Below are 113,875 nucleotides of genomic sequence, written 5' to 3'. Positions count from 1 at the left end.
CGGACTGGTGCATGAGCACCGCGCGACGCAGTGATTGGACCGCACGGACACCGATTCATTGTCCCATGATGAGATTGGGCAGCCACAGCGAGACTGCCGGCACATAGGCCACCAGCAGCAGCACGATGAGATTGCAGACCAGAAACGGCAGGATGGCACGCGCCACGGCGAGCATCTGCAGGTTGCCGATCCCCGAGACCACGAACAGGCACACGCCCACCGGCGGCGTGGTCAGGCCGATCATCAGGTTGAGCACCGCCATCACCGCGAAGTGTACCGGGTCCATGCCGACCCCGGTGGCCACCCCCAGCAGCGCCGGGAAGAGGATGATCAGCGCCGCGATGGTCTCCATGAAGGTGCCGACGAACAGCAGGATCAGGTTGAGGATCAGGATCACCACGATGGGGTTCTCGCTGATGGTCAGGATGCCGCCGGCCACCATCTGCGGGATCTGCTGACTGGTCAGGATCCAGCCGAACAGGTTGGCCAGGCCGACCAGCAGCAGCAGCGCCGAGGAGGTCAGCACGGTGTCGGCCAGGATTCCCGGCAGCATGCGCCAGGAGAGCCCCTTGTAGACGTACATGCCGACCACCAGGGCGTAGAGGCTGGCGACGATGGAGGCCTCGGTGGGCGTAAAGAAGCCGCCGATGATGCCGTAGAGAATGATCGCCGTCATCAGCAGCGCCCAGAAGGCGGTGCGTGCCTCGCGCAGCAGCTGCAGCAAGGGCACGCGAGACTCCTTGGGATAGCCGCGGCGCACGGCCAGCAGATAGACGGTGACCATCATCGCCACCCCCAGCAGCAACCCGGGCACCGCCCCGGCCAGGAACATCCGCCCGACCGAGACACCGGTCAGCGAGCCGGCGATGATCATCGGCACGCTGGGCGGAATGATCGGCCCGATGGTCGAGGAGGCCGCAGTGACGGCGGCGGCGAAGGGCTTATCGTAGCCGGACTTCGACATGCCCGGGATCATCACCGCCCCGATGCTGGCGGCATCGGCCACCGCCGTGCCCGAGATGCCGCCGAAGATCATCGAACCGCCGACGTTGGCCAACCCCAGACCGCCGCGGATATGGCCGAGCAGGGCATTGCAGAAGCGCACGATATACTCGGTGATATTGCCGACGTTCATCAGGTTGCCGGCCAGCACGAAGCCGGGAATGCACAGCAGCACGAAGGTGTCGATGCCGGCATACATGCGCTGCGGCACGATGGTCAGCGAGATGCCTTCCAGCAACAGGTAAGCCAACGAAGCGATGCCCAGGGAAAAGGCGATCGGCACGCCGACCAGCAACAACACCAGGAACACGCCGAACAGCACACTCACTTCCATGACGGCGTCTCCGTATCGGCTTGGGGGCTCCCGCGCCACATGGCGACCAGGCCCTCGATGAATCCGATGGCGCTATAGACCAGTACCAGCGCGAACAGCACCACGGTGGAGAAGAAGATGTACAGCATCGACACCTTCAGCGTGGGCGAGGTCTGCCAGACACCGTTCTGGGCGTATTGCCAGGCATAGGGCAGCACGATCAAGGCGAAGCCACCGACCAGCAGGCACACCAGCACCTGATAGCCGGCCCGCGCCCGCGGCCCCAGCCAGTGATGAAAGAGTTCGACGTTGACGTGGCGATTCTTGCGGATCACCACTCCCGCCGACAGCGCCACCATGTAGATGAACAGGTAGCGCGACAGCTCCTCGGTCCAGGCCGGCGAGAACGGCAGGAACAGGCGACCCGCGATCTGCAGCAGCACGGCACCGGCGATGCCCACCAGCGCCAGGGTGGCGAGACAGGTGAACAGCCTGTCGAGCCAGCCGATCGCGCGACCGACCGGCCCGCCCAGTTTGGGGACCGTCGACATGACATCGAGGCCTTCGACGACCTGTTGTTCGAGGCCCGGTTGTTGATCGGAAGATCCCATATACGATCCTCATGCGCACCGGTCAGTCGGCCGGCGTGAAAGGTTGGGCGGGTACGGGTACCCGCCCTCAGGGTCGCTCAAAGTCCCTGGATGGCGTCGAACAGCGCGCGCTGCTCCTCGTTCAAGGATTCGAGCACCGCCGGGCGTGCCTTCTCGGCGAAGGCCTCGGTATCGACCTCGATGAACTCCATGCCACGCTCCTGCAGGTCCTGCCTGAGGCGCTGCTCGTCTTCCTCGAACAACTTGGCCTCATAGGACTGCATTGTTTCGGCGGCATCGAAGATCACCTGCTGCAAGTCCTCGGGCATGCTCTCGAGCTGATCCTTGCCGATCACCACATAGATCCAGCTACGCACATGGCCGGTGAGGTTCACATAGTCCTGGACCTCGTAGAAGCTGGCGCTCTCGATCAGGCTCAAGGGGTTCTCCTGGGCCTGGATGGTGTTCTGCTGCAGGGCAGTGAACACCTCGCTGAACGCCATCGGCGTGGGTCGCGCGCCGAGTGCCTCCCAGGTGTCGACGAACAACGGCACGTTAGGCACCCGCAGGCGAATGCCATCGAGATCAGCGGGCTGACGAACCGGGCGGTTGGAGGTCAGATGCCGCGGACCCCGCTCGAACCAGGCCAGCGGCACCAGGTTGGCGCGCTCGGTGATCTGGGCCTCGATCTCGTCGCCGATCTCGCCCTGCACCGCCTGGTGCAGATGCTCGGAGTCGCGGAAGGCATAAGGCACCGCCATCATCGCCGCCTTGGGCGCCCAGTTCTGCAGGCTCTCGCCGGTGATGGTCATGTCCGCGGTGCCGAGCTGGATGCTGTTGATGACATCCATCTCGGCGCCGAGTTGCTCGTTGGGATAGATCTGCACCTCGATGCGGCCATCGGAGTTGGCCTCGACCTCCTCCTTGAACTTCACCGCGGCCTGATGCCAGATGTTCTCCTCATTGGCCAGATGGCCGAACCTCAGCGTGAAGTCGGCGGCCAGCAGGGACTGACTGCCGAGGATGGCCGCTCCGAGGATGGTGCTGGTGATAAGCTGTTTGATCATGGCGTACTCTCCTGGCACTTGCTTGTTGTGGATTGTCAGCGATTGCGGGTATCGAGATGACGCCTCAGGCACCGATCTGGATCAGCACCTTGCGCGCCCTCTCGGGATGGTGCTCGAGCATGTCGATGGCGCCGGGCATCTCGTCGAACGCCAATCGGTGGCTGACCAGCGCCAACGGATCAAGACGTCCCGACGCCATCAGCTCGAGCACCTCCGGAAACTTGCGGTTGTTGAGCCGGGAGCCGACCAGGGTCAGTTCCTTCTTGATCACTTCCAGTTGCACCAGATCGCTGGGCGTGGGGTTGAAGCCGAGCAGGCCGATGCGTCCAGCCGGCGACGCCATCCTCAGCATCTGCGGCAGCAGCGCCGGCACACAGGCGGCATCGGCGATCAGCGGTATGCCCTCGCCGCCGGTGAGCTCCTGCACGGCGGCCTCGAGGTCGTCCCGCTGGCCATGCAGGGTGCGACTGGCGCCCAACTCACGGGCGGTGGCTAGGCGAGCGTCGATCACGTCGGTGACCGTAATATCCTCGATGCCCAAGGCACGCGCCATCTGCAGGATGGTCAAGCCGATCACCCCGGCGCCGAAGATCAGCAGCCGGTCGCCGGGATGGGGCTGCATGCGACCGAGCACATTGGCGGCGATGGAGTAGGGCTCGACCAGCGCCGCGGCGTCCAGCCCCACCCCTTCGGGCAGGCGATGGACATTGGCCGCCGGCACGTTGACGCGCTCCTCGAAGCCGCCGTTGCGATGCACGCCGATCACCTCCAGCGCCGCGCAGACGTTGGGCCGCCCGATGCGGCAAGGGTAGCAGTGGCCGCAACTGATCACCGGGTCGATGCACACCTCGTCGCCGATGGCGATGCCCTCGACGCCCTCGCCCACGGCCTCGACGAGGCCGGCGAATTCGTGCCCGGTGATGCGCGGAAAGCGCACGAAGGCGTTGTCGCCGTGGATGATGTGCATGTCCGAGCCGCAGATGCCGGCGAAGGCCACCCGCACCAGCACCTCGCCGGGGGCGGCCTCAGGCACGTCGATCTCGGTGATGCGGTAGTTCAGCGGTGCACTTACCTGAAAGGCTTTCATCGTCGATTCACCTCGTTACCAGTGCCAGAGTGTGCCGTCCTCGAGCCGGTTGACCGGCAGGCTGGCGCGTTTGTAGGGATACTTGGCGGCAAGCGCCTCGTCGATATCGACGCCGTGCCCCGGCGTCTCGCCGACCAGGAAGTGGCCATCCTCGAAGCGGTAATCGTGGGGGAAGACCCGGTCGGTGATGGCTTCGTGCGGCATGTGCTCCTGAATGCCGAAGTTGGGCACCCAGGTGTCGAAGTGGATCGCCGCTCCCAGGCACACCGGTGAGAGATCCGTCGGCCCATGGAAGCCGGTGCGCACGTGATAGAGCGACGCCAGGTCGGCGATCCGGCGCACATGGGTGATGCCGCCGCCGTGACTCAGCGGCGTGCGGATGTAGTCGATCCACTGGTTCTCGATCAGCTCGCGGCAGTCGTGTATAGAGTTGAACACCTCGCCGATCGCCAGCGGCGTGGTGGTGTGCTCACGCACCAGCTTGAGGCTCTGCTGGTTCTCGGCCGGCACGCAGTCTTCCAGCCAGAACAGGTGGTAGGGTTCGACCGCCTTGCCCAGCCGCGCGGCCTCGATGGGGGTCAGCCGATGGTGGACATCGTGCAACACGTGGATGTCGTCGCCGAAACGCTCGCGCACCGCGGCGAACAGCTTGGGTACATGGTTGAGGTACTTCTCGGTACTCCACACATGTTCGGCGGGAAGCTCCGAGTCTGCCGGCTCATAACGCTCGCCCGCGCGCTTGGCCACTCCGTAGATGGTCGCGATGCCGGGCACCCCCGCCTGGACCCTGACCGCCCGATAGCCCAGCTTGACGTGCGTGTCGACCTCCTCCAGACAGGCGTCGATATCGCTGCCGGTACAGTGCGCATAGGTCATCACCCGCTCGCGGCTCCGGCCGCCGAGCAGTTGATAGAGCGGCATGTCGGCCGCCTTGGCCTTGATGTCCCATAGCGCCAGGTCGACCGCCCCGATCGCCGCCATGGTCACCGGCCCACGCCGCCAATAGGCGCCGCGATAGAGGTAGTGCCAGGTATCCTCGATACGACCGGCATCGCGGCCGATCAGCAGCGGAATGACGTGCTCTTCGAGATAGGCGACCACGGCCATCTCCCGGCCGTTGAGCGTGGCATCGCCGATGCCATAGGTGCCCGATTCGGTAACGATCTTCAAGGTGACGAAGTTGCGCCCCGGCGAGGTGACGATGACATAAGCATCCTGGATCTTCATGCGTCGACCTCCTTGACGAGGGCTTCCGCCCGTTGGACACCGGCATCGAACATCTCGGGAAAGCGTTGCACCAGGCCCGGCAGCGATTGCAGGATCTCGCGCTGATGAAGTCGCATCGCCTGTGCCGCCGCATCGACATCGCGGCCGGCAATGGCATCGACGATCATCTGGTGCTGGTCGGTCAGCTTGGGAATCGGGGTCGACTCCGGGATGCTCAGGTAACGCACCCGATCCAGTTGCGCCTTGACCTCCTCGGTGACCCGCCACGCCGCGGAATGCCCCACGCCGAGCGACAAGGCGCGATGGAAGTCTTCATCGAGCAGGAAGAAACGATCGTAATCCGTCGTCGTTTCGCAGCGCCGCTGGCGTTCGATCAGTTCGTTGAGTTCGGCCAGGACGCGCGGCGCCAGCCCCTGCTCGGCGGCGGCCCTGGCCACCGCGACCTCGATCGCCTCGCGCACGAAGCGGGCTTCCAGCACCGCCTGCTGCGAGATCTTCACCACATAGGTGCCACGCTGGGGGCGCACTTCCACCAGGCCCGCCTCCGACAGCCGGATAAAGGCTTCCCGCACCGGCTGACGGCTCACCGCGAAGGTGTCGGCCAGCTCCTTTTCGGACAACGCCTGTCCCGGCGCCAGCACCATGCGGATGATCGACTGGCGCAGCACCCGGTAGAGCCGTTGACGCACGGAGCCGTCGTCGAGGGTGTCCTGCCACAGGGACTGCAAGGTGGTATTCATGACGCTCTCTTCCCGATATAGCGGGTACCGCCACGTTGGCAGCGGCGCCCTGATATGACTAGTATGGTAGTATGGTAAATAAAACACCGCATGCAAGCCAAAATCGATTCTGTTGGCTACGACCTTGGTATGACCTGACAATATCGATTACACTGCAAGCAAAGGTTAAGGAACACTGTTCAAAAAAGAAGGAAATTGGGGCTCAATTATGGCCGCAGGGGGCCGATAACTGTAACACTGGACATAAGTCCTTGAGTTGACCGAACGAGGTCCGACGATGGCAAAACCGCGTTGTCTGTTATTCGACTGTGACGGCACCCTGGTCGATAGTGAACCTCTGCTTGCCGCCGAGCTGGCATCCAGCCTGAGCGATGCCGGCCTACCCTTTTCCCCCAGCGACTACATGGGCGAGTTTCGTGGCGCGCGCTTCGTCAATATCGTGACCGAGCTGCAACGCCGTCACGGGGAGGTCGACCCGCAACGCCTCAAGGACTCGGAAGCCGAAATGCGCCGCAAGCTGGCCGACCGGCTGGCCACCGAGCTCCAGCCCCTGGAAGGCGTACGCGAGGCCCTCGACGCCCTGGCCGCCTACCCACGGGCGGTCGTCTCCAATGGCCCGGAAACCAAGATTCGCACCGGCCTTGCGGCCACCGGTCTCAGTGACTACTTCGGCGACAAGCTGTTCAGTGGCTACACCGCCAACTGCTGGAAGCCCGATCCCTGCCTGTACCTACATGCCGCCAGCATCATGGGGTTTCGCCCCAGCGAATGCGTGGCCATCGACGATTCCATTGTCGGCGTCAAGGCGGCCCTGTCGGCCGGCATGACCGTGATCCACCTCAACCGCTTTGCGGATGCCGAGAGCACCCCCGAAGGGGCGATCGCCATCAGCAGCATGTATCAACTGCCGACGATCATCGCCAACCTGGTGCGCGAACCCGAGATGTGCCATGAACTGCTGCCGGTTATCCACAGCGCCCTCACTGCGAGGTGATGTGGATAACCCGGTAATGAGGAAGGTCGACAACTGCGCTAAGATATCGCCACATTCTTTCTCGGGAGTCCTCATGGCCTCGCTTCAGGATCAGCTACGGGGTCTGGTCTATTCCACCGAACACGGTCAGACCTGCCCCGACTGCCGCCAGCCGATCGATGCCTGTCAATGTGCCGAGCGGGCCGAAAGCGACCGCCTGGCGACGCTGGACGGCATCGTGCGCATCCGTCGCGAAACCAGTGGCCGCAAGGGCAAGGGCGTCACCACCGTGAGTGGCGTGCCGTTGGCCACGGCCGAACTCAAGGCCCTGGCCAAGGAGCTCAAGAAGCGCTGCGGCACCGGCGGCGCGGTCAAGGACGGCATCGTCGAGATCCAGGGTGACCATCGCGACACTCTCAAGGCCGAGTTGGAACGCCGCGGTTTCCAGGTCAAACTGGCCGGCGGCTGACACGGGAGATACTCATGTTACCCCTTACGCTCGGGCGGCTGTCGCTCTTGCCGCTGCTGCTGACCCTGCTTGTCCTCGGGGCCTGCGCCAGCGGCCCGCGCTTCGCCACCCTCGATGCCCGCGTGGTACCGGAGGCGCCCCTCGAGGTACCCGAGGACGCCGTGCTGCGCGTCACTCTGGCGGATATCTCGCAGGCCAATGCCGACATCATTGCCGAGAGCACCTATACCCGCCTGGGTAGCGGCCCCCTCACCGTCGCACTGCGCTACGACGCCAATGCCATCGACACGGACCGCGCTTATGGCCTGCGTGCCGAGATACGGGTCGCGGGTCGCTTGACCCATGCCAGCCCCGAGCCGGTGCCGGTACTGACCGGCGATGCACCAAGCGACAAGGCCGAGGTTCCCCTGGAAGCTACCCGTCGCTGACGGTTGCGCCAAGCGCCTTGCTCCGCTCGAGCGACTCGGCCAGTGCATTCAACGTCAGGCCAACCGAGGCCTCGACCTTCAAGGCATAGAGGTCATCGGCCCGCGTGCGGCCGCGATTGAGGCAAGCGATGGGCTTGCCCAGGCACGCTGCCTCACGGGCGAAGCGGTAGCCCGAATGGACCATCAGCGACGACCCCACCACCAGCAGGGCATCGGCCTCGCGCAGGATGGCAAGGGCCGCCGCCACTCGCTCGGCCGGCACGCTATCGCCGAAGAACACCACATCCGGCTTGAGTATGCCGTCGCCGCAGCGCTGGCAGGCCGGCACCCGAAAGCCCGAGAAGTCGTCGGCCTCGAGGTCGGCATCGCCGTCCGGCCCCACGGCCGCTCCCCGCTCGCGCCACTCTGGGTTGAGCGCCTCGAGTTCGGCATGCAGATCATGACGCATGCGCAGGCCCTGGCAGGCCATGCAGCGCACGATCTCGGCGCGCCCGTGCAGATCGATCACCCGTTGCGAACCGGCTCGCTGGTGCAGGCCATCGACATTCTGGGTGACCAGGCCACCCACATGGCCCAAAGCCTCGAGCCGCGCCAGGGCGTGATGCGCCTGACCCGGCCGGGCTTCGCTCAGCGCCCGAAAACCGATCAACGCTCGCGCCCAATAGCGCTGGCGAGCGGCGTGGCTTGCCATGAATTCCTGGTGCGGCATGGGCGGAGAACGCTTCCACTGCCCCTGGTCGTCCCGATAGTCGGGGATGCCACTGTCGGTGCTGACCCCGGCACCGGTCAGGACCAGTAGCCGTGGATGGCGTGCGACGAAGGCGGCCAGTGCTTCATGCTCGGCGGCTTGATGGGTTTCGCTGTCGCGCTGCATTTTTCCTCCCGAAACAAGGAGTCGTGGCCCTCGAGGGGCGGGCTTGGCTAGAATGGAGCGTCACCGACATCACTTGGGCAAGGACACCTTCGATGGCCTGGCTGGAATACCTGTTACCGTTGATCTTCCTGTTTCCGCTGGGAGCCACGGCGGTCATCGTACTCGCCCTGCGCAACCTGCACGACGCGCGAGTGCGCTCACCCTTCGACGCCCATCTGCTGCGGGAGCCCGGGCAGGCCCTGCGCGACCGCCTCGACCGCGCCTTCGCCAGCCTCTTCCTTGATGGAGCCTTGGGCCCTATCGTCACCATGGCACCGCTGGTCTACGGCATGGGCCGTATGCTGTTCGCCAACGAGCAGAACTGGGTCGAGTGGGCCTTGTACGGCCTGCTCAGCACGGCCCTGGTACTGGTATTCTGCTTCCTGTTGATTCGCGATTTCCAGCGTATCCGACGTCTCAAGCTCGGCCTGGCCTGCGAACTCGCCGTGGGGCAGGAGCTGGAGCGGCTGATCCGCCCCGATGCCCATCCCTACTACGTCTTCCATGACATCCCCGCCGACACCTATACCATCGACCATGTCGCCGTCACCCCTCACGGGGTTTTCGTGATCGAGAGCCGGGCCCGTACCCATCCCTTCGATGCCAGCGGGCAGGAGCAGAACCAGGTAGCGGTAGAGCGCGAGCGCTTGCGCTTTCCCGGCTGGAGCGAACGCCGCTCACTGCGCAAGACCCGTCAGGCGGTCCAGTGGCTGCGTCACTGGCTGGCCCGTGAATGCCAGGGACAAGTGCCGGTACGTGGCGTGCTGGCACTGCCCGGCTGGGAAATCGATACCAGTGCGGCACCCGATGACGTGCTGGTGGTCAGCGGCGAACGACTCGCCGATCGCCTTGCCGAGACGCCGTTGGGGCACTTCGAAGAGCAGATCCACGACCGCGTGATTCGTGCCCTGATGAAGCGTAGCACCCTGGCGGAACTGCAGAACCTGGAATGCCCCTCGGTATGAGCCCTGGTTGGCTAATCGAAGGTCGCGATACTCACCCGCGGATGACAGCGCCCACGCCCCTGGGCGACCAGGCTCTCGGCGGCGGGAAATGCATCCAGGCGCTCGGCGTCGATACCGATGCGCACTTCGGTGAGGATCCGATTGCCGCGGCCATGACATGCCAGACGCAGGGCGCGGCCGGTGTCCTCGCCGAAGGCGGCCTCGAAGGCCGCGATCAGCTCGTTGCGATCCACTTCGCCGCCCTGGTTGAGCACCACGAAGGCGCCGAAGGCGCTCTCGTTGACCGCCTCCAACAGCGTCAGCGACACCGCGAAGTAGTTCTCTTCGGGTAGATCCAGACAGGCCGCATGCTTGGCATACTGGTAGCGGTCCAGACAGCTCGCGCGTCCCGGCATCGCCTCGTCGAGGGCATCGCTCAGCGTCTCGGGCAGACCGAAGGGCGGGTGCGCGCGACAGAAGCTGCCATCGGCGCGGGGCGTCTCGAGAAAGCACCCCTTCTGCCACCAGCGCGGGCGGTCGACGCCGCGCTCGGCGAAGCGCCGTGGCAATGATGGCCACAGGCCATGCAGCACGAAGCCCTGCTCGCTGTTATCGCGCAGCGACGGCTCGCGGCATTCTCGCGGTGGACGCGACCGCGTCGCGCAGAAGCCCGGGTGCCAGGTCAGCGCCAGGGTATAGTGCTCGAACCCTTCGGCCTCGAGTCGAAGGGGGGCGGCCCGGCTTGCCTCGACAGGACCTGAGTCGGCCTGGACCGGAACCGCCAGCAGCGCCGACAGGACCGCCACACCCCAGAGCCGCCACCATCGCCCGCGCATCCTTCACTCCCCTTTCAGGCGTCCGCCCATCTCCTGGGCCAGATCCACGGCGAAGTGGTCGGTCATGCCGCCGATGAAATCCAACATGCGCCGGTAGCTGTCGTAGAGCGACCAGGATGGCCGCGGGGTGTTCTCGCCGACCAGCGCCAGCACCCGCTGGTGCTTGAAGGTCGAGCGGCCAGTGTAATGCAGCTCATGGGCGGCACCGATGAAGGCCTCGAGCAGGATGCCCAGGGTGGTATAGGCGCCGATCTCCAGCTTGGCCTTGCGCTCGTTCTGGAAGATCCGCTCGCGGGCCAGCTGCTTGGCGGCCGTGACGCCCCAGCCGAGGTCCGGATGGCAGAGTTCCAGCAGATCGTCGGTGAGGGCGCCGTTCAACAGCTCGGTCTCGTGCTGCACGAATACCGCACCCACGTCGTTGACCGCACGCTCCATGGCCGCACCGCGCAGCGCGGCGATACGCCGGCGTTGCGACACCCCATCGCGCACCATGGCGTCGTATTCCGGCGGTACCTCGCCGGCGATGTGGATCAGGACCTCGGCGACCTCGTCGAAACGCAGGATCCCCATCTCGAGGCCATCCTCGAGATCCAGCAGCGCATAGCAGATATCGTCGGCGGCCTCGACCAGCCAGGCCAAGGGGTGACGGCACCAGGTCGACTCGCCTTTCGGCCTGAGGCCCAGGCGGCCGGCGACCTCGGCCAGCAGGTGCTTCTCCGACTGGTAACAGCCGAACTTGCCGGCGACGCCGCCATGCTCCACCGTCCACGGATACTTGAGCATGGTGCCCAGCGTGGCGCCGGTCAGGCGCATGCCGCCCTTGAACTGGTTGTATTCGACCTGGGTGACGATGCGAAAGCCCTGGGCGTTACCCTCGTAGGTCAGCAGGTCGGCCCGCTCGGGCTCGGTCAGCCCCTCGAGAAATCCACTGCCATCGCTCTCGGCGCGCTTGAACCAGTCGCGAATGGCGTACTCGCCGGCATGGCCGAAGGGAGGGTTGCCGATATCATGGCCCAGGCAGGCGGCCTGCACGATCACGCCCAGATCGGCCGGGGTGATCCACTCGGGCAGACGAGGACGCAGCCGTTCACCGACGATCATGCCTAGCGAACGGCCCACGCAACCGACCTCCAGCGAGTGGGTGAGACGGGTATGGATATGGTCGTTGTCGGTCAGCGGATGGACTTGGGTCTTGCGCCCCAGGCGCCGGAAGGAGCCGGCGAAGACGATGCGGTCGTGGTCCTTGTGAAACGGGCTGCGACCGATCTCACCGCGCGCTTCACGCGGCTTGTCGTTGAGGCGTTCGGGGGCAAGCAACCGCTCCCAGTGCATCTGCGTCATGGGTATCCTCTCCTTGAGAACCCCCATTCTGGCACCGCTGCAGGGAAGAATGCCATGCCGTTGTGGCGACCAAGGGCATGGCTCGCTTCGCATCCCGGGCGGACAGTGGCTACCTTGGTAGCAGAGAGATGGCCATTACCACTAGGGAGGATGTCGCATGAGTAACAAGCCCGATGACATGCGCCCCGAGAAACCGGGTGACGAGGCCCCGCCGGGCACCCCCGGTACCGGCCAGAACCTGTGCCGCAAATGCAAAGGCAACGGCCGTGTCGAGGATAAGGAATGCCCCGATTGCGGTGGTTCCGGTTACGTGATCGCGGGCATTGGAGGTGGCTGAACCCACTACACCCGCTGCTTGACCAGCCAGCCGAACACCAACCCGGCCACGATGAGCGTGATGGCGAAGGCATAGATGCCAATGGAAATGCCGCTGCTCCACAGGATGCTCCAATCGCCACCGGAGATCGACATCGCTCGCCTCATGTTGTATTCCATCTGGCCGCCCAGCAGCAGCCCGAGCACCACCGGCACCGTGGGGATCTCGAGTTTGCGCAGCACATAGCCGAGCACGCCGAAGGCCAGCATCAGGTACAGGTCGAAGGCACTGTTGCTGAGCGAGTAGACGCCGACGAAGGCCACCATCACGACCATCGGCATCAGGAACCAGCCAGGCGCCTGAAGCACCTTGGCGAAGAATCCCACCAGCGGAATATTGAGCACCAGCAGCATGACGTTGCCGATGAACAACGCCGCCACCAGTCCCCAGACCATCTCCGGCTGCTGGGCGAACAGCAGCGGCCCCGGGGTGATGTTCATCGACAGCAGCAGCGCCAGCAGGACCGCGGTGGTACCGCTGCCGGGAATCCCTAGCGACAGCATGGGGATCAGCGCACCGCCGGCGGCGGCATTGTTGCCCGCTTCAGGCGCCGCGACGCCACGCGGATCGCCACGGCCGAAGTCGCCACGACGCCCCAGCCAGCGCTTCTCCAGCGTGTAGGAGAGGAAGCTGCCCAGCGCCGCGCCGGCCCCGGGCAGCACGCCGGAAATGAAACCGATCAGCGAACTGCGGGCGATGGTGGGGCTGCATTGCCAGGCGCTACGCATGCCCGGAATGGCTGAGCCGAGCTTCATGGTGGGCTTACTGCCATGGCGGGTATCCTCGAGGAAGACCAGGCATTCGGAGATCGCGAACAGGCCCACCAGGGCGACGATGAAATCGATGCCGTCATAGAGTTCGAACCAGCCGAAGGTGTAGCGCGGTACGCTGCTGACCGCGTCGATCCCCACGGTGCCCAGCAGCAGCCCCAGGCAGGCGGCGATGAAGCTCTTGGTCAAGCTACCACTGGTCACACCGCCGATCGTGGCGAAGGCCAGCACGAACAGGGCGAAGTACTCGGCCGGCCCGAAGCGAATCGCGAAGCCCACCAGCAAGGGCGCGAACAGCGTCAGGCCGATGGTGGCGACGGTGGCACCGATGAAAGACGCCACACCGGAGAGCCCCAGTGCCTCGCCCCCTCGCCCCTTGAGCGCCATGGGATAACCGTCGAGCGTGGTCATCATGGCCGGTTCGTCGCCCGGGATATTGAGCAGGATGGAACTGATGCGCCCCCCGTACATGCAGCCGTAATAGATGCTGACCAACAGGATCAGGGCCGCGGTGGGCGTCAGCCCGAAGTTGAAGGTCAAGGGAATCATCAGCGCCACGCCGTTGACCGGCCCCAGCCCGGGCAGGGCACCGATCAACGTACCCAAGGCACAGCCGATGAGGGCCAGAAACAGGTGCTGAGGCTCGAGCGCTACGGCGAACCCCTGGGCGAGGAAGGTGAGAATATCCATAGCGAAGGGGTTACCAACTCAGGCCGGGCATGTTGGGCAGCGGCATGCCCAGGGCGAATTCGAACAGGGCGTAGAGCCCCACTGTCAGGATGGCGCCGCTGGCCAGCGACGGCTTCCAGGGCGCCCCGAACAGCCGGACCAACACGATGACGGTGACCAGGGACGCCGGCAGAAAGCCCCACGGCTCGAGAAAGACCGCATAGCCCCCCAGCAGCAGCAACGCCCCCACCTGACGCAACAGGGCGGCGCGGTGCGGCCAGCGCTGGTTGAAGCCGGGCCGCAGGATCAGATACAGCGCCAGCAGGCCCAGCGGCACGCTGACCAGGCGGGGAAACGCTCCCGGCCCCACCGGCTGCATGAAACCGGTGGCGAAGCTGTGTGAATGCCACCAGGCGCCTGCCGCCAACACCGCCAGCACGGCCCCGGCGATGCGGTCACCGATGACACCGGGGCTACGCCCGGCGTCCATGCCGGGCTCATGCATACCGGGCTCGCTCACTGGATGACCCCGATCTCCCGGGAAATCGCCTCGACCTCGTCGATGGACTGGCGCACGAAGTCGTTGAACTCCGCCCCACCGCGCCACAGCGGTACCAGGCCGTTCTGCTGGGCAACGTCCTTCCACGCCTCGCTCTCGTAGAGCGTCTGCAGGGTATCGACCATGGCCGCATAGTCGTCATCCGAGACATCGCCGCCGGTATAGAAGCCGCGCCAGTTGTAGCCGGTCACATCGTAGCCCTGGGAGACGGCGGTCGGGAGCTCTTCGAAGGGAGGCGGCAGTGGATCGTCGGACAGCACCGCCAGGACCCGCACGTCGCCGGATTCGATGAAGCCGGCGATCTCGCCCAGGTCGGTGGAGACGACATCCACATGGCCACCCATCATCTGGGTCACGGCCGGGCCCCCACCGTCGAACTGCACCCAGCGCACACTGCCGATCTGGTCGGCCGGCATGCCGGCGGCCTTGGCCACCATCAGGGCACGGATGTGATCCCAGCCGCCGGCACCGCTGGAGCCTGCCATGGCCAGCGAATCCGGCTCCTCGATCATGGTCTCGAGCAACTGGTCGAGACTCTCGTAGGGGCTATCGTCGTCGACCAGGATGACCCCCACGTCCGTGCCCAGCATGGCCAGCCAGCGCATGGTGTCGGCGCCGCCCGGGTACTGGCCCTGGGCGATCTGGGTCATGCCCACCGTGCTGGTGGCAACGATCAGGTCGCTGTCCGCGGGCCGCTTGCTGGCCACGTTGGCAAACGCCACGGCCCCGACACCGCCCGGCATGTTGGTGACCTGGACGGGGCTGTCCACCAGTTCCAGCTCGCGCAGCAGCTTGCCTACCGAACGGCAGGTAAAATCCCAGCCGCCTCCGGGATCGGCCGGGGCGATGCATTCGCTGATGGGCAGCGCCTGGCTCGGCGCGCTGAAAGCCAGGCCGAGACTCAGTAAGGCCGAGGCGGCAAGGCCGTGGCGGGCATGCGTGAAGGCTGGCATCTTGTTGTTCCTCCGCTTGTTTTTTTATGCTGCTCGTTATCAAGGTTGGGACCCGTACGGATCCTGGCGACCCCTTGCAGGGTAGTTCAAATCACGCCTTGCTCATGCAGGGCGTCGACTGCCGCTTCGTCGAGGCCCAACTCGAGCAGGATGTCACGGGTATGTTCGCCGAGTCTCGGCACCGGGTGATGGACCGCCGCCGGGGCCTCGCTCATCTTCACCGGGAAGCCGGTGGTGGGCACCCGGCCGAACTCTCCCTGATCCAGTTCGATCTTCATCTGCTGGGCCTGCACCTGGGGGTCCTCGAAGGTCTCGCGCAGGTTGTAGACCCGTCCGCAGGGCACGCCGGCCCGGTTGAGGTGCTCGATCCATTCGTCGACGCTGCGCCGCTCGGTCACCCGCGTCAGGATCTCGCGCAGCGCCTCGCGGTTGGCCATGCGCTGAGCGTTGTTGGTGAAGCGCTCGTCTTCGAGCAGGTGCAGCATGTCCAGCGCGCCCAGGAAGCGTTCGACCATGATGTCGTTGCTGGGTGCGATGGCCACTTCGCCATCGCTGGCCTGGAACAGGCCATAGGGATAGAGCATGGGATGGTCATTGCCGGTGCGTGCCGGTACTTGACCGGTGGCGAAGAACTCCGCCGCCAGGTAGCCCATCATGCTGATCAGCCCATTGGTCAGGGCGGTCTCGACGATATCGCCTTGGCCGGTTCGCTCGCGGCGTACCAGCGCCGCACAGATACCGAAGGCCAGATTCTGGCTGGCGACCATGTCGCTGATCGGTGGCGCCGCCCGCATGGGTTCACCGTCGCCGGGCCCGTTGACGCCCATGAAGCCGCTCATGGCCTGGGCGATGAAGTCATAGGCCGGGCGATCGCGGTAAGGGCCGCTGGAGCCGAAGCCGTTGATGCGGCCGACGACCAGGTGCGGATAACGCTGGCGCAACGTCTCGTCGTCGAGCCCCATCTTCGCCATGACCCCGGGGCGGAAGTTCTCGACCAGCACATCGGCCTCTTCGAGCAGCCGGCAGAGCAGTGCCTTGCCCTCCTCGCGGCGCAGATCGAGCGTCAGGGAGCGCTTGTTGCGATTGAACTGGGCGAAATACCAGCTGAAGCCGTTCACCATGTTGCCCTGGGAGCGCACGATGTCACCGCGTCCCGGCGGCTCGACCTTGATCACCTCGGCACCGTGATCGCCCAGGATCTGGGTGCAGAAGGGCCCCGAGATCACCCGGGTCAGATCGATGACGCGAATGCCGTCGAGGGCACCCGCCGTGTGAGATTGCGAAGCTGACATGCTCATCCTTTTGCCGTGGCCACGGCCGAACAGTCGCTGAGCGACAGTCGCGGCCCGGCCTTGGAAACCTGGGCCGGCAAGGGGCGCCCCATCAGGCGAGTGGCAATACGGGCGGCATCGATCATGCCCTCGAGATCGATGCCGGTCTCGATCCCCATCTCCCCGAGCAGGTAGACCAGATCCTCGCTGGCGATGTTGCCCGACGCGCCCGGAGCGAAGGGACAGCCTCCCAGGCCGCCGATCGAGCTCTCGTAACGGTCGACGCCAAGCGCCAGCCCCTGCATGACATTGGCCAGGCCGATGCCGCGGGTATTGTGGAAATGCAACGTCGGCGACAGGGAGGGAGCGACGTCGCGCAGGTGGAGAATACGCTCGGTCACCAGAGGAGGAGTCGCCATACCGGTGGTATCGCCCAGCGACACATGAACTGCACCGAGTTCGACGAAACGTCGCGCGATGCGCCCCACGGCAGCAACATCGACATTGCCCTCGAAGGGGCAACCGAAGCAAGTGGCAATCGCCCCGCGTAACTCGACATCGCTGCCCTCGAGCAGTTGGGAGACACGTTCGAAGGCCTGCAGCGATTCGCTCACGCTACCATTGACGTTCTTGGCGTTGTGGCTCTCCGAGGCCGAGACGAACAGCACCACGGAGTCGACACCCGCTTCCAGCGCGCGCTCGGCGCCACGCAGATTGGGCACCAGCGCCGAGAAGTGCACGCCCTCGAGGTCCTTGAGCTCGGCCACCAGTTCCGCCGCATCGGCCAGCGCCGGTACCGCCCGCGGGCTGACGAAGGAGGTCAACTCGAACTCCCTGACGCCGGCGGCGACCAGGGCCCTCACCAGCGCCGCCTTTTCCGACGTGGCTAGCAGGACCGCCTCGTTCTGCAGACCGTCGCGCGGACCGACCTCGGTGATATGGACCCGCCTGGGGCCCCAGGCTGTCGTCGGGGGAGAATGGTGCATGATCGCGCGCCCCGCCATGAGGTGGATGTCGAATAGTCCTTTGAATATAAAGAACTACCTCCACCAGCGACCATGCGCCTTTCGTACTAGTATGGTACGCACCGCCGGGGCAGGCTCACCGCCGCCGCGGTACGGTAACGCTCAATCCTCGGCCAGCGCCGGCAACAGCACTTTCACCTTGCGGGTGAGGGTATTGCGCCCCCAACCGAGCAATTCGGCGGCTTCGCCCTTGCGTCCACCGGTGTGCTTGAGCGCCGTCTCGATCAGGATGCGCTCGAAATCGGGTACCGCCTCCTCCAGCAGATGGGTATGCCCGGCGGACAGCGCACGGTCGGCCCAGTCGCGGAAAGCGGCTCGCCAATCGCTGGCGGTGGCTTCGCTGTCCCCGCCATTTCTCAGCTCCGGCGGCAGGTCGTCGACCAGCACCTCGCGGCCCGAGGCCATCACCGTCAGCCAGCGGCAGGTATTCTCGAGCTGGCGCACGTTGCCCGGCCAGGACAGCCGCGTCAGGTGCTGCTCGGCTTCCTTGGTCAACACCTTGGCCTCGGTGGACAGCTCGCGGGCGGCTTCGGCCAGGAAATGCTGGGCCAGGCGCGGGATATCCTCGCGACGTTCGGCCAGGCGCGGCAGGTGGATGCGGATCACGTTGAGACGGTGGAAGAGGTCCTCACGGAAACGGCCGTCCTCGACCAGGGTTTCCAGGTTCTGGTGCGTGGCGGCGATGATGCGCACATCGGCCTTCACCGAGACATGGCCCCCCACACGGTAGAACTCGCCGTCGGCCAGCACGCGCAGCAGGCGCGTCTGGGTGTCCGGCGGCATGTCACCGATCTCATCGAGAAACAGGGTGCCTCCGTCGGCCTGCTCGAAGCGGCCGCGGCGCTGGGCGGTGGCGCCGGTGAAGGCGCCCTTCTCGTGGCCGAACAGTTCGGACTCCATCAGGTCCTTGGGGATCGCCGCCATGTTCAGCGCAATGAACGGCTTGCCGGCGCGCGGGCTGTGCTGATGCAGGGCCTGGGCCACACGCTCCTTGCCGGTCCCCGACTCGCCATTGATCAGCACGGTGATATGCGACTGCGACAACCGCCCGATGGCCCGAAAGACCTCCTGCATCGCCGGCGCCTCGCCGATGATCTCGGCGGACAACCCCTCGGGGGCGGCCGCCGGGCTCTGGCGTTCGCGGGCATGGGCCACGGCACGACGCACCAGTGCCAGGGCCTCGTCGACATCGAAGGGCTTGGGCAGATATTCGAAGGCCCCTCCCTGATAGGAGGCCACGGCACTGTCCAGGTCGGAATGCGCGGTCATCACGATCACCGGTAGGTCCGGATGCGTCTCGCGTACCTTGGCCATCAGGTCGAGGCCATCCAGGCCCGGCATGCGGATATCGGTCACCAGCACATCGGGGGGCGACTGCAACAGTCTGCCGAGCGCGGTATCGGCGCGCTCGAAGCTCTCGACCTCGAGGTCGGGCTGGGCGAGTGCACGTTCCAGCACCCAGCGAATGGCTCGGTCATCGTCGACGATGACGATACGCGCGGCATCGGTCATAGGGCCCTCCTGCGGGTAGCACCGGCCTTCATCAGGCGGTCTCCAACGGCGTCAATAAACGAAATTCGGTATGTCCGGGGGCGGTATCGCATTCGATCAGTCCTTGATGTTGATGCAGAATCGACTGGGCGATGGACAGGCCCAGGCCACTGCCTTCGGCGCGACCGGACACCATCGGGTAGAAGAGCGTCTCGCGCAGGTGTTCAGGAATGCCGGGGCCGTTGTCGATGATCCCCACCTCGCAGACCAGGCGGTGGCGCTCGGCGCCCAGGGTGAACTGGCGCTTGGCGCGCGTGCGCAGGATCAGTCGCGGAGACGGGGTTGCGTTCTCTGTCATGGCCTCCAGGGCATTGCGCGCCACATTGAGCACGGCCTGGATCAACTGCGCTTCATCGCCGATCAGCTCCGGCAGGCTGGGGTCGTAGTCGCGCACCACCTCGACCTGCGGATGCTCGGCCATCAATAACGTCCTCACCCGCTCCAGCACGCGGTGAATATTCAGCGGCGCGTGGCGCTCCGGATGGTTGGGGCCGAGCATGCGATCGACCAGGTCGCGCAGCCGGTCGACCTCCTCGACGATGATGCGGGTGAACTCGACCAGTTGCGGATCGGGTAGGTCGCGCTCGAGCAATTGGGCGGCACCGCGGATACCCCCCAGGGGATTCTTGACCTCATGAGCCAAGCCACGGGACAGCACCTTGATGGTTTCCTGGCGGGCGATCAACGCCTCCTCGCGCGAGATGCGCAGCAGGCGGTCGCGTGGCTCGATTTCCAGCAGCAGCTCATCGTCGGAGAGCGGCGTGACGGTGAAATCCACCGTGATGCTGTCGCCACTGGCCAGCCTCAAGAGCGCCTCACGCTGGGTAAAGGGGTGGAATTCGACACGCGCCTTGGTCAACACCTCGGCGATCCCACCGTTGACGCCCTCCAGGCATTCCAGGTGGGTGCCCTGCACTCGCCCCAGGCTGACGGCCAGTAATGCCTCGGCCGACGGATTCAACCAGCGCACCCGCTGGGTGCCGTCGAGCAGCAGCACTGCCGTGGTCAGGTGTTCGAGCAGACGTTGATACATGGTGCATTCCAGGTCGATGCCATTCCCTATTGCTGTGCAAAAAGCGCGCCAGCCCCGAAATGGCGAAAAAGCGTGGAGGTTTGGCGAAACAAGGCCTCATGATGCACCAATTTAGTGCAACAGGGCGAGCGACTGCCATCATCCTGGGCATGGCAGGCACCCAGTCAGGTAGGAGGTCAATGCCGTTCGGGATCCCTGGGCGGTGGGTGCCGCTCGTCAGCCTCCCGATCGCGCTGGCGGGAACTGGTGCCGGCCTCGTATTCCAGGGCATTACGCTCGCGCACGCGCTGGGCATGGTCGAAGGCGTCCCTGAAGCCTCCGCTGTCATCATGGTGCACTTGCTGGCAAGGCCGTGGCCCGCCATCGGGACAAGTGAGGTGTGGCGCGAGCCTCGGGGTCAGCTAATTGGGGTTCTGCGGGAGGTTGACGCTGGCCCGCTGCACATAAAGGGTCACCGGCGCACTGCGGTGGCGCACCTCGCCGCTGGTATCGAGCAGTTCGGCCTGCAGCACATGCTCGCCCCGCTCCAGATTGGTGAGCATGAAGGCCGAGGTGTGCATGGCCGACTGACTGACTTCGCCATCGAGGAGCAGCCGCACTTGGTGATCCTCGCGCAACTCGGGCTCGATGCGCAGCTCGACCTGGACATTGCCGGCATAACCGGTGGGCAACGTCTCTTCGTTGCTGGGCGACGCGATGCGGAAGACGGAATAGGGCATGAATGGTGCGGCGGTATCGCTGCGCGGCGCCCCGGCCCGGCTTTCCCCGGCCGGTGCCACGACATCGGGCTCGAGCGACGGCACCACCGTCAGCGGTTCCAGCTCGACCGGCTCGGCCCCCTGATCGGGCTGATCGCTGAAGACCACATTGCCCTGTGCATCGGTGCTGCGATAGACGGTGGTCGCGGTGGCCGCAAACGGCAGGCAGATGCCCAGCAAGACCAGCACAAGTCGAAGTTTCATCCTCATCCTCACAGCGGCGCCGACCAGGGTCGGCAGTCGATGACGTTCGCTTTCTTGGAGAGTGTAATGCAAAAAGGGGTTCCCCCTCGCGGAGGAACCCCTTGACGACCCTGCCGCCAGGCGGCAGTCGATGTCAGCCGTCAGCAGCTGTAATACAGATCGAACTCGACCGGGTGCGTGGTCATGCGCAGGCGCTCCACGTCCTCTTCCTTGAGCTCGATGTAGGCATCGATCATGTCGTCGGTGAAGACGCCACCTTCGGTAAGGAAGGCACGATCCTTGTCCAGCGCTTCCAGGGCCTGCTCCAGGCTGTTGGCCACGGTGGGCACGGCCTTGCCTTCTTCCGGCGGCAGGTCATAGAGGTTCTTGTCCATGGCATCGCCAGGATGGATCCGGTTCTTGATGCCGTCGATACCCGCCATCAGCATCGCCGCGAAAGCCAGATAGGGGTTGGCAGTCGAATCCGGGAAGCGGATCTCGACGCGCTTGCCCTTGGGGCTGGCGGTGTAGGGGATACGGATGGAGGCGGAGCGGTTACGGGCTGAGTAGGCCAGCATCACCGGCGCCTCAAAGCCCGGCACCAGACGCTTGTAGGAGTTGGTGGCCGCGTTGGAGAAGGCGTTGATGGCGCGCGCATGCTTGATGATGCCGCCGATGTAGTACAGCGCCGTCTCGGACAGCCCGGCATACTCGTCCCCGGCAAACTGGTTGACGCCGTCCTTCCAGAACGACTGGTGGACGTGCATGCCGGATCCGTTGTCGCCGACCAGCGGCTTGGGCATGAAGGTAGCCGTCTTGCCATAGGCATGGGCCACGTTGTGGATGACGTACTTCATCTCCTGGACTTCGTCGGCCTTCTTGACCAGGGTGTTGAACTTGACCCCGATCTCGTTCTGGCCGGCGTTGGACACCTCGTGGTGGTGTACCTCGACGCTCTGGCCGATGGCCTCCAGGGTGTTGCACATGGCGCCGCGGATATCGTGGAAGCTATCCACCGGCGGTACCGGGAAGTAACCACCCTTGAGCCGCGGACGGTGGCCCAGGTTGCCACCCTCGATGGAACGGTCAGTGGCCCAGGCACCCTCTTCGGAGGAGATCTTGTACATGGCGCCTTCGATGTCGGCCTTCCAGTGCACCTCATCGAAGATGAAGAATTCCGGCTCCGGGCCGAAGAAGGCGGTATCGCCCAGGCCGGTGGACTGCAGATAGGCCTCGGCGCGCTTGGCGATGGAGCGCGGATCGCGCTCGTAGCCCTGCATGGTGGCCGGCTCGATGATGTCGCAGCGCAGCACCAGGGTGGCGTCTTCGGTGAACGGGTCGAGGAAGGCGGTACCGTCTTCCGGACGCAGGATCATGTCGGACTCGTTGATGCCCTTCCAGCCGGAAATGGAGGAGCCATCGAACATCTGGCCGTTCTCGAAGAATTCCTCGTCAACGGCGGCAGCCGGAATGGTGACGTGCTGCTCCTTACCCTTGGTATCGGTAAAACGCAGATCGACCCACTTGATGTCATGTTCGTCAATCAGGGCGAGGGTCTTCTCAGACATGTTGTCCTCCACAATGTGAGCGATGGCTCGTCTCGTTGGCTTAGGTATCCAGCGTCGTTTGTAGCATGCCCCGGGCACCTTGCCCACGGCTGTCATGACGACGAATCGGCATCAATGACTCTGAAGAGTGCAATGCAGGCAGCGTGCCAAAATGGCGCACATTCTTCTTAAAAAACCTCAACTCATTGAAACAAAATGAGTTTGCCACGCGGTCTCGGGTTACCTTGTGACATGGCATCGAGGTAACCGGCCATCGATCCGGGGGCCAATGCACCAAGGTGGAACAAAAAATCTCATCAATGCACCATAATGGTGCATTACGCTCCACGATATGCTGCAGTATGGTTCAGCCAACCTTTCTCTGTCGCCCTCTAGGTAGCGTAATGATCAGAAAAATCAGCCAGGCAATGAATTGATACTTTGTGAAACTAAAGGCTACTCTTCATTACAAGGAGCCAGATGCGATCTCGCTTTCACCAGCGTAGGACAGTGATGCGACGCGAAGCCTCAGTAATCACCAGTGGCCACGACTTGCCGGCCCTGGCAAGCTCAGGGGGCGCTACCCTCGATGAACGCCTTTTGCATCATTGTCGATTCGCGATTGATGGCATCACGCCTACCGCGCTGCCTGGCAACGCTGAAAAGCGCCGTGCAGTGCTTTCCAGGGCGGGTGGAGATTCGTGTCGTCTGTGATGAGGAGAGCGTGCGGCTGGCGCGCTTGTGCCGGCGCTTCGGCGCCCGTTTCGAAGCCATCGCACAGCCCTCGGTCGGCGCCCGCGGTAACGAGGTCGTGCACCGCACCCCCAGCGAAGCGCTGGTGTTTCCCGCGCCGCGCAGCAAACTCGATGACCACTGGCTGACCAGTGCCGACAACCTGCTGAGCCAGCAGCACTGGGACGCCATCCTGTTCCAGCCACGCGACTCGGCGTTATGGCCGCGGGGATTCGAGCGACTGTGGCGCAGCACACCTCCTCCCGGCACGCTGTGCGTGCATCGCGACTGGTTCGAACGCATTGGCGGTTTCGACCCCGCCCTCGACGAAACCGCCTATCGGGACCTGGTGACACGCCTACGCGCCTGCCAGGCCAGGGTACTCGAGCTGCCCTTATAATAAAGTGCGAGTACGCAAGGCTGCGGACGAGTGAGTGAGGGCTTACACTGGAAGGCATCTCCGCCAAGGAGAAACGCCATGAACGGATTGGGTCTTGCCCGCGATCTTGCCCAGCGTCTGCGTGGCCACTGGCGGCGCAGCCTGGCCGAACCCCTGCAGGGGCGCAGCGCCATCCTCGTACTGCACCGAGTGCTCGCCGATGAGCAGGCCGCCCGTCTGCCGCATCGCGCCCCTTACTGCCTGGGCCCGGAGAGCTTCCAGCATCTGTTGATGAGCCTGGTGGAAGTGGCACGCATCGTCAGCCTCGAGACGGCACTCAAACCCCACCGCGACCCGCGCGCCTGCATCGCCCTGACCTTCGATGATGGCTGGCGCGACACCGCCGACTACGCCGCCCCGGTGCTCGATCACTATGCCCTGCCGGCGAGCCTCTTCGTCACCACCGGGCTGCTCGGCAAGCCGCGCGGTTTCTGGTGGGAAGTCATCGCCGAAAGCCTGTGGACACGCCAGCGCCCCGAACAGGTCCGCGACGCCATGGGCGATGCCGACCTGCCGCTGCCGCCCATGCCGCCGCCACACCCGGACGACGCCTACAGCCAGGCCCTGCTGGATTATCTCGGGCGACTGCAATCCGCCTGTCCGCTGACGATCAACTCCGTGGCCGAAGAACTGCACCGTCTGCTCGATCTGCCGCCCCACGGCATCGACCCCTTCACCCTGCGACGGCTGGAAAACACCGGCCTGATCCGCTTCGGCGCCCACGGTGTGCTGCCGGAAGCCCTGGAGCCGCTGAGCGATGAGCGGGTGTGCTGGCACATCCGGCGCTCGCGCAAGGACCTCAAGCGGCTATGCCGCGAGCCACTCGACGCCTTCGCCTATTTCGATGCCTACCCCTCGGCGCGCCTCAGGCGCCTGGCCAACCGCTGTGGCGTACAACTGGCCCTGGCCGGCAACGGCGGCTGGCTCAGCCACCGCAACGACCCCTTGGCCATCCCGCGCATCCCCATCAGCCAGCCGGTGGCGCAAAGTCCCGGCCGCCTGTACGACTGGTTGTTGGGCTATCGCTGAGCGCCCTAACCCCTTGATCTGGCGTTCAGCAGCGTCAGATTGAACAAATTTTAGCCGACAACGCTAGCAGGGGTTGTGGCCCAGCCCCTATAATGCGCCCCACTTTTACCCTGCAGGATCCCGTCGTGATCGAGAAACTTCGCAACATCGCCATCATCGCTCACGTCGACCATGGCAAGACCACCCTGGTCGACAAGCTGTTGAGCCAGTCCGGCACCCTGGACCGCAAGGCCGAGGGCCAAGAGCGCATCATGGACTCCAACGACCAGGAGAAGGAACGCGGCATTACCATCCTGGCCAAGAACACGGCGATCCGCTGGCAGGCGCCTGACTCCGATCAGGCTTATCACATCAACATCGTCGACACCCCGGGACACGCCGACTTCGGCGGCGAGGTCGAGCGCGTGATGTCGATGGTCGACTCGGTGCTGTTGCTGGTCGATGCCGTCGACGGCCCCATGCCGCAGACCCGCTTCGTGACCCAGAAGGCCTTCGCCCAAGGGCTGAAGCCGATCGTGGTGGTCAACAAGATCGACCGTCCCGGCGCACGCCCCGACTGGGTCATCGACCAGATCTTCGACCTGTTCGACAACCTCGGCGCCACCGACGAGCAGCTCGATTTCCCGATCATCTACTGCTCGGCGCTCAACGGCATCGCCGGTCCCGAGCCGGATCAGCTCGCCGATGACATGACGCCGATGTTCCAGTCCATCGTCGATATCGTCGAGCCGCCCAACGTCGAGCTCGACGGCCCGTTCCAGATGCAGATCTCGGCGCTGGACTACAACAGCTACGTCGGCGTCATCGGGCTGGGCCGCATCAAGCGCGGCGCGGTACGCCCCAACCAGCAGGTCAGCGTGGTCGGCACCGACGGCAAGACGCGCAAGGGCAAGATCGGCCAGGTGATGACTCACATGGGCCTGGAGCGGGTGCAGACCGAACAGGCCACCGCCGGTGACATCGTCTGTATCACCGGTATCGACGACCTCGCCATCTCCGACACCCTGTGCGATCCGATCGCCGTCGAGGCGCTGCCGCCGCTGTCGGTCGACGAGCCCACCGTGTCCATGACCTTCCAGGTCAACGACTCGCCGTTCGCCGGCCGTGACGGCAAGTACGTCACCAGCCGCAACATCAAGGACCGCCTCGACCAGGAGCTGATCCACAACGTCGCCCTGCGCGTCGAGCAGGGCGAGTCCCCGGAGAAGTTCAAGGTCTCCGGGCGCGGCGAGCTGCACCTCTCGGTGCTGATCGAGACCATGCGGCGCGAAGGCTTCGAGCTGGCCGTGGGCCGCCCCGAGGTGATCATCCGCGAGATCGACGGCGTCAAGCAGGAGCCGTACGAAGAGGTGATCATCGACTGCGAAGAGCAGCACCAGGGCGCCATCATGGAAGAGCTCGGCTACCGCAAGGGCGAGTTGAGCAACATGAACCCCGACGGCAAGGGCCGTGTGCGCCTGGACTTCATCATCCCGGCCCGCGGCTTGATCGGCTTCCGCGGCCAGTTCCTGACCCTGACCTCGGGCACCGGCATCCTCACCAGCCGTTTCGATCACTACGGCCCGCTCAAGCCCGACGCATCCATCGAGCGGCGCAACGGCGTCCTGGTGTCGATGGTTCCCGGCAAGGCGCTGGCCTACGCCCTTTATGCGCTGCAGGAGCGCGGCAAGCTGATCATCGACCACGGCACCGAGGTCTATGAAGGCATGCTGGTGGGCATCAACAACCGCGCCAACGACATGGTGGTCAACCCGACCAAGGGCAAGAAACTCGACAACATGCGCGCCTCGGGCAACGACGAGAACATCGTGCTGACCCCGCCGGTGAAGTTCTCGCTGGAACAGGCGATCGAGTTCCTCGATTCCGACGAGCTGGTGGAAGTCACGCCCAACCACATCCGCCTGCGCAAGAAGCATCTCACCGAGAACGAGCGCAAGCGGGCCAGCAAAGGTTAAGCCCGCCGCCCTCGCTGCGTTGAAGCCCACCCCCGCGGTGGGCTTTTTCGTTTGCATGGAAAGTGGCTAATCTGACAATACAGCCAAACAGTGAGAGGAGATCCCACATGCACAAGCACGTGGAATGGGACGACCCCGGCAGAGACAGTGTCATGGCGCTCTACGCCAATGACCCCGAAGACTATGTCGAGCCACACCCCGGCAGCATCATCTCCGCCCACTACCAGGGCATCACGGTGCGCGTCCGCGTAGAGGCCTTCGTCAATAACGACACCAGCATCGGCGAGGTAGTCGCCCTGATCAATCCACGCACCGGGGAACGCAAGAGAATACACGGCAAGCTGACGCTGGGTGACATGGTACGCCTGCCCGACGCCATGCGAGCCCTCGACCGCCGCGATCCCGACGCGGAGAGCAATGCCTGACGCCTTCGCTTCCCCCGACCCTCGACCCCAAGCTCGTCGCCGCAGGGAACGCTGCGCTCTCCATTGAATCACGCCGAGGTGAGAATTATGATCACCTCGGCAACCACCAGAGTCGTCATCGACCGACCAGGGCCCTCATCCAACGCCTCATAAACGCTTGCCATCTGGTCAAGTGCCGTTGCCTGGCGCACAGTTGTGCTTTCGCTGCTCCGCCAAGGGGCACGTAACGATTGTCGGCCCTGGTACAAGATCAATAACACGATAGGATGGGGAATGAGCGCGATCATCGAGGTCAGCCATGTCTACAAATCCTTCGGTGGCCTGAGAGTCATCGATGACTGCTCGATCCAGGTCGAGGAAGGTTCCATCACCGGCATGATCGGTCCCAACGGTGCCGGCAAGACCACCCTGTTCAACATCATCGCCGGCAACCTGCCATTGGATGCCGGCCGCGTCGTGTTCGATGGCGAGGACATCACCAACCTGCCCTCCGATGTGCTCTTCCACAAAGGGCTGCTGCGCACCTTCCAGATCGCCCACGAGTTCACGCAGCTGACCGCGCTGGAAAACCTGATGATGGTGCCGCCGCGCCAGCTCGGCGAGAACCTGTTCAGCGCCTGGCTCAAGCCCGGCGAGGTCCGCCAACAGGAAAGCGAAGTGCGAAGCCGAGCCCTGGAGGTCATCGACTTCATCGGCCTGCGTCAGGTCCGCAACGAGCTGGCCGGCAATCTCTCCGGCGGCCAGAAGAAGCTGCTGGAACTCGGCCGCACCATGATGACCGATGCCCGCGTGGTGCTGCTCGACGAGATTGCGGCCGGCGTCAACCGCACCCTGCTCGGCGACCTGGTCGCGAACATCGAACGCCTCAATCGCGAGATGGGCTACACCTTCCTGGTCATCGAACACGACATGGACATGATCGCCCGCCTCTGCGATCCGGTGATCGTGCTGGCCCAGGGGCGCGTGATGGTGGAAGGCACCATCGAAGAGGTCCGAAACAATCCCGATGTCATCGAGGCCTACTTCGGGGCCAAGACAGAATAAGATCCCGCATGAGGCGTCGGTGAACGTCGATCGCTCGCCGTTGCGGAAAATACAATCCGGAGCGTACGCATGGCATTACTGGAAGCAACCGATGTGCATGGCGGCTATGGCGGCATGAACATCCTCAACGGTGTCGAGATGTCGATCGAGGCCAACGAAATCGGCGTGATCGTCGGCCCCAACGGGGCCGGCAAGTCGACCATGCTCAAGGCCATCTTCGGCCTGCTGCATGTCAGCCAGGGCGAGGTCCGCCTGCGCGGCGAGCCGATCACCAACACGGCGCCCAACAAGCTGGTCCATCAGGGCATGGGCTTCGTGCCTCAGGAACACAACATCTTCCCCAGTCTCAGCGTGCAGGAAAATCTCGAAATGGGCGCCTATATCCGCCCCGAGAACTTCCGCCGCATGCTCGAGCAGGTCTATGAATTCTTCCCACCGCTACGCGAGAAGCGCAAGCAGCCGGCCGGCGAACTCTCCGGGGGGCAGCGCCAGATGGTGGCCATGGGACGCGCCTTGATGGTCGAACCCAGCCTACTGCTGCTCGACGAGCCCACCGCCGGGTTATCGCCACTGTTCATGAACGAGATTTTCGAGCGCATCAAGAAGATCAACGCCGCGGGGGTCGGCATCCTGATGGTCGAGCAGAACGCCAAGCAGGCGCTCGCCATCGCCCACAAGGGCTTCGTGCTGGCGTCGGGGCAGAACCGCTTCACCGATACCGGCGAGAACCTGCTCAACGATCCGGATGTCGCCAAGAGTTTCCTTGGCGGCTAGGTTGCGTCCGCTGCAAGCATCCCCTGGGGAGATAACGTTTTGAACGAACTGGTTTTCTTCATCAACTACGTGGTGATTTCCGGCACGGTGTCGGGCTCCATCTATGCCATGGGAGCGATCGGCGTGACGCTGGTGTTCAGCATCATGCGCTTCGCCCACTTCGCACATGCCGACATGATGACGCTGGGCGCCTTCGTGGTACTCCTGATGACCACCCTGTTCCCGGAGGTCGGCGCCACCGTGGGGTTGCCCAGCGCCTTGCTCATGCTGCCGGTCGCGATGCTGGTCACCGCCGCCGCCGCGGTAGGCATCGACCGCGCCTTCTACAAGCCGCTACGCGCCCACAACGTCAAACCCATCGTGATGGTGATCGCCTCGCTGGGCGTGACCCTGATGCTGCAAGGGTTGATCCGGCTGTTCTCCGGCACCGGCGCCGCGAGCCTGTATATCGCCGAGCGCAAGGATATCTTCCGCCTCGAACTGCCCTTCGAGCTGGCCACCCGGCCGATCGTCGTCACCGAACCGCAGATCATCCTGTTCGTGTTCGCCCTGGTCGCGGTAGTGAGCCTGCACCTGTTCCTGAGTCGTTCACGGCTGGGCAAGGCGATGCGCGCCATGTCCGACAACCCGGACCTGGCGCGCGCCTCGGGCATCAACACCAACACCATCGTCGCCGTGACCTGGGTCATCGCCGGGGCACTGGCCGCCGCCGCCGGCACCTTGTTATCGCTGGATGTCGCCTTCAAGCCCGACCTCAGCTTCTTCCTGCTGCTGCCGATCTTCGCCGCGGCCATCGTCGGCGGTGTCGGTCATCCCTACGGCGCGATCGCCGGTGGCTTCGTGGTCGGCTTCGCCGAAACGCTGGCCGTGTTCAACTGGGCGGTGTTGTTGCGCCCCTTCCGCGACCGCTTTCCCGAGTGGCTGGACCTCCCCAGCAACCTGGCCTTCGTCGGCACCGAGTACAAGATCGTGGTGCCCTTCTTCATCATGGTCGCCATCCTGGTATGGCGCCCCACCGGCATCTTCAAGGGGAAGGTAATCTAATGACAAGAACGCTTCCTGCCCGTGAACTCGCGCTCTTCGCCGGCCTGTTCGTCGCCGTATTGCTCGTCTATCTGGGGATGGGCGCTGCCTACAGCACCCGCATGCTGGTCGAGGCCGCCTGCTATGCCATCCTTGCCCTCGGCCTGACCATCCAATGGGGCTATGCGGGACAGTTCAATGCCGGGGTGATGGGCTTCGTGGCGCTGGGTGGCTTCTGCGCGATGTTCTTCAGCGTGCCCGTCAACCCGGCGTTCTGGGACACCGAGCTGCCAGGCGAGTTGGGCCGCGTGCTGCTGTACGTGGTGGTCGCCGCGATCATGGTCTATGGCGCGAGCCGGCTCGATCGCCTCGGGGTGCCGAAGCGGCTGCGCACCATCATCGCGGTCGTGCTGGCCGTGCTCCTCTATCTGGTAGTGATCAGTAACCTGCGTGAGGTAACCGGCGAGATCGAGTCGCGCGCCCAGTTCATCGGCGGCCTGGGCCTGCCGGCCTGGGTCGGCTGGATCTTCGGCGGCGCACTGGCCGGTGGCATCGGCTATTTCATCGGCCGGATCTGCCTGGGGCTACGCAGCGACTACCTGGCCATCGCCACCCTGGGCATCGCCGAGATCATCAAGGCCTTTCTCAAGAACTCCGACTGGCTGACCCGTGGCACCGCCACCGTCTCGCCATTGCCCTGGCCGACTCCCGGCGCCGGCGAGCTCGGCTTCATCGTGTCCCGCGCGCTGTACCTGTCGGTCACGGCGGTGTTGATCGCCGTCATCTTCTTCCTGCTCAACCGCGCCTACCACGCCCCCTGGGGCCGCATGATCCGCGCCATCCGCGACAACGAGACCTCGGCCGCGGCGATGGGCAAGCACATCAACATGCGACGCCTCGAGATCTTCGTGCTGGGCTGCATCCTGATGGGCATCGGCGGCGCGGCGCTGACCAGCTTCAACAGCATCTTCGACCCGCAAGGCTACCTGCCGCTCAACCACACCTTCCTGGTACTGGTGATGGTGATCCTCGGCGGCCCCGGCAACAACCTGGGCACCATCTTCGGTGCCGTGCTGGTGTACATCATCTGGATCATGTCCGAGCCCCTGGCGCTGTTCGTGATGCATTCCGTCGTCTATCTCGGAGAAGGCTGGTTCGGCTGGGAGCCGGTCGGCAATCTCGACAGTCGGGCGCTACAGGCCCGGGTCTTCGTCATCGGCCTGCTGATCTCGCTGGTGCTGCGCTATGCGCCCAAGGGGGTGATGCCGGAGAAGGTACCCCACCACACTTGAGCGTGGGCCAAACCGTCCGACCCGTTCGCCGACCTTCGCACACCAGTTCGGCACGAGGTCGGCCGATACACCAAGGCCCCGGCTGAATGAACCGTCCAACTATTGGGGGTCAGTTCAAAACCGCCGGGGCCTTGTCGTCACGGGCTAGCGTCGGGACTTACAAGTCGATGAAGCCCTTGTTCACGAACTCCCCGTCTTCGACCGCCATCTCGACCACCACGCCCGGCACGTCGCCGTTCTCGTCGAACTCATGGGTCCCGGAAGCGCCTTCATAGTTGACGTCCTGGCCATCGGCCAGCAGTTGCTTGGCCTTTTCCCACTCGCCCGGCAGGATGACTTCACCCGGCGCCGATGCGACCTCACGTAGCGCATCGGACAGGCCCTCGCGATTGCCGCTGCCGTTCTTCTCGATAGCCAGGCCCAACAGGAAGGCGGCATCGTAGGATTGGGCGGCGAACACCGCGCTAGGGTCGATCCCGGCCTCGTTGGCCAGGTCCTGGAAGATCCCCGATCCGGGGATATCCGGCGATCCCGGACGCGTGGCAATCATGCCTTCCAGCACCTCGGGCCCCACCGCCTCGATCAGCGATGCGCCCACCATGCCGTCGCCCCCCACATACTGGGTGAAGGCCCCACTCTCGTAGGCCTGGCGCAGGATGGTCTGCCCCGAGGTGTCGGCATAGGCCAGCACCACCAGCGTCTCGGCCCCCGAGGCCGACAGCGAACCCAGTTCGGAGCGATAGTCGGCGCGGTTGTCCTCATGGGCCAGGTTGGCCGTCACCGTGCCGCCCTCCGCTTCATAAGTGGCCACGAAGGCATCGGCCAGACCGCGACCATAGTCGTTGTTGACGTAGGTCACCGCCACTTCCTCGATATCCTTGGACAGCAGCAGCTTGGCCAGCATCTCGCCCTGGAAACCATCGGACGGTACGGTGCGGAACACCAGGTCGCTATCGTTCAGTTCGGTGACCGCCGGTGCCGTGGAGGCCGGCGAAACCATCACCACGCCACCCGGAATGGCCGCATTGTTGGCCGCCGCTATCGTGGCACCGGTACACAGCGCACCGACGATGGCCGTGACCTGCTCGCTGTTGACCATGCGGTCCGCCGCGTTGGACGCCGCCGAGGCATCGGAACAGGTGGTATCGCCGCTCGGCAGTGCCAGGTTCTGGCCATCCAGCAGGCCACCCTGCTCGTTGATATGGCGCACTGCCAGTTTCGCGCCGTCGAAGATCGGCGGCGTCAAGCTCTCGATCCCCCCAGTGAAGCCTCCCAGGAACCCGACTTTGACCTCGGCCTGCGCGGCACCCACAAAAGTGGTAGCGGCAACCGCCATTGCTAACAAGGCTTTCTTCATGATTATTCTCGCTATTACCAGTTAAATTAGTGCCTTCATAACTCTGGAAGTGTTTACGCAAAAACACAAGCCAGGCCCCGCCAACGCAAAGGCAACGACACACCTAAATATATTCAAGACATATCAGAAGGTTGCACATTGTGCTCAGGAACCATGCCATCATTTCAACGCTGGCCAGGAATGCCACCGACAAATGACAGAGTTCCCGAGTGTCGGTTGACTATGCTTACCCTGATCACGGGGCAGGCGAGTCACGCCTGTCCGCTCCTGCCCACCCGACAAGGAACCTGCCATGTTCCCCTGGCTCCCTCATTCACTACTGGGTGCCGCCTGCCTGGCACTGGGGATTCCCAGCGCCCTGGCGGGCGACACCGTCACCTACCAGGTCGATGGTGAGAGCTTCGAAGGCTACCACGCGCCCGCCGCCGACGATGCGCGTGGCGCGGTGCTGATCATCCACGACTGGGACGGCCTCACCGACTACGAAGTCCAGCGCGCCGACATGCTGGCCGAGATGGGTTATGACGCCTTCGCCGTGGATCTCTACGGTCAGGGCAATCGCCCCGTCGATACCGAGGCGCGCAAGGCCGAGACCGCCAAGCTCTACCAGGACCGCGAGCGCATGCGCACCCTGACGCTGGCCGGCCTGGAACAGGCCCGTGAACTCGGTGCCCAGGACACCGTGGTCATGGGCTACTGCTTCGGCGGCGCCGTGGTGCTCGAACTGGCCCGTTCCGGCGCCGCCGACGGCATCCAGGGTTATGCGACCTTCCATGGTGGCCTGGATACACCGCAAGGCCAGTCCTATGCCAGCGACACGTCGCCGCTCCTGATCGCCCATGGCGGTGCCGACAGCTCGGTCACCATGAGCGACGTCGCCGCCCTTTCCGAAGAGTTGGAAGCCGCCGGGGTCACCTACGAGATCCAGGTCTACTCCGGTGCCCCGCACGCCTTCACCGTGTTCGGCGGAGACCGCTACCAGAAGCGCGCCGACGAAAAGTCCTGGGCCGCCTTCCGTGACTTCCTCGACGAGGTCTTGTGATTGCTGTCGAGCAACGCCAATCACCCGACCGGCGTTGCGCTCGTGCTCGGCATGCTACAGTGACGGCAACCCTGTTCATCGACTCGCGAGGCCGTCATGGAAGTCACCGTGCTGTCCGGACACCGAGGGGAGATCGGCGTGGACCATGGCCGCGCCCATGCCGGCAGGATCACCGACAGCATCGCGGTCTACGACCGGCTGTTCCAGGACTTCGTCGGCCTGAGCTGGCACCAGGCGCGCCACCGAGCACAGCGCTTCTTGCCCGCGCTCGAGCGCCACTTTCCGGCGATCCTCGAGGAAGTCGATGGCCTGGCCCGCGGCGCCGGCGTCGACTTCGACGACATCCTGACCCTCAATTGCCGTAGCGAGATCTCGTTGACCCAGGCCAGCGGCGGCTGCTCGGCCTTCTCGCTGTACCGCCGCGGCCAGCAATGGCTGGCCCAGAACTGGGACTGGCGCCGGGATCAGCAGCGCAACGTGGTGGCGCTGACGATCAGCGCCGACGATGCGCCGCCGCTGGTCAGCGTCGGCGAGGCCGGCATGGTCGCCAAGATCGGGCTCAATGCCCATGGCATCGGCGTATGCCTCAATGCCATTCGCTCGCAGACCTGCGGCGACGGCCTGCCGATCCACTTCGCCCTGCGCAAGATCCTCGAAAGCCCCGACTTCACCGCGGCACGGCGCGTGGCGACCCACGACCACGTCGCCTCGCCCGCCCACTTCCTGCTCGCCAGCGCCGACGGCCAGGCCGCCGGCCTTGAAGTTCACCCCGGCCCGCCCGGCGAGATCCCGCCACGCGACGGCATCGTCACCCACACCAATCACCTCTACGCCACAACCGCCACCGCCGGCGTGAAAGACTTCCCGCGCCCCGACTCATACCCCAGGTTGACGCGGCTCGACGCACTCCTGGCGCAACCGGTCGCCGCCGACCCGGACGCCCTCTTCGCGTTGCTCAGCGACCACCACAATGCCCCGACGGGGATCTGCCGCCACACCAACCACGCCCAGCCCGAGGCCGAGCGCATGGAAACCCTGTTTGCCGTGGTCATGGACCTCAGCCGGCGTGAACTCCACCTGCGGCTCGGCAAGCCCTGCGAGAGCGTCGACACCCTACGGGTAACACTGCCAGCCAGCCCCTCATCGGTGCCGTGACGCGCGGGTCCCGGCTGTCGGTTCGCCGATCTCGCCCTTCAGATACTGCTCGGTGGTCAGCAGGAACAGGCGGCGGAACAGCTCGTGAATCGCCTCCTCGCGCTTCATCTCCAGCAACTCGTGATCCTCCTCCGCCAGTTGAGGATCCTGACGCGGATATTCCCACGCCAGACGCACCGACCCCGACGACGCATCGCAGATCTGCAACGTGGGGTTGGCCCCCTTGAACGCGGTATTGATTCGATACGGCATATGGCCTCCTTGCTTGACAGCATTTTTAAATGACAATAATTATCATTTGCAAATGAACTATAGGAGGTCGCGATGCAGGTGTCAAAGCCCCCTTCCCCGATCCGCACATCGGCTTCTACGCTAAAACCAGCACCTCGATAGGAGGACATTCCATGGCCGATATGGGAACTTGCGCGTGTCCGGGTTGCGAATATGAAGTGTCCAGCGAGGAGGCCGCGATCTACGAGGGAAAGGCTTATTGCTGCAGCGCCTGTGCTGCTGGCCATCCGGAGGGGATGGTCTGCAAGCATGAAGACTGTCCGTGTACCGAACTGAATCGTCCACCCTCGGGCGAACTTCCCAAGGAGCAGTTCTAGCCCCTTCTTTCCCGCAAGGAGGAGACAAGATGCCGAAGCAAGCACGTATCGAACCCGTCTTCGATGCCGATGACCTCAAGGAAACCATCACCGGCTGGATCGTGATCGACGAGAGCGAGCCCGACAACGAAATCGTTATCTCCGAACACGAGAGCAAGAAAGAGGCGATCCAGGCCGCCGAAGCGTTCGAACAGCGCGAAGACTAGGCCATCGGTTCTGTCTGAAAAGCCGACGAGCGAAGGCCAGGCCAGGCAAAAATCATCGAAAGAGCGGAGTTTACGGGTGTTAAATGAGCATTTTGAGATGATTTTTAACGCCGCATGGGCAAGCGCAGGCAGCTTTTCGGGTAGAACCTAGCCCTTGATGCAGACGAGCGGCTTGAGCTTGGCGACCTTGCGCGCCAACCCGGCTTCCTCGGCACCGTCGACCACGGCATCGACATCCTTGTAGGCATGGGGCGCCTCTTCGGCGACGCCCTTGGCGGATGGGCTGCGGACGATGATGCCCTGCTCGCGCAGTTCCTCCAGCAACTGCCGGCCCTGCCAGTTGCGGTGCGCCTGGCGCCGGCTCATGGCGCGCCCGGCTCCATGACAGGCCGAAGCAAACGACGGCACGCGGGGATCGGCATTGCCGGCAAGCACATGCGATGCCGTGCCCATCGAGCCCCCGATCAGCACCGGCTGGCCGACAGCGCGATACTCCTCGGGGAGATCCGGGTGGCCCGGGCCGAAGGCGCGGGTTGCCCCCTTGCGATGCACGAAGAGCTTCTTGCGCTCGCCATTGAGCGAGTGCTCCTCGAGCTTGCAGGTGTTGTGCGACACATCGTAGAGCAGCTCGAGATCGGCAGCGGGGAAGAGCTCGGCAAAGACCTCGCGCGCGAAATGCGTGATGATCTGGCGGTTGGCCAGGGCGCAATTGCTGGCGGCACGCATGGCGCCGAGGTAGGCCTGGCCGGTATCGGAACGTAGCGGCGCGCAAGCGAGTTCGCGGTCCGGCAACTCGATGCCATGCTGCCGGGCACTGGTCGCCATGCTCTTCAGGTACTCGGTGCCGATCTGGTGGCCGAGGCCGCGTGACCCACAGTGGATGAACACCACCACCTCGTGCTCAGCGAGCCCGAAGGCGCGGGCCGCCTCGCGATCGTAGAGTTCGCCGACCTCCTGGACCTCGAGGTAGTGATTGCCGGAACCCAGCGTGCCCATCTCGTTGCGCTGGCGCTTCTTGGCCTTGGCGGAGACGGCATCGGCCCGGGCGCCGGTAATGCGACCTTGCGCCTCGATGAACCTCAGGTCATCGCGCGAGCCCCAGCCTCGCTCCACCGCCCATTGGGCGCCGCCGGTCAGCATCGCCTCCATCTGCTTGTCGTCGAGGTGGATCGGGCCATGGCTGCCGACGCCGACCGGAACCCGGTGATACAGCGTCTCGGCCAGGCGCTCCTTGAGCGGCTCGAGCTCGGCACGCTGCAAGCCGGTGCGCAGACAGCGCACGCCACAGGAGATATCGAAGCCCACGCCGCCGGCGGAAACCACACCGCCTTCCTCGGCATCGAAGGCCGCCACGCCACCGATCGGGAAGCCGTAGCCCCAATGCGCATCCGGCATGGCATAGGACGCCGAGACGATGCCCGGCAGGCAGGCGACATTGACGACCTGGTCACGGACCCTTTCATCCATCGCCTGTATCAGCGCTTCAGTGGCATAGATAACTCCCGGCACCCGCATGTTGCCGGTCGGTTCGATACGCCACTCGAATGCCGAAGTTCGGGTCAGGGTTGCGGGATTCATAAGCCATCACCCCCTGATCTCCAATGTGAGGATCGTCGTCCCCGGTTGACAAGGGCTGAGTGGTCCCTGTTCTAGACATCGACCACGCATTGGGCGCGCCATTTCCCTGGCCGTTCCTCGCGGACCTCCAACTCGGTATAGGTGGCTCCCTTGACCTCGACCGCCGGCTGATGACGGGCGATATCGACGGCTTCGCCACAGGCGCTGCCATGCAACCGCGCGCCCTGAAACTCGACCTTGAAGCGGCAGAACAGCATATGGCGAGTCGCCATCTCGTAGACCAGGGCATTCAGCCAGTCGGCCAACAGCAACTCTCGGTCGGGCGCCTCGCACTGCACCTCCACGGTCTCGCGACAATGCACCTCGGCCGGCTCGACGATCACGGCGGTCAAGGCAACGGCCGCCTCCTCGAAGGCCCGCTCAAGCGTCTCGCCAACGCCGCGCACCCCGATGTCGGCGCCATGCTGGAAATGTGTCCACATACCACGTCAGCGCTCCCTTAGCGCAAATGGTGGCGGAGGATTCCCCCTCCTCAGTGAAGCCCAAGAGAGTGGCCAAGCTCAAGGGTGGTGAATGCTCTCCCAACACCCGCAGACGCCACCTCACAGGTGGAAGCGGCTTCAGCCGCGATGCTGAGCCTGCTGGGGCGGTGGAAGGTTGCTGTCTCTCAGTGACGACCAAGGGAGTGGCCAAGCTCAAGGGTGGTGAATGCTCTCCCAACACCCGCAGACGCCACCTCACGGGTAGGAGCGGCTTCAGCCGCGATGTAGAAGATGCCAGAAACTAGTGGAGGGGAATTCAGACTGCTTATATGGCAACGATCGTTTCCCCCACGCCTGTGGGGATCGGGCTCTGGTCGATGGTGAGGTGATCGTCAAGCGCGGGTAATCCCCGCATCTGCGGGTATCGGCTGGAAGGGATCTTCTTTAACCTGAAGACCACCGGGTAATCCCCACGCCTGTGGGGACCGGCATCATCATTCGGGCGACCGCCCTCGCCTGTTCGGTTGAGCCCCACGCCTGTGGGGATCAGTGGAAGTTGGGGAACTTGGCCCAGGCATCCAGCGGGTAATCCCCACGCCTGTGGGGATCGGAGGCTATCGATAGTCAGGTCCATGCATTACACCGGTTGAGCCCCGCGCCTGCGGGGATCGGTTGAGGGAAAAGCGCCTGAAGCTGGAAGGGGCCGGTTGAACCCCGCGCCTGCGGGGATCGGGTGCACCACGAGACGGGCGGTAGTGACGAAGGCGGTTGAACCCCGCGCCTGCGGGGATCGGCGCTTAGTGGCCTGATAAACCGCTCTGAGGGACGATTGAGCCCACGCCTGTGGGAATCGGCAGATAGCGCTCGCTGTCACCATCGCAGATGGCGGGTAATCCCCACGCCTGTGGGGATCGGGCGTAGACGCTGGAGGGATCGACCTCGCACCACGGGTAATCCCCACGCCTGAGGGGATCGGGTTTTGCTGCTGCCGGAGGCGACGCCGCCGTGCGGATAATCCCCACGCCTGTGGGGCCCGGGACAGCGTCAAGGGCGAGGAGCGCCCGCGCGGCGGGTAATCCCCACGCCTGTGGGGATCAGGATCACCCGCTGGTCGGTGAGTTCTGGGAAGCCGGGTAATCCCCACGCCTGTGGGGATCAGGTAATCAGATACTTTTCTTCGTTAATAACGACGGGTAATCCCCACGCCTGTGGGGATCAGACCGGTCTTGACGAACATCCACTGATAGGCGCCGGGTAATCCCCACGCCTGTGGGGATCAGTAGCGGCAGTCGGTCCGGGGATAGGTGGTGGCCGGGTAATCCCCACGCCTGTGGGGATCAGCGACTGAATGTTTCTCGGCTTTACTCCGACATCGGGTAATCCCCACGCCTGTGGGGATCAGGTGTCCAGCAGATAGGTCCCTTTGCGCACGTCCGGGTAATCCCCACGCCTGTGGGGATCAGGGCAGGGTTCCAGCGCAGCCCTATCGAGCCATCGGGTAATCCCCACGCCTGTGGGGATCAGTCCACGTTGTAGAAGTACTTGCTGAAATCTGTCGGGTAATCCCCACGCCTGTGGGGATCAGCCCAAGGAAGTGAAGTCGTCCTACAACCGTGCCGGGTAATCCCCACGCCTGTGGGGATCAGTTCTGCGAAAGCTTGTCGTACTGATCCCGGGTCGGGTAATCCCCACGCCTGTGGGGATCAGGGCACGTGGATGTATCTGGAGCTGAAAATCACCGGGTAATCCCCACGCCTGTGGGGATCAGATCGGTGTAGAAGCGCAGTTGCTCCTCGTTGCCGGGTAATCCCCACGCCTGTGGGGATCAGTGATTTCTCTGCAGTGTTGAATGCCCGCCTGGCGGGTAATCCCCACGCCTGTGAGGATCAGTCTGCGTGAGCGCCATAAAGGGCGACGGTAATCGGGTAATCCCCACGCCTGTGGGGATCAGTACCACAACCTCAAGAAGATCGACCAGATTTCCGGGTAATCCCCACGCCTGTGGGGATCAGACATTGGTCATGCCGTCGACGTGGCGCTTGAACGGGTAATCCCCACGCCTGTGGGGATCAGTGAAAACCAAGACGCAGCAAGTCGCGGACGGCCGGGTAATCCCCACGCCTGTGGGGATCAGTCCGCCAGACGAATCACGCGGAAAACGGTGGACGGGTAATCCCCACGCCTGTGGGGATCAGAAGCATGTCGAAGGAGTGGCCAACAGTCCCGCCGGGTAATCCCCACGCCTGTGGGGATCAGCTTCTATTTCGGCAAAGATGGTCTAGGCATAACGGGTAATCCCCACGCCTGTGGGGATCAGCGTAGGCCGGGGCAGGGGACCGAAAACCTTGTCGGGTAATCCCCACGCCTGTGGGGATCAGATGGACGAGAATGGCGTCGTGCTCGAGGAAGACGGGTAATCCCCACGCCTGTGGGGATCAGGGGATGGGGTGCTGCAGACGTCGCGTAACAACCGGGTAATCCCCACGCCTGTGGGGATCAGACCATCTGCAGCGCCTTCGCGGGCGAATACCCCGGGTAATCCCCACGCCTGTGGGGATCAGGCTTCTTCGTTCTCGGCCAGTTGCTGCTCGAGCGGGTAATCCCCACGCCTGTGGGGATCAGATCCTGCTCGACCGTGATCAGCGGCTCGAGCGCGGGTAATCCCCACGCCTGTGGGGATCAGCGGCGCGTAGCAGGTAGCCGGCACGAGGTGGCCGGGTAATCCCCACGCCTGTGGGGATCAGGTATGCATTAGGGAATGCCCTCGTCTTACAACTGGGTAATCCCCACGCCTGTGGGGATCAGGGCTTGGGTTCATGCACCCAGAACCGGCGAGGCGGGTAATCCCCGCGCCTGCGGGGATCGGCGGATCGTCACGCACCACGCCGAACAGCCCATCGGGTAATCCCCGCGCCTGCGGGGATCGGTGCACACCCGAGCGAGCCACGCGCCCCGGCACCGGGTAATCCCCGCGCCTGCGGGGATCGGACCTCAGGAAAATCCAGTACCTGGTCTCGTTGCGGGTAATCCCCGCGCCTGCGGGGATCGGCCGACGAAGAAGTCTCGACCCCGCGCATTCGCCGGGTAATCCCCGCGCCTGCGGGGATCGGGACGATTTCGCCGACGCGGATGACGACCTCGACGGGTAATCCCCGCGCCTGCGGGGATCGGCTTCCCCTCTTGTGCGTGCTCGAGGTAGGTTACGGGTAATCCCCGCGCCTGCGGGGATCGGGTACCTCGGCGGTCCATGTAAGACCTTCCTTACGGGGTAATCCCCGCGCCTGCGGGGATCGGTTCAAAAAGGTAACAGATTACCTTTCGATCACCGGGTAATCCCCGCGCCTGCGGGGATCGGGGCAAGTATTTCTGCGTGCCCATGGGCTACATCGGGTAATCCCCGCGCCTGCGGGGATCGGTCACGATATCCCGCAAGGAGTACGAGCAGCTACGGGTAATCCCCGCGCCTGCGGGGATCGGGCGCTCGTATGCCCGGTCCCAGTTAGCCGCCGCGGGTAATCCCCGCGCCTGCGGGGATCGGGCCCGTTCAGCCCTGAGCGCACGTCATACCACCGGGTAATCCCCGCGCCTGCGGGGATCGGGTATCAATCGAGAATTGCAAAAAGAGATTATGCGGGTAATCCCCGCGCCTGCGGGGATCGGCGGCGCCGGTCGGCGTCCCTGCCGTCAGCACGCGGGTAATCCCCGCGCCTGCGGGGATCGGGGTTCGCCAATGGAGCGACCAGTCGAAGGGACCGGGTAATCCCCGCGCCTGCGGGGATCGGACCGACCTGGTGGCGATCATGGGCAGAAAGATCGGGTAATCCCCGCGCCTGCGGGGATCGGCTTGATCCGCGCCCTGGGCACATCCTCGTCGCCGGGTAATCCCCGCGCCTGCGGGGATCGGCGTCAATGAAGCGGCCCGCGCAGTGATGCTCGCGGGTAATCCCCGCGCCTGCGGGGATCGGGCGTGTAACTGTAAAACCGTAAAGCTGTACAACGGGTAATCCCCGCGCCTGCGGGGATCGGCCAACACCGTCAGGCAGCAGGGTGTTATCCAGCGGGTAATCCCCGCGCCTGCGGGGATCGGATCCCATCCCTCGCAGCCTTCCGCCCACGCATCGGGTAATCCCCGCGCCTGCGGGGATCGGGCCTGACGAAGCCGCTCTCCATGCGCAGCCAGCGGGTAATCCCCGCGCCTGCGGGGATCGGGAAGATCTCCATCATTGATTGGCCGGTACCGGCGGGTAATCCCCGCGCCTGCGGGGATCGGGCCCAACTTGGCCCGCGCCCGGCTCCACAGGTCGGGTAATCCCCGCGCCTGCGGGGATCGGGAGGAAGGCAGCTCACGCACCCAAACCGTACGCGGGTAATCCCCGCGCCTGCGGGGATCGGTTCAGCGGGCAGATGTGGCGGATATGACTGCTCGGGTAATCCCCGCGCCTGCGGGGATCGGACGCGATTCGCCAGATCACCGAACAACGCGCCTGGGTAATCCCCGCGCCTGCGGGGATCGGCAGTGGATACTCCGTCAAAATTTGCCCACGCCCGGGTAATCCCCGCGCCTGCGGGGATCGGGGAGAAGCGGTCGGGAAACAGCAGCTCACCGTCGGGTAATCCCCGCGCCTGCGGGGATCGGGCTTGGACTGTCGATGTTATAGACCATGTTCATGGGTAATCCCCGCGCCTGCGGGGATCGGTGGCCGAATTGATTCGCCGCAACAAGCAAAGGCGGGTAATCCCCGCGCCTGCGGGGATCGGGCCATCGGCAGCCCGCCAAATGGCGCTCATGGCGGGTAATCCCCGCGCCTGCGGGGATCGGGGGCGCCTGCACCTACCGTATCGCCCGGCCAACGGGTAATCCCCGCGCCTGCGGGGATCGGGGGGTATTGGATGGGGGCGGTTGGCGTACCGCCGGGTAATCCCCGCGCCTGCGGGGATCGGCTGTCCGGCATGGGCCTCACCGCCCCGGACAGCGGGTAATCCCCGCGCCTGCGGGGATCGGAGCCGGTGCTGGGCAAGTTCGTCGAAGACATGCGGGTAATCCCCGCGCCTGCGGGGATCGGTCCGCCAAGCCCGGCATACACCCTGGCCAAGGCGGGTAATCCCCGCGCCTGCGGGGATCGGTGGCCGCCAGTACAATCAGCGCCATGCCGAGGCGGGTAATCCCCGCGCCTGCGGGGATCGGGCCGTCATCCAGGCGTTCGATTCCAGCACAGCCGGGTAATCCCCGCGCCTGCGGGGATCGGGGCGCGACCGCGCATGTGCAGCACGGCCACGTCGGGTAATCCCCGCGCCTGCGGGGATCGGCGCGACAAGGTGCAGGCCAAGCTCGCCAAGGCCGGGTAATCCCCGCGCCTGCGGGGATCGGGCGTGCTTGACGCGCGCCGCCAGGGCCTGTTTCGGGTAATCCCCGCGCCTGCGGGGATCGGACCTTGTTCAGCGAAGTGGCCGAATCCTGGTACGGGTAATCCCCGCGCCTGCGGGGATCGGGCAGCCAACTGGATGCTGCGCGGATGCGGGATCGGGTAATCCCCGCGCCTGCGGGGATCGGACAAACAATACATCGCACAGGTGAGCAATAGTCGGGTAATCCCCGCGCCTGCGGGGATCGGCCAGGCGGCCTCATAGTTGCCCCGCAGGATGTCGGGTAATCCCCGCGCCTGCGGGGATCGGGCGGCCAAGGCCAGCGGCAAAGGCCCCACCGACGGGTAATCCCCGCGCCTGCGGGGATCGGTCGAGCGCGTCCTGCGCCAGCTCCAGGTACTGCGGGTAATCCCCGCGCCTGCGGGGATCGGCGGCGCGGTACCGGAAGACGAGCTAGCGACACCGGGTAATCCCCGCGCCTGCGGGGATCGGCACCGCTGAAGGCGAATGGCTCGAGCGTTGGGCGGGTAATCCCCGCGCCTGCGGGGATCGGACTAATCGTAGATTATTGTTCTACAAAAGGAAAATCGCCGATGGATTTTCCACCAGCGATTTTGCCTATTTTTTGTACAGACGAATTTTTTAAAGAGCCATAATAATCAATTAGTTAGCATCTAACGGCAAAAAACGCACCAAACGCAGGCCATCTTGATCCCACGGCTCGCGGCGGTTGGTACCATATGTCTGGAATTCGAAGCCGGATTCATGGTTACTGGCCCAGGCCATGACGACATTGCCATCATCAGCCAGCACGTTGATCTGTTCCCAGACCATTTCGCGGATGCGCTTACTGACATCGCCAACATAGACCCCGGCACGAACCTCCAGAAGCCACACAGCCAGCCGGCCACGCAATCGCGGTGGTACTGCTTCGGTGATCACGACCAACATGGCCATTATTGGCTCCTGTGCCCTGCATCACCCAGAGAAACCGGTTCAGGAATCGCAGGTGGCATGGCTTCCGGGGCGGGCTGTGGTGGTTCGATTTCTCCCGCTGCCAGCACTTCCTCGATCATCGGAATCAAGCGTTGCAGGATACGGGCCTGCTTGAAGGCATCACGGCAGGCAATACGCACTTCGCGTTCCGGCATGGGCGGATTGCGTGCTGCTACACGAAAGGCCGCTGGTACGACGGTCTCAAATTTGACGATATCGGCGATGTCGTAGACGAAGCTCTTGGGCTTGCCGGTATGTAGGAAACCAATAGCCGGTGCATAGCCTGCAGCCAGGATGGCGGCTTCGCTAATACCGTATAAACAGGCCGTAGCGGCCGAGAGACACTGGTTAGCCACATCAGAGGCATCCCATTGCGTCGGATCATAACGACGCCCCGACCACTTGACGCCATACTGCTTGGCAATCAGTTGGTAGGTCTTGCGCACCCTGGACCCTTCGATGCCTCGCAACTGATCAACACTCCGCCGCTCCGGCGGCGGCTCGCCGAAGCGCAGCTCGAACATCTTGCGCACGACCTTCAAGCGCAGCTTATCGTCGAGTGCCAGTTGTGCCTGGTAGAGCAGCTTGTCGGAACGCGCACCGCCAGGTTGGCCTGCACTGTAAAGCCGTACCCCTGCATCGCCGACCCAGATCAGCAACGTGCCCACGGTCGCCGCCAGCTTGACGGCGGCATGAGAGACGCGTGTGCCAGGTTCTAACAGTAAGCAAGCAGCCGACCCTACTGGGATATGCATGCGCTCGCCATTGACCTCGTCGATCACTACGAAGGCGCCGTCACGCACGTCGATCTGTCCCATTCCAATGAAAATCATCGACATGCGATCTTTCATGGGAATCGGCTTGAGAGGAACGAACCCCATGGCCACCTCCTAGAGTCGGCGCAATAGCAGTAGCCCACAGCCGAATGCTTTGGCCCGGCCAATTCCCCGTGCCAAGGCCTCGATCAAGCGTCCGGGGTCGGTGACTTCCAGCAAGCCTTCGTAATCCACACTGGAGAACTGGATGGCATCGCGCCTCCCCGGTTTCTGCAACACATGTTGGCGATAGGTGCCGACTTCTGGCGTTACCGGAAGATGAAAGCCCAGACGCTCGGCACGCGTTGCAAGCCAGTCTCGTGCCGCTTGATCCATCGCCTCCACACATTCGGTGCTGGTACGTTGCCCCGGGGGAAACGGCTTCTTTGCGACCATCAATACATCGCTACGTGGAGAATGCTTGGCTCCCTCAACTCGTCTAGCTACGGTTGGATTGGCACGCAATCGAAAAGCGAGGCGATCCCCGACGCTAAAAGCCGGCGTCAACGGCTTGCACTGGACGTCGAGCAGGCCAGAAGTAGCCTCAGGTTCACGGTCAGAGAGGACATAGAACAGAGGTAATCCCTTAGGAGGCTTGCCATGCTCAGTGTCATCTTCCATCTCCTGGCGAAACAGGAAAGGCCGTGCGCCGTCATAGTCGGGAAATGCCTGCCATAGCAACTGGTGAGCGCTATAGGCGCCACCACCCATGATGTCGAACAGGGCCTCGCGAGAAAGCCTGTTGAGATCGACGCGAATGCGTGAGAGATACATCAGCGGCCCTCCTCAAGGCGCTCGAAGCGCCGAAATTCAACACGCGGCCCAAACTGCCAGCGACGGCGATTGAGCGGCGCATCCCAGGTATCGCTGGACTCCACACCGCTCTCATTGCCCTCACCATCCAGTAGGTCGGCTTGCCCTTCCCAGCAATACACCACATTGTCGGGCAGCCTCAGTGCCTTTTGCTCAGTCTTTTCATCCTTCCCGACCAACACAGGGAAGGCAGCATCAAGCGCCTCCCGCAGACATCCGGCCTCAATGCGCTGCGGCGCCAGAGGCGCTCCCAAGGGACACGCCTTTCGGCCCAGATAGAGCGTGTAACGTGGTCGTAATAAGGCGGCTTGCAGAGCATCTAACGCCAGGCTGGCTCCAGGCTTGAGCCACACGGCGACGGTCCAGAGGCCGTCGCAGCGATAGTCGCGGCTGGAAAGGATGGTATTGATGATTCTGCGCGGCGCGCTCAATTCGTCCCGTCTTGTCCGGTACGTCATCTTGGACTGCGCCGCTGGCACTTGGGCGGTATGGTAATCACGCATCAACGTGCCGGGCGATCGCTGCTTGACGGCAACACGCACGCTATCGTTGAGCATCTGCTGCCCAGTGTCGTCATCACGTTTTATGCCCAGTGCTGCGCCAAGCAGCCCCAGGATCGCGGCTCGCCCGGGATAAGTGGCGGTGGGGCGAGTTTCTCCCACCGCCGCCTCGCCCCAACTGGCGAGCGGGGCATAGAGTCGAAAGACCAGATAATCCATCATGATGACCCCTTCACTGATCGGTTTTCAGGAAATCGATCAGTTCTGCCAAGCTACCGGTAGACACATTTTCATTCAGGCTCGGTTTTTTGTATTCAGGATCAGCTGAAACCACGAAACGGTGGTCAGCACCGTTTCCATAGGCTGCGTCAAAGGCATTGGCTTGACTTTCGAGACGAGCGATCGCTTCGACGGACTGATCCTGGCCATTGACCGGTCGCAGGAATGCGACGGAAAGCGAGCGGGGTTGCTGATCACCCTTTTCTGCAAGTACGTAGCTGGCATGAGCCCGGGACCCGAAACTGTTTTGCTTACCCTTGGGCGAGGTTCGAACAGCGGCCTCCACCAATGCGGCAATCGCCCGATCAGCCAGTTCGGCATCGCTGTTCAGGTTGTCGATCAATTGCTCCCGATCGATACAAACGTAGCTGTAGAACAGGCCGGCACCGAAGCCGGCCTCACCGACATGAGCAGCACCACGATGCTCGTCACCAGCATTCAGATCGTCCACCGCAGTGAAATAGTCGTCTTCCACCTCGGCGGCATGCACGGTGATGGCGTGCGCCACCTGGCAGGCAGCTTCGACATTGAACGCTGGAGATGCCGCTAGCATTCGCCCAAACAGTGCAATGTCGACTGCCGAGGGCTTATGGCGTAACAGATCAAGGTCTTCCTTTTCCGGCGCACGGCTTTCCTCAGCCAGCTTGTCCACGAGCGCATTGACGGCCGCCTGCTCTTCCGGCCCGATATGTACCAGTTGGCTGGTTTCCACCTCGCCCTTGGCGACATCACCGAAAACCCTGGCGATTTCAGTCGCCCAGTCTCGTGCGTCCTTCTCCTTGATCCCTTTAGCGAGCAAGTGCTTTTCAGCCTCAAGACCAACGCGTTTGGTACGATGGCCGCGATGCTGGCCCAACGCTTCCTCGAACAGCGAAGAAGTGCGCCAAGTGCGCTTGAGACTCTGTGAAGAGACCCGCAGTCGCTTGGCGCCCCCCATGATGGCGGTCTTGGGCCGTCCCAGATCATCACGGTTGAGGTTGGCCGGCGGATAGGAAGTCAGCAGGTGCAGTTGAATGAAATGGCTCATGAAAGGTTCCCTGTCGTTATGGTTACAATGGAATCGATTTAGTCGGTATCGCGCTGATAGGCAGTCAGCGCACCGAAATAGTCATTGGCCCACTGGAAGCCGAGACGCTTGGATGGGCTGGCTGCCAGGCGGCCTTGGTATTCACCCCACCACAGTGCAATATTGTCGGCCAGATGCACGACGCTCACGCCCTGTTTGTCGATCAGTGCCAGCGCGCGCCGCAGCCGCTGCATCAGCTCTTCCGGTGAGTGGCAGCTAACAAGCTGCTGGAAACGCAGTTCACTCATGCAAGGCTTCCCCGTCTCCTTCTTCTGCTTGCCGAGTTGGCTACCCAGCGTGATGCCCGATTTTTCCTCACGCACTTCGGCCAGAACCAGCGCGATACAGGACCAAACCTGAAGCCGCACATCCCGCTGGCCCTCCGAACTCTCCTGTTGTGGCAGCTGTTGCCACAACAGGCGAAAGGCCTCGGTCAGCATGGCGGACTCTGGCGAGTCGCAGCGTCGGAGCGCGGCGCGCGCACCACGCGGCCACGGTGGCTGCTTTGTGAAGGCTTTCAGTTCCTCAGGATTCAATGTCAGGCGCTGCCACCAGCGACGTACAGCAAAGGCTTCGTCAAACGTGATCGCAAGCAATCGCTCGGTAATCGGCAGCGTCTTGTCCGCCACGTCCGGTGCCACTATCTCTCTCATGGCATGATCTCCTCGATTGGTGATGTCCCAGCCGTCGGCTTCAGCTCGAATCCTCCCTGCTTGGCAAAATTGGTAATGACTTTGCTGCCCTTGCTGCTTCCAGCCAGCCAGCCCAGCAACTGGCGACGTGCGCGCATGATGCGCTTCATGTCGAGCTCTTCCAGCGGCCCACTCAATGCATGCGCCTCAAACAGCTGCAACGCATGGCGCCTGAGTTCGCGATACCAAGATTGCGCAATAGATGTCGGCATATGCGTCTTCTTGCCATTGACGAGTGCCTGTTGCATGCCATGGAGCGCGCGGAAGAATCCGGCCTGGGTGGCTTCATAGAACTGCTGGTCGATATGGCTCATATCACCCTTGGCAACCTTGGGCCGTTTAAACCATGCTGATTTAATTTGTTCGCGAAGTTTTTTGGCTACCTCCATAGAAAACTCAGTAAAAATCTCCACCCATTCCCGAAGACGCTCCTGCTGTTGTTGCTCAGATATAGCGACTAAGGGCATCTCGAGGTTATACCACCCCCTAGCTTTATTACTTTTCATGTCGTAACCAAAGGCCCAAAGCCGAGGGCGGTTAAGCAACGCTTCAACCTCATCTCCCCACTCCACAGCATCCTGATTAGATGGAGCCTTTCCAGCAATGAAGTCGTGCACCACCATTGCCGGCAACGCACCGCCACTTCTCGTATTTTGGAATACAAAACTCGACCAATGGCGATACCCAAGACCATCTTCCTGAGCCTTACGTGAATAAGGCAACTCACTAAGCTTTTTTGAGTTACGGTGGTAGGGTGTTAACGGATGTTGCCAAGGCCCATCATACTTGGCACCATATGCTTTGTTACGTAATTCTCGCACTCGGCTTTCGGTTTGACGGCCACAAAGCTGGCAATTACAAGGTTTTTCTTCGACCAACAAGCGAAAACGCCTTGGCATGGCCCAGTAGACATGAAGAGGGTGAACATCACTGGGAAGTACTTTACTGCCATTTTTATCGCTTGTTTGGGTCGCTCCCATCCAAGGGAATACACTAGCACTTTCCGCTGTGGGTTCAGTATAGACCTGTCCTTTAGCAGTAATACGCTCCGGTGCCAACACATTGAGCAATAGCTTATGCCATAGGCTTTTGTGTGATGAATCTGGTAACACCAATGTTGTCAACGGGCCACCCCCACGAAGCCCTGTTAGGTGACCCCGTCCCCCTTCGGGAGCATTGACCTGCATCGTGAACAACGCAATAGCTGCACAAGACAAGCATATTTCGTCAGCAATGCCACGCTTGATAAAGTGGTCAATATTTTTCTCAAGAGTAGACTGGCCTGGAGCCTCAATTAAAAGCCCCGCCACTGGTGTGCACGGTGCTTGCTCCAGGAGGTCCAGATCCTGCATAAAGCGCGGCCCATCGCCATCCAGCTCGAACGCTGCGGCGAAAGGGGCAAAGGCGTTTTCCAGCGCTTCTGTGTCCGGTGGCTCAGCGAATAGCTCCATCCAGTCGGCGTAATCCTCCGGTGGTAGGGCGGTCTGAAGCAAACCAATCAGCCACTGGTAGGCCGCGCCCTGGAAATCCGCACGAGGCAGTGCGAGGTCCACGACTTCCGGATCGGCAATGGCCGAGGGTGGGCGGTAGGTGATCTGTCCCTCCCCTGTCCTGAAGGGAAGCCACGAAGCATGCAACAAATTCATTAGCGTTCTCCAGTCCCTTACATCTCAATTTTGCTGTTTAGTTATTTGCATTGAATGACAGTCCCAACAGCATGCTGTATTGACAAGTTGAATCCGTATCAGCCAGCCACGGTTGCACGAATCGCAGCGCCTTCTGACTTTCCTGCAAAGCCTCCCACTGGAATTGATAGCTCGGCGGTAAGGCGGTCAATTTGCCAGCCTGGCTCTGGCGCAGCTTAAGCTGACTCAGCATCGCGGCATGCGGCTTACCCGCAGCCCAAAGCTCCAACCCACCTTGGTCATCGACTCTCAGGAGAACGACATTCACTGTTGGCTCATCGGTAAGGCGCGTGCCGATCTCCTGCTCCTCTTGCCATTTCTGGCGATCCAGCAAATAGCCTTTTTCCATTTCCAGAGCGTTGAAGTACGCCATCGAAGCAGCCATTCGTTGAGTGCCAAGCTGCTCCCAGCGGGTATCCAGCAAACCGTCGGGAAGCTGGTCACTGACGTTGCCATAGACGCTCTCGATCAGGGTGCGCGCGCCTTCAGGCATACGAATGGCGCCCAGCTCGCGCAGTACACGTTGGGTAAACCAACATAGCGAAGTGTCTCGGTACACGGCCTGGGTGCCTGGCAAGGCATGCCTGAGCCACTGGTCATCTGGGGCATCCGACCATTCGGGTGCCAACAGCAAAAGCGTCGGCGATCGGCGATGGCCTCGTGAGTGGCGTTGTAGACGGCCGGCACGCTGGATCAACAGATCAATGGGAGCAAGGTCGCTGACCATCAGGTCCACATCGCAGTCCAAAGATTCCTGGAAGACCTGAGTACTGATCAACACCTGTCCTCGCCGCTGGTCCGGCGTGGATTCCTTGCCAAGACGCGCAAGTACCTCCGACTCGATGCGTTGACGATCGACCATCGCGAAGCGGCTATGGAACAGCAGGCAGTGCTCGGGATCGGGATGACGTTCACGAATCGCCTCGAAGGCACGAATGGCGTCGTCTACGGTATTGCGCACCCAAGCCACGCATTCTCCGGCATCGACTGCCGCCAGAACGTCCTCGACGGCTTGCCCCTCTTGTGTCAGCCACTCAACAGCAACCGACCGAGACACCTCCGGCCTGGAAGCCAGCGGTATTTCCTGCTTGCTCTGCCGATGGACGTGGGTCAATAAAGGGAAGTCCTGACACTCCAGTGGCCCACCTTCCACCCCTAGCCCCGCTTTCCAAGCCTCTGCCAACGACTGTCGCATCCGTGCAGGCAACGTGGCTGTCAGTAGAATGGCGCTGCCGCCCTGCCGGGCGTGGTAGGCCAACAACTGCGCCAATAGCGTCTGCATGTAGATGTCATAGGCGTGCACCTCGTCGACGATCAGCACCTTGCGAGCCAAACCATAGAGTCGTAGCGACTGATGACGAAACGGCAGCAGCCCCATCAGCGCCTGGTCGATGGTGCCCACGCCCACCTCAGCGAGCAGGGCTTTCTTGCGCGAATCGGCCAGCCATTGATTGCACTGTGCCGAAGCAGTGAATTCTCCCTTGTCATAATCACTGTCATTGGGATGTGTAGCCGCGAGAGCCTTGGAAAACTCGTCATTCAGTTCGCGTGCTCCATGCGCCAACACGAAAGAGGGGTGGGAGGATTCGGAAAAGAAATGGTGATGCAAATTTCCCAGTCGGGAATACATGGCATTGGAGGTCGCCATGGTTGGCAGCGCGAAGTAGAGCCCATCGCCATGCCCTTCCGCGAGCAGGCGTTGAGCAAGAATACAGGCCGCTTCCGTCTTGCCCGCGCCGGTGACGTCCTCGAGGATGAATAGTTGAGGCCCCGAAGCCAGCTCAATGGACTCCGCCTGACTCTGCAAAGGCGTTGGAGTGACAGCGTTGCCATCGAACCAGGCATGCAGCCCTGCATAAGGCACCACCAATGGCAGCTGGTCGAAACCGGTCGCACGCAACGCTTTCTCGGCACGTGGTTTGGCGTAATACTCCCAGTACTTTTCTAGCGACATCGGCTCCTGACGATACTCGAAATACTCCTGGTTCGAGCCCAGCCAGTCACTCAGCACCGCCCAGCCTGCAATCGTCCAGCTCAACGATTGAAATTCCTTATGCCACTTATCGGACAGCAATTTCTCAACCGGCCAGTCCACTCCGATGATTCGGGTCAAGTCCTTCACGAACTGGCGTGAGGCTTCCACATCGTCACTGATCTCATCTTGTCCAAAGAAGTTCTCGAGCGTTAGCGGTGACCCAGTCACTGGCTTGCCATGATGACCGAACATTGGAGCCATCAGCGACGCCTGGGTATTCTTGAGCTGTCCTCGCGCCTTGCCATCCAGCGTTATTTCTGTCCAGCCAAGAGTGCCATCACGCAACCACCGAACCCAGCAGGTTTCCCACAATAGAGCACCGAGGCGATCGTGGCGTTCGATATAGGCCAGTCGTGATAGCGTCGGAACGAGATTGGCGCCTTCAGGCTGGGCTTGCCCTTGGAAAGCACGGGAGAACTTACCCAGATCATGCAGGCCCAGTAGGAAGACGAGAAAGCGCCGCAGCGACTCGGGCGACATTTCGAGTCGAGCCGCCAGGTGCTGAGTCAACGGGCGCTCAGGTGCGAGTAGATACCAACCAATAGCAGCTACATCAAGGCTGTGATAGGGCAGCAGATGACAGCTTGCCCCTGTCCCTCCAGGTTTCGCTTTTCCCCAGTACAGGAAGTAGAGCATCTCCGAACTCCCTTTCAGTTATTATTTGTCGCTCACCCCATCTAAGCACCCCTCACCCACCCCCGCCACTGATGTACATCGAACCAGCGTACTATTCATCCCGGTTGCTGTTTCCTGCACAATCAAGGGAAATCATGACATCGGAAAGAAGGCATCATGCCAGAAATCCCACGGCTCCCCTGGGATAATATGGCGCGCTATCGTTTGGCCGAAATCCTGGCGTTATGGAAGGGAAAGGAGTGGACACAAGGGTTATTTGGAATCCCACTCCTAGCCAATGTGGCAAGGTGCAACCGAGGGCAGACAACGGCGGGCTAACTTCGTATACTTTATCCAATTAGTTGGCAGACTCGTGGTTACCCAATGTACAAGACACGCGCTCAGTATATTATCGACGATCTTCGCCAGCGCATCTTGAGCGGTGAGTTCCAAGGAGGGGCGCAGCTACGTCAGGATGGGCTGGCCAGGGATTATGACGTCAGCCGCATTCCCGTCCGCGAGGCCTTGCTGAACCTGGAGGCCGAGGGCCTTGTCGAGTTCATTCCCCATAAAGGCGCTTTTGCCACCGAGCTTTCGGTGGCCACCATACGCGAGCTGTTCGATCTGCGCGTGCTGCTGGAAACCTATCTGCTGGAACGCGCCATCCCCCATATGACCGAGGCCAACCTCGCCGCCGCCGGCCAGATCCTCGACAAGTACGATGCGGCGCTGGACAGCGGTAGCCAGATCGACAATTGGAGCGAGTACAACTTCGCCTTTCACAAGGCGCTGTACGCCCCTGCCGAACTCCCTGAAACGATGAGTATGGTGACCCACCTCAACACCAAGTCGGATCGCTACATCCGCATGCAACTGCTCTACACCAAGGGGATCGAGAAAGCCGAGCGCGAGCACCATGCCCTGCTGGAGCTGTGCCGCGAGCGCAAGGCCAAGGAAGCCTGCGAACTGCTGCGTCAGCACATCCTCGATGCCTGTGAAGGTATCGCGACGCTACTCGAGCAACAGCAGTTGGAGAGCTCAGCCGCGGCGGAGGCCAGCGGCACCGATTGAAACATCTCGTCAATTAGGGCCGCTGGCGGACGACGGCAATATTGCTTCCGTCAGTTCACGTACCACACCGTCTTGGTCTGCACGTACTGCTCGAAGGCTTCCAGGCCGTTGTCACGCCCGCCGAAGCCGGAGAGCTTGTAGCCACCGAAGGGGGTGGTGATATCGCCTTCCGAGAAGCCGTTCACCGACACGGTGCCTGCACGGATGCCGAACGCCATGCGGTTGGCGCGCTTGATGTCGGCGGTATGGAGCGAGGCCGCCAGCCCATAGGCGGTATCGTTGGCGAGGCTCAAGGCCTCCTCTTCGCTGTCGAAGGGCGTCACCGCCAACAACGGGCCGAACACCTCTTCCTGGAACAGCCGCATGCCAGGGGTCACCTCGTCATAGATGGTGGGTTCGACGAACCAGCCGCTGCCCAGGGCGAGCGTCTGTCCCCCATGCACCAGCCGGGCTCCCTCTTCCCCGGCGGCTTCGAGGAAGCCACGCACCTTGTCGAAGTGCACCTGCTCGATCATCGGGCCGATACGTGTGGCGGGATCGGTGGGGTCGCCGACCTTCCAGGCCGCGAGCCCGGCAATCAATTTTTCGATCAGGGCGTCCTTGATGCTGCGCTCGACGATCAGCCGGGAACCGCAGCTGCAGTTCTCGCCCATGTTCCAGAAGGCGGCACTGAGCACGTCATCGACGATGGCATCCAGATCCGGCACATCGGCGAACACCACCTGAGGGCTCTTGCCACCGCACTCGAGCACGATCTCCTTGAGGTTGCTGCGCGCGGAATATTGGAGGAACTTGCGTCCGACCTCGGTGGAGCCGGTGAAGGACACCACATCCACATCGGGATGCAGGCCCAGCGGCTGGCCGGTATCTGCACCGTGGCCGGTGACCAGCAACAGCGCCGATGCCGGCACCCCGGCCTGATGGGCCAGTTGCACCATGCGGTAGGCGCTCATCGAGGTCTGCTCCGCCGGCTTGACGATCACCGAGTTGCCGCTGGCCAGGGCCGGCCCGACCTTCCAGGCGAACATCTGGGCCGGGAAGTTCCAGGGTAGCACGGCGCCCACCACCCCAATGGGCTCCTTGACGATCAGCCCCAGCGCATCGCCACCGGTAGGCGCAACCTTGCCGTAGAGCTTGTCGACGGCTTCGGCATACCAGGCCAGGGTATTGAGGGTTTCGGGAATGTCGGTCTCACGGCATTCCGTGATCGGCTTGCCGCCATCGATGCAGTCCAGCGCCGCCAATTCCTCGGCATGTTGTTCGAGCAACGCCACCCAGCGCAGCATCACCCGCTTGCGCTCCGCCGGCGCCAGCCGCGACCACTCACCGTCGACGAAGCCGGCCCGAGCGGTGCGCACGGCGGCATCGACGACCTCGGCGCTGCCAAGGGCCACTTGGCCGATTTGCGAGCCGTCATGCGGCGCCAGGGTGGCGAAGCTCGGCTGCGCTTCCGCCTGCAGGCCGGGCACCAGATGACCGGCCCACAGCCGGCCCTCGCGGGCACGTGCAAAAACCTGTTCCACCGTCAGAGGTTGGCTATTCATCGTCACGCTCCCTTTCGCTTGGTCTCGAAGGCGTCCAAGGCATCGAGGAATGCCTGGGCAGCGTCTGCGGATAGTGGGCGCAGCGGCGGACGGACCTCACCGGCGTCGACGCCGTGGCGGCGGCACCCCAGTTTGGCCTTCTGGTTGTAGTCGGCCGCTTCCATGTTCTGGATCGCCGGCAGCATATCGCGCATCAGCTCGCGGACCCGGTGCCAGTCTTCACGCTCGGCGGCTTCGAGCATGGCGACCTGCTCGGCCGGGAAGACGTTGGCACCGCCGCTGATCCAGGAGCGGGCGCCCCAGAACAGGTAGTCGGCGGCCTGATCGTCGGAGCCGCAGACGACCTGGAACGCCGGCCCGGCCATTTGCATCAGTGCCAGGGCCCGGGTGAAGTCGCCGCTGCTCTCCTTGATGCCGATGATTCCCGGTATCCGCGCCAGCGTGGCGACGGTCTCCAGTTCGAGGTTCACCCCGGTACGGGCGGGGAAGTTGTAGAGGATGATCGGCAGGTCCGTGGCCGCCGCCACGTCCCGGTAGTGGGCGATGACTTCTTCCTGGTTGGGCAGGCTATACGCCGGTGGCGCCAGCATCAGCGCCCGATAGCCCAACGCCTTGGCTTGTCCGGCCCGCTCGATCGCCGCGGCGGTGGAGAGTGAGTTGATCCCGGCAATCGCCAGTGCCTGCTCGCCCAGCGACTCGCGCACGGTACGCAGGACCGCCTCGCGCTCCTGCTCATCGAGGGCGTAGTACTCGCCGGTGGTGCCACAGGCGACGATGCCGCGTACGCCGGCGTTCATGAATCGGGCGACCAATGCCCGTAGTCCTTCCAGGTCCACTCGCCCTTGGGCGTCGAAGGGGGTGACGATAGGTACCAATACACCATCGAGTTGCATAGCGTTCGCTTCCTTGTCTTAGTGAGTCGTCTTGGTGAATGAGTCGCTCAGGAATTGGCCGTCGAGATTGCGGCACGGGCAGATGCGTCTTGCGTGTCGTCGCTGGGCGTCGTGCGCCAGATGGCGATGTTGGCAAAGCCGTAGAACAGCGAGATCAGGATCACCAGCATGTGATACCAGAGGAACGGCAGGTAACCGAGGGTGGAGACGCCCAGGGTGGTGGCCATGAACACCCCGCCATCGGTCCAGGGCACCATCGGCGTGGTGATGGTGCCGCCAGCCTCGGCGTTGCGTGACAGCACGCGGCGATCGACGCCCTGCTGGTCGTAGTTCTTCTCGGTGATGGTGCTGGCGGTGATCAACGAGACATAGGCCGCGCCACCGAAGAAGTTGCCGAAGAAGCCACCCAGCATGGTGGAAACCGTCAGCCGGCCGGGGTTATTGGCCCAGCGCAGGAAGCCATTGCAGATCGCCTGCAGCACACCGACTCGCTCCATCAGGCCACCCAGCCCCAGGGCGAACAGGATCAGCGCGATCACGCCCAGCATCGATTCGATGCCGCCGCGGTTGAGCAGGGTGTTGAGGAAGTCGACGTCCGACTGCATCGCATTGCCGACATAGGCGGTGCGCACCGCGTCCAGCAGTTCGACGCCTTGGGCCAGCCAGGCGCAGACCGCGCCCATCACCGCCCCCAGGGTGATCACCGGGATGGCGGGATAGCGACGCACCAGCAGGGCGATGACCACTGCCGCCGGCAACAGCAGCCAACCATTGATGGTGAAGTGGGCATTCAGCGCCTGCATGGCCTGCTCGGCGCGTTGGATATCGGCGCCTTCCTTGACGTAGAAGAACCCGACCACCAGGAACAGCAAGGCAGCGATCAGCGCCGCCGGCCCGCTGACCAGCGCCATGGAGCGAATATGGTCGACCAGGCTAACCTTGCACAGCGATGCCGTCATCACCGTGGTGTCCGACAGCGGGGACATCTTGTCGCCAACGTAGGCACCGGAGATCACCGCACCGGCTACCAGGGGCAACGGGATGCCGAAGCTGTAGCCGATCCCCATCATCGCCACCCCGGCAGTGCCGGCGGTGCCGAAGGAGGTGCCGGTGGCCAACGAGGTGATGGCACAGATCAGGAAGGCCGCGCAGAGGAATATCTGCGGGTTCATCACCGACAGGCCGTAATAGATGATACTCGGCACGATGCCGCCGGCGATCCAGGTGCCGATCAGGGCACCGACGGTAATCAGGACCAGTACCGCCTCCATGCCATTATGGATGCCGTCGATCAGCCCCTTCTGCATGCCGTCGTAAGAGAGCCCCAGCCTCAGCCCCAGAGCCATCACCAGGAACCAGGAGGTGAACAGGGCCAGTTGGATGGGTAGATCGAAGACGTTGATGTACAGGAACATGATGGCGATGAAGCCAGCCATCAGTGCCAGCACTTCCTGCATGGTGGGTAGTCGGGTCGTGTGCCTTTCCTTCATGGTTCTCTCCCATTGTTGTTGTAACGCCTACGTGAGTTGGCGCCGGAGACGAGTCTCCGGCCGTGTCAGGCAAAGCGCCCCAGCCGGTAAGGCGTGAGGGACGGCAATGCCGAATCGGTCGTGTCGTCGTGGAAATGGCGAACCAGGCGCGCGGTGATGGCCGCCTGGGTCAGGCCAAGGTGGTGATGCCCGAACGCCAGCCATACCCGGCCCTGCGGGCCGACCCGGTCGATGACCGGCAGCGAGTCGGGCAGCGAGGGCCGAAAGCCCATCCAGGGAGTGGCGGCTTCGGTATCCAAGCGGCGCTGGAACAGCCCTTGCGCCAGTTGCTCGAGCTTCCGCGCGCGCTGCATGTTCGGTGGCCGCTCGAGGCCGGCGAACTCCACCGTGCCGGCCAGGCGCAACCCCTCCGCCATCGGCGTCATGATGAAACGCCGCTCCAGCGAGGTGACGGCCACCGGCAGACGCTCGGCTTCGCGAGGCAGCATCAGGTGGTAACCGCGCTCGGTATCCAGCGGCACACGCTTGCCACACAAGCCGGCGACGAGCGGGGCGGAGTGGGCACCGGCCGCCACCAGCACCCGCGGCACCACCAGCGTGCCCGCGGAGGTTTCGAGGCGAACCCCTTCCTCGCTGACGCGGGCCGAATCCACGTGGCAGGTCGAAAAGCGCACGCCCCGCCGCTCGGCGGCGTCATGCAGCGCCAACACCACTTGATGGGGGTCGCTGACATGACCGGTAGCCGGGAAGAACAGCCCGCCTCGCACCCTATCCGTCAGGGCCGGTACGCGGCCTAGCACCGTCTGGCGCGACCACTCCTCCACGGGCACACCCTGCGCCCGCATGCGCAGGGCCAGCATCGTCAGCGACTCAACCGACTCGCGGCGCTCATGGACCAACAGCGAACCCTCTTCCTTGAGCAGTTCTCGCCTGCCGATGCTGTCGAGCAATGCCTGCCAGGCCGGCAGGCTGGCTTCGTTCAGTGCCCTGATACCCGCAGTGCTGGCCTGATAGGGCACCTCGCGCATGTTCCACAGCAGTCTTGCGAACCACGGCATGGCCTTGGGCAGGTAGCGCCAGTCCAGGCGCAGCGGTCCCAAAGGGTCGAGCAACATGCCGGGAATGCGCTTCAGCAGGCTGGCATCGGCAATCGGGAAGACCTGCTCGGTGGCCATATGACCGGCATTGCCGTAGGAGGCCCCACGCCCCGGTGCCTGGCGATCCAGCAACAGGACGCTCATCCCGCTGCGTGCCAATTCCAGTGCACAGGCGACGCCGACGATTCCCGCACCGATCACGGCGATATCCGCTGCCGACCGGTCGCTGGTGGATGTCAGAGGGGCTGCTGAGGCCGTCATCAGGGGCTCTCCGTTTCGCGTTTCGTTGATTGTATAAAATATATAATCTATGTTGGCAAGTATCGAAACCGACTTCCCGATAGAATCACCACAAATCAAGAGGACGGCAGGCACATGAAACGAATCCGGGTTATCGACTCGCATACCGGTGGTGAGCCCACTCGCCTGGTGCTGGATGGCCTCCCCGACCTGGGGCCAGGCACCATGGCCGAGCGCCTGGCGGTATTGCGCAAACAGCATGACCACTGGCGCCGGGCCTGCATGCTGGAACCGCGCGGACACGATGTGCTGGTCGGTGCCCTGCTCTGCCCCGCGGAGAGCGAAGGCGCCACCTGCGGCGTGATCTTCTTCAACAACACCGGCTACCTGGGCATGTGCGGCCATGGCGCCATCGGCGTAGTGGCGTCACTGGCCTATCTCGGCGAGATCCAGCCCGGCCGGCACCGTATCGATACCCCGGTCGGTACGGTGGAGGCCACATTGCATGAGGACGGCGACGTGACGGTGCGCAACGTACCGGCCTACCGCTATCGCCAGGCCGCAACCCTGGACGTACCGGGCCATGGCCGCGTCACGGGCGATATCGCCTGGGGTGGAAACTGGTTTTTCCTGATCGGAGAACATGGCCAGCGTATTGCGCTGGACAACGTGGAGGACCTGACCGACTACAGCTGGGCGGTGCGTCAGGAGTTGGAAAGGACAGGGGTGACGGGCGAGGATGGCGGAGTCATCGACCACATCGAGCTATTCGCCGAGGACCCGCAGGCGGACAGCCGCAACTTCGTGCTATGCCCGGGCAAGGCCTACGACCGCTCCCCGTGCGGCACCGGCACCAGTGCCAAGCTGGCCTGCCTGGCGGCGGACGGCAAACTGGCACCCGATCAAGTGTGGCGCCAGGCCAGCATCACCGGCAGCGAGTTCCACGGATATTATGAAACTGAGGGCGACAGGATCCGGCCCTACCTTCGTGGCCGCGCCCATATCAGCGCCGAAGCCACACTGGTCATCGACCCAAGCGACCCGTTCGCCTGGGGGATCGACAACACATAGGTCCGGTGCCTGTCGAACATGGCAAGAGGCGGGGCCGCTCCCGGGTGCCCTTGAGACGGAATATCTCGCCTTCCACACGGGCACCTCGATCAAAGATGCGATGATGTACATCGAACCAGCGTACTACTATTCATCCCGGTTGCTGTTTCCTGCACAATCATTGACATCATGACATCGGAAAGGAAGCCTCATGTCAGAAATTCCAACACTCCCTTGGGACACCCTGGCTCGCTATCGCTTGGTCGAAATTCTGGCATTATGGGAGGGGCAAGTCACCTCTTCACAGCTCAGCAAGGCCTTTGGAATCGGGGGCCAGCAGGCGAAGAAGATACTGCGACAATATCGTGAATTTTTTCCTCACAATCTGGTGTATGACGCATCACGCAAGGGCTTTCTTCCGAGGCCGACATTCCAGGCCAAATTCACCCGGGGCAAGGTGGAGGAATACCTGCATTTATTGGGGTCGCATCTGGGGCTGGACTCTCCATTCACCGGGTTGGGTCTGGGGGCGGCGGATACCGAATCATTGCCCATGCCAAGCCGGGTGGTATCGCCGTACGTAGTGCGCGAACTGGTCAAGGCGGCTCGCCAGGGGCTGCGTCTGGAGGTCACTTATGCCTCCTTCACCAACCCCGAGGGTGAGGAACGCATTATCGTGCCACATACCCTGATATTCGCCGCCGGGCGCTGGCATGTCAGGGCCTTCTGCGAGAAGCATCGTGACTTCCGGGACTTCGTGCTGAGCCGTTTTCGCTGCGTGCCGGAACCCCAGGGTCCGATGCTTGCCGAACATGGCGGCGAACACGACCGGGACTGGCAGACGATGGTGGAGGTGCGGTTGATTCCCGACCGGCGCCTATCGCCCCAGGAGCGCCAACTGCTGATGGTCGACTACGGTATGCAGGGAGGTGAATTGCGCTTGAACTGCCGGGGTCCGCTGGTGCTGTATGCACTGCGCCAATTGGGTGTGAACCCGCACCATGTGGAGATCGAACCACGTGCCCAGCAGATCGAGATCGCCAACCGCCCCGAACTCGAGCGCTGGATTCGCTGGGGCTAACCCTCGCCCTCAGGTGTCTTTCTCACGTTCCCGGTCGGTGTGCAGGCTGTTCAGATACTCGGAGCTCGGCTCCTGCTCGCCCGTGAAATAACGGTAATCTGCCAGCGACATCAATACCACATGACGGCCACCCTTACGGGCGATGATGACCGGCTCGCGGCGGTCGCAGACCTTATCGCACAGGCGCTCGAGGTTCTGACGAGCCTTGGAGAGGGTCGTGACATCGGTCGCCATGGCGAATGCCTCTCGGGGCTTCTACATTACATTTGCTTTACAGTTTAGGTCTGCCAGCGGACGGGGGCTAACCAGGCTTCGCTTATACAAACGATGAATGGCGCTTCAAGAGACTGACATTGAGCCACCACGTGCCGCCAGCACCCAGTGCCCGCCAAAGGGCACGTGGTTTCGTCACACGCGGGAGCCCTGTCGCGACTTGGCCGCGACAGGGCGAACCCTCACGGGACCGGTGAGGCTAAACCGACTCGGAACCGGCCAGTTCCCGATTGATCATGCGCTCACTGAAGGCCACGCCATAGCGGGCACGCGCCCAGGCGTACATCGCCAGGCCGAGCAGCATCCAGCCGGCGAAAATGGCCCACTCCACCGGTGCCAGCGCCGCGGGGCTGCCCGGCATGTAGAGTGCCATCATGCCCAGCGAGAGGATCACGGCCACCACGCCTACCGGCTTGCCGTAAGGCACCTTGAACGGGCGCGGCAGTTGCGGTTCGCGCTGGCGCAACACCAGGAAGGACAGCGCCACGAACAGGTAGGCCACCACGATGCCGAGCCCACCGGCCACCACCAGCCACACCAGCGCCGGGCGCCCCAGGAAGGGGGCGGCGCAGGAAAGGATCCCCATCAGGAAGATGGCGTTGGTCGGTGTCTTGTGGCGTGGATGCAACTTGCCGAGAAAGGCCGGCAACATCCCGGAATGTGCCAGGGCATAGATGGCGCGCGAGCCGCCGACATAGAAGGCGTTCCAGCTCGTCACGATGCCCGCGATTCCCGCCAGCACCATCAGATTGCCGGCCCAGGGGGCCTGGAACACCGCCTGCATCGCATCCGGAACCGCCAGCGAACTCTCGCCAAGCGCCTGGGGATCCAGCATCAGGGAGGTCCCCAGAATGATCAGCGCATACCAGAACACGGCCAAAATCACCGATACCATCAGCACCTTGCCGATTTCCCGGAAGGGTAGATCGATTTCCTCGGCGGCCTGGGGAATGACATCGAACCCGACGAACATGAAGGGCACCATGATCATGACCATCATGATGCCGCCCATCACGCCTTCGGAAGTATTGAACAGCGGCTCCATGGTCGCCCGCTCCCCCTCGAACAGGGAGCCGGTGATGAACATGATACCGACCACCAGGATCAGCAAGGTGACGACCTTCTGCACCAGGGCAACCGTGCGGATACCGACATAGTTGATCCCCATCATCGCCAGCGAGCCCAACACCCCGACGGCGACCCAGGTGGCGTTCACGTCCCAGCCGGCGATGGTCCACAGGTAGCCCACCGAGTAACCGGGGAACAAGTGCTCGACCACGGTCGGCAGCGCGACCGCTTCGAAGGCCACGACGCTCACATAACCCAACGCGATCGCCCATGTGCACAGGAAGGAGGAGAAATGGCCGAGCGCGCGATAGCTGTAAACATGCTCGCCCCCTACTTGGGGCATCGCCGACGCGAGTTCCGCATAGGTCAATCCCACCAGGACGATCGCGATGCCGCCGAGCACGAAGGCCGTGATGGCACCGAGGCTGCCCGCCGACTGGATCCAACTGCCGGTCATGACGATCCAGCCCCAGCCGATCATGGCGCCGAAAGCCAATGCCAGCACATCTTTTCGTGCCAGCACGCGCGCGAGCTGGCCACCGTTAGACACATCCGTTGTCATGTCATCTGCCTCGCTTGGTTATTTGCATTGGATTGTTTGATAAATAAACCAAAGAGTCGATTCGGTAATTTTTATCGACACAACAGGCAATATAATTGACAAATCAAGTGCCGACAACGACAACAGCATCAACTAGATGGCACGAGGCATCTATATAATTTCTTTCAATAGAATGCACCAAAATAGGGCGGGTCTCTAATAGCCAGCCTCCAAAGAATCCGCTCTTATATGTCAACTAAATACAACAACCTCGTCAGACCGCCATGCCAACGCGGTCGGGATATTCCGGGCGGCCGATCTGTGTCACTGCGCCCGCGGATGCTACCTTATGACATTCCGCTCAACCGCATTCGTGCCCTGCCTGAGGAGTCACCATGCCCCGTTTTCGCCCCTTTTCTCTCGCCGCGCTCGTGCTGCTGTCGCTCGCCCTGCCCACCACCGCGCTGGCCCAATCGGCGCAGCAAGAGTGGGACGCCTACCGCGATGCCCTCGAGCGCGGCGAGCGTCATGCCGACTACTGGCAGTACGGCTGGACGGGGTTCTACGCGACGACGCTGGCGGCCAACGCCTACCTGGCCAGCGAGGCGAGCGACAGCGACGACCGCTACGATGCGCGGGTGGGTGCGGTGAAGTCGGCGCTGGCGTTGGGCGGCATGTTCTTCGACCGCCAGCCACACCCCCAGGCGCGCCGCGAACTGGAGCGCCTGTATGGCGATGACGACCTCACCCAGGCGCGCGCCTTGATTGCCCAGACGGCGGCCATCGAGCGCGAGCGGCGCGGGTGGCAGGCACGCCTGGGCTCGCTGCTGGTCAACACGGCCGGCGCCCTGGTGATCGGGGTGGGCGACGATCGCCCCCGCGACGGGGCGATCAGCTTCGCCACCGGCTTACTGATCAACGAGCTGCAGATCCGGACCCAGCCCAACCAGGCCGGGCTGGCCGTGAACCGCTTCCAGCCGGCACGCCTGTCGCTGGGCGACATCCATCTGGACTACGAGTACGCCATGGTGCTGGCCCCCAACCAGGTCGGCATGCAAATCCGTTACTGACATTCTTTTTCCCACCCCGCCTGGCCGCTATCATAGGTGGCCAATCGTAGGGCGACGCGTCATGTCGATGTAGGACATGCGCGCGGCGCTTCGCTGCTGGTCTTTGCTATTATTGTTATGTTATAACTTCCTTCGTTCGTTCCGAGGTATCGCCATGGCCCATCGCCATCATCATCGGCCGGAAGGCCCATGTCATTTTTCGCTGATGTCGCTGGCAGCGTCGCGCCGCCTGCTATTGGCGCTGGTGCCGCTGGCCGGGCTGTGGCTGGCGGTGTCCTGGGCGGCAGGGTGGTGGGGCTGATGCGTTTGCGACTCGAGGACCTGCACCTGGCACAGAGTGGACGCACGGTGCTGGAGCATATCGAAGGCAGCTTCGAAGCGGGCACCATTACCGCCTTGGTGGGTGCCAATGGCGCCGGCAAGAGCACCCTGATCCAGGCCATCATGGGCGAACTCAAGCCGATCGCCGGCAAGGTGGAGTGCGACGTGCCCAAGGAGCGGCGTGCCTGGCTGCCGCAGCAACTGGCGCTGGACCTGACCTTCCCGATGAGCGTGGAAGAGCTGATCATGACCGGCACCTGGCCGAGCCACGGCGCCTTGCTCGGCTATTGCGGTCCGCATTATCGCAAGGCCCGCGAGGTCATGGCTCGATTGGGCATCTCGCATCTGGCCCATCGCCCGCTGGGCGAACTGTCCGGCGGGCAGCGCCAGCGCGCCTTGCTCGGCCGCACCCTGATGCAGGAAGCCGAGTTGTTGCTGCTCGACGAACCCTTCGCCAATGTCGACATCGAGACCGTCGAGGTGCTGACCGAGGTACTGCGCGACATGGCCGCCAAGGGCACCACCATCATCGTGGTGCTCCACGATCTCGAGCAGCTCACCCGCCTGGCCGACTGCGTGCTGGTACTGGCCGGTGGCCACGGCCAGTGGACCACGCCACAAGCCATTCTCGAGCGACATCATGGCGGCGCGCCGCGTCATCATCATGCGCCGATCCTGCCACTCGACCTGCAGAACCTGCCGTCATGATCGAGCTCTTCAACAGCTGGTTTATCGCCCCCTTCGACTACGGCTTCATGCAACGCGCGATGGTCGCAGGCCTCGCCCTGTCGCTGGCGGCGCCGCCGTTGGGGGTGTTCCTGATGCTGCGCGGCATGAGCCTGATCGGCGATGCCATGGCGCATGCCATTCTGCCCGGCGTGGCGCTGGGCTTCCTGCTCGCCGGTTTCTCGCTGCCGGCGATGAGCCTGGGCGGCATGCTCTCCGGGCTGGTGGTGGCGGGGCTGGCCGGCAGCGTGTCGCAGATGTCCGGCCACCGCGAGGACTCGGCCATGGCCAGCTTCTTCCTGATCTCGCTGGCGGCCGGCGTGATGCTGGTGTCGCTGGGTGGTAGCAGCGTCGACCTGACCCATGTGCTGTTCGGCTCGATCCTGGCCGTCAACACCACCGCGCTGATTTTGATCGCCGCCATCAGCAGCGCCATCGTGCTGGCCCTGGCGCTGATGTTCCGCGCCCTGGTGGTGGAGTGCCTGGACCCGCTGTACCTGCGCGGCCAGGGCGTGCGCCATGGCCTGGTACATGGCCTGTTCCTGGCGCTGGTGGTGCTCAACCTGACCGCCGGCTTCCAGACCCTGGGCACCCTGATGGCGGTGGGGCTGATGATGCTGCCGGCCACCGCGGCCCGCTTCTGGAGCAAACGTCTGGAGGGCCTGATGGCCATCGCCATCGTGTGGGCCATGGTCGCCAGCACCGGCGGCCTGCTGCTCTCCTACCACCTGTCGCTGCCGTCCGGACCGAGCATCATCATGCTGGCCGGTGTCGGCTATGTACTGTCGGCACTGCTGGGCCGTCATAACAGCCTATTGACCAAGCTGCGCCGGCGCGCCACCCCCCTGGAAACCGGCGAAGCCGCCTAGGACGACCACTCATCCACAAGGAACGCTACCCATGCATAAACCGCTAGCCCTCGGGATCCTGCTCGGCACCGCCGGCCTCGTGACGCTGCCTCCCGTTCATGCCAGCGAGCGCCTCGATGTCGTCGCCAGTTTCAGCATCCTGGCCGATATGGTCGAGAACGTCGGGGGCGAGCATGTCGACGTGACCTCGTTGGTGGGACCGGACAGCGATACCCATGTCTTCTCTCCCAGCCCGACTCACGCCCGAGCCCTCGCCGAAGCCGACGTGGTGGTATTCAACGGGCTCCAGTTCGAGGGCTGGATGGAGCGTCTGATCGACTCCAGCGACTATGCCGGCGTACTGGTCACCGCGACCGACGGTGTCAGGGCGATGGACTATCACGGCCGCGATCAGGAACATGCGCATGGCCACGATGAGCACGACGATGACGACCATGGCGACGACCACGGTCATGACGATCAGGAGCAGGGCCATGACGATGGCCATGACGCCCATGGCGACCAGGACCCCCACGCCTGGCAGGACCTGTCGCTGGGCAAGCTCTACGTCGCCAATATCCGTGATGGCCTGATCGAGGCCGATCCGGACAACGCAGACAGTTACCGTGACAATGCCGAACGGTATATCAAGGAGTTGGAGACCACCGATGCGGAAATCCGTGAGCTGCTCGGCGAGATTCCCGCCGCCAGCAGCGTGGTGACCGGACATGATTCCTTCGGCTACTTTTCCAACGCCTACGGTGTGCGCTTCCTGTCGCCGGCCGGGCTTTCCACCGAAGTCGACCCCTCGGCTTCCGACATGGCGCAATTGATCGATGTGATTCGCGACCAGGATATCCAGGCCCTGTTCCACGAGAGCATGACCAACCCCGCCACCATCGACCAGCTCGCCGAGGAAACCGGGCTACCGGTCGCCGGCACCCTGTACGCCGATGCCCTGGCCAGTGACGGCGAGGCAAGCACCTATCGGGGCATGATGCATCATAACGCCGAGGTGCTGCATGCCGCCCTGGCCGAGCCCGGTCATGACGCTGACCGGGAACATGGCCACGACGACCATGATGATCATGGGCACGACGACGATCATGGCCATAGTCACTGATCGTCTTTCTCTTTTGGCTGGACTGGGCGTCGCCTTCGGGTGGCGCCTTTTTTATGGGACGATTCATGGCATCAATGCTGTCCGCCAGGAGCCGCCATGCTCGAACTGCATCAGGTCCGCAAGTCCTACCCCACGCCGCAAGGCCGCTTGCCGGTACTCGCCGGGATCGACTTGCGCCTCGCCGCCGGCGAGAGCCTGGCCCTGATGGGCGAATCGGGTAGCGGCAAGTCGACCCTGCTGCATCTGGCCGCCGGCCTGGATACCCCCGACAGCGGGGAGATCCGCCTGGCCGAGCAGGCGTTGTCGGAACTCCCCGAGCCCCGCCGCGCGGCACTGCGCCGGCACCGGCTGGGGCTGGTGTTCCAGCAGTTCCATCTGGTGCCGAGCCTGAACGTGGCCGACAACCTGCGCCTGCAGGCGCGCCTCGCCGGGCGCGAGGATAGCAGCTGGAGCCATGAGCTGCTCGCGCGCCTGGGACTCGCCGAGATGGCCGATCGCTACCCCGAACAGCTCTCCGGTGGTCAACAGCAGCGCCTGGCCATCGGCCGTGCCCTGGCGGTGCGCCCGGCGTTGCTGCTGGCCGACGAACCGACCGGCAACCTCGACGAAAGCAGCGCCGACGAGGTGCTGGCCCTGCTGCTGGCGCTGGTCAAGGACAGCGGTTGCGCACTGCTGATGGTGACCCACAGCCCCCGCGTGGCGGCACCGCTCGACCGCTGCCTGCGGCTCTCGCATGGCCGGCTGTCGGAGCCCCCGCCGTGAACCCCGCCAGCGCCGCCGCGCAGTGGGCCGCCTTCACGACCCTGCTGTCGCACTATCGCCGCCATCCCGGCCAGCTTGCCATGTTGCTGATGGGCCTGTGGGTGGCCAGCGCGCTGTGGAGCGGCGTGCAGGCGATCAATGCCTCGGCGCGGGACAGCTATGCGCGCGCCGAGGCGCTGTTCAGTGCCAACCTGGACCGTATCGAGCGCCGCGATGGCCAGCCGCTGTCGCTCGACGAGTATCTGGCCCTGCGCCTGGCGGGGGCGCCGGTTTCGCCGCTGGTGACCGGCGAACTGGAGCTTGCCGACGGCAGCCGCCTGGAAGTGATGGGGATCGATCCGCTGACCTTGCCGGAAGGCAGCGGCCTGAGAACCGCCGGCGGCATGGCGACGCTGCCCGACTTTCTGCAGCCGCCCTACCGCACCCGCCTGGCCCCCGATACGCTGGCAACCCTGACGGTGGGCGACGATGCCACCCTGACGCTGGCCGATGGCCGGAAGTCCCCCCAGCGGGGGGGTTTAGGGGGGAGAGGCAAAGAGCTGCCGCCCGTGGAGCTGGCCCCGGGACTGCCGCCGGGAGTAGCGGTCATGGATATCGCCGCCGCCCTCGACCTGCTCGAGCGCAGTGGCTTGAGCCATCTGCTGATTGCCCCGGACGAACCGCTCGACCTGCCCCCGCACCTGGTCCGCAGCACCGCCGAGAACCTGGCGGCACCGGGCCAGTTGACCGACAGCTTCCATCTCAACCTCACCGCCATGGGGCTGCTGGCACTGGTGGTGGGGCTGTTCATCGTGCATGCCGCGCTGAGCCTGACCCTCGAACAGCGCCTGGGGCTGCTGCGCACCCTGCGCGCCCTGGGGGTCTCGGGCCGGGCACTGGTGGCCTTGCTGCTGAGCGAACTACTGATGCTGGGCCTGGTGGGCGCGGCACTCGGCATCGCCAGCGGCGTGTGGCTGGCGCAGTGGCTGCTGCCCGACGTCGCCGCCAGCCTGCAGGCGTTGTACGGCGAACGCCTGGGCGGTGAACTGGTGCTGCCCTGGCACTACTGGCTGGGCGGGCTGGCGGTCACCCTGGGCGGCCTGCTGACCGCGGGGCTGGGCACGCTGTGGCGGGCCGCACGCCTGGAGGTACTGGGCCTCGGCCAGGCCCAGGCCTGGCGCGGACAGTTCCTTCGCCAGCTCACCGGCATGGCGGTGATCGGCAGCCTGCTGTGGGGAGTCGCATTGGGCCTGCTGGTGTGGCTCGAGCACCGGCCGCCGGCCGAGGGACTGACCCCCGGCTTCCTGATGATCGCCGCGGGACTGCTGGGCAGCGCCTTGTGGCTGCCGCCGCTGCTGGCCATGTCGCTGGCGCTCGTTGGCCGGCTGCTGCACCGGCGGCCACTGGCACAGTGGGCGCTGGCCGACCTGAGCCTGCAGTTGCCGCGGCTCGCGGTGGCGATGATGGCGCTTCTCCTGGCGCTGTCGGCCAGCCAGGGGGTAAACAGCATGGTCGGCGGGTTTCGTCTCACCTTTCTCGAGTGGCTGGATCAACGCCTGGTCGCCGACCTCTACCTGCGCCCACCCGCAACGCAATACGCGGCCACCGTCGCTTGGCTCGAGGCGCGCCCCGAGATCGCCGCCCTGTTGCCCAGGGCACGCGCCGAGGCCACGCTGCTCGACGGTGAAGGCATGCGGGCCCAAGCGCCCCTGTCGGTGAACGTCTATGGTGTCACGCCGCATCCAGCGCTGACCGAACGTTGGCCCCTGCTGACCAGCCTCGAGGGCGAGACAACGGCCTGGCGGGCCTTCGCCCGGGGTGCGGCGATGATCAACGAGCAGCTCGCCCTGGCCACCGGCCTGGCGCCGGGCCAGCGGCTGCATCTGTCCAGCCCCTCGGGGCCGCTGGAGTTGCGCGTCGCGGCAGTCTATCCCGACTACGGCAATCCCCGCGGCGAGGTGATGCTGACCACGCCACACCTGAGCGAACGTTTCCAGACGTCGCCCGATTCGCTCGGCATCGTGCTCGACCGCGAGACATCGGCGGACGATGTCGCGGCCCTGCAAGGTGATCTGCGCCAGGACCTTGGCATCGGCGGCGACAGCCTGATCGACCAGCGTGAACTCAAGCAGCGGTCGACCGAGATCTTCGAGCGTACCTTCGCCATCACCCAGGCCTTGAACACGCTGACGCTGGGGGTGGCGGCGCTGGCCCTGCTATCGAGCCTGCTGGCCCAGACACGCCAGCGTCGCGGCCAACTCGCGCCGTTGTGGGCGCTGGGCGTGGCACGCGGCCCCTTGGTCGGCGTGAGCATCGCGCAGCTTGGCGGGGCGGCGCTCGCCACCGCCGCCCTGGCGGTGCCTCTGGGCCTGGCCTTGACCTGGTGCCTGGTGACGGTGATCAATGTGGCGGCCTTCGGTTGGCGCCTGCCGTTGCACATCTTCCCCCTGCAGATCGTCACGACGCTAGGCCTGGCACTGCTCGTCGCCATCCTGGCGGCACTGCTCCCCGCCTGGCGATTATGGCGCACACCGCCTCGCACGCTGCTGATGGAGTTCGAGAGCGTATGAGGTGGCCAGATGCTAGCCTGCTCAAGCGCCCCCGCACCTGGCTCGCCCTGAGCCTGGTCGCGTTGCTGGGGCTGATACTGGCGCTGCAGCGTGGCGGCGAGTCACCGATCGAGAGCTTCGCCGGGTTGGGCGAAGCGACCGAGGGATATGCCCAGGCGCGTCCCGGGGCGACACTGCGCTTCCCTGCCGATCACGGGGCCCATCCCGATTACCGCATCGAGTGGTGGTACCTGACCGCCAACCTCGAAGACGGCAATGGAACCCCGCTGGGCATCCAGTGGACGCTGTTCCGCCAGGCGCTCTCGCCCGATGATGACAGCGAAGCCGACGACGCTTCGCCATGGAGCAGCCGCCAACTGTGGATGGCCCACGCTGCGCTGTCGACCCCAGACGAGCACCTCGTCGCCGAGCGCTTCGCCCGCGGCATGACATTGCCGGATGGCCGAGGCCAGGCCGGGGTCGTGGTATCCCCCTTCCTGGCCTGGCTGGACGACTGGCGCCTGGCCAGCCGGGTGACGGCGCCTGCCGACGATGCCTTCGATCACCTGCAGGTGACGGCGCAGGGAAACGACGCCGGCCGCGCTTTCGGCTACCGCCTCGAACTCACCGCCGAGGGGCCGCTGGTACTGCACGGCGAGGACGGCTTCAGCCAGAAGGCCGCCGATGGCCAGGGCTCCTACTACTACAGCCAGCCATTCCTGCGTGTCGCAGGCGAGGTCGAGATCGATGGCGAGGTTCGCCGGGTCAGCGGTCAGGCGTGGCTGGATCGCGAGTGGAGCAGCCAGTTGCTGAGCCCCACCCAGCGCGGCTGGGACTGGTTCTCGCTGCACCTGACCAGCGGCGACAAGCTGATGGCCTTCCGCCTGCGCGGTGGCGGCGAGGAAGGCGGCGACCCGGCCTCGAGGCATTGGGTCTCGGGTAGCTGGATCACCGCGGATGGGCAGCAGAGCACCCTGCGCAACGACGATCTGCGTCTGACGCCAGTGACCCACAGTTCGGTCGCCGGTCGCCGGCTCCCTACCCGCTGGCGTCTGCGCCTGCCGGCCCGCGGGCTCGACGTGACCGTGACCGCCCGCCACCCCGCACGCTGGATGGACACCGTCTTCCCCTACTGGGAAGGCGGTGTGGTGGTGGAAGGCAGCCACTCGGGAGTCGGCTATCTGGAAATGACCGGCTATTGAGCCATGACAGCGATGTCTCGGACGCGCTACGACTATATCCGAATTGGAAATGGTGGACTTCCATTTCGATGGATTATCTTCTCCATGGAATCGAATAAGCTGACGGCATTCGTCCAATCCCAAGAGGCAACTGCCATGCAAGCTTATGCCATTACCCTGCTGCGTCTGTCCCTCGGCGTCATGACCCTGGCCCACGGGCTGCTCAAGGTCTTCGTCTTCACCATTCCCGGTACCGTGGGCTATTTCGAGTCGATCGGTTTCCCGGGCGTCCTGGCCTATCTGACCATCCTGGCGGAGGTCGGTGGCGGCCTCGCCCTGCTCCTCGGTGTCTATACCCGTTGGGTGAGCCTGGCCCTGGTCCCGGTGTTGCTCGGCGCCGCGTTCGTCCACCTCGGCAACGGCTGGATGTTCTCCAACGCCGGCGGCGGCTGGGAGTTCCCGGTGTTCTGGGCCCTCGCGCTGCTGGTTCAGGCGGGCCTGGGAAGTGGAGCCCTGACGGTCAGCCGCCGTTTCGCCTGAGCGCCAACGAGGGCGGCCATCACCACAGACGCCACCTCCCATCCCGGGAGGTGGCGTCTTGCGTTGGTCCGCCACGAAGCCTCGTCCTCGGGCCGAGGCAGGTGTGGTGTAGGGGGATTCTGCAAGCGGGGGAACTCCGCAGCGGTGGTCGGTGTCGGTAAAATACTCGTTCAAGCGTGTAGCGCTTGGAGTCACGATAACAACCGGCGCCTATCGAGAGCGGCGCACGCAGGACAACGGAAGAGGAATCTCGGCATTCTAAGGAACAGAAATATGTACAGTTCGGATCGTACTAGCCTGGTCGTATTCTGCCTGGCACTGGCCTTCCTCGCTTTCGTGGGCGGGGCGTTCGCCATCCTGGCCAAGGTGTTTCCCTACGCATACTTCAATGACGCCTATAAGGCGGCCCAGGCGCTGATCGAACAGCGCTCGGTCGTCGACCCCTATACCCAGACGGACCTATGGCGCAAGGCCCGCACCGAGGAACGAGGCGTCACGATCCATGAGTCCGACGCCGTCTACGAGGGACTGACCCTCTACACGTCCGGGGACGGCACCTACGCCAACCTCATCGATATGGACGGTAACGTCGTCCATCAATGGTCGCTGCCGTACAGCGAGGTCTGGCAGGAGTCTCCTCGCGGTGCCGAGCCCCAGTCGGACGACCTGATGTTCTGGGACAAGGTGCGGATGCTGCCCAACGGCGACCTGATCGCCATCTACGACGCCGCCAATGACACGCCATGGGGCTATGGCATGGTCAAGCTGGATCGCGACTCGAAGTTGCTGTGGAGCTACCACGCCCATACCCACCATGACCTGGATATCACCCCGGATGGCCGCATCATCACCTTGACCAATGCGTTCACCGAGGAACGCATCGATACCTTTCCCCAACTGGAGGACCCTTGGCTGAACGATTATCTGGTCGAACTCGACGGCGAGAGCGGCGAGGAGTTGAGCAAGACGTCGTTGCTGCATGCCTTTCTGGATTCGCCTTATCGCGAGCTGGTCTACGCGATACCCCGCTTTGCTCTCGCCGATCCGTTGCATGCCAACAGTGTCCAGTTTCTCGATGACGCCACGACCCGGGCTTTCGCGCCCGCTCGCGGCAACCCCGGCCAGGTGATGGTGTCGTTTCGCCACCCGGGAGCGATCGGCCTGATCGATCCCGAGAGCGGTGAAATGACCTGGGCGCGGCACGGTCCCTGGCTGGGCCAACACTATGGCCGCGCCCTGCGCAACGGCAATTTCACACTCTTCGACAACTATGGCAACTTCCAGGAAAAGAACGATAGCCGGGTGCTGGAGGTGAACCCAGGTAACAATGCCATTGTCTGGAGTTATACGGGAGATGACGAGCATCCTTTCAAGAGTGGGTTACGCAGCTCTGCGGAAACGCTCCCCAATGGCAATCGCTTGGTCACCGAATCGGATGGCGGGCGCTTGTTTGAAGTCACCCGGGAGGGTGAAATTGTCTGGGAGTTCGTCAATCCGGTTCGCGGGGGGGACAAGGATCAGTTCATTCCCGTCGTCTCAGCGGGACAACGCATCGCTCTCGGAAACATCGACGCAGACTTTCGTGCTGTTCTCGACACATCAGGAGATGATTGACATGATGCGCCAAACCAAGCGATTCGCCGCCCCCTTCGCCATGGGGATTCTCACTCTCGGTCTCGCTCTTCCCGCGCAGGCCTATGTCGGCCCGGGCGCGGGATTGAGCCTGCTGACTGCCCTCTGGGGTCTCATCGCGGCCGTCGGTGTCGCCGTCGTTTTCCTCGTGATGTGGCCTATCAGGCGCATGCGTCGACGCAAGGCGGCGGCGACCCAAGCCGCATCACAGCCGACCGCGTACCGCGCCGATGCCGAGCCTTCGGTCCAACAGGGGGCGGATGCCAAGACATCGGCCGACACGGATTCCACATCACGACCACCCAGGACTTGATCGCGTAATGGTACCCGGCGGAGGCAGGCCTGCTGCCGTCCGCCGGGGTGGACACGCGTCATCCACACGGAGTGTCAGGAGGTCGCATGGAAAGCATGGGAATACTAGATCTACCCGCCCCGTTATTCGCGGCGGTGGACCACGTGATGGCGATGGGATTGCCTGCCGTCTTGCGGCTGGTCATCTGGGCCGCCATCGGCGGAGCGGTCACGCTGGGATTGTACCGCCTTCTCTCACCACAGGAGAAAATCGGCCGCGCCAAGCGGGAGGCGAGGAGCGCCCGCCAGCGCTTGAATGCCTTCGATGGGGAACTGGCCGACGCCGGCCCGCTGATTCGCGCGCAGTTCGTCGCCGCCTTCAGGCATCTCGGCCTGGTGCTGCCCTCCACGCTGGTCTCCATATTGCCCTTGCTGGCACTACTGGTGTGGCTGGACACCTCTTACGGTCATGACTACCCCGCCGCCGGCGACACCCCCGTCGTGATGGCCTCGCCGGGCCACCTCGACGCCGAGTGGGTGGCCGATGACCAACAGCCGCGGGTCAAGGTCCGCGAGCATGACATCGAGGTCGTCGAGATCGCCCTCTCGGCGCCGGTTCCGGTGATCGAGAAACGCCACTGGTGGAACTGGCTGATCGCCAACCCGCTGGGCTACCTGCCGGGCGATAGCGGCATAGAGCGTGTCGAGATCAGCCTGCCGGAACGCTCCTATCTACCCATAGGGCCGAGCTGGATGCGTTCCTGGATTGCGGTCTTCTTCCCCGTGATGCTGATCGTTTCCCTCGTTATCTATCGGTGGGCGCGCATAGAATGACGACTTCCTCATCGCAAGACTCCCGTGTCGAGGCAAAGCACGATCCCGGCTTCACGGTTCCCACCTGGATGCACGTGCTTGGCGGTTGGGTACACCGCCATCCGCGCGCCTGGACCCGGCTAGGGAATCTCGAAACCCGCATCGTGCAGGATGCCATCGCCGAGATCACTGTCGATCGACCGGTGTACGTGGCAGGACTGGCGCGTTCGGGCACCACGATTCTGCTCGAACGCCTGGCCGAACATCCGCAAGTGGGCACGCACCGCTACGCCGACTTTCCGCCGCTGCTGACCCCGTACTGGTGGAATCGCTGGCTATCGCTCGTGCCGAATTCGCAGGAAGAAGCGCAGGAGCGCGCCCACAAGGACGGCATCGCCGTCACCTCGCAAAGCCCCGAGGCCTTCGAGGAGATGCTGTGGATGGCATTCTTCCCCCGCATCCACGACCCGAGCCGCTGCGCCGTTCTCGACCGAGAAGCATCCCACCCGGCGTTCGAGCGCTTCTACGACGACCACATTCGCAAGCTGCTGGCCGTACGCCAACGTCAGCGCTATGTCGCCAAGGGCAATTACAACCTGGTGCGGCTGGGCTATCTGCAGCGTCTCTATCCCGAGGCGCGCTTCGTGCTGGCGATACGCGACCCGGTGTGGCATATCGCCTCGCTGATGAAACAGCAAGCCCTGTTCGCCGCGGGCGAGGCGAGTCAGCCGCGCGCCCTGGAACACATGCGCCGGGTCGGTCACTTCGAGTTCGGTCTGGATCGACGCGCGATCAACGTCGGCGACGATGCACTGACGGCCAGGATCACCGGGCTCTGGGAGAGCGGGCAGGAGGTCGAAGGCTGGGCCCACTACTGGGCCGCCATCTACCGTCACGTGGCCGACTTGCTGGACGCCGACCACGCGCTCCGGGAAGCCTGTCTGGTGGTGCGCTACGAAGATCTCTGCAGCCAGCCCGAGGCGACCCTGTCGCGGGTCCATGTGCATAGCCAGCTGGCTATCGAGCCGCAAGCGATCAAGGAGGCAGCGGCGGGGCTGCATGCTCCCACCTACTACCGACCCAAGTTCAGCGATCGGGAACTTGCCCTGATCGAGGAGATCACCCGGCCGGTCGCGCTACGTTTCGGCTATGGCCACGAGCCGGGCAGTTGATGGAACCGGCCCCCTATCTTCGAACGGCATCGCCGAGTGTAGGGGGCCGCAGTCAATCAGCGTCACGCTCGACAGGCTAGTCCGACTCCTCCTGACGCGGAACGGGATGCGGCGGGTAGGTGCGCTCCTCGGGGGGCGGCGGAAAATATTGATACAGCCAGGTCTCGCTGAGAAGCCTGCCATCGCCTTCCAGCACCATGCGCATGTCCACCGGCTCTACCGAGTCATCGGTCGGATACCAGTCGAACAGGATGCGTAAAGCGTTGACGGGCTCGACCCGCAGTATTTGAACATCACGCACCTCACCTCTGGCGGCTTCGATTCGGGGGTGGATAGCGGTATTGCGCCCCAACAGCATCTCGATGTCGCCACCGACGAAATCCACCGCGAAGCGCCGCGCCCACACCTCAGGATAATACTCGCCCGGTGCCCACCCCTCGGTGAACCCCCCCATGCCACTGCGCGTGGAGCGGATCGTGGCCAGATCGGTGGATACCGGCGGCTCTCCACTCCAGTAGAGTCGATAGCTGAAATTCAGCGTTTGGCCCGCTTCTATCGGCTGTGCCGGATGCCAGAAGGCGACGATGTTGTCCGTGGTTTCACCCGTGGTGGGAATCTCCAGCAATTGAATTTCGCCTTCCCCCCACCCCTCCTTGGGCTCGACCCACAGGCTCGGCCGCTTGTGATAATAGCCGACGACGTCTTCGTAGTGGGTGAAGTCCCGATCGGTCTGGAGCAGCCCGAAGCCTTTGGGGTTGTGATCGACGAAGGAGCTGAGCTGTACCCGCGGCGGGTTGTTGAGCGGCCGAGTCACCCACTCGCCGTTGCCGCGCCACATCGTCAGGCGGTCGGAGTCGTGGATCTGCGGATGAATGGTGTCGCACATGCGTCGCTGGTGGGTGCCACAACTGAACATGCTGGTCATCGGTGCGATGCCGAGTTGGGTGATCGCCTGGCGCATGAAGAGATGCTTGTCGATATCCATCACCACGCGCTCGTCCTCACAATGGATGACGAAGCGATAGGCACCGGTCAGGCTGGGAGAGTCGAGCAACGCATAGGCGGTGAAGGTGGTACTGTCCGGCTTCGGCGTCTCCAGCCAGAAGCGCGTGAAGTCCGGGAACTCCTCTGGCGTATCGAAGTAGACATTGACCGCCGCGCCGCGCGCCGACAGGCCATATTGGTAGGTATCGGTGACGGCACGGAAATAGCTCGCGCCAAGAAAGGAGACGATGTCCCGCTCGGTCAGCGAAGGCGCCTTGAACACACGAAACCCGGCGAAGCCCAGATCGCCCTGCAACTGCGATACGTCGACACCGCTCCGCTGGTAATTGAAGAGCTCGGGATGGAAGTGGATCTCCCTGGCCTGTTGCGTCTCGGGATTCAGCGAGTACATGCGCACCGCCAGATCGAACCCCATGCCGACATGGAAGAACTGCACATCGAGCTGGCCATCGAGCTTGCGCCACAACGAATGCTCGGCATCGTAGCCGATCTCGTTGTATTGCTGCGGGCTCAAATCGGCCAGCGTGGGGGGTAACGTCACCACGTTGCGGGCATAGGACTCGGTTGCCAACTCACGGGCCATCTGCTGTAACTTGTTGAAATCGAAAAACTGTGCCTCACCATCGCTGATGCCGGTGCCCGCGTTGGCTGCATTGGCCGCCGCGAATAGCGACGCCGAAGGCAGGCCGGTCCAGGCGGCCAGGGCCAGAGAGCTCTTCAACAGGCTTCTACGATCCATGAATAGTCGTCCTGTGTGGGAACCATCGATTGATGCCCGAGCGAATGCGATCGGGCAACCCGTATCAATCATCAGTGATGAGACGGCTGTCATGCCCCACGGTTCACTGATGCGTCAGGTTTTCGGCGACTCGGTAGTATCCAGTGCCTGAACCCGCGCTGATCCGGCAGGCCAGTCCGTGGCTCCCCGTTACCTGCCCAGCGTGGCCAAGCGTGCCGCTTCCACGACCTCGATCCAGTAACCGTCGACGTCCTTGATAAACACCACGTCCTTCATCTTGCCCTGATCGGGGCGCTTGATGAATTCGACCTGGTTGGCGTCGAACCAGGCCACGGCGGCATCCAGATCGGGTACCGAGAAGCAGATGTGGCCGAAGCCCTGGGGCTCGGCGTTGCCGTCGTGATAGGCGAAGTCATCCTGGGCCTCGGTACCCCAGTTGTGGGTGAGCTCGAGCAGCCCCTTCTGGCTGAAGGTCCACACGGTGCGCTCGCCCCCGTCTTCCGGCACCTGATCGTCATCCTCCAGCTTGGCCAGGAAGTACAGCGAGAAGCGCATCTCCTCGAAGTCCAGGCGGCGCATCACGCGCATGCCGAACACCCGGCTGTAGAAGGCCAGCGACTTCTCCGGATCCTTGACCCGCAGCATGGTGTGATTGAGCCGAAAGCCGTGGGACTCGGCAGTCGGTTCCTGGACGCCGGGATACTGCTCGCCTTGAAAACTCATCGTGGTCTCCTTGTTACCGGTTCAATCCTGTCAATAGTGTATGGGGACGACCGGGGGGCATTGCCACCCCGGCCGTCGGTTTCGCTACACGGCCCCCTCACTCATCAGCATGCCGATATGCTCGGCCTGACGAATCGCCAGTGCGACGATGGTCAGCGTGGGATTCTCCGCTGCCGAGGTGGTGAACTGGCTGCCGTCGGAGATGAACAGGTTGGGGATCTCGTGGCTGCGGCCGTAGGCGTCGCACACCCCATCCTCGGGCCGCGCGCTCATGCGGCAGGTGCCCAGGTTGTGGGTCGAGGGATAGGGCGGCACCTCGTAGACGTCCCTGGCGCCCACCGCCCGGTACAGCTCGGCCCCTCGACGATAGGCGTGCTCGCTCATGGCGACGTCGTTGGGATGGTCGTCGTAGTGGACATTGGCCACCGGCAGGCCGTGCTGGTCCTTGACCTCGCCGTTGAGGGTGATGCGGTTGGTCGCGCGCGGCATGTCCTCGCCGACCAGCCACATGCCGGCCATGTGATCGTACTGGTCCAGCGCGCCGGCGAAGCGCTTGCCCCAGGCCCCAGGGTCGAGGAAGGCGGCCATGAACGGCAGTCCCAGCGAGAGGGTTTCCATCTCGTAGCCGCCGACGAAGCCGCGCGAGGGATCGTGATGCGACTCGTCGGAGACGATCCCCGCCATGGTGGTGCCGCGGTACATGTGCACCGGCTCGTCGAAGGTGGCGTACACCGAGCCGGTCATGTGGCGCATGTAGTGGCGTCCCACCAGCCCCGAGCCGTTGGCCAGCCCGTCCGGGAATCGCGAAGTCGCGGAGTTGAGCAGCAGCCGCGGCGTTTCGATCGAGTTGCCGGCCACCGCTACCAGGCGCGCCTTCTGCCGCTGCCGGTTGCCTTCGGCATCGACGTAGACCACGGCGGTTACCTTGCCGCTGTCGTCGTGCTCGATCTGCAGCACCTGCGACTGCGGGCGCAGTTCCATGTGGCCAGTGGCGATGGCGGCGGGCAGCTCGGTGTAGAGCGTCGACCATTTGGCTCCCACCTTGCAGCCCTGGAAGCAGAAACCGCGCTGCTGACAGGCGGGTCGGCCGTCACGGGTATCGCTGTTGATGGCCATGTGGCCGGTATTGCACGAATAGCCCAGCTTCTGCGCCCCGGCGTACATCACCTTGAAGTTGTTGTTGCCCGGCAAGCCCTTGATGTCGTGGGTGCGGGTCACGCCCATGCGGTTTTCGGCGTTGTCGTAGTAGGGCGCCAGATCGTCGTAGGTCAGTGGCCAATCGAGCAGATTGGCGTCTTCCACCGCGCCGTACTCGCTGAGGGCGCGGAACTCGTGGGGCTGGAAACGCAGGCTGGCGCCGGCCCAATGTACCGTGGTGCCGCCCACCGACTTGACGATCCAGGCCGGCAGGCCGGGAAAGTCCCTGGCCAGCCGGAAGCTGCCGGAGGTGGTGCGCTTGTCCAGCCACGAAAGCTGGCTGAACGAGGCCCACTCGTCGGCCTGAAAGTCGCTACGGGTGTGCAGGGGGCCGGCCTCCAGCACCACCACATCGATGCCCTGCTGGGCGAGCTCGTTGGCCAGGGTGCCGCCGCCGGCACCGGAGCCGATGATCACCGCCACGCTGTCATCGTTGTGGCCGAAAGTCTTCTGGTTGTCGGTCATGGCCATGATGGCTGCTCCTCTCGTTGTTCTTGAATGGCATCGGAACCCGAAGATTCAGGCACTCTCGCCCGGCAGATAGCCGCCATCCGGCTGCGGGGGATCGGGCAGCCAGGTCAGATCGTTGAAGCCCTTGGTCAGATAACCGCTATCCCCTTCGGCACCCTGATAGCCGAAGTGGGCATAGGCCAGGGGATTGTCGTAGAGCGAGACGATGGCACTGGATCGGATCTGTTCGAAGAACGGCGAGCCCGCCTGCGCCTCCAGTAGGGCGAAACGTCCCTCGTCGGGAAGCGCCAGCCAGTCGCCATCGGCGGTGGCGTCCAGATCGGCGATGCCGGACTGCAACAGCTCACGGATACCCTCGTCGCTCGCTTGTCGGTCGAGATCCTTGGCCACCAGGGCATAGACGGCATCCTCCAGGCCGGGGTGGGGGAATATCTGCTTGGCGATCCCGAGCAGCATGGTCCCCTCGCGGGAACTCAGGGTATCGAGCGACAAGGCCCAACTGCGCGAGGGCGCCAGCAGGGCGATGGGGCCGCTGGCAAAGGCCAGGGTGCCGACGATGGCGCCGCCGCTGGCCTTGAGAAAGACGCGGCGCGAAAGAGATGTGGATAGCATGGCGTGTCTCCCCTATCACGGGCTGACATGAGATACGGGCCTGTTGCAGGCCTGGTCCCGGGTCTTGTTGTGATTGTCTGCGGAAGCCGCGACCGGCTTCCTCTCCGAGACTAGGCCGCGGGACAGCGAGCCGGGTAACAACGGGTTACTACGTAGACCAAGGTCTGACGGAACATGAGCGGACGAGAGGCCGTAGTGGGAAAGCCGTGGGAGAAAGGCAGTACAAGCGCATGGTCAGTGCCGCGGGATAGCGCTAATGTAGAAGAGGCGATCACCATACCGAGGGATAACGTCATGTGTCGTGTCTATGCCTCCACCGATCCCCAGCGCTATGACAGCACCACCCGTTCCGTACGCCTGCAGGGCTGCGTAACCAGCGTGCGCCTGGAAAACGAGTTCTGGGAGATTCTCGAAACCCTGGCCTCGGAGCAGGGCATGTCGGCGGCGCAATTCATCAGTCAGCTGCATGCCGAGGTCATCGAGGACAGGGGGGTGGTACCCAACCTGGCTTCCATGCTGCGAGTCGCCTGTGCCGTACATCTGCACCTTCGCGCCCAACCGGCCACACCGGCGGCCCACTCTCGCAAACTGGCCTGACGAACCGCCGATGCGATTGCTCTGGACGCGAACATCGCTCTTCAGCATGCGCCTGTGGCTCGTCGGCCTGTTGCTGGCCGTAGCGATCTCGGGTTGCGCCAGCCGGGGCATTGCCACCCACGATACGACGGATGCCTCCACCAACCTTTCCATCGAGCGCGCCCTGATCCTGGCCAATGCCAAGCAGGCGCTGGGCACGCCGTACCGCTTCGGCGGCAATACCTCGCAGGGTCTGGACTGTTCGGGGCTGGTGGAAATGACTTATCGCGCCGCGGGCATTCCTGTGCCACGTACCGCCGCGCAGCAGTTCCGTGAATTGCCGAGTGTCGACGAGGCCCGTCCCGGCGACCTGCTGTTCTTCGGTTCGCGCAGCAAGGCCACCCACGTGGGCATCTACCAAGGCAACCGACAGATGATTCACGCCCCTGGCCGAGGCCGCGAGGTGGTCAGCGTGCCACTGGATATCTCCTACTGGCAGGAGCACTTCCTTGGTGCCGCGGGGCCAGCGCCTTGATGGCATGCATGGCACCCTTCGGCTTGATACCTGTCACTGTAAGGTAGCGGGACATGGTGCGACGAAAACCATGACGCCCCCATGATTCACCGGCCAACATGGACCCCCTAGATGACTTCGATGCCACAGCAGATCCCCGTTACCGATCTGACGCAGAACGTCTCCCCCCGCGGGCCCTGGACGCACACTTCGACGGGCGAGCCACGCGGTTACGTGGACTTTCAGCGTCTGAAGGAACTGTGGATTCACACCGGCACGGCCTGCAACCTGGCCTGCCCGTTCTGCCTGGAAGGCTCGCGACCGGGGGATGACCGCCTCAACGCCATGAAGCTCGACGATCTGCGGGCGTATTTCGACAAGGCCGTGGACCTCGGCGTCGAACAGTTCTCCTTCACCGGCGGTGAACCCTTCGTCATCAGGGGTTTCATCGATATCCTCGCCTACGCCAGCACGCGCCGCCCATGCTTCGTGCTGACCAACGGCACCGACCCACTGCTGCGTCGCACCCACCAGTTGCTGCCGCTCAAGGAACAGCCTTACCCGATCCGCTTTCGTGTCAGCCTGGATCACCCGGATGCGGCGCGCCACGATAGGGACCGCGGCGAGGGCAGCTTCGCCAAGGCGCTGGAGGGCATCCGCTGGTTGCACGACAACGGCTTCGAGGTCTCCATTGCGCGGCAGATGGACCCGGACGAGGACGGCGAGGCCGTCGAGGACGCGTTTCGGCGCATCTTCCGGACCGAAGGCATTCCCGAGGACCTGGCCTTCACCGCCTTTCCCGACTTCGGTCCACCGGGCTCGGAAGACGAGACGCCGGAAATCACCCGGACCTGTATGGAGAAATACCCCACCGCCGAGAGCCGGGCGCACTTCATGTGCAGCTATAGCCGCATGCTGGTCAAGCAGAACGGCCGGGTGCGGGTCTACGCCTGCACCCTGGTCGACGACGACCCGGACTATGGCGCCACCAGCAGCCTGCGCGAGAGCCTCGAGACCCGTATGATGCTGCGTCACCATCGCTGCTTCAGCTGCTACCGCTTCGGCGCCAGTTGCAGCGCGCCGTGATGGTGCTTGCCCCCACGATCCTGCAGGCCAGGCGGAAAGACTCGCCATGCCTTGTGATTTCAACATCCGCTATTGGTTTAATTTATTCTTATCAATAATTGCCTACTTTAAATTTTGTTAACCATTCAATATCGACTATTAAAAGATATCTTCAGCAAATGTTTTCTGGAATTACTCTGCTCTCCTGACTAAGTTGAATCATGCACCACATAATGTATGAGTGACCCCGTGTTTTTGAACTACGGCGCGAGGGATAGTTGTGTGTGAATAGCGCCGTCAACTTCCCGAAAGAGGAACCGCGCTATGCCATCTTCTTTGACGTACCCTGGCGTTTATATTGAAGAAATCCCTAGCGGAGTTCGAACCATCACCGGGGTTTCCACTTCCATCACCGCCTTTGTCGGCCGCGCGCTGCGCGGCCCGGTCAACACTACGGTGCGAGTGCAGAGTTTCGCCGAGTATTCGCGCCTCTTCGGTGGTTTATGGCAACCCAGTACGATGAGTCATGCCGTCAACCAGTTTTTTCAACATGGCGGCAGCGATGCATTGATCGTGCGGGTATTCAATGGCGATATCGCCGCAAGTACGGCCACCGTCACACTGCCGACCGATTCGAGCAATCTGGTGCTGGAAGCGGCCAGCCCCGGCGTATGGGGGAGTGCACTGCGCGCGACGGTCGATCACGAGACCCGCGATACCGGCGATGACCTGCTGTTCAATCTGCTCATCGAGGAACTGGACCGCCCGGGTGGCACCACGGTGGTCGGTTCCGAGCAGTTCCGCAATGTCTCGGTCGACCCACTGAGTCCGCGCTTCGTCGATACCATCCTCAACGAGCAATCGGCGCTGGTCAGTGTGCGCACCTCGGCCCCGACCGACGAGAGCCCGACCGATGGCACCATCGCCGTGGCGAACCCCGACGGCACGGCCACCACCAATGGCACCCTCGGCAGCAACGGCAGCGATATCGCCGACGCCCAGATCACCGGTGACCGCGATGCCCGCACCGGGCTGTTCGCCCTCGAGGCGGCCGATCTGTTCAACCTGCTGTGCATACCGCCGCTCACTCCCACCACCGACCTGCTTGACGCCACCTGGGCGGCGGCGGCGAGCTACTGCCAGGAGCGGCGCGCGGTGCTGATCGTCGACGCCCCGGCGGCGTGGACCGCCAACCCCGACACCGCAATCGGCGATGCGGAAACCGGCGTCAATGGCTTGCGCGCCACCATCGGCAACGACGATGCGATCAACGCCATGGTGTATTTCCCGCGCCTGCGCATGCCCGACCCGCTACGCGAGAACCGGCTCGCCGATTTCGCACCCTGTGGCGCGGTGGCTGGCATCATCGCCCGCACCGATGGGCAGCGCGGGGTGTGGAAGGCGCCGGCGGGGCTGGCCGCCTCCTTCTCCGGCATCCAGGGGTTCACCTACACCATGACCGACCGCCAGAACGGTGTGCTCAACCCGGTCGGCCTCAATTGCCTGCGCAGCTTCCCCGTCGCCGGTCATCTGGTATGGGGCTCGCGTACCCTCGCCGGGGCCGACCTGCTGGCCTCGGAATGGAAATACATCCCGGTGCGCCGGCTGGCGCTGTTCATCGAAGAAAGCCTGTTCCGCGGCACGCAATGGGTGGTGTTCGAGCCCAACGACGAGCCGCTATGGGCGCAGATTCGCCTCAATATCGGCGCCTTCATGCAGAACCTGTTCCGCCAGGGCGCCTTCCAGGGCACGACCCCGCGTAACGCCTACTTCGTCAAGTGCGACAGCGAGACCACCACCCAGAACGACATCGACCGCGGCATCGTGAACATTCTCGTCGGCTTCGCGCCACTCAAGCCCGCCGAGTTCGTGGTCATCAAGATCCAGCAAATGGCCGGTCAGGTCGAGGTGTAAGGAGACACTCCCATGGCACAGTTCAGCGTCAATGCACAGCGCTTCGATCCATACAAGAACTTCAAGTTTCGCGTGAAATGGGATGGCCGCTACGTGGCGGGCGTCAGCAAGGTCGGTGCACTCAAGCGCAGCACCGAGCTGGTCGAGCATCGCGAAGGCGGCGACCCGTCCACCTCGCGCAAGTCCCCCGGCCGTACCAAGTACGAGGCCATCACGCTGGAGCGCGGCGTCACCCATGACGTCGAATTCGAGCAATGGGCCAACAAGGTGTGGAACTTCGGCTCGGGGCTGGGTGCGGAAGTCTCGCTGCAGGATTTCCGCAAGGACATCATCATCGAGGTCTACAACGAGGCCGGCCAGCTTGCGCTCGCCTACAAGGTATACCGCTGCTGGGTATCGGAATACCAGGCCCTGCCCGATCTCGACGCCAACGCCAATGCCGTCGCCATCCAGACCCTCAAGCTCGAGAACGAGGGCTGGGAGCGCGACTACGACGTCACCGAACCGACCGAACCCAGCTTCACCGAACCGGCCTGATGACCATGGTTGCCCTGACTGCGCAGCGTGTCCTGTCCGTCTGGGAGAACGGCCAACGGCGCCATCCCATCGACCGCGCGTTGCTGCTCTACGCACTAGCCGAACCGGACATCCCATCCCGGCGGCTCGCCGATGCTCCGCTCGGGGCGCGCAATGCGGCCCTGCTGCGCTGGCGCCAGGCGTGCTTCGGCACGCGGCTGGTGGCATGGGCCGACTGCCCGGCGTGCGGCGAAAGGCTGGAATTCGTGCTCGATCCGAGCCAATGGCCGCCGGCATCCGCCAACGACACGGACACGATCGAGATCGGGGAGCATCGCTTTCAGCGTCCCACCAGTCGCCATCTGGCACGGCTGGTGACGTTCGATGACGAGCAGGCGGCCGCGCGGCAACTGCTGTGTGAGTGCGCCTTGGCGGCCGACGCGCTGCCACGGCACGAGCCGGCCTTCAGCGAACTGCTCGAGGCCGTCGATGCCGCCATGGACGAATTCGATCCCTGGGCCGACCTGTCGCTTGCCATTCACTGTCCGGCCTGCGGTCACGACGACAACGCGCGCTTCGATATCGCCAGCTACCTGTGGGAAGAGATCGACAGCCGGGCCCGGCATCTGCTCGACGACATCCATGCCCTGGCGCAAGCCTACGGCTGGACCGAGCCCGCCATTCTCGCGCTGAGCGAGACCCGCCGTGCCGCCTATCTGGCAAGGGTGCAGTCATGAGTGGCCTGTTGCGGCGCCTCGCCCGGCAAGCCACCGGCCAGGCCCCAGCCCGGGTCCACGCCCCGGCACGCCTGCCTTACCATGCCGCTCCCGACCCGTTGTCCGAGGAAGCGTCGAGCCCTCTGACGACGCCGGCGCCACGCGGGACGGATACGCCGCACCCTGCCGATGCCACTCCCGCGCCCATGACGGCATCGACCACCGCCGATACGTCTGCGCCGATCGCCCCCCCGCCACCCCCACTGATCGGGGAAGCCCCGAGAGGCGACGTAAGCGACCCGACACCGGCCGATACTGAGACGCCGACAACTGTCCGGACGACGCCGGCACCCTCGGATGCTGCGCCCATTGCGGCGCAGGCCACGCCGCCAGGACCGGAAGAAACGCCCGATGCATGGGACGCACGCATCGAACCGGCCAGCGTCGCGCACCGGCGCGAGGCGGCGGAAATGCCGACCTCAAAGGCACCGGATGTCGCGGCGGCATCGACACGCGACACGCCGTACCCGCCCGAGCCTGAGCGGCAAGCACCACCCGAGGCCCTGCTGCCGCCGCTTGTCGACCGGCCGCTCACCCCGCGTTCGACCGCCGCGGCCACACCCTCGCTAGCCGCCGACAGCGCGGCCGAGGTGCATGTGCATATCGGGCGCATCGAGGTGACGGCGGTACAGGAGCCGGCTCCGACCAAGCGTCCCTCGAAGCGCGGGCCGTCCCCCATGTCACTGGATGAGTATCTGGCCAGCCGCCGGGGGAGCCGATCATGAGCAATGCCCTGGCCATCGCCGGCGTCACTGCCGTGCTGCGCGATCGCCTCAACGACGGGTTGGTCAACCACAACGTCAGCGGCGTACTCGGCAGCACCGTCACGGTCAGCGTGCTGCCCCCCGACCGCGTCGTTCCCGTCGACGGCACGGAAGCGAGCCAGCTCAATCTGTTCCTCTATCAGGTCACCCCCAACACCGGCTGGCGCAACGAAGACCTGCCCGCCCACGACGCCGCCGGTCGTCAGCGGCTCACCAACCCGCCGCTGGCCCTCGACCTGCATTACCTGATCTCCGCCTACAGCGGCGGCGACCTGCACGCGGAGATCCTGCTCGGCTACGCCATGCAACTGATGCACGAGTTTCCGGTGATCACGCGCGCCATGATCCGCACCGCGCTCACGCCTTCGCCCGATGTGGGGCTGGACCTGCCGCCGGCGTTGCGGGCCCTGGCCGACTGCGGCCTGGCCGACCAGGTGGAGCAGTTGCGCATCACCCCGCAGTTCCTCAATTCAGAGGAGATGTCCAAGCTGTGGACTGCCACCCAGTCCAACTATCGCCCCACCGCGGCCTACCAGGTGTCGGTGGTGCTGATCGCGGCGAGCCGACCCACACGCCCCACCCTGCCGGTCCTCACGCGCGGCGAGATCGACCCGGTGTCGGGCCGCGAGCGCGGCGTGGTGGTGACCCCGAGCCTGGTCCCGCCGCTGCCGATGATCGACGCCGTCGTCCCCGCCGACAACCAGCCCGTGGTGCGGCTGGGAGAAACGATCACCCTCGAAGGGCACCATCTCGATGGCGGCTCGCGCGAGGTGGTCCTGCGCAACGAGCGCGCGAGTGTCGAAGCGTCACTGCCCGCCAGCGGCCCGAGCGCAGCCGGGCACCTGGACTTCGTCATCCCTGCCGCGCGAGCGGACGATTTCCCGGTCGGGGTCTACGACGTCACGGCTCGTCTGGTGCGTCCCGGCGAGGTCGAGGCACGGCAGACCAACCGCCTGGCCTGCATCGTCGCCCCCCATATCACCAACCTGCCGCAGGCGGTGGCGCGTGACGGCGGTGGCGACGCCCATATCACCATCGACTTCACGCCCACCCTGCGTCCCGGCCAGATGGTCTCGCTGCTGCTGGGACAACAGGAGATCCTGCCCGAGAGCTTCGTGGCCCCCACCGCCACGCTCGAGTTCATTGTGGAAAACGCCGCCGCCGGCACCCCGCTCGCGCGCCTGCGCATCGACGGCATCGACAGTCCGGTGGTGGATCGCAGCACCTCCCCGCCGACCTTCTTCGATCACCGGGTCACGATCACATGAACGCGCCTTTCGATCGCGACTGGACCGTTGCCAATCAGCAATTGCTGGTGGCCGAGTTTGCGCGCCTACGCGCATTGCTGAGTGCTTGTGAGGTGGCACCGGCACAGGCGCAGGTCGAGACACTGCGCCAGCGCATGCCGGCGCCGGCGGCCATCGACACGCTCGCTCGGCTGTTCGAGCTCAGCGATTTCGAGCGCGATGTGCTGCTGCTCGCCGCGGGGGTGGAGATGGATGCCCGACTCGCCGCCCTGTGTGGCGAGGCCCTGGGCCGGCCGCAATGCCCCTGGGCCACCTTCGGCCTCGCCCTCGCTGCCTTGCCCGAAGCACACTGGAGCGCCATCGCACCCGTCGAGGCGCTACGCCGCTGGCGGCTGATCGAGGTCGACGACAGAGCCGGCCTCACCACTGGCCGCTTGACGCTCGACGAGCGCGTGCTGCATTTCATCGCTGGGCTGAACTATCTCGATCATCGCCTGCACCCGATGTTCACCGCCGTGCCGCCGGCCGGCCTCATGGTCGCCACCCATCGCACCATCGCCACCGATGCCGCGACCCGACTGCACGCACACCGCGGCCGGCTGCCGGTGGTCATGCTCACGGGCGACGATGAGGGCGGTCAACGCGATGTCGCCGCCACCCTGGCCGAGACCCTCGGCGTCTCGCTGTTTCAATTGCACGCCGCCGACATCCCCGCAGCGGTGCATGAGCAGGCCCGACTCGCCGCGTTGTGGCAGCGCGAAGCCGCCCTGCTCGGCAGCGGCCTGCTGATCCTCCAGAGCGATGCCGACGCCGGCCTGGGGCGCTTCGCCGAACAGGTGGACGGCCTGGTCATCGTCGCCGGTCGCCAGGCGCCAGGGGTGGACGGCGACTGTTTGCACTTCGCGGTCGACAAGGCCGAGGCGCCGGAGCAGCGCCGGCTGTGGCACACCGCCCTGGGTGAGAGAGCGGGACCGCTGAACGACACCCTCGACGGCCTCGCTAGCCAGTACCGACTCAGCGCCTGTCGCATCGCCCACGCCGCGGCGCAGCTCGACGGCGAGGATAGCGCCGGCGACCGCGCCACCCTGTACCGGCTGTGCCGTGGCGAGGGGGGCGGGCTGGGCGAACTGGCCCAGCCCATCGACGTGCGCGCCACCTGGGACGACCTCGTGCTGCCCGACGCCCAGCGCCGCAGCCTGGAACAGATCGCCGTGCACGCGCGCCACCGCATCACCGTGCATCACGATTGGGGGTTCGCCGGCAAGAGCGCACGCGGGCTCGGCATCGCCACGCTGTTCACCGGTGAGAGCGGCACCGGCAAGACGCTCGCCGCCGAGGTGCTGGCCAATACGCTTGGCCTGGCGCTCTACCGCATCGACCTGTCCGCCGTGGTCAGCAAGTATATCGGCGAGACGGAAAAAAACCTGCGCAAGGTCTTCGACGGGGCGGAGGACATCGGCGCCCTCCTGCTGTTCGACGAGGCCGATGCGCTGTTCGGCAAGCGCAGCGAAGTCAAGGACAGTCACGACCGTTACGCCAACATCGAGGTGAGCTACCTGCTCCAGCGCATGGAGGCCTATCGGGGCCTGGCCATCCTCACCACCAACCACAAGGCCGCCCTCGACAGCGCCTTCCAGCGCCGCCTGCGCTTCGTGGTGCACTTTCCGTTCCCGGACGCCACACAGCGTGAGGCGATCTGGCGCAGCATCTTCCCCGCCGACACACCGCTGGGCGAGCTCGACCCCGCCAAGCTGGCACGCCTCAACGTGGCCGGCGGCAATATCCACAACATCGCGCTCAGCGCCGCCTTCCTCGCCGCCGAAGCCGGCACGCCGGTGACCATGGCCCACTTGCGCCGCGCCGCCCACCTCGAGGCCGCCAAGCGCGAGCGGGCGCCTTCTGACGCCGAAACCCGGGGGTGGTCATGACGCGACTGGTGATTCACATCGACAAGCTGGTGCTGCGCGGCATCGACCGCAGCGATGCGGCCGCCGTTTCCGCCGGCGTTCAGGCCGAGCTGCAACGCCTGCTGGCCGAACCGGGCGCCGCCAGCGCATTGATCGCGGGTGGCGACAGGTATCGGCTCAAGGCCGGGCCCGTCCCATCGGCGCCCGCCGGCGGCCGTGCCCTCGGCCAGGCCATCGCCGGTGGCATCGTCGGGGGGACACGGTCATGACGCATCAGGCCCTGCTTCGCCCCGCGGCCAACGCCACCGACACCCCGGCGGGCATCCTGCAGCGCCAATGCGCCTGCGGCAATGCCGCATCAAACCTCACCGGCGAGTGCGAGGAGTGTCAGCGCGACAAGGCGCTCGGGGTGCAGACCAAATTGACGATCGGCGCCAGCGACGATCCACTCGAGCACGAAGCCGACCGCGCCGCGGCGCAGGTGATGCGCATGGGGCATGCCGAGGTGAAAGGCAGCGGCTCGCTGCCTACCCTCACCCGTCGCAGCAACCGTGCACAAGCCGGACACCAGGCCGAGGCACCGGCTAGCGTGCAACGTACCCTGCAGACCTCCGGTGAGCCGCTTTCACACGCGGCCCGGACCTTCTTCGAGCCGCGCTTCGGCCACGACTTCGGCAAGGTGAGGGTGCATCGCGACGCCGCGGCGGTCCAATCGGCACGCGACGTCAAGGCCCATGCCTATGCCGTCGGTCGGCACATCGCCTTCGATCACGGCCAGTATGCGCCGGACAGCCACGCCGGGCGCGAACTGATCGCCCATGAGCTGGCCCACGTCGTGCAGCAAGGCAACGCGGGAACACAAGCCGCCCACTCCCTCCCTCTGCGCCGGCGCAGTATCTTTCAGGAGATCGCGGGTCTCTTCGCGGGCGATGATTTCGATGAACAGACGCTGCAGGACTATCTGAGCCGCTTGCGTCGCACCCACCAGATCGAAGACTTTACCGACAGCGACAACAAGGCTCGCGCGATCGTCAAGGCATGGCACAAGGGCGACAGCCCCTACGTCCTCACTCAGGATCTCAAGGCCCTGCTCATCGAGGAGATGCTCAGTGGCTTTACCGGGGACGATGATGAACGCGCCATCCTGGAGCTGCTCGAACGCTCTTACAACTACGAGCTGGGCTACCTGTTCGGCTCCGGCGGCATCACCGTGGATGCCCTCAACCGCGCCTTCCAAGGCAGCGAGCAAGCCTGCCTGAGCGACTTCTTCACGCGCCGTTTCCGGGGCGGCGAGGGCGCACTGGCAAGCGGCACCGTCGAACCACAAGGCGAGCCAACCCCCTTCGGGGACGAGGTACCGACGCAATGTGCCTACAACGTCCGCTTTCCCGGCCTGGGCGTGGAGTGGTCGCTGCCCTGCGTCCTGGGCATCCTGTGCTCGGAAGATCGACAAGTCGTCGCCGATCTCACCCGCTTCGATGTCGAGGCAGTGAACCGCATCGAAGTGGACAAGTGGGAGTATCAAGGCGGCAACTGGAGCATCACGGACACCCGCACACCGTCCGGGGCCGCCGATCCCAATGCCACGCCTCCCGAAATAAAGCTCCTCTCTGCACGCAGCTGTGCTCAGGCGGCACGCATCATCGTGCACGAAGTGCGTCATCAGAATCAGCCACCCGGCAGTCGTTTCCAGCGCGAGCGCGACGCCTACATCTATACCGAACAGTGGGCCATCGATCGTGGCCTGCCCGGCTACGGCAACACTCTCCGGTCCACCGACCCACAGAGCGGCGCCCAGACCGTCGACACGTCCGCCGTCGAAGCCTATGTCAGGCAGCGCTATCCCGGTACCCAGGGCAGTGCCAATGAAACTATCGTCGGCCACCGCAGCAGCGACGACTTCACGGAAATCGCACCAGCCAATGGGCCCCACTATTTCCGCGCGCCCCAGCCCGGTGACAGTCATTGGGGCACGCCCCGCTTCCCGGGCGCTCGTCCCATTCCCCCCAGCGACTGGGTCTGCCCGGGACCACGCCCGGCGACCAGCCCCTCGCTGCCAGCCGGTGTGATTCGACGCGACTTCAATGACCGACTGCGCGATTCCGTGGGGGAGCTGTGAGATGAAGCCTGCCTATCTACGTGCCACACGGCCATCGCCGACCACTGCACCTGCCTGCCTGGGCTGTGGCGTATGTCCGCAGTGTCAGGCACCCCGACCGGGCTCGACGACGGTGCCATCGTCGGCGCCGCTGACCCCCTCCGTGCGTGGACCCATGGAGCGTGCTTTCGGCATCGATTTCGCCACTGTTCGTGTCCATGCGGATGCAACGGCCGCGGCACAGGCGGCACAACGTGGTGCCGCCGCCTTCGCGCAAGGCAACGACATCCACTTTGCCGCCGGGCGTTACGCGCCGGACACGACCCAGGGACGCCACCTGTTGGCACACGAGCTGGCTCATGTCGCCCAGCAACGGATCCCTGGCGGAAAGGCGGGCGACATGACGGCGGAACGAGAGGCCGAAGGGGCGGCCGAGCACGCCATGCGAGGAGAGCCCGTCAGCGTACGCCGGGCGGGCACCGGTATACAGCATCAGAATTCCCCCCATGACCGCATGATCGTCGAGCGGGCGCGCCGTCGCCTGGCACTGCTCGAACAGTACGAAGCGCAGTGGCAGGCACGCGAGGCGCGCCGCCTGCGCATCCGCCGTGAACGCGATCAGCGTCTCGCGGAACGCACCGCACTCGATCGCGCCGCGGCCGACAGCGGCGCCGATCTCGTCGAAGGGGTTGCCCCCGGTTCGCGCGAGGCGAGCGAACGTGACCTCATGGCAGGACTCAATCGCCAACCGCTCACCATCGACGTGAGCGAAGATGCCGTGACCTTCACGGTGCGTTTCCATATCCGTTTCGAAGACCCGGCCATGTCGGACCGTTACACCGAGCTGACCTCGGCCCTCCAGCAAGGGCTTGACCTGGTCTGGAACCAGCCGCTGAACAGCGACGTCTTCAGCGGGCGGCGCATGCAGGTGATTGCCCAGAACACCCCGGTCGCTCACGACGCGCCTCGCGACCATCGCTATTGGCTGATCACCGTACGCTCCACCGATAGCGCGCCCATCGAGTATCCCGGCTGCAACCTGCCGCAGAACGATTCTGGCGTGCCGACATCGGCGACAGATGCCACCTGCGACGGCGGTGTGATGAGCATTCCCCCACGCCACACCACCATGGGGGGAGTGCTTGGACATGAGCTGCTGCACCTGCTGGGGCTGGTGGACCGCTACACCAACATCGTCAGTGTTCGCCCCGACGGGACACGCATCAATGAAAACGCGCCCACGCGCGACACGCCGGACCGGCTCGATCCGCTGGGGGCGGAAGAGGGTCCCGTGCTACGCGAGGATCTCGCTTTCCTCTTCGAACACCTGGGGGTGTACGAGATGGAAGCCAATCGGGCGCTGGATGTCCTGACCCGGTTGGAAGGGGAGGGACTGAGTATCGGCCGGGTACGCGGCGAAATGCACCGGCTGCGCGAGATCATCCGGCTAGGCTACGACCCCAACAGCCTGATCCGCCCACGTCGCGACTTTACCGACCGGCTCATTCGCTCGGCGGAGGACCTTTGAGATGGGTGACTTCGACACGCGCCTCCGCCCGCCCTCGTCGCGCCTGCGGCTCGATCCGAGCCTGCGCTTCGGCTCGGCACCGGGGACACTGCCGCCGATTCCGGACGTGACGTTACCGCGGCCGTCGTTGCTCGGCCCGGCGGAAGGCTCCGCGACGCTCGACGGCTTCGCCTTCGGCAGTGCGGCGCTCACCGCGGATCATCAACGCCAACTGGCGGCGCTGGCCGGCTCGCTGCAGCGCCTGCTCGACAAAACTCCCAGCGGGCGCGTGAAAGCCGTCGGTCACACCGACGCCGTCGGCGAAGAGGCGGGTAACGATACGCTCGGCCAGGAGCGCGCCGATGCGGTGCGCGACGAACTGGTCGATCAGGGCCTGGAAGCGTCCGCCATCCAGACCCACAGCCTCGGCGAGAGCGTGCCGGTGATCGAAACGCCGCGCCGCGAGCCGCGCAACCGGCGCGTGGAGGTGTACTTCTCGCCCAATAGCGGCCTGAATCTGCGCGGCCTCCTGACCGAGGGCCTGAGCCGGCCCCAACCACTGAGTGCCACGCCGCCGCCGAACCTCATCACCCCGAGCATCGACTACTGCACGGTGTTTCCCGAGGAATGCCGCCCCGGGCGGCCGCCACGCGACCTGTTCACGCCGCTGCCGGCACGGCCCGAACAGCGCCTGCCCTCACTCAGCGATGCTGTCTGGCAACCCATCGACCGGGCGCTCGAACGCGGCCTGAACCGGCTCGGTATCCGCGACGAGTGGAATCAGCGGCTGCGTGATGCCGCCCGCTCCGGGGCCGCCAAGGGCGCCACCGAAATTCTCGATCGGGCCATGGATGCCGCCAACCTCACCGGCGAGACCCGTGAGGCGGTGGGTACGGCGCTGCGCGCCGCCGTTCAACTGGAGATTCCGTTCCGATGAGCAGCTTCCCCAACTCCCCGCGCGTGGTCAAAGGCGGCCTGGTACTGCTCGACCCGGCCTCGGCGCAGGTGCAGCGCGTGATCGCGCTGCAGTACAACCCGGACACCCTCACCCGTACGTTGCAGGCCCAGCACCTCGGCGAAGGCGCCGAACGCTCCGAGGCCCTGCGGCTCAAGGGCCCCGCGGTGGAGACACTCAAGCTCGAGGCGGAGATCGACGCGGCCGACCAGCTCGAATTCCCGGGCCAGCACAAGACCGTGGTCGCGTCCGGCATCGCCTCGCAGCTGGCGGTGCTCGAATCGCTGATCAATCCCGCGGCGGCGGACCTGCTGGCCAACCAGGCGCTCGCAGCGGCGGGCACGCTGGAGATCGCTCCCATGGAATCGGCGCTGGTGCTGTTCGTCTGGGGCGCCCACCGGATCGTGCCGGTACGGGTGAGCGACTTTTCGATCACCGAGGAGGCCTTCGATCCGTCGCTGAACCCCATCCGCGCCAAGGTCAACCTGGGGCTGCGCGTGCTGTCGATCGACGACCTGGGCTTCGATCACCGCGGCGGCAACCTGTTCATGGCCTACCTGCAATCGCGCGAACGACTCGCCTCGAAGGCCGCCACGGTCGGCTTCGAGGCCCTGGGACTCGGAGGCATTCCATGACCGATCCGCTCAAGGCCTTCATGCAGGCCAACGCCCTCACCGCCCCGGCCTTCGCGCCAGACAGCCGCTATCACGGGCTGGATACCGCACAATGGGCGCGGCCCGACGGCGCACTGGTCAGCTATGTACGCCGGCGCTTCATCCCGCCGCCGGAGAATTTCGCCACCCTGCACACGCACCGCGTGGCCGAGGGCGACCGACCGGACAACCTCGCCGCGAAATATCTCGGCGACCCGCAGCAATACTGGCGCCTGTGCGATGGCAACGGGGTGATGCGCGCCGATGAGCTGGTCGAAACCCTCGGCCGGCGCCTGCGCATCACGCTCCCCGAAGGCGTGCCGGGAGGGACGGATGTCTAGTGCCATCCACCTGAGCCTGATGATGGGGCCGGTCGTGCCGGTTCCCGTGCCGGCGATGATGATCGACGCCCTCGACTCGGTGACCACCACCAGCGCGGCGGGCGCGGCCAGCGGCTTTCAGTTGCGCTTCAAGGTGACCAGCAAGTCGCAGTTGAACACCATCTTCCTGATCGCCGTCGGCCAGAACACCAGCGTGGGCACGCCGCCGCTGCGCGTGGTGCTGATCGTGACCCTGAACGGCCGGCCGCAGCCGCTGTTCGACGGCGTGGTGACGAATGTGGAAGTGCAGGCCGGACAGCAGGGCCAGCCGGGCAGCATCACGGTGACCGGCGAGGACCTCACCAAGGTGATGGACATGCTCGACTTCAGTGGCCTGCCCTACCCGGCCATGCCGGTCGAGGCACGCGTGGCGCTGATCTGCGCCAAATACGCCGCCTTCGGCATCATTCCCCTGCCGATCCCGGCGCTGTTCCCGGACGTCCCGATCCCGGTCGAGCGCATCCCGGCGCAGCAGGGCACGGACCTGGCCTACCTGCGGCAACTGGCCGAGCAGGTGGGCCATGTGTTCTACATCGAGCCGGGCGAGGCCCCGCTGACGAACATTGCCTACTTCGGCCCCGAGACCAAGGTCGGCCCGCCGCAGCCCGCGCTCAACATCGACATGGACGCCCACACCAATGTCGAGTCGCTGAATTTCAGCTTCGATCCGACCAAGGGCGTGCTGCCGGTGGTGCTGATCCAGAATCCCCTCACCCGGGTGCCGATCCCGATCCCCATTCCGGACCTGAATCCTTTGCAACCGCCCCTCGGCGTCCTGCCGGCGCCCATCGCCAACCTGCGGATGCTGAAGGACACCGCCAAGATGAATCCCATGCAGGCCCTCTCCACGGGCCTGAACGAGGCGAAGAAATCGCAGGACGCGGTGAGCGGGACCGGCACGCTGGATGTGCTGCGCTATGGACGCCTGCTCAAGGCGCGCAAGCTGGTCGGCGTACGCGGCGCCGGCGTGGCCTACGACGGCCTGTACTACGTCGCGAACGTGACCAGCACCCTCAAGCGCGGCGAGTTCCGGCAGAACTTCAACCTCACCCGAAACGGGCTCGTTTCCCTCACCCCGACGGTGCCGACATGACCGAACACTACTACGGCAAATATCGCGGCCTGGTGCTCAACAACGTCGATCCGCTGCAGCAGGGCCGCCTGCAGGTTCAGGTGCCGGACGTGGCCGGGCTGACGCCCACCAGTTGGGCCATGCCCTGCGTGCCGCTGGCCGGACTGCAGAACGGCATGATGGCGTTGCCGGTGGTCGGCTCGGGCGTGTGGGTGGAATTCGAGCAGGGCAATCCGGACTACCCCGTCTGGGTCGGCTGCTTCTGGGGCAGCGCGGCCGAGGTACCGGCGCTGGCCCTGGCCTCGCCACCGGGCACTCCCGCCATCACCTTCCAGACGCCGCTGCAGAACGGCCTGACGATCTCCGACCTGCCCGGCCCCAGCGGCGGGATCATGCTCAAGAGCGCCACCGGCGCCACCCTGATCGTCAACGACACCGGCATCTACATCCAGAACGGCAAGGGCGCGGCGCTCACGCTGGTCGGCCCGACCGTGACCATCAACAACGGCGCACTCACGGTGACCTGACATGCCTGGACCACTCCTGCATCTTGGCGCAAGCGTCCTGTGTGCCCACGGCGGCACCGCCACCCCCACCACGCCCAATCCGCGCGTGCTGGTCAATGGCCAGCCGACGGTGGTGATGAGCGCGCCCTGGGTGATCGCCGGCTGCCCGTTCAATGTCTCGGGCGGTCCTTCGCCCTGCGTGACCGGGCAGTGGGTGGTCGCCGCCACCCGGGTGATGTCGAACGGCCAGCCACTGGTGCTCATGGACAGCCAGGCGGTGTGCACCCCCAACGGCACGCCGCTACTGCCCGTGGCGGCCCAAACCCGTGTCATCGGGAGCTGACCATGACCCTTCGCGCCCATTTCCCCTACCAGTTCGACGGTCGCGGCCGCACCCGCGAGGACGATCACGCGGCGTGGATTCGCGGGCTGATCGAACAGGTGCTGTTCACCGCCCCGGGGGAGCGCGTCATGCGCCCGGACTTCGGCAGCGGCTTGCGCGAACTGGTGTTCGCGCCCAACAGCCCGGAACTCGCGGCCACCACCCAGGTTCTGGTGCAGGGCGCGCTGCAGCAATGGCTGGGCGACCTGATCGAGATCGAGGCGGTCGAGGTCGACGCCGTCGAGGCGCGCCTGTCGGTGACCGTGCAGTACCGCATCCGCAGCAGCGACAGCCGCCAGCGCGAGGCCTTCGTGCAGGGAGGCGTCGCATGATCTACACCTGCTGCGAGGAAAACCGCCGCCGGGCGGTGGCTGCCCATCCCACGCTCAACGGCATCGACTGGCTCGAGGTGCTCGACCTCGATGCCCCGGCCGGCAGCCCGCGCCAGCGCACGCTGATGATCCGGCTGCTCAAGGCGGTGCCGGGCGGCATCACGGCGGACAACCTGCGCATCGAAGGCGGCGAGCGCATCCGCCGCGTCGGCATCGAGTGGGTGGGCATCGCCAGCGCCCCGCCACCGGAGGCCAACGCCGCCGAGCAGGCCTTCTTCACCGCCCTGCCGGACGCCGACCAGATCCTGCTGGTGCGCACCGACAGCGAAGGCGACCACTCCACCTACCGCCTGCACCTGCAGCAAGGCAGCGGCAACCCGGCGCCACTGCCGGATTTCGACCCACGGCTCTCGGCCATCGACTTCGCCTTCAAGGTCGAATGCCCGAGCCCCTTCGACTGTGCCCCGCGCCTCGACTGCCCGGAAGAGCCCAAAGCGACGCCGGATCTCTCCTATCTCGCCCGGGATTATGCCAGCCTGCGCCGCCTGGTCATCGACCGGCTCAGCCACCAGATGCCGGGCTGGCGCGACCGCAGCCCCGCCGATCTGACCACCACGCTGGCCGAGCTGATCGCCTATGTCGGTGACCTGCAGCACTACCGGCTCGACGCGATCGGCACCGAGGCCTACCTGCACACCGCGCGCCGCCGCAGCAGCCTGCGACGCCACGCCCTGCTGGTCGACTACGCCATGCACGAAGGCTGCAATGCCCGCGCCTGGCTGCACGTCGAGGTCAACGGCGGCCCCTTCACGCTGCCCGAGGACCTGCGCTGCTACACTCGCGTGCCGGGCGTACCGCCGCGCGTGACGCCCGACTCGCCCGACGAGCGCGCCGCGCTGCAGGCCACGCCGATGGTGTTCGAGCCGCTGCTGCTGGACGCCTCGCCCCGCCCCACGCTGCGCCTCGAGCACAACGACTTCGGGTTCTACGCCTGGGGCGATGCCCGCTGCTGCCTCCCGGTCGGTGCCACCGCCGCCACCCTGCGCGGCCACTGGCCCGACCTGGCCCCCGGCGACGTGCTCGTCTTCCAGGAGGTGGTGGGGCCGCTCACCGGCCAGGCCGAGGATGCCGACCCGGCGCATCGTCACGCGCTGCGTCTCACTGCCGTGCGCGCCTTCGACGGCGCCGCGGCGCTCGTCGATCCGCTCGACGGTACCGAGATCACCGACATCCGCTGGCATCCGGATGACGCCCTACCCTTCCCGCTGTGCCTGTCGAGCGAGACCGACGCGGCCCACGGCGGTGCGTTCATCGACGACGTGAGCATCGCGCTGGGCAACAACATCCTGGTCGATCACGGCCGCAGCATCGAGGCCGAAGCGCTGGGCAACGTGCCCGAACCACGCCTGCAGTTTCCCGCCACCCCCGGCGATGCCTGCGCGCGCACCGCACCGGAACCACTGCCGCCGCGCTTCCGGCCGCTGCTGGCCGAAGCGCCGGTCACCCATCAGGGGACGGTGCTCAGGACACGTCTCGAGCATGGCCTGCGGCGTAGCGAACGGCTGCCTTTCGACCCCGAGGCCTCGGCCAGTGCCGCTTTCGCCTGGCACACCGCCGATGCCATCCCGGCGATCCGCCTGGAAAGCACGTCGGGCGCCGGCAGCGAGCACTGGGGCGCGCGCCGCGACCTGCTCGCCAGTCGCGCGACCGACCGGCACTTCGTCCTCGAAAGCGAGGACGACGGCAGCACCCGCCTGCGCTTCGGCGACGACCGGCATGGTCGCCGGCCCGATACCGGCACCGCCTTCACGGCCAGCTATCGCATCGGCAATGGCCCGGAGGGGAACGTGGGGGCCGACAGCATCGTCCATGCCGTCACCCTCGAAGGCCGTATCGAGCGAGTGGTCAATCCGCTGCCCGCCCGCGGCGGAGTGGCACGCGAGAACGCCGCCGAGGTGCGTCGCCACGCGCCCCATGCCTTCCGCACCCAGGAGCGTGCCGTGACCCCTGCCGACTACGCCGAGGTCAGCGAACGGCTCGGTGGCGTCCAGCGCGCCGCCGCCGGCCTGCGCTGGACGGGTAGCTGGCACACGGTGTTCGCCACCATCGACCGCGAAGGCGGCGAGCCCATCGATGCCGACTTCGCCGCCACGGCGATCGCCCATCTCGACCGCTACCGCATGGCCGGCCACGACCTGCGCATCAACGAGCCGGTGCATGTCTCGCTCGAGATCGACCTGCTGGTATGCGTCGACGCGGGCTACTTCCGCAGCGATGTGCGTCGGGGCCTGCTCGATGTGCTCGGCAGCCACACGCGGGCCGACGGCACGCTTGGCCTGTTCCATCCGGACAACTTCAGCTTCGCGCAGACCGTGTTCCTCAGTCCCCTCTATGCCGCCGCGCGCCAGGTGCCCGGCGTGGCCTCGGTGCAGGTCACGCGCTTCCATCGCCAGGGCCAGGAGGATGCCACGCCGCTGGCCGACGGTTTCATGCCGCTCGGCCGGCTGGAGATCGCCCGGCTGGACAACGATCCGAATTTCCCCGAGCACGGCGTGCTGCGCCTTGACCTGCACGGAGGCAAGTGATGAGCCCTGTCCGTTCCCAGACGCCCGACTGCCACTGCTGCTCCGGCATCGACGCCGCCACGCCGCGGCGCCTCGACAACCCGCCGGGGCTCGACGCCATCGCCTACCGCATCGGCCGCCATGGCGACTTCCTCGAGTCGATGCGGGCGCGCCTGTCGAGCGCCGACTACCCCGCGCTGGCGGCACTGACCACCCGCGAGGCCAGCGACGTGACCCTCGCGCTCAGCGACGCGCTGGCCAGTTCGCTCGAAGTGCTCGGCTTCTACACCGAGCGCATCGCCAACGAGCACTACCTGCGCACCGCCACCGAGCGTCTGTCGGTGCTGGAAATGGCGCGGCTGATCGGCTACGAACTGGCACCGGGCGTGGCCGCGAGCACGCACCTCGCCTTCACCCTGCAAGGCGTCCCCGGCGTGCCGGTCGAGCCCATCGAAATCCCTGTCGGCACCCGCGTCCAGAGCGTGCCCGGTCAAGACGAGCAGGCGCAGACCTTCGAAACCGTCACCGCAGTGCCCGCACGCCCCGACTGGAACGCGATACCGGTACAGACCGTCACCCCCTGGCGGCCACAGTCGGGCGACACGGCGCTGTGGCTCGATGGCGTGGCCACCCAGTTGCAGCCCGGCGATGCCATCCTCATCGTCGGCGCCGACCGCATGGACCAGCCCGGCAGTGAACACTGGGATGTGCGCGTGCTGGCCAGCGTCGAGCCCGATAACGCCAACGGCCGCACCCGCGTGCGCTGGGACCATCCACTCGGCAGCGCCTTCCCGTCCATGAGCCCGGCCAGTGTCGGGGTGCAGGTGCACGCCTTCCGCCAGCGCACCGCCCTGTTCGGCCACAATGCCCCCGACCCCAACCTGATGGGCAATGACGACTCCAACGTGGCCGCGCTGATCGACACCGACGTCGATCCCTGGCAATGGAAGCACTTCGCGATCGACCCCGACGCGATCGACCTGGACACCGACAACCCCAAGATCACCGCCGGCAGTTGGATCGCCCTGGTCTCCAACCAGGCCGGCCTGGGCAGCGCCGCGCTGCCCGGCTACACCGAGCTGTATCGCGCGAGCAAGGTCATGCACCGCAGCCGCAACGCCTTCGGGATCTCTGCCAAGGTCACGCGCATCACTCCCGATACCACGGAAAACCTCACGGCCAGCCGCTACCCGCTGCGCCGTACCCTGGTATTGGCCCACAGCGAACGGCTGGCCACGCTCGACACGCCGCTGGCCCACCCGGTGCATGGCGATGCCCTCACCCTCGGCCGGCGCGTGGAAGGCCTGCGGCCTGGCCAGCCGCTGGCCCTGCATGGTCGACGCCAGCGCATCGCCCTGGCACCACGCGCCATGGGGCTGTCGCTCGCCCTCGACGAGGGTGGCAGCACGGCGCTCGACGCGGGAGACGAACTGTTCCTGCTCGCCCCGGCCGCGCGCCTGTTCGGCACCACGCCGATCGCGCTCGCTGCCGAGACCTTCGCCGCGTCGCTCGGCCTGCCCCACGTCAACCTGCGACTCACCCTGCTCGATCGCGACGGGCGGCGTGGCACCCTCATCGCCAAGGGCAGCGATATCCGGCTCGCCGCCAGCACCGAGGATGATCCGAACGTGACGGAAATCGCCTATATCGATACCGCACACGACCCGATCATCCACGACCGCGACCACAGCCACCTCAAGCTGCAGGCGCCGTTGCAGCACGTCTATGCGCGCGCCACGCTGCGCCTCAACGCCAATGTCGCCCCCGCCACCCATGGCGAAACCGTCGAAGCCCTCCTCGGCGGCGGCGACGGCAGCATGCCCAACCAGCGCTTCACCCTGAACCAGTCGCCTTTGACCTTCGTCAGTGCCAGCACGCCGAGCGGGCGCGCCTCCACGCTGGAAGTGCGCGTCAACGATGTGCTGTGGTCCGAGGTGCCCACCCTCTACCGGGCGGCGCCCGATGCGCGCCGCTACGAGACGTCGCAGGACGACGCCGGGCACACCAGCGTGCGGTTCGGTGACGGACAAGAAGGCGCCCGCCTGCCCAGCGGCGAGAGCAACGTGCGGGTGCGCTATCGCAAGGGCCTGGGCGCAGCGGGCAACCTCGACGCCGGCAAGCTCACCACCCTGCTCTCGCGCCCGCTGGGGGTGAGCGAGGCCACCAACCCGGCCCCGGCCACCGGCGGCGAGGACGCCGAACCCCTCGACCGCGCCCGCGACAACGCGCCGCTCACCGTGCTCACGCTGGAGCGCGCGGTGTCGATCGAGGACTACGCCGACTTCGCCCGCACCTTTGCCGGCATCGACAAGGCGCACGCACTGTGGATTCCGGCCGGCCCGGCACGCGGGGTCTTCCTCACCATCGCCGGCGGGGATGGTGCCGTGGTGCCCGAAGCGAGCGACACCTTTGTCCACCTGAGCGACGCCCTCGCCCGCTATGGTGATCCCCTGGTGCCGCTGCGCCTGATCAACTACCGCGACGCGCGCTTCCGCTGCCGGCTAGCGGTCAAGGTGCAGGAGGCGTTCGAGCCCGACACCGTGCTCGACGCGGTGGCGACCGCACTGCGCGTGCACTTCGGCTTCGCGCGCCGCACCTTCGGCCAGACCGTGTCGGTGGATGAAGTGGCCGCCGTGGCCCAGGCCGCCAGGGGCGTGGAGGCGGTGCACGTCACCCGGTTGCACCGGTTCGACCAGGCGCCGGCCGTGGTACCGCGCCTGGTCGCCAGCCTGCCCGTGGCCTCATTGACCGGCCTGCCACAGGCCGCCGAGCTGCTCACGCTGGCGGACGATTCCCTCGAACTGGAGGTGCTGCCGTGAGCGTCGATGCCCAGGCGTTGTTCGCGTTGCTGCCGGCGATCCATCGCATCCGCGATGCCGAACTGGCACAGGCCAGCGGCCTGCCGCGCGGCCCGCTGGAGGAGTTCATCGCGGTGCTCGCCGAGCAGCTCGACGTGGCCGAGGAGAGCCTCGACCAGTTGCATGACGACCTGTTCATCGAAACCTGCGCGGACTGGGTGGTGCCCTACCTCGGCGACCTGATCGGCTACCGCAGCCTGCACCAGGTGGCCCGGGTGGCCAGCCCGCGTGCCGAGGTGGCGCACACCATCGCGCTGCGCCGGCGCAAGGGCACCGTGCTGGTGCTCGAGCAGCTCGCCCGCGATGTCACGGGCTGGGACGCCCGGGCGGTCGAATACTTCCAGCGCCTCTGTACCACCCAGTACATGAACCACCCCCGGCCGCACAACCGGCAATCGCCCGACCTGCGCCGCAGCGAGCCGCTCGAATGGCTCGGCACCGCGTTCGAGACGGCCAACCGCACGGTGGACGTGCGGCGCATCGAGTCCGGCCGTGGCCGCCACAACATCCCCAATATCGGCCTGCACCTGTGGCGTATCCAGGCCTACCCGCATCGCGAGTCGTCCACCGTCCGCGATGGCACGCGGCGCTATCGGGCCAGCCCGCTCAACCACGACCTGCCGCTGTACAACCGCCCCGTCGCGGAGGACGACATCACCCATCTGGCGGAGCCGGACAACGTGCCCTGGCCACTGTCACGCCGCCGCCTGCATGCCCACCTGGCCCGCCATTATGGCGAACGGGCCAGCGCCGGGGCCGCGCTCGACAATCCCCAGCCGAGCCTCATCCTCACGGTGGACGGCATGCCGATCGAGCGCGACCAGGTGCACATCTGCAACCTCGCCGACGACGCCGGCGGTTGGGCCCACACCCCACCGCCCGACGGCGTCTATGCCATCGACCCGGTACTCGGTCGCATCGCCCTGCCCCCGGACGCGCCCGACCCCGCCGAGGTCCGCCTCACCTGGCACGAGGGGTTCAGCGCCGACATCGGCGGTGGCGAATACGAACGCGGCGAGAGCCTGCCCACTCCGCCCGACCCCGCCAACGTGGCGCGTGTGCCGGACGACCACCCGACCCTCGCCGCGGCGCTTACCGCCATCGCCGGCAACGGCGTGATCGAGATCACCGACAGTCGCCGCTACGTCGAGGCGCTGACCATCGAGATAGTGGCGGCCGGCAGTGTGGAGATTCGAGCCGCCAATGGTCGCCGCCCGGCGCTCGACCTGAGTGGGCTGACCATCAGCGGCGGCGAGCACGCCGCCTGCACGCTCAATGGCCTGTTGATCAGCGGCGCCCCGCTGGACGTCCCCGACGCCGCCGGCAATGCCCTGGCACGACTCGACCTGCGCCACTGCACGCTGGTGCCGGGCATCGCGCTCCACCCCGACGGCTCTCCCGTGCAGCCCACGCTACCCAGCCTGCAACTCGCCCTCGCCGGCTTGGAAACCACACTGGAACGCTGCATTGTCGGCGGCATTCGCAGCCATGAACGTGCCAGCCTCACCGCCAGCGACAGCCTGATCGATGCCACGGCCAGCGACGGCGTGGCCTTTGCCGCCCTGGACGCCACCGCCCCCGGCGCGGCCCTGTCGCTCAGCGCTTGCACGGTGGTCGGCAAGGTGCACACCCGGGAGGTGGGACTGATCTCCAACAGCATCCTGCTCGCCACGCTGGCCACTGGCGATGGCTGGGCCGCACCGGTACGCGCAGCGCGCAAGCAGGTCGGCTGCGTACGCTTCTCGTGGCTGCCGCATGACGCCATCGTGCCGGCACGCCACCGCTGCCAGCCGGCTTCGCCACAGGCGGCAGGGCGCATCGCACCGCGCTTCACCTCGCTGCACTACGGCACGCCGGCCTACGGCCAGCTCACCACCGCCACCCCCGTCGAAATCCTGCGCGGCGCCGACGACGAGAGCGAAATGGGCGTGTTCCACCACCTCCATGGCGCCCAGCGCGAAACCAACCTGCGCATCCGTCTCGCCGAGTACCTGCGGGTGAGTCTGCGCGCCGGGATCTTCTACGAATCGTGAAGGAGCACGCATCATGAGCTTCGATCTGAGCCGCATCCGCTTCGACGCCCGCAAGGATTTCCTCGGCGTCGTCATGCAGCAGGGCCGCGTCCAGCTGGACGCCGACTGGAACGAATGGGGCGCCCAGCTCGCACGCCGCCTGCAGGCCGGCACGCTGGATACCTTCGGCGGCGACCCGGGGAGTGGTATCGTGCCGCGAATCACGCCGGATGGCTTCCGCATCGCGGCCAGCGGTGGCGGACTCACCATCGGCGCGGGCCGGGTCTATGTCGACGGGCTCCTGGCGGAAAACCATGGCGGCGCGCCCGAGGCCTGGGAGCCGCGCCTCGCCGAGTCGACCGGCACCACACCGCTCGATTACAACGCCCAACCCTATTATCCCGAGCCGCCCGCGCTGCCCGACGGCGGCCCGCACCTGGTGTATCTGGATGTGTGGCAGCGCGATGTCACCCCCCTGCAGGAGCCCGACCTCATCGAAAAGGCCGTCGGCATCGACACCACCGGCCGGCGCCAGACCGTCTGGCAGGTCAAGGTGCTGCCCGAGGTGGGCAGTATCGCCTGCGCCACGGCGGACGAGGATATTCCGGGCTGGCAGGAAGTCACGGCGCCTTCGGCGGCACGGCTGACCACCGCCATCGGCGAGCCCAGCTTCGATCCCGACCCCTGCCAGGTGCCGCCGGCCGCGGGCTATCGCGGGCTGGAGAATCAGCTCTACCGCGTGGAGGTGCACAGCGGCGGCCCGCTGGGGACGGCCACCTTCAAGTGGTCACGCGACAATGCCACGGTGGCCTCGCGCGTCACCCATATCAACCCGGCCCGCGATCGCGTCACGGTCGAGAGCATCGGCCGCGACGACCTGCTGCGCTTCCATGACGGCGACTGGGTGGAGGTGACCGACGACTGGCGCGAGCTGAACGGCCTGCCCGGCGAACTGCGCCGCCTCCGCGTCGCCGGTGGCGTGGACGAAACCGCCCGTACCCTGGAATTCGAGTCGCCGCTGTCCGCCGGCCTGTTTCCCACCGACGCCCAGCAGGCCACCGACGCCTCGCGCAACACGCGCGTGCGCCGCTGGGACCAGTCCGGCCAGGTGCGACGCGAGGACGGCACCGCGGTGCAGGATCTCGACGATGCCGCCAGCGCGGGTGACATCGTCATCCCCGCCGCCGGCACCCGCCTGTTCCTCGAACACGGCATCCTCGTCGACTTCGCCCTCGCCCCGGCCGGCGGTGACTTCAAGAGCGGCGACTACTGGGTGTTTGCCGCGCGCAGCGTCGATGCCACCATCGAGTTCCTCGACGACGCGCCACCACTGGGTGTCCACCATCACTACGCGCGCCTGGCCGTCGTCACCTTCCCCGATACCGAGACCGACTGCCGCGTGCTGTGGCCACCGATCTTCGAGGGCGAAGGCTGCGACTGCAGCATTTGCGTCAGCGCTGAAGGACACAACGGCGGCACCGCCACGCTGCAACAGGCCATCGACAGCATCAAGGACATCGGCGGCACCGTCTGTCTGGGCATCGGCAGCTACGACATCGCCGCCCCGCTCGACCTCGATGGCGCCCGCTCGCTGCGCATCCGCGGCCAGGGCTGGGGCACGCTGCTGATCGGCAGCCAGCCCGGCAGCCTCGTCGAGATCGCCGACAGCACCGGCGTGGCGCTGGAAAACCTCACCCTGATCGGCTCGAGCAGTGAGGCGGGTGTCACCAGCGTCATCGGCGCGCGCAATGTCATCGACCTGCGCCTCGAGCACCTCAACGTGCTGGGGCTGGCCGTGGGCGACAACACGAGCGTGGGCATCGGCCTGAGCGGCAACCTGCTCGGCGTGAGCATTGCCGACTGCGCCCTCGTGGCCGAACGCGGCATCGCCAACGTGGCGAGCGGCGACCGCAACCATGTGCTCACCGGGGAGTTGCGCGCCACACGCAACCTCTTCTTCTGCAGCCAGCGGGCGGTGAGCCTCGACGGCACCAGCCTGCACTACGGCAACACGCGCATCGAGGGCAACCTGATGCTGGGGGGCAACCAGGCCGCCATCGTCGCCACCGGTGCCGTGCTGCCTGGCTCGCCGATGGCCATCGCCGACAACGTCATCTACACCGCGGGACACGGCATTCGCGCCGGCGTGGATGGGCTGACCATCGAGCGCAACGAGATCGCCGGCAGCGGTAGCCGCAGCGGAGACGGCATCGTGCTCGAGGAGGGGCTCGACCCGGTGGCGCTGGATCACGCGCGCATCCGCGGCAATCGCCTGCTGGCCCTGCAGGGCAACGCCATCGTCATCAGTCACCGGATCGAGCTGGCGATCGTGGCCGACAACATGATCGACGGCATGGGGCTGGGGGCGCTGGTGATGGGCGGCAGCGCCAGCAGCGGACATCTGAGCTTCACCGGCAACCGCTGCCTCAACCTCGGCCAGGCGCTGGACGACGCCGACACCGCCTTCGCCGGCGTGCAACTGATCCGCGTCCAGCGCGGCGACGTCCTCGACAACATGATCGCCCATGTCGCGCGACAGGCCATCGCCAGCCCCGGCATCGATGCCCTGCGTGCCGGCGCCGTCGGCCAGCTGCGCCTGGCCGGCAACCGCTTCTACGGCATCGGGCCCGACCGCATCAGCGCCCCCGTCAGCGCAGCCCGCCTGCTGCCCCCCTTCGACCGGATGGCCGTTGACGACAACAGCATCGAACGCCTCGCGGACGACGACCAACAGCCCAACGTCATCGAATGGCGCGCCATCGACATTGCGCCGGAACGCCTCGGCGCGGTCACCCACTACGCCGCCGCCAACGTCTTCGCCGCCGAGAACGCCGCCTATCTGCTCACCGCCACAGCCGCCATCGCCCTGCCTCTGCGACGCGCGAACGTGTCCATTCGCGGCAACCAGTTGCGCGGCCACCTCACCGATGTTGCGCTCAACCAGTGCGCGGCGGTCGATCACTGCCTGTTCGCCGACAACCACTGCGAAGTGGTAGGCGAAGGCGGCAGGGAACCGCTACTCGGCCAACTCGCCGCGCGCACCCTCAACGCCAGCAACAACCGGCTCATCGCCCTGGGCGATCTCGACACCCTGCATCTGCACCCACAGGTCGAGCAAGCCATCGTCATGGGCAACACCAGCACCGGCAACATCCGCGTGCAAGGCGGTGCCCCCGTTCCGGCCGACATCAACCTGACCAACATTTTCGGGGTTTGAAGGAGACCTGCCATGCCCATCGCCACCTTTCGCGGCGAGCGCACCGTCGCCGAGATCGTCGACAAATTGTACGTCAAGCTGACGCCTCGCCAGCGCGAGACGGCCGAAGCCGCGATCCTCAAGGCCAACCCGCAGCTGCGCGACATCCGCAACCTGCGCGAAGGCGCCATCCTGCACGTCCCCGATCTTCCCAGACTGCGCGCCAAGGCCCGGACCGCCCGCCATCTGGAAAACCCCATCTCCCAAGTCACCACCCGCCTGGCCGACGATCTCGGCGGCTACAGCCAACACCTGGCCGAGCGAGTCAAGGCCGATCAGCAAGCCACGAAGACGCAGATCACGCTGCTCAAGAGTGCCAAGTTCAAGGCAGCACTGGCCAATGCCCCCCACCTGCGGGAACTGACAACCCAGGCCACCCGAGCCCTGGAAGGCCGCAGCAAGGTGCTCAAGGAACGGCAGGGAGCGCTCGAGGCATCGATCAAACGGGCCCTGGCCGACCTTGAGGAGATGAAGAAATGAAACGATGAGGCGGACACCCCGACCGGCCATCGCGCGCCTTACGATGTTGGCCGGAGTTTCAGGGTGGTGCGCCGCTCGTGGTAGGCGATCGCCAGGCCGCTGGCGATGATCACCAGGGTGCCGATATAGACCCACAGATCCGGCACCTCGTCCCAGAACCACCAGCCCAGCAGCACCGCCCAGAGCATGGCGGTGTAGTCGAAGGGTGCCGCCAGCGCGGCGGGGGCATGGCGGAACGCCAGCGTGATACAGGCCATGGCGCCGACACCGAAGATCCCTGCGCCGAGGAAGCCCAGCCAGTGCCAAGGCCAGGGCGTCTGCCACACCCACGGCAGCAGCGCGGCGGTGACCAATAGCGGCACCAGGGTGACGTAGAACACCATCGCCCACAGGTACTCGCGCACCCCGTAGCGGCGCGCGGTGATCATCAGCAGCGCATAGAACACCGCCGCCCCCACCACCACCAAGGCGCCAGGCTGAAAACCTGCCGCACCGGGGCGTACCACGATCAGCACGCCCAGGAAACCGACGATGGCCGCCGCCAGCGGCAGGCGCTCGACCTTCTCGCCGAGCAGCGGCACCGACAGCAGGGTGACGAACAACGGCGCGGCGAAGGCGATGGCGGTGGTCTCGGCCAGCGGCAGCAGCGTCAGACCGAACACGAAACACAGCATGGTGCCGGTGGCGATCAGCCCGCGAACCAGGTGTACCCCCGGGCGCCGGGTGGTGAGCTTGCGCAGCCCGCCGTTGAAGTGCGCGATCAGCCCGATCAACGGCAACGAGATCAGGGTGCGGAAGAAGATGATCTGGATCGGCGAATGCACTTCGCCCAGCCACTTGGAGATGGCGTCGCCCACCGACAGGCAGAACACCCCGGCGCACATCCATAGAATTCCCCGCAACGACGCTGACATCGACACCTCCCAACCATATACCGACCCTCTAACATAACTGACTCCGCGGCCCCGGGCGATGCCGATAACGCGCCCGTTGGGTTTCAGGCACAACCCACACCGGGCCTGGCGCATGGTTTAATGGGAGAAGTAGGGGGAAACCGTGCCTAGAGGGAACACGACCATGACGGATCATTCAGTTCGCGACCTGGAGACCGGCTCGGCCGAACGCTTACATCAGTCGGAATTGACCCGCAGGGCGCTACGCCTGACGCCCGAGGATGGCATCGTCCGGTCCGCCATCGCTCCGCTTTCGCTGATCCGCGTCAGCAAGACGACGCCCCCCATGCCGTGCGTCACCGAGCCCAGCCTGTTCGTGGCGATACAGGGCCGCAAGCGCATGGAACTGGCCAGCCAGGCGTTCATCTACGATCCGCTCCACTATCTGGTCGTCTCCCTCGCCCTGCCGGTCACCGGCCAGATCATCGAGGCCAGCCCGCAGGCACCCTATCTGTGCGCGCGGCTCGACATCGATCTCGCCATGCTCGGTGAGCTGCTCCTCGAGTACGATCCGGGCGAGCCGGCGAACGACAGCGACGAGCGCCGCGGCCTGTTCGTCGCGCGCATGTCCGATTCGTTGATCGATGCGATACTGCGCCTGGTGCGTCTGCTGGATACGCCGCACGACATTCCGGCGCTGGCGCCGCTGATACTGCGCGAGATCCATTACCGGGTACTGTGCGGCGAATTGGGGCATCGCTTGCGCGATCTCGCCGGCATCAATGGGCAGGGCAAATCCATCGTCGAGGTCATACAGCTACTCAAGTCGCGCTACGCCGAGCCATTGCGTATCGAGGACCTGGCAGCGGCGGTGCATATGAGCCCGTCCACGCTCCACCATCGCTTCAAGGGCCTGACGTCGATGTCGCCGCTACAGTTCCAGAAGCAACTGCGCCTGCACGAGGCACGCCGGCTGATGCTGAGCGAGGGGCTGAACGCCGCGACGGCCAGCCATCGGGTCGGCTACAACAGCCCTTCTCAATTCAGCCGCGAATATCGTCGCCTGTTCGGCGCGCCGCCCTACCAGGAAATTGCCCAGCAACGGGAAGTGACCACGGGGAATATGCTGGCCAGCCAGGCGTGGTAGTGCTCAGAGCCGCTGCCGCGGCTTGCCATGGTAGACGCGCACGATATCGGCCATGACCGCCAAGGCGATCTCGGCGGGGGTCTTGCTGCCGATATCGAGGCCGATCGGCATATGGATGCGCGCGATCTCCTCGCTGCTGAGTCCACCCGAGCGCAGCAAGCGTTCGGCGCGTGCCGCGGAGGTCTGGCGCGAGCCCATCGCGCCGATATAGAACGCCGGGGTGCGCAGCGCCTCGATCATGGCCAGGTCATCGATACGCGGATCGTGGGTCAGCGCCACCACGGCCGTCGAGGCGTGGCAGCCTTCGCCGGCGAGGTACAGCGACGGCAGCACCGGACGTAGCTCGACATCCGCGACGGGGAAGGCCTCGATCTCCTCCTCGCGCGGATCGCAGACCACGACCTCGAAGCCCAGGGTACGGGCGAACTCGGCACACGCGACCGAGACCGGCGACACCCCCGCGATGACCAGCCTCAACGAGGGGCCTATGCGGATTCGCACACGCTCGCTCTCGCGCTCGACGCGCGGTCGCTCCTGGTCACGGCTGCCACTGCCCGGCGTGTCGTCGGTCAGCAGGTCGACCTCGCCTGTCGCCAGGTCGACCTCGCGAACCAACCGCCGCTGGCCGTGCAGCGCCTCCTGCAACGCGGTCAGGTGCCGCCACGTGTCCGGCGTTGCCGGCAAGCGCTCGATCAGTACCTCGAGGATGCCGCCGCAGGGCAGCTTCAGGCGCTGTTGATCGTCCGACGATTCGCCATAGCGAATCACCTGCAAGGGCTCCTGGAATTCGCCGGCCTGGAGCCGCGACAGGAAGTCCTCTTCGACGCAGCCCCCCGAGAGCGAGCCGGCACAGCGCCCATCCCGACGCGCTACCAGCAACGACCCCGGCGCGCGGGGAGACGAGCCATAGGTCGCCAGTACCGTGCACAGCCACACGGTTTCGCCCGCACGGCTCCAGCGAACGCCACTTTCCATCACTTCGAGATCGAGTTGTTGCATGGTTTCCGAATCCATCGACGGCCCGGCCTGCATGGAATGACAGTGCCAGGCCGTCAGTTGACACTAACGCTAGACTGAGAGGCGTTGAGCGAACGGCATCTTGCGCAACCGCTCGCCGCTCGCATCGAAGAGCGCATTGGCGACGGCCGGGGCAAGCGGTGGCACGCCCGGCTCGCCGACCCCGGTGGGGGCTTCGGACGACGGCACGATGTGCACCTCCACCGCCGGCATCTCATTGATGCGCAACACCTGATAGTCATTGAAATTGGACTGCTGCACGATCCCCTCCTCCAGGGTGATCTCCCCATGCAGCGCGGCCGCCAGAGCGAAGCCGATCCCGCCCTCCATCTGCGCCTTGATCACATCCGGATTGACGGCGACGCCGCAATCCACCGCACACACGACCCGGTCGACGCGGTAGCTGCCATCCTGCGTGACCGTGACCTCGGCGACTTGAGCGACGAAGGAGTTGAAGGACTCATGCACGGCGACCCCGCGACCTCGGCGTGTGCCCTCAGGCCCCGACTCGAGCGGCTGGTCCCAACCAGCCTTCTCCGCCACTAGATCCAATACCCCCCGGTGGCGGGGATGCTGGCTCAGCAGCGCGCGGCGGAATGTCACCGGATCCTGGTCGGCGGCGACCGCGGCTTCATCGATCAGGCACTCCGTGGAGAACGCCGTATGCGTATGCCCCACCGAGCGCCACCACTGGATCGGCACGCCGATATCCTCCGGGGTATGCAGCTCAACCTGCAGGTTGGGCACGTCGTAGGCCAGGTTCGCAGCGCCCTCGACCGAGGTCGCGTCGACGCCATCCTGGACCATGAAGGACTCCAGGGGGGTACCCATCATGATCGACTGGCCGACGAGGCGTTGGTGCCAGGCGATCAACCGACCGTCCGCATCGAGCGCCAGGCGTCCGCGGTGGAAATTCATCGGCCGGTAATGACCGCCGCGGGTATCGTCCTCACGCATCCAGACCATCTTGACGGGAGCATCGATCCCCTGCTCCCGCGCCGCCTTGGCGATGGAAACCGCCTCCAGCACGAAATCCGAATGGGGATTGGCACGGCGGCCGAAGCTGCCTCCCGCGTACAGTTGCGTCAGGCTGACGTTTTCCGGGGCGATGCCCAACAGCTCCGCCACCATCTGCTGGTCCATGGACTGCCACTGCTCACCGTTCCAGATATCGCAGCGCTCGTCGCCCAGTTGGACCAGGCAGTTCATCGGCTCCATGGCGGCATGGGCGAGGTAGGGAAACTCGTAGTCGGCCTCGATCAGGGTCGCCGGTTCGGCGAGCGCCGTGGCCACGTCGCCACGTTGCGCCGCCATCGCCCCCTCCTGCTCGGCCAGTTCGCGGTAGCGCGCCATGATCTCGTCGCTGCCCAACGAGAAGGCCTGACTTTCGTCCCACTCTATCTCCAGCGCATCGCGCCCCTGACTCGCCGCCCAGGTGTTTTCCGCCAGCACCGCCACGCCCTCGAAGCGCTGCGGGCCGCCGGCGAACCGCACGACATCGACGACACCGGGCACCTCCCTGGCCTTGGCGTCGTCGAAGCTCTCGACGCGGGCACCGAAGCGGCGCGGGTGTGCCGCCACCGCCACCAGCATGCCGGGCAGGGTGAAGTCCTGGGTAAAGACGGCACTGCCGTCGGTCTTGCTTGCACTATCTGTACGCGGTGTATTCAGTGTCCCGATCAAGGTGAAATTCTCGGGGTCCTTGAGCGTAACCTCCTGCGGCACCGGCTGCTGGGCAGCCGCTTCGGCTAGTTCA

102 protein-coding genes and 1 CRISPR repeat array are annotated in these 113,875 nt (G+C 64.9%); of the genes, 58 read left to right on the top strand and 44 right to left on the bottom strand.

Features of this window, described 5'->3' with window-relative positions; all coding sequences use genetic code 11:
• Nucleotides 1-55: 55 nt before the first annotated feature.
• The 6 genes from ACFOEV_RS10885 to ACFOEV_RS10860 form a co-directional block, all read right to left on the bottom strand.
• Nucleotides 56-1,336, bottom strand: coding sequence for a TRAP transporter large permease (locus ACFOEV_RS10885; RefSeq protein ID WP_386773760.1), 1,281 nt, complete (start codon nt 1,334-1,336; stop codon nt 56-58).
• Nucleotides 1,327-1,926 (bottom strand): TRAP transporter small permease, encoded by a 600-nt coding sequence (locus ACFOEV_RS10880; RefSeq protein WP_386773758.1) that lies wholly within the window; start codon nt 1,924-1,926, stop codon nt 1,327-1,329. Before ACFOEV_RS10880 ends, ACFOEV_RS10885 begins: the two co-directional genes overlap by 10 nt.
• Before the next feature lie 77 nt (nt 1,927-2,003).
• On the bottom strand, nt 2,004-2,972 hold the full coding sequence (locus tag ACFOEV_RS10875; RefSeq protein ID WP_386773756.1) for a TRAP transporter substrate-binding protein: 969 nt from the start codon (nt 2,970-2,972) through the stop codon (nt 2,004-2,006).
• A 64-nt stretch (nt 2,973-3,036) separates the two neighbouring features.
• The gene (locus ACFOEV_RS10870) at nt 3,037-4,059 is read right to left on the bottom strand and encodes a Zn-dependent oxidoreductase (protein WP_386773754.1); all 1,023 of its coding nucleotides are present in this window, start codon (nt 4,057-4,059) and stop codon (nt 3,037-3,039) included.
• Nucleotides 4,060-4,074: 15 nt separating this feature from the next.
• Nucleotides 4,075-5,286: a D-mannonate dehydratase ManD gene (manD, locus tag ACFOEV_RS10865; protein ID WP_386773753.1), complete on the bottom strand. Its 1,212-nt coding sequence runs from the start codon at nt 5,284-5,286 to the stop codon at nt 4,075-4,077.
• On the bottom strand, nt 5,283-6,026 hold the full coding sequence (locus tag ACFOEV_RS10860; protein ID WP_386773751.1) for a GntR family transcriptional regulator: 744 nt from the start codon (nt 6,024-6,026) through the stop codon (nt 5,283-5,285). The genes manD and ACFOEV_RS10860 overlap by 4 nt, the downstream gene beginning before the upstream one ends.
• Before the next feature lie 277 nt (nt 6,027-6,303).
• Here ACFOEV_RS10860 and ACFOEV_RS10855 point away from each other — a divergent pair, with 277 nt between their 5' ends.
• The 3 genes from ACFOEV_RS10855 to ACFOEV_RS10845 all read left to right on the top strand — a co-directional run bounded on the left by ACFOEV_RS10855 (nt 6,304) and on the right by ACFOEV_RS10845 (nt 7,896).
• Entirely contained in the window at nt 6,304-7,020 is a 717-nt protein-coding gene (locus tag ACFOEV_RS10855) for an HAD family hydrolase (RefSeq protein WP_386773749.1), read from the top strand.
• 73 nt (nt 7,021-7,093) lie between these two features.
• Entirely contained in the window at nt 7,094-7,468 is a 375-nt protein-coding gene (locus ACFOEV_RS10850; protein WP_386773747.1) for a translation initiation factor Sui1, read from the top strand.
• Nucleotides 7,469-7,482: 14 nt separating this feature from the next.
• Entirely contained in the window at nt 7,483-7,896 is a 414-nt protein-coding gene (locus ACFOEV_RS10845) for a YbaY family lipoprotein (protein ID WP_386773745.1), read from the top strand.
• Here the strand turns inward: ACFOEV_RS10845 and ACFOEV_RS10840 are convergent.
• Nucleotides 7,883-8,770: an NAD-dependent protein deacetylase gene (locus ACFOEV_RS10840; protein WP_386773743.1), complete on the bottom strand. Its 888-nt coding sequence runs from the start codon at nt 8,768-8,770 to the stop codon at nt 7,883-7,885. The two genes, ACFOEV_RS10845 and ACFOEV_RS10840, sit on opposite strands and share 14 nt — an antisense overlap.
• A 92-nt stretch (nt 8,771-8,862) precedes the next feature.
• Between ACFOEV_RS10840 and ACFOEV_RS10835 the strand changes: the two genes are divergently transcribed.
• Entirely contained in the window at nt 8,863-9,774 is a 912-nt protein-coding gene (locus ACFOEV_RS10835) for a nuclease-related domain-containing protein (protein ID WP_386773741.1), read from the top strand.
• A gap of 11 nt (nt 9,775-9,785) precedes the next feature.
• On the opposite strand, the gene ACFOEV_RS10830 is transcribed toward ACFOEV_RS10835, so the two are convergent.
• Entirely contained in the window at nt 9,786-10,589 is an 804-nt protein-coding gene (locus ACFOEV_RS10830) for a ribonuclease T2 family protein (RefSeq protein ID WP_386773739.1), read from the bottom strand.
• A 3-nt stretch (nt 10,590-10,592) separates the two neighbouring features.
• Nucleotides 10,593-11,930 carry a deoxyguanosinetriphosphate triphosphohydrolase gene (locus ACFOEV_RS10825; protein ID WP_386773737.1) on the bottom strand — a complete coding sequence of 446 codons (1,338 nt, stop codon included), beginning with the start codon at nt 11,928-11,930 and terminating at the stop codon, nt 10,593-10,595.
• 157 nt (nt 11,931-12,087) lie between these two features.
• On the opposite strand from ACFOEV_RS10825, the gene ACFOEV_RS10820 reads away from it, so the two are divergent.
• On the top strand, nt 12,088-12,267 hold the full coding sequence (locus tag ACFOEV_RS10820) for a hypothetical protein (RefSeq protein WP_386773735.1): 180 nt from the start codon (nt 12,088-12,090) through the stop codon (nt 12,265-12,267).
• A 5-nt stretch (nt 12,268-12,272) separates the two neighbouring features.
• Here ACFOEV_RS10820 and ACFOEV_RS10815 read toward each other — a convergent pair whose 3' ends face one another.
• The 10 genes from ACFOEV_RS10815 to glnA form a co-directional block, all read right to left on the bottom strand.
• Nucleotides 12,273-13,766 (bottom strand): tripartite tricarboxylate transporter permease, encoded by a 1,494-nt coding sequence (locus ACFOEV_RS10815; protein WP_386773733.1) that lies wholly within the window; start codon nt 13,764-13,766, stop codon nt 12,273-12,275.
• Nucleotides 13,767-13,776: 10 nt separating this feature from the next.
• On the bottom strand, nt 13,777-14,250 hold the full coding sequence (locus ACFOEV_RS10810) for a tripartite tricarboxylate transporter TctB family protein (protein ID WP_386773731.1): 474 nt from the start codon (nt 14,248-14,250) through the stop codon (nt 13,777-13,779).
• Between the two features lie 11 nt (nt 14,251-14,261).
• Nucleotides 14,262-15,257 carry a Bug family tripartite tricarboxylate transporter substrate binding protein gene (locus tag ACFOEV_RS10805; protein WP_386773729.1) on the bottom strand — a complete coding sequence of 332 codons (996 nt, stop codon included), beginning with the start codon at nt 15,255-15,257 and terminating at the stop codon, nt 14,262-14,264.
• 86 nt (nt 15,258-15,343) lie between these two features.
• Nucleotides 15,344-16,549, bottom strand: a complete 1,206-nt coding sequence (locus ACFOEV_RS10800) for a CaiB/BaiF CoA transferase family protein (RefSeq protein WP_386773727.1) — start codon at nt 16,547-16,549, stop codon at nt 15,344-15,346.
• Nucleotides 16,550-16,551: 2 nt separating this feature from the next.
• Complete coding sequence (locus tag ACFOEV_RS10795) at nt 16,552-17,514, bottom strand: hydroxymethylglutaryl-CoA lyase (RefSeq protein ID WP_386773725.1); 963 nt, start codon at nt 17,512-17,514, stop codon at nt 16,552-16,554.
• 141 nt (nt 17,515-17,655) lie between these two features.
• Nucleotides 17,656-19,065, bottom strand: a complete 1,410-nt coding sequence (gene ntrC / locus ACFOEV_RS10790) for a nitrogen regulation protein NR(I) (RefSeq protein ID WP_386773723.1) — start codon at nt 19,063-19,065, stop codon at nt 17,656-17,658.
• Between the two features lie 31 nt (nt 19,066-19,096).
• Nucleotides 19,097-20,137, bottom strand: coding sequence for a nitrogen regulation protein NR(II) (gene glnL, locus ACFOEV_RS10785; RefSeq protein ID WP_386773721.1), 1,041 nt, complete (start codon nt 20,135-20,137; stop codon nt 19,097-19,099).
• A gap of 176 nt (nt 20,138-20,313) precedes the next feature.
• Complete coding sequence (locus ACFOEV_RS10780; protein WP_386773719.1) at nt 20,314-20,475, bottom strand: hypothetical protein; 162 nt, start codon at nt 20,473-20,475, stop codon at nt 20,314-20,316.
• 63 nt (nt 20,476-20,538) lie between these two features.
• Nucleotides 20,539-21,099, bottom strand: a complete 561-nt coding sequence (locus ACFOEV_RS10775) for a DUF4124 domain-containing protein (RefSeq protein WP_386773717.1) — start codon at nt 21,097-21,099, stop codon at nt 20,539-20,541.
• A gap of 140 nt (nt 21,100-21,239) precedes the next feature.
• Entirely contained in the window at nt 21,240-22,646 is a 1,407-nt protein-coding gene (gene glnA / locus ACFOEV_RS10770; protein WP_386773715.1) for a glutamate--ammonia ligase, read from the bottom strand.
• Between the two features lie 604 nt (nt 22,647-23,250).
• Here glnA and ACFOEV_RS10765 point away from each other — a divergent pair.
• The 8 genes from ACFOEV_RS10765 (at nt 23,251) to ACFOEV_RS10730 (ending at nt 31,338) form a co-directional block, all read left to right on the top strand.
• Nucleotides 23,251-23,757, top strand: coding sequence for a hypothetical protein (locus tag ACFOEV_RS10765; protein WP_386773713.1), 507 nt, complete (start codon nt 23,251-23,253; stop codon nt 23,755-23,757).
• Between the two features lie 78 nt (nt 23,758-23,835).
• Entirely contained in the window at nt 23,836-24,825 is a 990-nt protein-coding gene (locus ACFOEV_RS10760) for a polysaccharide deacetylase family protein (RefSeq protein WP_386773711.1), read from the top strand.
• 125 nt (nt 24,826-24,950) lie between these two features.
• Nucleotides 24,951-26,780, top strand: a complete 1,830-nt coding sequence (typA, locus tag ACFOEV_RS10755) for a translational GTPase TypA (RefSeq protein WP_386773709.1) — start codon at nt 24,951-24,953, stop codon at nt 26,778-26,780.
• A gap of 107 nt (nt 26,781-26,887) precedes the next feature.
• Nucleotides 26,888-27,205: a hypothetical protein gene (locus tag ACFOEV_RS10750; protein WP_386773707.1), complete on the top strand. Its 318-nt coding sequence runs from the start codon at nt 26,888-26,890 to the stop codon at nt 27,203-27,205.
• Nucleotides 27,206-27,478: 273 nt separating this feature from the next.
• Nucleotides 27,479-28,249, top strand: a complete 771-nt coding sequence (locus ACFOEV_RS10745; protein ID WP_386773705.1) for an ABC transporter ATP-binding protein — start codon at nt 27,479-27,481, stop codon at nt 28,247-28,249.
• Between the two features lie 69 nt (nt 28,250-28,318).
• Entirely contained in the window at nt 28,319-29,023 is a 705-nt protein-coding gene (locus tag ACFOEV_RS10740) for an ABC transporter ATP-binding protein (RefSeq protein ID WP_386773703.1), read from the top strand.
• 39 nt (nt 29,024-29,062) lie between these two features.
• Entirely contained in the window at nt 29,063-30,067 is a 1,005-nt protein-coding gene (locus tag ACFOEV_RS10735; RefSeq protein ID WP_386773701.1) for a branched-chain amino acid ABC transporter permease, read from the top strand.
• Nucleotides 30,067-31,338: a branched-chain amino acid ABC transporter permease gene (locus tag ACFOEV_RS10730; RefSeq protein WP_386773699.1), complete on the top strand. Its 1,272-nt coding sequence runs from the start codon at nt 30,067-30,069 to the stop codon at nt 31,336-31,338. The genes ACFOEV_RS10735 and ACFOEV_RS10730 overlap by 1 nt, the downstream gene beginning before the upstream one ends.
• A 157-nt stretch (nt 31,339-31,495) precedes the next feature.
• Here the strand turns inward: ACFOEV_RS10730 and ACFOEV_RS10725 are convergent, their stop codons facing one another.
• Nucleotides 31,496-32,695: an ABC transporter substrate-binding protein gene (locus tag ACFOEV_RS10725; protein ID WP_386773697.1), complete on the bottom strand. Its 1,200-nt coding sequence runs from the start codon at nt 32,693-32,695 to the stop codon at nt 31,496-31,498.
• A gap of 292 nt (nt 32,696-32,987) precedes the next feature.
• Between ACFOEV_RS10725 and ACFOEV_RS10720 the strand changes: the two genes are divergently transcribed.
• Nucleotides 32,988-33,737: a dienelactone hydrolase family protein gene (locus ACFOEV_RS10720; protein ID WP_386773695.1), complete on the top strand. Its 750-nt coding sequence runs from the start codon at nt 32,988-32,990 to the stop codon at nt 33,735-33,737.
• Nucleotides 33,738-33,833: 96 nt separating this feature from the next.
• Nucleotides 33,834-34,892, top strand: coding sequence for a C45 family autoproteolytic acyltransferase/hydolase (locus ACFOEV_RS10715; RefSeq protein ID WP_386773693.1), 1,059 nt, complete (start codon nt 33,834-33,836; stop codon nt 34,890-34,892).
• Here the strand turns inward: ACFOEV_RS10715 and ACFOEV_RS10710 are convergent.
• A complete protein-coding gene (locus tag ACFOEV_RS10710) occupies nt 34,878-35,144 on the bottom strand; it encodes a hypothetical protein (RefSeq protein WP_386773691.1) in 267 nt (88 codons plus the stop codon). The two genes, ACFOEV_RS10715 and ACFOEV_RS10710, sit on opposite strands and share 15 nt — an antisense overlap.
• A gap of 152 nt (nt 35,145-35,296) precedes the next feature.
• Here ACFOEV_RS10710 and ACFOEV_RS10705 point away from each other — a divergent pair, with 152 nt between their 5' ends.
• Nucleotides 35,297-35,500 carry a hypothetical protein gene (locus ACFOEV_RS10705; RefSeq protein WP_386773689.1) on the top strand — a complete coding sequence of 68 codons (204 nt, stop codon included), beginning with the start codon at nt 35,297-35,299 and terminating at the stop codon, nt 35,498-35,500.
• Between the two features lie 29 nt (nt 35,501-35,529).
• Nucleotides 35,530-35,706: a hypothetical protein gene (locus ACFOEV_RS10700; RefSeq protein ID WP_386773687.1), complete on the top strand. Its 177-nt coding sequence runs from the start codon at nt 35,530-35,532 to the stop codon at nt 35,704-35,706.
• 147 nt (nt 35,707-35,853) lie between these two features.
• On the opposite strand, the gene ACFOEV_RS10695 is transcribed toward ACFOEV_RS10700, so the two are convergent.
• From ACFOEV_RS10695 to cas3, 10 genes are all read right to left on the bottom strand, one after another.
• Nucleotides 35,854-37,284, bottom strand: coding sequence for an RtcB family protein (locus ACFOEV_RS10695; protein ID WP_386773685.1), 1,431 nt, complete (start codon nt 37,282-37,284; stop codon nt 35,854-35,856).
• Between the two features lie 71 nt (nt 37,285-37,355).
• Nucleotides 37,356-37,766 (bottom strand): archease, encoded by a 411-nt coding sequence (locus tag ACFOEV_RS10690; protein WP_386773683.1) that lies wholly within the window; start codon nt 37,764-37,766, stop codon nt 37,356-37,358.
• A gap of 885 nt (nt 37,767-38,651) precedes the next feature.
• A CRISPR array of direct repeats spans nt 38,652-43,683; the repeat unit is 29 nt; unit sequence CGGGTAATCCCCGCGCCTGCGGGGATCGG.
• Between the two features lie 110 nt (nt 43,684-43,793).
• Nucleotides 43,794-44,087: a type I-E CRISPR-associated endoribonuclease Cas2e gene (gene cas2e, locus ACFOEV_RS10685; protein ID WP_386773681.1), complete on the bottom strand. Its 294-nt coding sequence runs from the start codon at nt 44,085-44,087 to the stop codon at nt 43,794-43,796.
• Complete coding sequence (gene cas1e, locus ACFOEV_RS10680) at nt 44,087-45,007, bottom strand: type I-E CRISPR-associated endonuclease Cas1e (RefSeq protein ID WP_386773679.1); 921 nt, start codon at nt 45,005-45,007, stop codon at nt 44,087-44,089. Before cas1e ends, cas2e begins: the two co-directional genes overlap by 1 nt.
• 9 nt (nt 45,008-45,016) lie before the next feature.
• The gene (gene cas6e / locus ACFOEV_RS10675) at nt 45,017-45,715 is read right to left on the bottom strand and encodes a type I-E CRISPR-associated protein Cas6/Cse3/CasE (RefSeq protein WP_386773677.1); all 699 of its coding nucleotides are present in this window, start codon (nt 45,713-45,715) and stop codon (nt 45,017-45,019) included.
• Nucleotides 45,715-46,476 carry a type I-E CRISPR-associated protein Cas5/CasD gene (gene cas5e / locus ACFOEV_RS10670; protein WP_386773675.1) on the bottom strand — a complete coding sequence of 254 codons (762 nt, stop codon included), beginning with the start codon at nt 46,474-46,476 and terminating at the stop codon, nt 45,715-45,717. The genes cas6e and cas5e overlap by 1 nt, the downstream gene beginning before the upstream one ends.
• Nucleotides 46,477-46,486: 10 nt before the next feature.
• Nucleotides 46,487-47,560, bottom strand: a complete 1,074-nt coding sequence (gene cas7e, locus ACFOEV_RS10665; RefSeq protein WP_386773673.1) for a type I-E CRISPR-associated protein Cas7/Cse4/CasC — start codon at nt 47,558-47,560, stop codon at nt 46,487-46,489.
• A gap of 38 nt (nt 47,561-47,598) precedes the next feature.
• Nucleotides 47,599-48,252: a type I-E CRISPR-associated protein Cse2/CasB gene (gene casB / locus ACFOEV_RS10660; RefSeq protein ID WP_386773671.1), complete on the bottom strand. Its 654-nt coding sequence runs from the start codon at nt 48,250-48,252 to the stop codon at nt 47,599-47,601.
• Complete coding sequence (gene casA, locus ACFOEV_RS10655; RefSeq protein WP_386773669.1) at nt 48,249-49,937, bottom strand: type I-E CRISPR-associated protein Cse1/CasA; 1,689 nt, start codon at nt 49,935-49,937, stop codon at nt 48,249-48,251. Before casA ends, casB begins: the two co-directional genes overlap by 4 nt.
• 37 nt (nt 49,938-49,974) lie before the next feature.
• Nucleotides 49,975-52,647 carry a CRISPR-associated helicase Cas3' gene (gene cas3 / locus ACFOEV_RS10650; protein ID WP_386773667.1) on the bottom strand — a complete coding sequence of 891 codons (2,673 nt, stop codon included), beginning with the start codon at nt 52,645-52,647 and terminating at the stop codon, nt 49,975-49,977.
• Nucleotides 52,648-53,010: 363 nt separating this feature from the next.
• Here cas3 and ACFOEV_RS10645 point away from each other — a divergent pair, with 363 nt between their 5' ends.
• Nucleotides 53,011-53,697 carry a GntR family transcriptional regulator gene (locus ACFOEV_RS10645; RefSeq protein ID WP_386773665.1) on the top strand — a complete coding sequence of 229 codons (687 nt, stop codon included), beginning with the start codon at nt 53,011-53,013 and terminating at the stop codon, nt 53,695-53,697.
• 50 nt (nt 53,698-53,747) lie between these two features.
• Here ACFOEV_RS10645 and ACFOEV_RS10640 read toward each other — a convergent pair whose 3' ends face one another.
• The 4 genes from ACFOEV_RS10640 to ACFOEV_RS10625 form a co-directional block, all read right to left on the bottom strand.
• On the bottom strand, nt 53,748-55,241 hold the full coding sequence (locus ACFOEV_RS10640) for an aldehyde dehydrogenase (RefSeq protein ID WP_386773663.1): 1,494 nt from the start codon (nt 55,239-55,241) through the stop codon (nt 53,748-53,750).
• Between the two features lie 2 nt (nt 55,242-55,243).
• Nucleotides 55,244-56,134 carry a 4-hydroxy-tetrahydrodipicolinate synthase gene (dapA, locus tag ACFOEV_RS10635; RefSeq protein ID WP_386773661.1) on the bottom strand — a complete coding sequence of 297 codons (891 nt, stop codon included), beginning with the start codon at nt 56,132-56,134 and terminating at the stop codon, nt 55,244-55,246.
• Nucleotides 56,135-56,181: 47 nt separating this feature from the next.
• Nucleotides 56,182-57,624, bottom strand: coding sequence for a Na+/H+ antiporter NhaC (gene nhaC, locus ACFOEV_RS10630; RefSeq protein ID WP_386773659.1), 1,443 nt, complete (start codon nt 57,622-57,624; stop codon nt 56,182-56,184).
• 65 nt (nt 57,625-57,689) lie between these two features.
• Nucleotides 57,690-58,982: an NAD(P)/FAD-dependent oxidoreductase gene (locus ACFOEV_RS10625; protein ID WP_386773657.1), complete on the bottom strand. Its 1,293-nt coding sequence runs from the start codon at nt 58,980-58,982 to the stop codon at nt 57,690-57,692.
• A 114-nt stretch (nt 58,983-59,096) separates the two neighbouring features.
• Between ACFOEV_RS10625 and ACFOEV_RS10620 the strand changes: the two genes are divergently transcribed.
• Nucleotides 59,097-60,032, top strand: coding sequence for a 4-hydroxyproline epimerase (locus ACFOEV_RS10620; RefSeq protein ID WP_386773655.1), 936 nt, complete (start codon nt 59,097-59,099; stop codon nt 60,030-60,032).
• A gap of 190 nt (nt 60,033-60,222) precedes the next feature.
• Nucleotides 60,223-61,092, top strand: coding sequence for a WYL domain-containing protein (locus tag ACFOEV_RS10615; protein WP_386773653.1), 870 nt, complete (start codon nt 60,223-60,225; stop codon nt 61,090-61,092).
• A 9-nt stretch (nt 61,093-61,101) separates the two neighbouring features.
• Here ACFOEV_RS10615 and ACFOEV_RS10610 read toward each other — a convergent pair whose 3' ends face one another.
• Entirely contained in the window at nt 61,102-61,326 is a 225-nt protein-coding gene (locus ACFOEV_RS10610; protein WP_386773651.1) for a type II toxin-antitoxin system Phd/YefM family antitoxin, read from the bottom strand.
• Nucleotides 61,327-61,564: 238 nt separating this feature from the next.
• Nucleotides 61,565-62,995: an APC family permease gene (locus tag ACFOEV_RS10605; protein WP_386773649.1), complete on the bottom strand. Its 1,431-nt coding sequence runs from the start codon at nt 62,993-62,995 to the stop codon at nt 61,565-61,567.
• A 374-nt stretch (nt 62,996-63,369) separates the two neighbouring features.
• On the opposite strand from ACFOEV_RS10605, the gene ACFOEV_RS10600 reads away from it, so the two are divergent.
• The 13 genes from ACFOEV_RS10600 to ACFOEV_RS10540 all read left to right on the top strand — a co-directional run bounded on the left by ACFOEV_RS10600 (nt 63,370) and on the right by ACFOEV_RS10540 (nt 75,981).
• Nucleotides 63,370-64,044: a hypothetical protein gene (locus ACFOEV_RS10600; RefSeq protein ID WP_386773647.1), complete on the top strand. Its 675-nt coding sequence runs from the start codon at nt 63,370-63,372 to the stop codon at nt 64,042-64,044.
• 154 nt (nt 64,045-64,198) lie between these two features.
• On the top strand, nt 64,199-64,345 hold the full coding sequence (locus tag ACFOEV_RS10595; RefSeq protein WP_386773645.1) for a hypothetical protein: 147 nt from the start codon (nt 64,199-64,201) through the stop codon (nt 64,343-64,345).
• A complete protein-coding gene (locus tag ACFOEV_RS10590; RefSeq protein WP_386773643.1) occupies nt 64,345-65,073 on the top strand; it encodes a metal ABC transporter ATP-binding protein in 729 nt (242 codons plus the stop codon). The genes ACFOEV_RS10595 and ACFOEV_RS10590 overlap by 1 nt, the downstream gene beginning before the upstream one ends.
• Complete coding sequence (locus tag ACFOEV_RS10585) at nt 65,070-65,960, top strand: metal ABC transporter permease (RefSeq protein WP_386773641.1); 891 nt, start codon at nt 65,070-65,072, stop codon at nt 65,958-65,960. The genes ACFOEV_RS10590 and ACFOEV_RS10585 overlap by 4 nt, the downstream gene beginning before the upstream one ends.
• 31 nt (nt 65,961-65,991) lie before the next feature.
• The gene (locus tag ACFOEV_RS10580) at nt 65,992-67,062 is read left to right on the top strand and encodes a metal ABC transporter solute-binding protein, Zn/Mn family (RefSeq protein ID WP_386773639.1); all 1,071 of its coding nucleotides are present in this window, start codon (nt 65,992-65,994) and stop codon (nt 67,060-67,062) included.
• Nucleotides 67,063-67,158: 96 nt separating this feature from the next.
• The gene (locus ACFOEV_RS10575; protein ID WP_386773637.1) at nt 67,159-67,824 is read left to right on the top strand and encodes an ABC transporter ATP-binding protein; all 666 of its coding nucleotides are present in this window, start codon (nt 67,159-67,161) and stop codon (nt 67,822-67,824) included.
• Nucleotides 67,821-70,373 (top strand): FtsX-like permease family protein, encoded by a 2,553-nt coding sequence (locus ACFOEV_RS10570; RefSeq protein ID WP_386773635.1) that lies wholly within the window; start codon nt 67,821-67,823, stop codon nt 70,371-70,373. The genes ACFOEV_RS10575 and ACFOEV_RS10570 overlap by 4 nt, the downstream gene beginning before the upstream one ends.
• Nucleotides 70,370-71,554 (top strand): lipocalin-like domain-containing protein, encoded by a 1,185-nt coding sequence (locus tag ACFOEV_RS10565; protein WP_386773633.1) that lies wholly within the window; start codon nt 70,370-70,372, stop codon nt 71,552-71,554. The genes ACFOEV_RS10570 and ACFOEV_RS10565 overlap by 4 nt, the downstream gene beginning before the upstream one ends.
• Before the next feature lie 135 nt (nt 71,555-71,689).
• Nucleotides 71,690-72,073, top strand: coding sequence for a DoxX family protein (locus tag ACFOEV_RS10560; protein ID WP_386773631.1), 384 nt, complete (start codon nt 71,690-71,692; stop codon nt 72,071-72,073).
• A 273-nt stretch (nt 72,074-72,346) separates the two neighbouring features.
• Nucleotides 72,347-73,687, top strand: a complete 1,341-nt coding sequence (locus tag ACFOEV_RS10555; protein ID WP_386773629.1) for an arylsulfotransferase family protein — start codon at nt 72,347-72,349, stop codon at nt 73,685-73,687.
• Between the two features lies 1 nt (nt 73,688).
• Nucleotides 73,689-74,018: a hypothetical protein gene (locus ACFOEV_RS10550; protein ID WP_386773627.1), complete on the top strand. Its 330-nt coding sequence runs from the start codon at nt 73,689-73,691 to the stop codon at nt 74,016-74,018.
• 86 nt (nt 74,019-74,104) lie between these two features.
• On the top strand, nt 74,105-74,830 hold the full coding sequence (locus ACFOEV_RS10545) for a hypothetical protein (protein ID WP_386773625.1): 726 nt from the start codon (nt 74,105-74,107) through the stop codon (nt 74,828-74,830).
• On the top strand, nt 74,827-75,981 hold the full coding sequence (locus ACFOEV_RS10540; RefSeq protein WP_386773623.1) for a sulfotransferase: 1,155 nt from the start codon (nt 74,827-74,829) through the stop codon (nt 75,979-75,981). Before ACFOEV_RS10545 ends, ACFOEV_RS10540 begins: the two co-directional genes overlap by 4 nt.
• Nucleotides 75,982-76,057: 76 nt before the next feature.
• On the opposite strand, the gene ACFOEV_RS10535 is transcribed toward ACFOEV_RS10540, so the two are convergent.
• The 4 genes from ACFOEV_RS10535 to ACFOEV_RS10520 form a co-directional block, all read right to left on the bottom strand.
• On the bottom strand, nt 76,058-77,725 hold the full coding sequence (locus ACFOEV_RS10535; protein WP_386773621.1) for a glucan biosynthesis protein: 1,668 nt from the start codon (nt 77,723-77,725) through the stop codon (nt 76,058-76,060).
• A gap of 189 nt (nt 77,726-77,914) precedes the next feature.
• A complete protein-coding gene (gene gloA / locus ACFOEV_RS10530) occupies nt 77,915-78,448 on the bottom strand; it encodes a lactoylglutathione lyase (protein WP_386773619.1) in 534 nt (177 codons plus the stop codon).
• Nucleotides 78,449-78,532: 84 nt separating this feature from the next.
• Nucleotides 78,533-80,116, bottom strand: coding sequence for a GMC family oxidoreductase (locus ACFOEV_RS10525; RefSeq protein WP_386773617.1), 1,584 nt, complete (start codon nt 80,114-80,116; stop codon nt 78,533-78,535).
• Nucleotides 80,117-80,164: 48 nt separating this feature from the next.
• On the bottom strand, nt 80,165-80,728 hold the full coding sequence (locus ACFOEV_RS10520; RefSeq protein ID WP_386773615.1) for a twin-arginine translocation signal domain-containing protein: 564 nt from the start codon (nt 80,726-80,728) through the stop codon (nt 80,165-80,167).
• 294 nt (nt 80,729-81,022) lie between these two features.
• On the opposite strand from ACFOEV_RS10520, the gene ACFOEV_RS10515 reads away from it, so the two are divergent.
• The 24 genes from ACFOEV_RS10515 (at nt 81,023) to ACFOEV_RS10400 (ending at nt 109,062) form a co-directional block, all read left to right on the top strand.
• Nucleotides 81,023-81,325, top strand: a complete 303-nt coding sequence (locus ACFOEV_RS10515) for a ribbon-helix-helix domain-containing protein (RefSeq protein ID WP_386773613.1) — start codon at nt 81,023-81,025, stop codon at nt 81,323-81,325.
• A gap of 10 nt (nt 81,326-81,335) precedes the next feature.
• Entirely contained in the window at nt 81,336-81,839 is a 504-nt protein-coding gene (locus ACFOEV_RS10510) for a C40 family peptidase (RefSeq protein ID WP_386773611.1), read from the top strand.
• A gap of 120 nt (nt 81,840-81,959) precedes the next feature.
• Nucleotides 81,960-82,904 carry a radical SAM protein gene (locus tag ACFOEV_RS10505; protein ID WP_386773609.1) on the top strand — a complete coding sequence of 315 codons (945 nt, stop codon included), beginning with the start codon at nt 81,960-81,962 and terminating at the stop codon, nt 82,902-82,904.
• Between the two features lie 303 nt (nt 82,905-83,207).
• Nucleotides 83,208-84,797 carry a phage tail sheath family protein gene (locus ACFOEV_RS10500; RefSeq protein ID WP_386773607.1) on the top strand — a complete coding sequence of 530 codons (1,590 nt, stop codon included), beginning with the start codon at nt 83,208-83,210 and terminating at the stop codon, nt 84,795-84,797.
• Nucleotides 84,798-84,809: 12 nt separating this feature from the next.
• Entirely contained in the window at nt 84,810-85,334 is a 525-nt protein-coding gene (locus ACFOEV_RS10495) for a phage tail protein (RefSeq protein ID WP_386773605.1), read from the top strand.
• Nucleotides 85,334-86,050, top strand: a complete 717-nt coding sequence (locus ACFOEV_RS10490) for a hypothetical protein (RefSeq protein WP_386773603.1) — start codon at nt 85,334-85,336, stop codon at nt 86,048-86,050. Before ACFOEV_RS10495 ends, ACFOEV_RS10490 begins: the two co-directional genes overlap by 1 nt.
• Nucleotides 86,047-86,814, top strand: a complete 768-nt coding sequence (locus ACFOEV_RS10485) for a hypothetical protein (protein WP_386773601.1) — start codon at nt 86,047-86,049, stop codon at nt 86,812-86,814. Before ACFOEV_RS10490 ends, ACFOEV_RS10485 begins: the two co-directional genes overlap by 4 nt.
• Complete coding sequence (locus ACFOEV_RS10480; protein WP_386773599.1) at nt 86,811-88,121, top strand: DUF4255 domain-containing protein; 1,311 nt, start codon at nt 86,811-86,813, stop codon at nt 88,119-88,121. The genes ACFOEV_RS10485 and ACFOEV_RS10480 overlap by 4 nt, the downstream gene beginning before the upstream one ends.
• Nucleotides 88,118-90,028, top strand: a complete 1,911-nt coding sequence (locus ACFOEV_RS10475; protein WP_386773597.1) for an ATP-binding protein — start codon at nt 88,118-88,120, stop codon at nt 90,026-90,028. Before ACFOEV_RS10480 ends, ACFOEV_RS10475 begins: the two co-directional genes overlap by 4 nt.
• On the top strand, nt 90,019-90,276 hold the full coding sequence (locus ACFOEV_RS10470) for a hypothetical protein (RefSeq protein WP_386773595.1): 258 nt from the start codon (nt 90,019-90,021) through the stop codon (nt 90,274-90,276). The genes ACFOEV_RS10475 and ACFOEV_RS10470 overlap by 10 nt, the downstream gene beginning before the upstream one ends.
• Nucleotides 90,273-92,126: an eCIS core domain-containing protein gene (locus ACFOEV_RS10465; protein ID WP_386773593.1), complete on the top strand. Its 1,854-nt coding sequence runs from the start codon at nt 90,273-90,275 to the stop codon at nt 92,124-92,126. The genes ACFOEV_RS10470 and ACFOEV_RS10465 overlap by 4 nt, the downstream gene beginning before the upstream one ends.
• Before the next feature lies 1 nt (nt 92,127).
• Complete coding sequence (locus ACFOEV_RS10460; RefSeq protein WP_386773591.1) at nt 92,128-93,633, top strand: eCIS core domain-containing protein; 1,506 nt, start codon at nt 92,128-92,130, stop codon at nt 93,631-93,633.
• A 1-nt stretch (nt 93,634) separates the two neighbouring features.
• Nucleotides 93,635-94,549, top strand: a complete 915-nt coding sequence (locus ACFOEV_RS10455) for an OmpA family protein (RefSeq protein ID WP_386773590.1) — start codon at nt 93,635-93,637, stop codon at nt 94,547-94,549.
• Nucleotides 94,546-95,202: a hypothetical protein gene (locus ACFOEV_RS10450; RefSeq protein WP_386773588.1), complete on the top strand. Its 657-nt coding sequence runs from the start codon at nt 94,546-94,548 to the stop codon at nt 95,200-95,202. The genes ACFOEV_RS10455 and ACFOEV_RS10450 overlap by 4 nt, the downstream gene beginning before the upstream one ends.
• Nucleotides 95,199-95,561: a LysM domain-containing protein gene (locus ACFOEV_RS10445; RefSeq protein ID WP_386773586.1), complete on the top strand. Its 363-nt coding sequence runs from the start codon at nt 95,199-95,201 to the stop codon at nt 95,559-95,561. The genes ACFOEV_RS10450 and ACFOEV_RS10445 overlap by 4 nt, the downstream gene beginning before the upstream one ends.
• Complete coding sequence (locus ACFOEV_RS10440) at nt 95,554-96,693, top strand: hypothetical protein (RefSeq protein ID WP_386773584.1); 1,140 nt, start codon at nt 95,554-95,556, stop codon at nt 96,691-96,693. Before ACFOEV_RS10445 ends, ACFOEV_RS10440 begins: the two co-directional genes overlap by 8 nt.
• Nucleotides 96,690-97,199 carry a phage baseplate assembly protein V gene (locus tag ACFOEV_RS10435; protein ID WP_386773582.1) on the top strand — a complete coding sequence of 170 codons (510 nt, stop codon included), beginning with the start codon at nt 96,690-96,692 and terminating at the stop codon, nt 97,197-97,199. Before ACFOEV_RS10440 ends, ACFOEV_RS10435 begins: the two co-directional genes overlap by 4 nt.
• Before the next feature lies 1 nt (nt 97,200).
• A complete protein-coding gene (locus ACFOEV_RS10430; RefSeq protein WP_386773580.1) occupies nt 97,201-97,521 on the top strand; it encodes a hypothetical protein in 321 nt (106 codons plus the stop codon).
• Nucleotides 97,522-97,523: 2 nt separating this feature from the next.
• Nucleotides 97,524-97,892, top strand: a complete 369-nt coding sequence (locus ACFOEV_RS10425) for a GPW/gp25 family protein (RefSeq protein ID WP_386773578.1) — start codon at nt 97,524-97,526, stop codon at nt 97,890-97,892.
• Complete coding sequence (locus ACFOEV_RS10420; RefSeq protein WP_386773576.1) at nt 97,889-100,477, top strand: putative baseplate assembly protein; 2,589 nt, start codon at nt 97,889-97,891, stop codon at nt 100,475-100,477. The genes ACFOEV_RS10425 and ACFOEV_RS10420 overlap by 4 nt, the downstream gene beginning before the upstream one ends.
• Nucleotides 100,477-103,275 carry a putative baseplate assembly protein gene (locus ACFOEV_RS10415; RefSeq protein WP_386773574.1) on the top strand — a complete coding sequence of 933 codons (2,799 nt, stop codon included), beginning with the start codon at nt 100,477-100,479 and terminating at the stop codon, nt 103,273-103,275. Before ACFOEV_RS10420 ends, ACFOEV_RS10415 begins: the two co-directional genes overlap by 1 nt.
• Nucleotides 103,272-105,347 (top strand): hypothetical protein, encoded by a 2,076-nt coding sequence (locus tag ACFOEV_RS10410; protein WP_386773572.1) that lies wholly within the window; start codon nt 103,272-103,274, stop codon nt 105,345-105,347. The genes ACFOEV_RS10415 and ACFOEV_RS10410 overlap by 4 nt, the downstream gene beginning before the upstream one ends.
• A 13-nt stretch (nt 105,348-105,360) precedes the next feature.
• Nucleotides 105,361-108,543 carry a DUF6519 domain-containing protein gene (locus ACFOEV_RS10405; protein ID WP_386773570.1) on the top strand — a complete coding sequence of 1,061 codons (3,183 nt, stop codon included), beginning with the start codon at nt 105,361-105,363 and terminating at the stop codon, nt 108,541-108,543.
• 12 nt (nt 108,544-108,555) lie between these two features.
• On the top strand, nt 108,556-109,062 hold the full coding sequence (locus ACFOEV_RS10400) for a hypothetical protein (protein WP_386773568.1): 507 nt from the start codon (nt 108,556-108,558) through the stop codon (nt 109,060-109,062).
• A 38-nt stretch (nt 109,063-109,100) separates the two neighbouring features.
• On the opposite strand, the gene ACFOEV_RS10395 is transcribed toward ACFOEV_RS10400, so the two are convergent.
• The gene (locus tag ACFOEV_RS10395; RefSeq protein ID WP_386773566.1) at nt 109,101-109,976 is read right to left on the bottom strand and encodes a DMT family transporter; all 876 of its coding nucleotides are present in this window, start codon (nt 109,974-109,976) and stop codon (nt 109,101-109,103) included.
• A 163-nt stretch (nt 109,977-110,139) separates the two neighbouring features.
• Between ACFOEV_RS10395 and ACFOEV_RS10390 the strand changes: the two genes are divergently transcribed.
• Complete coding sequence (locus ACFOEV_RS10390; protein WP_386773564.1) at nt 110,140-111,102, top strand: AraC family transcriptional regulator; 963 nt, start codon at nt 110,140-110,142, stop codon at nt 111,100-111,102.
• Nucleotides 111,103-111,105: 3 nt separating this feature from the next.
• On the opposite strand, the gene ACFOEV_RS10385 is transcribed toward ACFOEV_RS10390, so the two are convergent.
• Together ACFOEV_RS10385 and ACFOEV_RS10380 are read right to left on the bottom strand one after the other, a co-directional pair.
• Nucleotides 111,106-112,101, bottom strand: coding sequence for an XdhC family protein (locus ACFOEV_RS10385; RefSeq protein WP_386773562.1), 996 nt, complete (start codon nt 112,099-112,101; stop codon nt 111,106-111,108).
• A 69-nt stretch (nt 112,102-112,170) separates the two neighbouring features.
• The coding region (locus ACFOEV_RS10380; RefSeq protein WP_386773557.1) for a xanthine dehydrogenase family protein molybdopterin-binding subunit at nt 112,171-113,875 on the bottom strand (1,705 nt) is incomplete at its 5' end.

This window comes from Litchfieldella rifensis, from assembly GCF_042646605.1.
In the GTDB taxonomy this organism is placed as follows: domain Bacteria; phylum Pseudomonadota; class Gammaproteobacteria; order Pseudomonadales; family Halomonadaceae; genus Litchfieldella; species Litchfieldella rifensis.
The sequence above is the reverse complement of the archived record's forward strand: the minus strand, read 5'-3'. Positions and strand labels throughout refer to the sequence as shown.

Excerpts from the sequence above, each read along its gene's own strand:
- ACFOEV_RS10815 (WP_386773733.1), bottom strand. The coding sequence starts at position 13,766 with ATGGATATTCTCACCTTCCTCGCCCAGGGGTTCGCCGTAGCGCTCGAG.
- ACFOEV_RS10595 (WP_386773645.1), top strand. The coding sequence starts at position 64,199 with ATGGCCCATCGCCATCATCATCGGCCGGAAGGCCCATGTCATTTTTCG.
- ACFOEV_RS10555 (WP_386773629.1), top strand. The coding sequence starts at position 72,347 with ATGTACAGTTCGGATCGTACTAGCCTGGTCGTATTCTGCCTGGCACTG.
- casA (WP_386773669.1), bottom strand. The coding sequence starts at position 49,937 with ATGAATTTGTTGCATGCTTCGTGGCTTCCCTTCAGGACAGGGGAGGGA.
- ACFOEV_RS10715 (WP_386773693.1), top strand. The coding sequence starts at position 33,834 with ATGGAAGTCACCGTGCTGTCCGGACACCGAGGGGAGATCGGCGTGGAC.
- ACFOEV_RS10590 (WP_386773643.1), top strand. The coding sequence starts at position 64,345 with ATGCGTTTGCGACTCGAGGACCTGCACCTGGCACAGAGTGGACGCACG.
- ACFOEV_RS10705 (WP_386773689.1), top strand. The coding sequence starts at position 35,297 with ATGGCCGATATGGGAACTTGCGCGTGTCCGGGTTGCGAATATGAAGTG.
- ACFOEV_RS10495 (WP_386773605.1), top strand. The coding sequence starts at position 84,810 with ATGGCACAGTTCAGCGTCAATGCACAGCGCTTCGATCCATACAAGAAC.
- ACFOEV_RS10525 (WP_386773617.1), bottom strand. The coding sequence starts at position 80,116 with ATGGCCATGACCGACAACCAGAAGACTTTCGGCCACAACGATGACAGC.
- ACFOEV_RS10640 (WP_386773663.1), bottom strand. The coding sequence starts at position 55,241 with ATGAATAGCCAACCTCTGACGGTGGAACAGGTTTTTGCACGTGCCCGC.
- ACFOEV_RS10500 (WP_386773607.1), top strand. The coding sequence starts at position 83,208 with ATGCCATCTTCTTTGACGTACCCTGGCGTTTATATTGAAGAAATCCCT.
- manD (WP_386773753.1), bottom strand. The coding sequence starts at position 5,286 with ATGAAGATCCAGGATGCTTATGTCATCGTCACCTCGCCGGGGCGCAAC.
- ntrC (WP_386773723.1), bottom strand. The coding sequence starts at position 19,065 with ATGACCGATGCCGCGCGTATCGTCATCGTCGACGATGACCGAGCCATT.
- cas2e (WP_386773681.1), bottom strand. The coding sequence starts at position 44,087 with ATGGCCATGTTGGTCGTGATCACCGAAGCAGTACCACCGCGATTGCGT.
- ACFOEV_RS10820 (WP_386773735.1), top strand. The coding sequence starts at position 12,088 with ATGAGTAACAAGCCCGATGACATGCGCCCCGAGAAACCGGGTGACGAG.
- ACFOEV_RS10585 (WP_386773641.1), top strand. The coding sequence starts at position 65,070 with ATGATCGAGCTCTTCAACAGCTGGTTTATCGCCCCCTTCGACTACGGC.
- ACFOEV_RS10390 (WP_386773564.1), top strand. The coding sequence starts at position 110,140 with ATGACGGATCATTCAGTTCGCGACCTGGAGACCGGCTCGGCCGAACGC.
- ACFOEV_RS10550 (WP_386773627.1), top strand. The coding sequence starts at position 73,689 with ATGATGCGCCAAACCAAGCGATTCGCCGCCCCCTTCGCCATGGGGATT.
- ACFOEV_RS10505 (WP_386773609.1), top strand. The coding sequence starts at position 81,960 with ATGCCACAGCAGATCCCCGTTACCGATCTGACGCAGAACGTCTCCCCC.
- ACFOEV_RS10725 (WP_386773697.1), bottom strand. The coding sequence starts at position 32,695 with ATGAAGAAAGCCTTGTTAGCAATGGCGGTTGCCGCTACCACTTTTGTG.
- ACFOEV_RS10750 (WP_386773707.1), top strand. The coding sequence starts at position 26,888 with ATGCACAAGCACGTGGAATGGGACGACCCCGGCAGAGACAGTGTCATG.
- ACFOEV_RS10415 (WP_386773574.1), top strand. The coding sequence starts at position 100,477 with ATGAGCCCTGTCCGTTCCCAGACGCCCGACTGCCACTGCTGCTCCGGC.
- cas6e (WP_386773677.1), bottom strand. The coding sequence starts at position 45,715 with ATGTATCTCTCACGCATTCGCGTCGATCTCAACAGGCTTTCTCGCGAG.
- ACFOEV_RS10625 (WP_386773657.1), bottom strand. The coding sequence starts at position 58,982 with ATGACGGCCTCAGCAGCCCCTCTGACATCCACCAGCGACCGGTCGGCA.
- ACFOEV_RS10565 (WP_386773633.1), top strand. The coding sequence starts at position 70,370 with ATGAGGTGGCCAGATGCTAGCCTGCTCAAGCGCCCCCGCACCTGGCTC.
- ACFOEV_RS10860 (WP_386773751.1), bottom strand. The coding sequence starts at position 6,026 with ATGAATACCACCTTGCAGTCCCTGTGGCAGGACACCCTCGACGACGGC.
- glnA (WP_386773715.1), bottom strand. The coding sequence starts at position 22,646 with ATGTCTGAGAAGACCCTCGCCCTGATTGACGAACATGACATCAAGTGG.
- ACFOEV_RS10620 (WP_386773655.1), top strand. The coding sequence starts at position 59,097 with ATGAAACGAATCCGGGTTATCGACTCGCATACCGGTGGTGAGCCCACT.
- ACFOEV_RS10835 (WP_386773741.1), top strand. The coding sequence starts at position 8,863 with ATGGCCTGGCTGGAATACCTGTTACCGTTGATCTTCCTGTTTCCGCTG.
- ACFOEV_RS10425 (WP_386773578.1), top strand. The coding sequence starts at position 97,524 with ATGACCCTTCGCGCCCATTTCCCCTACCAGTTCGACGGTCGCGGCCGC.
- ACFOEV_RS10475 (WP_386773597.1), top strand. The coding sequence starts at position 88,118 with ATGAACGCGCCTTTCGATCGCGACTGGACCGTTGCCAATCAGCAATTG.
- ACFOEV_RS10560 (WP_386773631.1), top strand. The coding sequence starts at position 71,690 with ATGCAAGCTTATGCCATTACCCTGCTGCGTCTGTCCCTCGGCGTCATG.
- ACFOEV_RS10405 (WP_386773570.1), top strand. The coding sequence starts at position 105,361 with ATGAGCTTCGATCTGAGCCGCATCCGCTTCGACGCCCGCAAGGATTTC.
- ACFOEV_RS10845 (WP_386773745.1), top strand. The coding sequence starts at position 7,483 with ATGTTACCCCTTACGCTCGGGCGGCTGTCGCTCTTGCCGCTGCTGCTG.
- ACFOEV_RS10445 (WP_386773586.1), top strand. The coding sequence starts at position 95,199 with ATGACCGATCCGCTCAAGGCCTTCATGCAGGCCAACGCCCTCACCGCC.
- gloA (WP_386773619.1), bottom strand. The coding sequence starts at position 78,448 with ATGAGTTTTCAAGGCGAGCAGTATCCCGGCGTCCAGGAACCGACTGCC.
- ACFOEV_RS10545 (WP_386773625.1), top strand. The coding sequence starts at position 74,105 with ATGGAAAGCATGGGAATACTAGATCTACCCGCCCCGTTATTCGCGGCG.
- ACFOEV_RS10805 (WP_386773729.1), bottom strand. The coding sequence starts at position 15,257 with ATGCCAGCCTTCACGCATGCCCGCCACGGCCTTGCCGCCTCGGCCTTA.
- ACFOEV_RS10855 (WP_386773749.1), top strand. The coding sequence starts at position 6,304 with ATGGCAAAACCGCGTTGTCTGTTATTCGACTGTGACGGCACCCTGGTC.
- ACFOEV_RS10885 (WP_386773760.1), bottom strand. The coding sequence starts at position 1,336 with ATGGAAGTGAGTGTGCTGTTCGGCGTGTTCCTGGTGTTGTTGCTGGTC.
- ACFOEV_RS10690 (WP_386773683.1), bottom strand. The coding sequence starts at position 37,766 with ATGTGGACACATTTCCAGCATGGCGCCGACATCGGGGTGCGCGGCGTT.
- cas1e (WP_386773679.1), bottom strand. The coding sequence starts at position 45,007 with ATGGGGTTCGTTCCTCTCAAGCCGATTCCCATGAAAGATCGCATGTCG.
- ACFOEV_RS10645 (WP_386773665.1), top strand. The coding sequence starts at position 53,011 with ATGTACAAGACACGCGCTCAGTATATTATCGACGATCTTCGCCAGCGC.
- ACFOEV_RS10610 (WP_386773651.1), bottom strand. The coding sequence starts at position 61,326 with ATGGCGACCGATGTCACGACCCTCTCCAAGGCTCGTCAGAACCTCGAG.
- dapA (WP_386773661.1), bottom strand. The coding sequence starts at position 56,134 with ATGCAACTCGATGGTGTATTGGTACCTATCGTCACCCCCTTCGACGCC.
- nhaC (WP_386773659.1), bottom strand. The coding sequence starts at position 57,624 with ATGAAGGAAAGGCACACGACCCGACTACCCACCATGCAGGAAGTGCTG.
- ACFOEV_RS10875 (WP_386773756.1), bottom strand. The coding sequence starts at position 2,972 with ATGATCAAACAGCTTATCACCAGCACCATCCTCGGAGCGGCCATCCTC.
- ACFOEV_RS10615 (WP_386773653.1), top strand. The coding sequence starts at position 60,223 with ATGTCAGAAATTCCAACACTCCCTTGGGACACCCTGGCTCGCTATCGC.
- ACFOEV_RS10760 (WP_386773711.1), top strand. The coding sequence starts at position 23,836 with ATGAACGGATTGGGTCTTGCCCGCGATCTTGCCCAGCGTCTGCGTGGC.
- ACFOEV_RS10490 (WP_386773603.1), top strand. The coding sequence starts at position 85,334 with ATGACCATGGTTGCCCTGACTGCGCAGCGTGTCCTGTCCGTCTGGGAG.
- ACFOEV_RS10740 (WP_386773703.1), top strand. The coding sequence starts at position 28,319 with ATGGCATTACTGGAAGCAACCGATGTGCATGGCGGCTATGGCGGCATG.
- cas5e (WP_386773675.1), bottom strand. The coding sequence starts at position 46,476 with ATGATGGATTATCTGGTCTTTCGACTCTATGCCCCGCTCGCCAGTTGG.
- ACFOEV_RS10435 (WP_386773582.1), top strand. The coding sequence starts at position 96,690 with ATGACCGAACACTACTACGGCAAATATCGCGGCCTGGTGCTCAACAAC.
- ACFOEV_RS10385 (WP_386773562.1), bottom strand. The coding sequence starts at position 112,101 with ATGCAACAACTCGATCTCGAAGTGATGGAAAGTGGCGTTCGCTGGAGC.
- ACFOEV_RS10580 (WP_386773639.1), top strand. The coding sequence starts at position 65,992 with ATGCATAAACCGCTAGCCCTCGGGATCCTGCTCGGCACCGCCGGCCTC.
- ACFOEV_RS10720 (WP_386773695.1), top strand. The coding sequence starts at position 32,988 with ATGTTCCCCTGGCTCCCTCATTCACTACTGGGTGCCGCCTGCCTGGCA.
- ACFOEV_RS10825 (WP_386773737.1), bottom strand. The coding sequence starts at position 11,930 with ATGACGCAGATGCACTGGGAGCGGTTGCTTGCCCCCGAACGCCTCAAC.
- ACFOEV_RS10480 (WP_386773599.1), top strand. The coding sequence starts at position 86,811 with ATGAGCAATGCCCTGGCCATCGCCGGCGTCACTGCCGTGCTGCGCGAT.
- ACFOEV_RS10765 (WP_386773713.1), top strand. The coding sequence starts at position 23,251 with ATGGCATCACGCCTACCGCGCTGCCTGGCAACGCTGAAAAGCGCCGTG.
- ACFOEV_RS10485 (WP_386773601.1), top strand. The coding sequence starts at position 86,047 with ATGAGTGGCCTGTTGCGGCGCCTCGCCCGGCAAGCCACCGGCCAGGCC.
- ACFOEV_RS10540 (WP_386773623.1), top strand. The coding sequence starts at position 74,827 with ATGACGACTTCCTCATCGCAAGACTCCCGTGTCGAGGCAAAGCACGAT.
- ACFOEV_RS10695 (WP_386773685.1), bottom strand. The coding sequence starts at position 37,284 with ATGAATCCCGCAACCCTGACCCGAACTTCGGCATTCGAGTGGCGTATC.
- ACFOEV_RS10430 (WP_386773580.1), top strand. The coding sequence starts at position 97,201 with ATGCCTGGACCACTCCTGCATCTTGGCGCAAGCGTCCTGTGTGCCCAC.
- ACFOEV_RS10775 (WP_386773717.1), bottom strand. The coding sequence starts at position 21,099 with ATGAAACTTCGACTTGTGCTGGTCTTGCTGGGCATCTGCCTGCCGTTT.
- ACFOEV_RS10795 (WP_386773725.1), bottom strand. The coding sequence starts at position 17,514 with ATGCACCATTCTCCCCCGACGACAGCCTGGGGCCCCAGGCGGGTCCAT.
- ACFOEV_RS10400 (WP_386773568.1), top strand. The coding sequence starts at position 108,556 with ATGCCCATCGCCACCTTTCGCGGCGAGCGCACCGTCGCCGAGATCGTC.
- glnL (WP_386773721.1), bottom strand. The coding sequence starts at position 20,137 with ATGTATCAACGTCTGCTCGAACACCTGACCACGGCAGTGCTGCTGCTC.
- ACFOEV_RS10510 (WP_386773611.1), top strand. The coding sequence starts at position 81,336 with ATGCGATTGCTCTGGACGCGAACATCGCTCTTCAGCATGCGCCTGTGG.
- ACFOEV_RS10535 (WP_386773621.1), bottom strand. The coding sequence starts at position 77,725 with ATGGATCGTAGAAGCCTGTTGAAGAGCTCTCTGGCCCTGGCCGCCTGG.
- ACFOEV_RS10440 (WP_386773584.1), top strand. The coding sequence starts at position 95,554 with ATGTCTAGTGCCATCCACCTGAGCCTGATGATGGGGCCGGTCGTGCCG.
- ACFOEV_RS10850 (WP_386773747.1), top strand. The coding sequence starts at position 7,094 with ATGGCCTCGCTTCAGGATCAGCTACGGGGTCTGGTCTATTCCACCGAA.
- ACFOEV_RS10700 (WP_386773687.1), top strand. The coding sequence starts at position 35,530 with ATGCCGAAGCAAGCACGTATCGAACCCGTCTTCGATGCCGATGACCTC.
- ACFOEV_RS10840 (WP_386773743.1), bottom strand. The coding sequence starts at position 8,770 with ATGCAGCGCGACAGCGAAACCCATCAAGCCGCCGAGCATGAAGCACTG.
- ACFOEV_RS10455 (WP_386773590.1), top strand. The coding sequence starts at position 93,635 with ATGGGTGACTTCGACACGCGCCTCCGCCCGCCCTCGTCGCGCCTGCGG.
- ACFOEV_RS10730 (WP_386773699.1), top strand. The coding sequence starts at position 30,067 with ATGACAAGAACGCTTCCTGCCCGTGAACTCGCGCTCTTCGCCGGCCTG.
- ACFOEV_RS10520 (WP_386773615.1), bottom strand. The coding sequence starts at position 80,728 with ATGCTATCCACATCTCTTTCGCGCCGCGTCTTTCTCAAGGCCAGCGGC.
- ACFOEV_RS10420 (WP_386773576.1), top strand. The coding sequence starts at position 97,889 with ATGATCTACACCTGCTGCGAGGAAAACCGCCGCCGGGCGGTGGCTGCC.
- ACFOEV_RS10870 (WP_386773754.1), bottom strand. The coding sequence starts at position 4,059 with ATGAAAGCCTTTCAGGTAAGTGCACCGCTGAACTACCGCATCACCGAG.
- ACFOEV_RS10880 (WP_386773758.1), bottom strand. The coding sequence starts at position 1,926 with ATGGGATCTTCCGATCAACAACCGGGCCTCGAACAACAGGTCGTCGAA.
- ACFOEV_RS10830 (WP_386773739.1), bottom strand. The coding sequence starts at position 10,589 with ATGCGCGGGCGATGGTGGCGGCTCTGGGGTGTGGCGGTCCTGTCGGCG.
- ACFOEV_RS10600 (WP_386773647.1), top strand. The coding sequence starts at position 63,370 with ATGCCCCGTTTTCGCCCCTTTTCTCTCGCCGCGCTCGTGCTGCTGTCG.
- ACFOEV_RS10450 (WP_386773588.1), top strand. The coding sequence starts at position 94,546 with ATGAGCAGCTTCCCCAACTCCCCGCGCGTGGTCAAAGGCGGCCTGGTA.
- ACFOEV_RS10575 (WP_386773637.1), top strand. The coding sequence starts at position 67,159 with ATGCTCGAACTGCATCAGGTCCGCAAGTCCTACCCCACGCCGCAAGGC.
- ACFOEV_RS10800 (WP_386773727.1), bottom strand. The coding sequence starts at position 16,549 with ATGTCAGCTTCGCAATCTCACACGGCGGGTGCCCTCGACGGCATTCGC.
- ACFOEV_RS10515 (WP_386773613.1), top strand. The coding sequence starts at position 81,023 with ATGTGTCGTGTCTATGCCTCCACCGATCCCCAGCGCTATGACAGCACC.
- ACFOEV_RS10395 (WP_386773566.1), bottom strand. The coding sequence starts at position 109,976 with ATGTCAGCGTCGTTGCGGGGAATTCTATGGATGTGCGCCGGGGTGTTC.
- casB (WP_386773671.1), bottom strand. The coding sequence starts at position 48,252 with ATGAGAGAGATAGTGGCACCGGACGTGGCGGACAAGACGCTGCCGATT.
- cas7e (WP_386773673.1), bottom strand. The coding sequence starts at position 47,560 with ATGAGCCATTTCATTCAACTGCACCTGCTGACTTCCTATCCGCCGGCC.
- ACFOEV_RS10710 (WP_386773691.1), bottom strand. The coding sequence starts at position 35,144 with ATGCCGTATCGAATCAATACCGCGTTCAAGGGGGCCAACCCCACGTTG.
- ACFOEV_RS10605 (WP_386773649.1), bottom strand. The coding sequence starts at position 62,995 with ATGACAACGGATGTGTCTAACGGTGGCCAGCTCGCGCGCGTGCTGGCA.
- ACFOEV_RS10460 (WP_386773591.1), top strand. The coding sequence starts at position 92,128 with ATGAAGCCTGCCTATCTACGTGCCACACGGCCATCGCCGACCACTGCA.
- ACFOEV_RS10465 (WP_386773593.1), top strand. The coding sequence starts at position 90,273 with ATGACGCATCAGGCCCTGCTTCGCCCCGCGGCCAACGCCACCGACACC.
- ACFOEV_RS10810 (WP_386773731.1), bottom strand. The coding sequence starts at position 14,250 with ATGCATGAGCCCGGCATGGACGCCGGGCGTAGCCCCGGTGTCATCGGT.
- ACFOEV_RS10745 (WP_386773705.1), top strand. The coding sequence starts at position 27,479 with ATGAGCGCGATCATCGAGGTCAGCCATGTCTACAAATCCTTCGGTGGC.
- cas3 (WP_386773667.1), bottom strand. The coding sequence starts at position 52,647 with ATGCTCTACTTCCTGTACTGGGGAAAAGCGAAACCTGGAGGGACAGGG.